General features: G+C 31.6%; 91 protein-coding genes and 2 tRNA genes (2 of these 93 cut by a window edge). 46 read left to right on the forward strand and 47 right to left on the reverse strand.

The genetic code is table 11. The features are described from left to right. The 5 genes in view from M3P09_RS10325 to tsaB are tightly spaced (at most 12 nt apart) and all read left to right on the forward strand, a layout consistent with a single transcriptional unit that may run on beyond the window. A protein-coding gene (locus M3P09_RS10325) for an ABC transporter permease (protein ID WP_099563345.1) crosses the window boundary here: on the forward strand, window positions 1-770 show its 3' portion. Its footprint begins 460 nt before the window's first position; the window shows 770 of its 1,230 coding nt (coding positions 461-1,230); its start codon lies beyond the left edge, outside the window; its stop codon occupies window positions 768-770. Between the two features lie 2 nt (window positions 771-772). Then, complete coding sequence (locus tag M3P09_RS10330; RefSeq protein WP_099563346.1) at window positions 773-2,017, forward strand: ABC transporter permease; 1,245 nt, start codon at window positions 773-775, stop codon at window positions 2,015-2,017. A gap of 12 nt (window positions 2,018-2,029) precedes the next feature. Continuing rightward, window positions 2,030-3,148 (forward strand): efflux RND transporter periplasmic adaptor subunit, encoded by a 1,119-nt coding sequence (locus M3P09_RS10335; RefSeq protein ID WP_249973069.1) that lies wholly within the window; start codon window positions 2,030-2,032, stop codon window positions 3,146-3,148. Beyond that, complete coding sequence (locus tag M3P09_RS10340; RefSeq protein WP_249973070.1) at window positions 3,132-4,517, forward strand: TolC family protein; 1,386 nt, start codon at window positions 3,132-3,134, stop codon at window positions 4,515-4,517. The genes M3P09_RS10335 and M3P09_RS10340 overlap by 17 nt, the downstream gene beginning before the upstream one ends. A gap of 1 nt (window position 4,518) precedes the next feature. Then, complete coding sequence (gene tsaB / locus M3P09_RS10345; RefSeq protein ID WP_249973071.1) at window positions 4,519-5,193, forward strand: tRNA (adenosine(37)-N6)-threonylcarbamoyltransferase complex dimerization subunit type 1 TsaB; 675 nt, start codon at window positions 4,519-4,521, stop codon at window positions 5,191-5,193. Here the strand turns inward: tsaB and M3P09_RS10350 are convergent. From M3P09_RS10350 to M3P09_RS10370, 5 genes are all read right to left on the reverse strand, one after another. Then, window positions 5,190-6,002: a mechanosensitive ion channel family protein gene (locus M3P09_RS10350; protein ID WP_249973072.1), complete on the reverse strand. Its 813-nt coding sequence runs from the start codon at window positions 6,000-6,002 to the stop codon at window positions 5,190-5,192. The genes tsaB and M3P09_RS10350 overlap by 4 nt on opposite strands. Window positions 6,003-6,019: 17 nt before the next feature. Then, entirely contained in the window at window positions 6,020-6,376 is a 357-nt protein-coding gene (locus M3P09_RS10355; protein WP_249973073.1) for a DUF1304 domain-containing protein, read from the reverse strand. Beyond that, a complete protein-coding gene (locus M3P09_RS10360; protein ID WP_430886767.1) occupies window positions 6,373-8,478 on the reverse strand; it encodes a thioredoxin domain-containing protein in 2,106 nt (701 codons plus the stop codon). The genes M3P09_RS10355 and M3P09_RS10360 overlap by 4 nt, the downstream gene beginning before the upstream one ends. A 77-nt stretch (window positions 8,479-8,555) precedes the next feature. After that, window positions 8,556-8,756 (reverse strand): dodecin family protein, encoded by a 201-nt coding sequence (locus tag M3P09_RS10365; protein ID WP_099563352.1) that lies wholly within the window; start codon window positions 8,754-8,756, stop codon window positions 8,556-8,558. A 108-nt stretch (window positions 8,757-8,864) separates the two neighbouring features. After that, complete coding sequence (locus M3P09_RS10370; RefSeq protein ID WP_099563353.1) at window positions 8,865-9,767, reverse strand: NifU family protein; 903 nt, start codon at window positions 9,765-9,767, stop codon at window positions 8,865-8,867. A gap of 162 nt (window positions 9,768-9,929) precedes the next feature. Between M3P09_RS10370 and M3P09_RS10375 the strand changes: the two genes are divergently transcribed. Together M3P09_RS10375 and M3P09_RS10380 are read left to right on the forward strand one after the other, a co-directional pair. After that, window positions 9,930-13,889 (forward strand): T9SS type B sorting domain-containing protein, encoded by a 3,960-nt coding sequence (locus tag M3P09_RS10375; protein WP_249973074.1) that lies wholly within the window; start codon window positions 9,930-9,932, stop codon window positions 13,887-13,889. A 9-nt stretch (window positions 13,890-13,898) separates the two neighbouring features. Next, window positions 13,899-14,903 carry a PorP/SprF family type IX secretion system membrane protein gene (locus M3P09_RS10380; protein WP_249973075.1) on the forward strand — a complete coding sequence of 335 codons (1,005 nt, stop codon included), beginning with the start codon at window positions 13,899-13,901 and terminating at the stop codon, window positions 14,901-14,903. A 32-nt stretch (window positions 14,904-14,935) separates the two neighbouring features. Here M3P09_RS10380 and M3P09_RS10385 read toward each other — a convergent pair whose 3' ends face one another. Further along, entirely contained in the window at window positions 14,936-16,093 is a 1,158-nt protein-coding gene (locus M3P09_RS10385) for a vWA domain-containing protein (protein ID WP_249973076.1), read from the reverse strand. Between the two features lie 57 nt (window positions 16,094-16,150). Beyond that, on the reverse strand, window positions 16,151-16,870 hold the full coding sequence (locus tag M3P09_RS10390; protein WP_249973077.1) for an SIMPL domain-containing protein: 720 nt from the start codon (window positions 16,868-16,870) through the stop codon (window positions 16,151-16,153). A gap of 209 nt (window positions 16,871-17,079) precedes the next feature. Between M3P09_RS10390 and M3P09_RS10395 the strand changes: the two genes are divergently transcribed. The 3 genes from M3P09_RS10395 (at window position 17,080) to M3P09_RS10405 (ending at window position 20,653) form a co-directional block, all read left to right on the forward strand. Continuing rightward, entirely contained in the window at window positions 17,080-19,254 is a 2,175-nt protein-coding gene (locus tag M3P09_RS10395) for a histidine kinase (protein ID WP_249973078.1), read from the forward strand. A 2-nt stretch (window positions 19,255-19,256) separates the two neighbouring features. Beyond that, window positions 19,257-19,991, forward strand: a complete 735-nt coding sequence (locus M3P09_RS10400; protein WP_249973079.1) for a LytR/AlgR family response regulator transcription factor — start codon at window positions 19,257-19,259, stop codon at window positions 19,989-19,991. A gap of 146 nt (window positions 19,992-20,137) precedes the next feature. Continuing rightward, a complete protein-coding gene (locus M3P09_RS10405; protein ID WP_249973080.1) occupies window positions 20,138-20,653 on the forward strand; it encodes a gamma carbonic anhydrase family protein in 516 nt (171 codons plus the stop codon). A 117-nt stretch (window positions 20,654-20,770) separates the two neighbouring features. On the opposite strand, the gene murI is transcribed toward M3P09_RS10405, so the two are convergent. The 8 genes from murI to M3P09_RS10445 form a co-directional block, all read right to left on the reverse strand. Next, the gene (murI, locus tag M3P09_RS10410) at window positions 20,771-21,550 is read right to left on the reverse strand and encodes a glutamate racemase (protein WP_249973081.1); all 780 of its coding nucleotides are present in this window, start codon (window positions 21,548-21,550) and stop codon (window positions 20,771-20,773) included. A gap of 78 nt (window positions 21,551-21,628) precedes the next feature. Continuing rightward, the gene (locus M3P09_RS10415) at window positions 21,629-22,135 is read right to left on the reverse strand and encodes an OmpH/Skp family outer membrane protein (protein ID WP_099563362.1); all 507 of its coding nucleotides are present in this window, start codon (window positions 22,133-22,135) and stop codon (window positions 21,629-21,631) included. A gap of 35 nt (window positions 22,136-22,170) precedes the next feature. Continuing rightward, window positions 22,171-23,145: an OmpH family outer membrane protein gene (locus tag M3P09_RS10420; RefSeq protein ID WP_099563363.1), complete on the reverse strand. Its 975-nt coding sequence runs from the start codon at window positions 23,143-23,145 to the stop codon at window positions 22,171-22,173. Window positions 23,146-23,342: 197 nt separating this feature from the next. Beyond that, window positions 23,343-25,997 carry an outer membrane protein assembly factor BamA gene (bamA, locus tag M3P09_RS10425; RefSeq protein ID WP_099563364.1) on the reverse strand — a complete coding sequence of 885 codons (2,655 nt, stop codon included), beginning with the start codon at window positions 25,995-25,997 and terminating at the stop codon, window positions 23,343-23,345. Then, complete coding sequence (gene uppS / locus M3P09_RS10430; RefSeq protein ID WP_099563365.1) at window positions 25,930-26,670, reverse strand: undecaprenyl pyrophosphate synthase; 741 nt, start codon at window positions 26,668-26,670, stop codon at window positions 25,930-25,932. The genes bamA and uppS overlap by 68 nt, the downstream gene beginning before the upstream one ends. Beyond that, on the reverse strand, window positions 26,671-27,360 hold the full coding sequence (gene porG, locus M3P09_RS10435; RefSeq protein ID WP_249973082.1) for a type IX secretion system protein PorG: 690 nt from the start codon (window positions 27,358-27,360) through the stop codon (window positions 26,671-26,673). It abuts the gene before it with no gap. Between the two features lie 109 nt (window positions 27,361-27,469). Continuing rightward, window positions 27,470-28,354, reverse strand: a complete 885-nt coding sequence (locus M3P09_RS10440; protein WP_099563367.1) for an NAD kinase — start codon at window positions 28,352-28,354, stop codon at window positions 27,470-27,472. A 3-nt stretch (window positions 28,355-28,357) separates the two neighbouring features. Then, complete coding sequence (locus tag M3P09_RS10445; RefSeq protein WP_249973083.1) at window positions 28,358-29,017, reverse strand: CBS domain-containing protein; 660 nt, start codon at window positions 29,015-29,017, stop codon at window positions 28,358-28,360. Window positions 29,018-29,104: 87 nt separating this feature from the next. On the opposite strand from M3P09_RS10445, the gene M3P09_RS10450 reads away from it, so the two are divergent. From M3P09_RS10450 to clpX, 6 genes are all read left to right on the forward strand, one after another. After that, complete coding sequence (locus M3P09_RS10450; RefSeq protein ID WP_249973084.1) at window positions 29,105-29,818, forward strand: pyridoxine 5'-phosphate synthase; 714 nt, start codon at window positions 29,105-29,107, stop codon at window positions 29,816-29,818. Window positions 29,819-29,855: 37 nt separating this feature from the next. Next, window positions 29,856-30,629 carry an alpha/beta fold hydrolase gene (locus M3P09_RS10455; RefSeq protein ID WP_347709810.1) on the forward strand — a complete coding sequence of 258 codons (774 nt, stop codon included), beginning with the start codon at window positions 29,856-29,858 and terminating at the stop codon, window positions 30,627-30,629. A 91-nt stretch (window positions 30,630-30,720) separates the two neighbouring features. Continuing rightward, a complete protein-coding gene (locus M3P09_RS10460) occupies window positions 30,721-31,068 on the forward strand; it encodes a phage holin family protein (RefSeq protein WP_249973085.1) in 348 nt (115 codons plus the stop codon). Window positions 31,069-31,209: 141 nt separating this feature from the next. After that, window positions 31,210-32,538 (forward strand): trigger factor, encoded by a 1,329-nt coding sequence (gene tig, locus M3P09_RS10465; RefSeq protein WP_249973086.1) that lies wholly within the window; start codon window positions 31,210-31,212, stop codon window positions 32,536-32,538. Window positions 32,539-32,684: 146 nt separating this feature from the next. Then, window positions 32,685-33,359: an ATP-dependent Clp endopeptidase proteolytic subunit ClpP gene (gene clpP / locus M3P09_RS10470; RefSeq protein ID WP_099563371.1), complete on the forward strand. Its 675-nt coding sequence runs from the start codon at window positions 32,685-32,687 to the stop codon at window positions 33,357-33,359. 74 nt (window positions 33,360-33,433) lie between these two features. Next, window positions 33,434-34,666, forward strand: coding sequence for an ATP-dependent Clp protease ATP-binding subunit ClpX (clpX, locus tag M3P09_RS10475; protein WP_099563372.1), 1,233 nt, complete (start codon window positions 33,434-33,436; stop codon window positions 34,664-34,666). A gap of 290 nt (window positions 34,667-34,956) precedes the next feature. Here the strand turns inward: clpX and M3P09_RS10480 are convergent, their stop codons facing one another. Further along, on the reverse strand, window positions 34,957-36,582 hold the full coding sequence (locus M3P09_RS10480) for an OmpA family protein (protein WP_249973087.1): 1,626 nt from the start codon (window positions 36,580-36,582) through the stop codon (window positions 34,957-34,959). 133 nt (window positions 36,583-36,715) lie between these two features. Continuing rightward, complete coding sequence (locus M3P09_RS10485; protein WP_249973088.1) at window positions 36,716-38,230, reverse strand: GH3 auxin-responsive promoter family protein; 1,515 nt, start codon at window positions 38,228-38,230, stop codon at window positions 36,716-36,718. A gap of 43 nt (window positions 38,231-38,273) precedes the next feature. Here M3P09_RS10485 and M3P09_RS10490 point away from each other — a divergent pair, with 43 nt between their 5' ends. Continuing rightward, entirely contained in the window at window positions 38,274-39,068 is a 795-nt protein-coding gene (locus M3P09_RS10490) for a DUF2797 domain-containing protein (protein WP_249973089.1), read from the forward strand. Here the strand turns inward: M3P09_RS10490 and M3P09_RS10495 are convergent. The 4 genes from M3P09_RS10495 to M3P09_RS10510 all read right to left on the reverse strand — a co-directional run bounded on the left by M3P09_RS10495 (window position 39,065) and on the right by M3P09_RS10510 (window position 43,585). Beyond that, complete coding sequence (locus M3P09_RS10495) at window positions 39,065-39,688, reverse strand: LysE family transporter (protein ID WP_099563376.1); 624 nt, start codon at window positions 39,686-39,688, stop codon at window positions 39,065-39,067. The genes M3P09_RS10490 and M3P09_RS10495 overlap by 4 nt on opposite strands. A 98-nt stretch (window positions 39,689-39,786) precedes the next feature. Then, window positions 39,787-39,981 (reverse strand): 30S ribosomal protein S21, encoded by a 195-nt coding sequence (rpsU, locus tag M3P09_RS10500; RefSeq protein WP_099563377.1) that lies wholly within the window; start codon window positions 39,979-39,981, stop codon window positions 39,787-39,789. Between the two features lie 74 nt (window positions 39,982-40,055). Then, window positions 40,056-42,725 carry an AsmA-like C-terminal region-containing protein gene (locus tag M3P09_RS10505; RefSeq protein WP_249973090.1) on the reverse strand — a complete coding sequence of 890 codons (2,670 nt, stop codon included), beginning with the start codon at window positions 42,723-42,725 and terminating at the stop codon, window positions 40,056-40,058. A 113-nt stretch (window positions 42,726-42,838) separates the two neighbouring features. Continuing rightward, complete coding sequence (locus tag M3P09_RS10510) at window positions 42,839-43,585, reverse strand: queuosine precursor transporter (RefSeq protein ID WP_249973091.1); 747 nt, start codon at window positions 43,583-43,585, stop codon at window positions 42,839-42,841. 70 nt (window positions 43,586-43,655) lie between these two features. On the opposite strand from M3P09_RS10510, the gene folK reads away from it, so the two are divergent. Continuing rightward, window positions 43,656-44,786 carry a 2-amino-4-hydroxy-6-hydroxymethyldihydropteridine diphosphokinase gene (gene folK, locus M3P09_RS10515; RefSeq protein WP_249973092.1) on the forward strand — a complete coding sequence of 377 codons (1,131 nt, stop codon included), beginning with the start codon at window positions 43,656-43,658 and terminating at the stop codon, window positions 44,784-44,786. Window positions 44,787-44,929: 143 nt separating this feature from the next. Here the strand turns inward: folK and M3P09_RS10520 are convergent, their stop codons facing one another. From M3P09_RS10520 to M3P09_RS10530, 3 genes are all read right to left on the reverse strand, one after another. Beyond that, complete coding sequence (locus M3P09_RS10520; RefSeq protein ID WP_249973093.1) at window positions 44,930-45,370, reverse strand: cbb3-type cytochrome c oxidase subunit I; 441 nt, start codon at window positions 45,368-45,370, stop codon at window positions 44,930-44,932. Between the two features lie 108 nt (window positions 45,371-45,478). Then, window positions 45,479-46,138: a class I SAM-dependent methyltransferase gene (locus M3P09_RS10525; protein WP_249973094.1), complete on the reverse strand. Its 660-nt coding sequence runs from the start codon at window positions 46,136-46,138 to the stop codon at window positions 45,479-45,481. A gap of 234 nt (window positions 46,139-46,372) precedes the next feature. Next, a complete protein-coding gene (locus tag M3P09_RS10530; RefSeq protein ID WP_249973095.1) occupies window positions 46,373-46,915 on the reverse strand; it encodes an RNA methyltransferase in 543 nt (180 codons plus the stop codon). A 167-nt stretch (window positions 46,916-47,082) separates the two neighbouring features. Between M3P09_RS10530 and mutS the strand changes: the two genes are divergently transcribed. From mutS to M3P09_RS10545, 3 genes are all read left to right on the forward strand, one after another. Beyond that, on the forward strand, window positions 47,083-49,695 hold the full coding sequence (mutS, locus tag M3P09_RS10535; protein WP_249973096.1) for a DNA mismatch repair protein MutS: 2,613 nt from the start codon (window positions 47,083-47,085) through the stop codon (window positions 49,693-49,695). Between the two features lie 98 nt (window positions 49,696-49,793). After that, window positions 49,794-49,865: transfer RNA gene (locus M3P09_RS10540), tRNA-Gly, on the forward strand. A 26-nt stretch (window positions 49,866-49,891) separates the two neighbouring features. Next, a tRNA-Leu gene (locus M3P09_RS10545) sits at window positions 49,892-49,975 on the forward strand. 59 nt (window positions 49,976-50,034) lie between these two features. Here the strand turns inward: M3P09_RS10545 and M3P09_RS10550 are convergent. Both M3P09_RS10550 and M3P09_RS10555 read right to left on the reverse strand, forming a co-directional pair. Continuing rightward, window positions 50,035-51,411 (reverse strand): sensor histidine kinase, encoded by a 1,377-nt coding sequence (locus tag M3P09_RS10550; protein ID WP_249973097.1) that lies wholly within the window; start codon window positions 51,409-51,411, stop codon window positions 50,035-50,037. Next, window positions 51,401-52,747, reverse strand: a complete 1,347-nt coding sequence (locus tag M3P09_RS10555; RefSeq protein ID WP_249973098.1) for a sigma-54-dependent transcriptional regulator — start codon at window positions 52,745-52,747, stop codon at window positions 51,401-51,403. Before M3P09_RS10555 ends, M3P09_RS10550 begins: the two co-directional genes overlap by 11 nt. 205 nt (window positions 52,748-52,952) lie before the next feature. On the opposite strand from M3P09_RS10555, the gene M3P09_RS10560 reads away from it, so the two are divergent. The 14 genes from M3P09_RS10560 (at window position 52,953) to M3P09_RS10625 (ending at window position 77,139) form a co-directional block, all read left to right on the forward strand. Then, window positions 52,953-54,200 carry an efflux RND transporter periplasmic adaptor subunit gene (locus M3P09_RS10560; protein WP_249973099.1) on the forward strand — a complete coding sequence of 416 codons (1,248 nt, stop codon included), beginning with the start codon at window positions 52,953-52,955 and terminating at the stop codon, window positions 54,198-54,200. 13 nt (window positions 54,201-54,213) lie between these two features. After that, entirely contained in the window at window positions 54,214-54,891 is a 678-nt protein-coding gene (locus M3P09_RS10565) for an ABC transporter ATP-binding protein (protein WP_099563388.1), read from the forward strand. A gap of 16 nt (window positions 54,892-54,907) precedes the next feature. After that, window positions 54,908-57,391: an ABC transporter permease gene (locus tag M3P09_RS10570; RefSeq protein ID WP_249973100.1), complete on the forward strand. Its 2,484-nt coding sequence runs from the start codon at window positions 54,908-54,910 to the stop codon at window positions 57,389-57,391. Window positions 57,392-57,418: 27 nt separating this feature from the next. Further along, complete coding sequence (locus M3P09_RS10575; protein ID WP_249973101.1) at window positions 57,419-59,902, forward strand: ABC transporter permease; 2,484 nt, start codon at window positions 57,419-57,421, stop codon at window positions 59,900-59,902. Window positions 59,903-59,928: 26 nt separating this feature from the next. Further along, window positions 59,929-60,084, forward strand: a complete 156-nt coding sequence (locus M3P09_RS10580) for a hypothetical protein (RefSeq protein WP_249973102.1) — start codon at window positions 59,929-59,931, stop codon at window positions 60,082-60,084. 130 nt (window positions 60,085-60,214) lie between these two features. After that, a complete protein-coding gene (locus M3P09_RS10585; protein ID WP_249973103.1) occupies window positions 60,215-62,599 on the forward strand; it encodes an ABC transporter permease in 2,385 nt (794 codons plus the stop codon). Window positions 62,600-62,601: 2 nt separating this feature from the next. Beyond that, window positions 62,602-65,031 carry an ABC transporter permease gene (locus M3P09_RS10590; RefSeq protein ID WP_249973104.1) on the forward strand — a complete coding sequence of 810 codons (2,430 nt, stop codon included), beginning with the start codon at window positions 62,602-62,604 and terminating at the stop codon, window positions 65,029-65,031. An 11-nt stretch (window positions 65,032-65,042) separates the two neighbouring features. After that, the gene (locus tag M3P09_RS10595) at window positions 65,043-67,421 is read left to right on the forward strand and encodes an ABC transporter permease (RefSeq protein ID WP_249973105.1); all 2,379 of its coding nucleotides are present in this window, start codon (window positions 65,043-65,045) and stop codon (window positions 67,419-67,421) included. A gap of 2 nt (window positions 67,422-67,423) precedes the next feature. Further along, the gene (locus tag M3P09_RS10600; RefSeq protein ID WP_249973106.1) at window positions 67,424-69,817 is read left to right on the forward strand and encodes an ABC transporter permease; all 2,394 of its coding nucleotides are present in this window, start codon (window positions 67,424-67,426) and stop codon (window positions 69,815-69,817) included. A 2-nt stretch (window positions 69,818-69,819) separates the two neighbouring features. Further along, entirely contained in the window at window positions 69,820-72,240 is a 2,421-nt protein-coding gene (locus M3P09_RS10605) for an ABC transporter permease (protein ID WP_249973107.1), read from the forward strand. 2 nt (window positions 72,241-72,242) lie between these two features. Then, window positions 72,243-74,624, forward strand: coding sequence for an ABC transporter permease (locus tag M3P09_RS10610; RefSeq protein ID WP_249973108.1), 2,382 nt, complete (start codon window positions 72,243-72,245; stop codon window positions 74,622-74,624). Window positions 74,625-74,662: 38 nt separating this feature from the next. Then, entirely contained in the window at window positions 74,663-75,325 is a 663-nt protein-coding gene (locus tag M3P09_RS10615) for an ABC transporter ATP-binding protein (RefSeq protein ID WP_249973109.1), read from the forward strand. A 58-nt stretch (window positions 75,326-75,383) separates the two neighbouring features. Next, a complete protein-coding gene (locus M3P09_RS10620; RefSeq protein WP_249973110.1) occupies window positions 75,384-75,683 on the forward strand; it encodes a hypothetical protein in 300 nt (99 codons plus the stop codon). A gap of 25 nt (window positions 75,684-75,708) precedes the next feature. Beyond that, window positions 75,709-77,139: a TolC family protein gene (locus tag M3P09_RS10625; protein ID WP_249973111.1), complete on the forward strand. Its 1,431-nt coding sequence runs from the start codon at window positions 75,709-75,711 to the stop codon at window positions 77,137-77,139. Between the two features lie 110 nt (window positions 77,140-77,249). Here M3P09_RS10625 and M3P09_RS10630 read toward each other — a convergent pair whose 3' ends face one another. Next, entirely contained in the window at window positions 77,250-77,585 is a 336-nt protein-coding gene (locus M3P09_RS10630; RefSeq protein ID WP_099563396.1) for a hypothetical protein, read from the reverse strand. A 113-nt stretch (window positions 77,586-77,698) separates the two neighbouring features. Continuing rightward, the gene (locus tag M3P09_RS10635; protein WP_249973112.1) at window positions 77,699-78,934 is read right to left on the reverse strand and encodes a 3-deoxy-D-manno-octulosonic acid transferase; all 1,236 of its coding nucleotides are present in this window, start codon (window positions 78,932-78,934) and stop codon (window positions 77,699-77,701) included. Between the two features lie 160 nt (window positions 78,935-79,094). On the opposite strand from M3P09_RS10635, the gene M3P09_RS10640 reads away from it, so the two are divergent. Further along, window positions 79,095-80,228, forward strand: a complete 1,134-nt coding sequence (locus tag M3P09_RS10640) for a DegT/DnrJ/EryC1/StrS family aminotransferase (RefSeq protein WP_249973113.1) — start codon at window positions 79,095-79,097, stop codon at window positions 80,226-80,228. Beyond that, a complete protein-coding gene (gene galE / locus M3P09_RS10645; protein ID WP_099563398.1) occupies window positions 80,221-81,243 on the forward strand; it encodes a UDP-glucose 4-epimerase GalE in 1,023 nt (340 codons plus the stop codon). Before M3P09_RS10640 ends, galE begins: the two co-directional genes overlap by 8 nt. Here galE and M3P09_RS10650 read toward each other — a convergent pair. Both M3P09_RS10650 and M3P09_RS10655 read right to left on the reverse strand, forming a co-directional pair. Continuing rightward, window positions 81,240-82,232: a sensor histidine kinase gene (locus M3P09_RS10650; RefSeq protein ID WP_249973114.1), complete on the reverse strand. Its 993-nt coding sequence runs from the start codon at window positions 82,230-82,232 to the stop codon at window positions 81,240-81,242. The two genes, galE and M3P09_RS10650, sit on opposite strands and share 4 nt — an antisense overlap. A 126-nt stretch (window positions 82,233-82,358) precedes the next feature. Further along, complete coding sequence (locus M3P09_RS10655) at window positions 82,359-83,141, reverse strand: LytR/AlgR family response regulator transcription factor (protein ID WP_233192441.1); 783 nt, start codon at window positions 83,139-83,141, stop codon at window positions 82,359-82,361. Between the two features lie 539 nt (window positions 83,142-83,680). Here M3P09_RS10655 and M3P09_RS10660 point away from each other — a divergent pair. The 4 genes from M3P09_RS10660 to M3P09_RS10675 all read left to right on the forward strand — a co-directional run bounded on the left by M3P09_RS10660 (window position 83,681) and on the right by M3P09_RS10675 (window position 91,656). Continuing rightward, window positions 83,681-86,752, forward strand: coding sequence for a SusC/RagA family TonB-linked outer membrane protein (locus tag M3P09_RS10660; RefSeq protein ID WP_099563400.1), 3,072 nt, complete (start codon window positions 83,681-83,683; stop codon window positions 86,750-86,752). A 12-nt stretch (window positions 86,753-86,764) separates the two neighbouring features. Continuing rightward, window positions 86,765-88,336, forward strand: a complete 1,572-nt coding sequence (locus tag M3P09_RS10665; protein WP_249973115.1) for a RagB/SusD family nutrient uptake outer membrane protein — start codon at window positions 86,765-86,767, stop codon at window positions 88,334-88,336. A 206-nt stretch (window positions 88,337-88,542) separates the two neighbouring features. Next, window positions 88,543-90,036 carry an AraC family transcriptional regulator gene (locus M3P09_RS10670; RefSeq protein WP_249973116.1) on the forward strand — a complete coding sequence of 498 codons (1,494 nt, stop codon included), beginning with the start codon at window positions 88,543-88,545 and terminating at the stop codon, window positions 90,034-90,036. A gap of 336 nt (window positions 90,037-90,372) precedes the next feature. After that, window positions 90,373-91,656 carry a metal-dependent hydrolase family protein gene (locus M3P09_RS10675; protein ID WP_249973117.1) on the forward strand — a complete coding sequence of 428 codons (1,284 nt, stop codon included), beginning with the start codon at window positions 90,373-90,375 and terminating at the stop codon, window positions 91,654-91,656. On the opposite strand, the gene lspA is transcribed toward M3P09_RS10675, so the two are convergent. The 6 genes from lspA to M3P09_RS10705 form a co-directional block, all read right to left on the reverse strand. Continuing rightward, window positions 91,653-92,153: a signal peptidase II gene (lspA, locus tag M3P09_RS10680; protein ID WP_099563404.1), complete on the reverse strand. Its 501-nt coding sequence runs from the start codon at window positions 92,151-92,153 to the stop codon at window positions 91,653-91,655. The two genes, M3P09_RS10675 and lspA, sit on opposite strands and share 4 nt — an antisense overlap. Then, window positions 92,154-93,047 (reverse strand): ACP S-malonyltransferase, encoded by an 894-nt coding sequence (fabD, locus tag M3P09_RS10685; RefSeq protein ID WP_099563405.1) that lies wholly within the window; start codon window positions 93,045-93,047, stop codon window positions 92,154-92,156. Between the two features lie 37 nt (window positions 93,048-93,084). Beyond that, window positions 93,085-93,645, reverse strand: a complete 561-nt coding sequence (locus tag M3P09_RS10690) for a sugar O-acetyltransferase (protein ID WP_284041166.1) — start codon at window positions 93,643-93,645, stop codon at window positions 93,085-93,087. Window positions 93,646-93,687: 42 nt separating this feature from the next. Continuing rightward, window positions 93,688-95,244, reverse strand: coding sequence for an NAD(P)/FAD-dependent oxidoreductase (locus tag M3P09_RS10695; RefSeq protein WP_249973118.1), 1,557 nt, complete (start codon window positions 95,242-95,244; stop codon window positions 93,688-93,690). A gap of 110 nt (window positions 95,245-95,354) precedes the next feature. Then, a complete protein-coding gene (locus M3P09_RS10700) occupies window positions 95,355-96,206 on the reverse strand; it encodes a hypothetical protein (RefSeq protein ID WP_249973119.1) in 852 nt (283 codons plus the stop codon). Window positions 96,207-96,321: 115 nt separating this feature from the next. Continuing rightward, window positions 96,322-97,254, reverse strand: coding sequence for a dihydrofolate reductase (locus tag M3P09_RS10705; RefSeq protein ID WP_249973120.1), 933 nt, complete (start codon window positions 97,252-97,254; stop codon window positions 96,322-96,324). A gap of 302 nt (window positions 97,255-97,556) precedes the next feature. Between M3P09_RS10705 and M3P09_RS10710 the strand changes: the two genes are divergently transcribed. After that, window positions 97,557-97,853 carry an isoamylase early set domain-containing protein gene (locus M3P09_RS10710; RefSeq protein WP_099563576.1) on the forward strand — a complete coding sequence of 99 codons (297 nt, stop codon included), beginning with the start codon at window positions 97,557-97,559 and terminating at the stop codon, window positions 97,851-97,853. A 57-nt stretch (window positions 97,854-97,910) separates the two neighbouring features. On the opposite strand, the gene M3P09_RS10715 is transcribed toward M3P09_RS10710, so the two are convergent. The 5 genes from M3P09_RS10715 to M3P09_RS10735 form a co-directional block, all read right to left on the reverse strand. Continuing rightward, window positions 97,911-98,735 carry a thymidylate synthase gene (locus M3P09_RS10715; RefSeq protein WP_249973121.1) on the reverse strand — a complete coding sequence of 275 codons (825 nt, stop codon included), beginning with the start codon at window positions 98,733-98,735 and terminating at the stop codon, window positions 97,911-97,913. A gap of 136 nt (window positions 98,736-98,871) precedes the next feature. Then, window positions 98,872-100,419 carry a NupC/NupG family nucleoside CNT transporter gene (locus M3P09_RS10720; RefSeq protein ID WP_249973122.1) on the reverse strand — a complete coding sequence of 516 codons (1,548 nt, stop codon included), beginning with the start codon at window positions 100,417-100,419 and terminating at the stop codon, window positions 98,872-98,874. A 15-nt stretch (window positions 100,420-100,434) separates the two neighbouring features. After that, a complete protein-coding gene (locus M3P09_RS10725) occupies window positions 100,435-101,052 on the reverse strand; it encodes a bifunctional nuclease family protein (protein WP_099563412.1) in 618 nt (205 codons plus the stop codon). Between the two features lie 120 nt (window positions 101,053-101,172). Further along, complete coding sequence (locus M3P09_RS10730) at window positions 101,173-102,132, reverse strand: electron transfer flavoprotein subunit alpha/FixB family protein (protein WP_249973123.1); 960 nt, start codon at window positions 102,130-102,132, stop codon at window positions 101,173-101,175. 25 nt (window positions 102,133-102,157) lie between these two features. Next, window positions 102,158-102,904, reverse strand: coding sequence for an electron transfer flavoprotein subunit beta/FixA family protein (locus M3P09_RS10735; RefSeq protein WP_099563414.1), 747 nt, complete (start codon window positions 102,902-102,904; stop codon window positions 102,158-102,160). A gap of 213 nt (window positions 102,905-103,117) precedes the next feature. Between M3P09_RS10735 and M3P09_RS10740 the strand changes: the two genes are divergently transcribed. Both M3P09_RS10740 and M3P09_RS10745 read left to right on the forward strand, forming a co-directional pair. Then, window positions 103,118-104,095 (forward strand): pyruvate dehydrogenase complex E1 component subunit beta, encoded by a 978-nt coding sequence (locus tag M3P09_RS10740; protein WP_099563415.1) that lies wholly within the window; start codon window positions 103,118-103,120, stop codon window positions 104,093-104,095. Window positions 104,096-104,247: 152 nt separating this feature from the next. Continuing rightward, window positions 104,248-106,761 carry a DUF5686 and carboxypeptidase-like regulatory domain-containing protein gene (locus M3P09_RS10745; protein WP_249973124.1) on the forward strand — a complete coding sequence of 838 codons (2,514 nt, stop codon included), beginning with the start codon at window positions 104,248-104,250 and terminating at the stop codon, window positions 106,759-106,761. A gap of 170 nt (window positions 106,762-106,931) precedes the next feature. Here M3P09_RS10745 and M3P09_RS10750 read toward each other — a convergent pair whose 3' ends face one another. The 5 genes from M3P09_RS10750 to M3P09_RS10770 all read right to left on the reverse strand — a co-directional run bounded on the left by M3P09_RS10750 (window position 106,932) and on the right by M3P09_RS10770 (window position 111,861). Next, window positions 106,932-107,480 (reverse strand): hypothetical protein, encoded by a 549-nt coding sequence (locus M3P09_RS10750; RefSeq protein WP_249973125.1) that lies wholly within the window; start codon window positions 107,478-107,480, stop codon window positions 106,932-106,934. 115 nt (window positions 107,481-107,595) lie between these two features. Beyond that, entirely contained in the window at window positions 107,596-107,844 is a 249-nt protein-coding gene (locus M3P09_RS10755) for a hypothetical protein (RefSeq protein ID WP_099563418.1), read from the reverse strand. Between the two features lie 24 nt (window positions 107,845-107,868). Next, entirely contained in the window at window positions 107,869-108,462 is a 594-nt protein-coding gene (locus tag M3P09_RS10760) for an SGNH/GDSL hydrolase family protein (RefSeq protein WP_249973126.1), read from the reverse strand. Between the two features lie 88 nt (window positions 108,463-108,550). Beyond that, window positions 108,551-109,267 carry an FkbM family methyltransferase gene (locus tag M3P09_RS10765; protein WP_249973127.1) on the reverse strand — a complete coding sequence of 239 codons (717 nt, stop codon included), beginning with the start codon at window positions 109,265-109,267 and terminating at the stop codon, window positions 108,551-108,553. Window positions 109,268-109,629: 362 nt separating this feature from the next. Beyond that, window positions 109,630-111,861, reverse strand: coding sequence for a M1 family metallopeptidase (locus M3P09_RS10770; protein WP_249973128.1), 2,232 nt, complete (start codon window positions 111,859-111,861; stop codon window positions 109,630-109,632). Window positions 111,862-112,125: 264 nt separating this feature from the next. Here M3P09_RS10770 and M3P09_RS10775 point away from each other — a divergent pair, with 264 nt between their 5' ends. Both M3P09_RS10775 and M3P09_RS10780 read left to right on the forward strand, forming a co-directional pair. Continuing rightward, a complete protein-coding gene (locus M3P09_RS10775) occupies window positions 112,126-112,653 on the forward strand; it encodes an inorganic diphosphatase (RefSeq protein WP_099563421.1) in 528 nt (175 codons plus the stop codon). Between the two features lie 128 nt (window positions 112,654-112,781). After that, complete coding sequence (locus M3P09_RS10780) at window positions 112,782-115,172, forward strand: sodium-translocating pyrophosphatase (protein ID WP_249973129.1); 2,391 nt, start codon at window positions 112,782-112,784, stop codon at window positions 115,170-115,172. An 85-nt stretch (window positions 115,173-115,257) separates the two neighbouring features. On the opposite strand, the gene M3P09_RS10785 is transcribed toward M3P09_RS10780, so the two are convergent. Continuing rightward, a protein-coding gene (locus M3P09_RS10785; protein ID WP_249973130.1) for a glutamate synthase-related protein crosses the window boundary here: on the reverse strand, window positions 115,258-115,343 show its final stretch. Its footprint extends 1,528 nt past the window's final position; the window shows 86 of its 1,614 coding nt (coding positions 1,529-1,614); the start codon falls outside the window, past its right edge; its stop codon occupies window positions 115,258-115,260.

Consider the following 115,343-nt stretch of genomic DNA (forward strand, 5'->3'; position numbering starts at 1 on the left):
AAGTTGTTATAATTGGTAGGTTGGTTGAAGAGGACTTATTTTTAAAAACGGCAGCTTTAGGGAAATATATAAACCTTAATGGAATACAATATAAAGTTGTTGGTGTTTTTACAGATGATGGTGGCGATAATGAAGAGCGATTAATTTATATACCAATAACAACGGCACAGCATTTATATGGCAATAACGATTATATAGATCAAATAAACCTAACATATAATCCAGAAATGGATTACGATCAAGCATTAGCTTTTAGCTCTTTATTAACTAAAAAAATGAAAGATCGTTTTTCGGTAGCTAGGAATGACCAAAGAGCAATTAGAGTTCGTAATATGGCAGAAGGAACAAAAGCTGTTGGACAGATGACGGGAGGACTAACAGTTATTATTTTAGTTATAGGCTTTGGTACTCTAATAGCTGGTATTGTAGGTATTAGTAATATCATGATTTTTATTGTTAAAGAACGCACTAAAGAAATAGGAATACGTAAAGCTTTAGGAGCATCGCCACGATCAATAGTATCCATAATTTTAATAGAATCTATTTTAATAACTGCAATTGCAGGATATGTAGGGTTGTTAATTGGTGTTGGTGTTTTAGAAATTGTAGCTCCATATTTAGAAGAATATTTTATAAAAGAACCAGGAGTTAGTAATAGTCTTGTAATAGGAGCAACACTAACATTAATAACAGCTGGAGCAATTGCTGGATATTTACCAGCAAAAAAAGCTTCAAGAATTAAACCTATTGTAGCACTAAGAAACGATTGATTATGTTTAAATTTTTATTTGATAGAGATACATGGCAAGAAGTTTATGATAGCTTTAGTAAAAACAAGCTAAGGTCTATACTTACTATGGTAGGTGTTTGGTGGGGTATTTTATTATTAATAGGGCTGTTAGGGTCTGCCAGAGGGTTAGAAAACTCATTTAACAGATTATTTGGAAGTTTTGCTACTAATAGTGTTTTTGTTTGGGGAGAAAATACAAGTAAACCTTTTAAAGGATTTCAAGAAGGAAAACAAGTAAGGTTATCATTATCTGATGCTAAAAAAGTAGAAGAAAATGTTGAAGGAATAGAATTTGTTGTTCCTAGAAGTGTAAATCAGGCACTAGTAGTTAGAAAATTCCTTTCCGGAAATTTTGGAATCTATGGAGATTATCCATTGTTAGATCAGGTCCAAAAGAAAAAATTAGTACATGGCAGATTTATTAATCAGAATGATATAGATGATAATAAAAAAGTAGCCGTTATATCAGACGAAATTTATAAACAATTATTTGAAAAAGACGAAAACCCAATCGGGGAATATATTCAAATTAATAGTATAAATTTTAAAGTAATTGGCATGTTTGAAAATGGAAACGTAAATATGGGGCCATCGGCAGATATCCATATTCCTTTCACAACATTTCAACAAATATACAATCAAGGTGATCAAATCGGTTGGATGATGATTACAGGGAAACCAGAGTATGATATTAAGCAAATTGAAAACGACGCAAAACTATTACTTAAAAACTTAAATAGTATACACCCTAAAGATAAACGTGCTTTTGGTAGTTTTAACTTAGGGAAAGAATTTGCGAAAGTCACAGGGTTTTTAATTGGAATGCAATTCTTAACTTGGTTTGTTGGCATTGCAACATTAATAGCAGGCGTATTTGCCATAGGTAATATTTTACTAATTACAGTAAAAGAACGTACTAAAGAAATAGGAGTACGTCGAGCCTTAGGAGCAACACCTTTTGAGATTAAAAGGCAAATAGTAGTTGAGGCTGTATTTTTAACTTTAGTAGCTGGATTATTCGGAATTATATCTGGAGGATGGATTTTAATAGGTCTAGATGCAGCCTTTGGGCAAGGAGACGATGCCGCAATAGTAAATGCGTCTGTATCAATTGCTGTAGTATTTATAGCATTAATTATATTAGTAATATTAGGAACTTTAATAGGCTTAATTCCAGCATTTAAAGCAACAAGTATAAAACCAATTGAAGCATTAAGAGAAGAATAAACAATCAAAAAAATGAACAAAACAGTAAAAATTATTTTAGGAATCGTTGTTTTAATACTATTAGTATTTGTGTTAAAATATTTTAAAGATGCCAATTCAAAAGATGTCGTAGATTTTAAGGTTGAAGAGCCTTTTTACACATCAATCAACACAAAAGCTGTAGCAACAGGCAAACTAAATCCAGAAGAAGAGATTGAACTAAAACCTCAAATTTCAGGAATTGTTGATGATATTCTTGTTGAAGAAGGAGACATTGTTAGAAAAGGTGATTTAATTGCAAAAATAAGAGTTGTACCAAACGAGCAAAGTTTAGTAAGCGCTAAAAGTAGAATAGCATCGGCTAAACTTTCTTATGATAACTCTAAAACATTATACGATAGAAATAAATCTCTTTTTGAAAAAGGAGTAATATCACAACAAGATTTTGAAAATAGTGCTTTGTCATTTAATCAAGCAAAAGAATCGCTTAATCAAGCTCAAAACGATTATCAAATTATAAGACGTGGTTCTATTTCTGGAGGAAGTTCTGCAAATACCAATATTGTAGCTCAAATACCAGGTACCATTTTAGAAATTCCAGTTCGAGAAGGCGACCAAGTTATACAGAGTAACAATTTTAATGCAGGAACAACTATTGCTACTATAGCAGATATGAGTCTTATGATTTTTGAAGGAAAAGTTGATGAAGCTGAAGTTGGTAAACTTGAAGAAGGTAAGGATATTAAAGTGCTACTGGGTGCTATAAATGACAAAGAGTTTCCTGCGAAACTAACTTTTGTTGCGCCAAAAGGGCAAGAGGAAAACGGTGCTGTACAGTTTACTATAAAAGCTGATGTACAAATAGAACAAAGTACAGATATTAGAGCAGGTTATAGTGCCAATGCAGAAATAGATATAGAAAGTAAAGACAGTGTTTTGGCAATTAAGGAAGCCCTTTTACAATATAATAGAATAACAGAAAAACCTTTTGTAGAGATACAAAAAGAAGAAGGCAAATTCGAAAAGAAGGACGTTACTTTAGGTTTGTCTGACGGTATAAATGTAGAAATCACTGAAGGCGTAAAAGAGGGCGATAAAATTAAAGTTTGGAATAAGGCATCAAAAGATAATGAAGATGAAGATAATGATTAAGTTAATTAGCCATTTCTTACAACATTTTAGAAATTTTGTAGGAGTGAAGCATTCTGTTTTATTATTTAGTGTGTTATTTACTGTAGCATCTTTTGCTCAACAAAAAAAATGGACACTACAGGAATCTGTAGCGTATGCTCTTGAAAATAATATTTCCGTAAAACAAACCGAAAACACATTGCTTTTAAACGAACAAGATATTGTAGCTGCTAAAGGACAGTTTTTACCATCAGTAAACGGAAGTTTAGGTGAGCGAATGAGTATTGGTTCTGGTTTCGATCCAGTTACTAATCAAAGAATAAATAATCAAACAACACATTCGTTTAATTATAATTTTAGTGTTAATCAAAATGTGTTTAATGGATTTAGAACATTAAATCTTTACAAACAATCGCGCTTAAATCAGGAAATTAACAATCTTGAATTAGCACGTATTAAAGATGACATTTCTTTAAATGTTGTTAATGCGTATTTAAATATATTATTCAATAAAGAAAATTTAGAAACAGCAAAAGCACAGTACGATTTCAGTCAGAAACAACTGGAACAAGTTAAAGATTTAGTAGATGCAGGGGTACAGCCTAAGGCTAATATTTATGATACTGAAGCTACTTTAAGTAGAGATGCTCAACAAGTTACTATTGCAGAAAATAATTTTAATTTGGCATTGCTTACACTGTCACAATTATTACAAGTACCCTTTAATGGATTTGATGTAGAGATTATCGATGTTGATACGCCTTCTGAAGCTTTGTTATATAATGAAGTTACACCAGTTTTAAATTATGCTCTTACTAATAGAAATGAAATTAAAATAGCAGAAAAAGATATTGAAAATGCTACATTAAATACTGAGATTTCTAAATCGGGCTATTTGCCGTCAGTAAGTGTTGGTTATGGCTTTGGTTCTGTTTGGAGTGAATCAAAAAACGATTTTACCAAGCAAGCATTCTTTCGAGAATTAGATTTAAATAAAGGCCATAATTTTAACTTAAATGTAAACATCCCTATTTTTTCTAGATTTCAAAATAAAACAGCTGTCGCTAAATCTAAGATACAAGAAGAAAATAGTAAATTACGTTTAGAACAAGCCAAGTTAGATTTGGAGTCTAACATTCAAAGAGCCTATACAGATGCACAAGCAGCATTTAAAGCTTATGATGCCGCTCAAAAATCATTAGCATCCCAAGAGTTAGCTTTTAATAATTCAAAGGAGCGCTATGATATTGGTAATATGACAGCTTTTGATTTAGAACAAGCCAGAGTACAATTTATAAATGCACAATCATCTTTGATAAATGCGAAATATGATTTTGTTTTTAAGACAAAAGTTTTAGACTTTTACATGGGGAAATCTTTAACTAATTGATTTGGCATTAATACTTAATATAGAAACCGCAACAACTAACTGTTCAGTCTCACTTTCAAAAGAAGGTGAGACTTTAGTTTTAAAAGAAGATTACGATAAAAACTATTCGCACGCAGAGCGACTTCATGTATATATTGAAGAAGTTTTAAAAGAAGCCAATATAGATTCGAAACAGCTAGATGCTATTGCAGTAAGTAAAGGTCCAGGGTCTTATACAGGTTTACGTATTGGGGTTTCAGCAGCTAAAGGATTTTGTTTTGCTTTAGACAAGCCACTAATTTCTATACCAACTTTAGAAGCTTTAGCGCATCAAGTTAAAATTGATGAAGGTCTGATAGTTTCTATGTTGGATGCTAGACGTATGGAAGTGTATTCGGCTATTTTTGATACAGATTATAACCAAGTACGAGAAACTCAAGCGCAAGTTTTAGATGAATCATCTTTTACTAGTTATTTAAAGCAAGGCAAAGTGTATTTTATTGGCAATGGTGTTGAAAAAACAAAAGTACTTATAAGCCACCCAAATGCTATTTTCATCGAAGATAAATTACCATCAGCTAACGAAATGGGTTTGCTAGCTTATGGCAAATATAAAATAAGCGACACCGAAGATGTCGCTTATTTTGAACCGTATTATTTAAAAGATTTTGTGGCTTTAAAGCCTAAAAAATCTTAAGCTTGCTTTTGTATTTCTACAGCGTGCGGATAAGGAATTTCTATACCAGCCGCATCAAGTGCCTCTTTTACATTTTCAGTAACGTCAAAGTATACATCCCAATAATCTTCTGTATTACACCAAGGTCTTACTGCAAAATTAACAGAACTATCTGCTAGTTCAAGCACAGTAACTGCTGGAGCAGGATCTTTTAAAACTTTAGGTTGAGAAGTTAATACTTTCATTATAACTTCTTTGGTTTGTTTAATGTCGGCATCATAACTAACACCATAAACCAAATCTACTCTACGAGTACCTTCTGTGGTATAATTAATAATATTTCCGTTAGATAAAGAACCATTAGGAATAATAATCTCTTTGTTTGAAAGGCCAGTTAATTTAGTTGTAAAAATTTCAATCTCTTTAACTACACCAATTTCACCCTGAGCTTCAATTAAATCACCAATTTTAAAAGGCTTAAAAATCATAATTAAGACGCCCCCGGCAAAATTGCCCAAAGATCCTTGAAGAGCTAAACCAATAGCTAAACCAACTGAAGCTAAAATGGCTGCAAAAGAAGTAGTTTCAACACCTACGGTGCCAAGAATAGTTACAATTAAAACTATTTTTAAAACCCAATTAAGTAGGTTTAATAAAAACTTTTTAAGACTCTCATCGTAGTCTTTTTTATCCATGGCTTTTGTTACACCTTTAAGGAGCATTTTAATTATCCACGAACCAATAATCCAAATAGCTATGGCTGCTAATACACGTGGGCCAAAATCTATAATTAAGGCATAGCCTTTGTCAATCCATCTTTCTAAATCCATTTACTTTTAACTTTAATTTAATTGATAATTATTGTGATTAGTGCAATTATAGCAGGGATGCTTTGCACATAAAACAATTTAATTTTCTTTGTAGAATAAGACCCATATATACCAGCAATAGTCACACAAACAAGAAAAAATATTGCAATATTTATATCTTCTTGTATGATGGCGTAAATTAATCCAGCAGATAAAAATCCATTATATAGTCCTTGGTTTGCAGCTAATACTTTTGTTTCATCAGCAAAGGCTTTCGATTTTAGCCCAAATGTTTTTATCCCTTTTGGTTTGGTCCATAAAAACATCTCTAATATTAAAAAATAGAAATGCTCTAAGGCTACAAATGCTACTAAAATAATTGTTAAAAGCGTCATTCTTTCAAAAATTTTATGGCATCACTTACTTTAGTAACAGGTAGTTTACATGCTCTGTTAACACATACATAAATAAATGTATTACCGGGGTTGTATCTGTTTTCTAATAAAGGCATATTGTTTTCAGATGTGCTAGCAGCAATAAGTTTATTAGGTAAATAGGTTCTATTTAATTCGGTTATTTTTTCTTTAGCATCTTCTCCTACAATGGCAACTTCATAAAATGGCTGTGCGTAGTTTAGCATTAAATCGAGCCAATTTGAGTAACCAGAAGGATATTCTAACATTTCTGGTTTTACATTGTTAAGCATACTCATAGCTGTTTTGCTATAATGTTCATTGTCAAAATAATGAGATAATTTAAATAGATTTTTTGCTATTATAGAGTTACTTGCAGGAATTACATTGTCGCGATATTCGATACTTCTAGATACCAAAGATTCGTCTTCATTTGAAGTGAAATAAAACATACTGCTTTTCTCATCGAAAAAATGATCGAATGTATAATTTGCCAAATCACGTGCAGAAGTTAGCCACTTTTCATTTAATGTACTCTCATATAATGCGATAAATGCATCAATGGTTGCAGCATAATCTTCAAGATAACCATTATTAGTACTCTTTCCGTTTTTATAATTATGATACAATCCGCCATCTTCTTTTAACTGATTGTCAACAATAAAATTTGCATTCTTCTTTGCGACTTCTAAATATTCAACAGTACCAAAAACTCTATAGGCATCAACATAGCCTTTAAGCATTATTCCATTCCATGATGTTAATGTTTTATCATCCAACCGTGGTTTTGATCTTTTATTACGCTCTTTTAATAAAATAGTTTTCCAATTTGATTTCTTTTCTGCTAGTTCATCTTTAGTTAAATCATACTTTTTAATAATTTTAATGTCATCATCTTTTCTAATTAATACATAATTACCATGTTCCCAAAACCCATAATTGTTTATATTATAATAATCTGAAAATAAATCAAAATCATTTTTCAAAAGTGTTTTTAACTCTTCTTTTTTCCAAACGTAAAAAGCGCCTTCTTCAAGTTCTCCTTCTGGTGTTAAACTATCGGCATCCAGTGCTGAATAAAATGCTCCATTATCAATAGTCATTTCGTTTTTTACATAGTCTAAAGTTTCAGTAACAATATCTTTATATAAATCATTTTTTGTAATAAGATAGGCATCAGCATATAAGCTAACTAATTGACCATTGTCATAAAGCATTTTTTCGAAATGAGGTACATGCCATTTTGTATCTACAGAGTATCTGGAAAACCCGCCACCTAATTGATCAAAAATACCGCCATACGCCATTTTTGTTAAGGTTAAATTTACATAATCTAGCAATTCTTTATTATTTGTTTGATAGGCATATCGAAGTAAAAAATGATAATTGTTAGGCATCATAAATTTAGGAGCACGATTCATTCCTCCTAAGTTGTTGTCAAATTGCTTTGACCAATTTGTTAAAGCATCGTCTATATAATTTTTTTCAAAAACTGGTTCATCTGTATTCAGTGTAACAACATCTAAAGCTTTAATGCCTTGCTCCAATTTGTCGGCGTATTCGAGAAGTTTTTCAGGTTTCTCAATATAAAGTTTAGAGATTTGCTCTAGGGCATCCACCCATTGCTCTTTTTTAAAATAAGTGCCTCCCCATACTGGTCTTCCATCAGGTAATGCGATAACATTTAGAGGCCAACCACCACTTCCAGTCATAAGTTGCACTGCATTCATGTATACTTGATCAACATCTGGACGTTCTTCTCTGTCAATTTTTATATTAATAAAATTATCATTCATTACTTGGGCAACTAGTGTATCCTCAAAACTTTCGTGTTCCATAACATGGCACCAGTGGCAAGCCGAATACCCAACACTAATTAGCATAAGTTTGTTTTCAGATTTTGCTTTAGCTAAGGTTTTTGAGCTCCATGGATTCCAGTTTACAGGATTATGAGCATGTTGGAGTAAATACGGACTAGTTTCGTTTATAAGGTCGTTAGTATATTTGTGTGTCATAGTTTCAGAATTCTGACCTTTACAGCTTATTAATGCAATAATAAGAATTGATGTTATAATGGACTTCATTTTTCAAAGTTAGCGAAAATTGAGCACAAAAAAAGCGTTCAATTAATGAACGCTTATATTTTAAAAGAAAAGTAAAATTACTTTACTTCAAAAGTGATTTTTAAGTTTACTCTAAATTCTGTAACCTCACCGTCTTTTACACTAGCACTTTGGTCTTGTACATATACAGAACGAATGTTATTTACACTTTTTGAAGCGTGCTTAACTGCTTTTTTAGTTGCATCTTCCCAACTTTTATCTGAGTTTGATAAAATCTCAATTACTTTTAATACTGCCATGATTTATTTTTTTAAGGTTATAATTTAGCTACCTGTTCTAATTTAAGATAGTTGTTTTTTTGACACAGTTAAATCTAAAAAGTCACCAAATAAAAAATCACACCAAATTTATCCATTTATAGCTTCAACCATGTTTACTTTTCCAGGAAGCATTTCTTTTAGCATATTTTCAATACCACTTTTTAATGTGTAGGTTGACGATGGACAACCACTACACGCGCCTTGAAGCATAACACTTACGTTTTTACTTTCAGCATCATAAGAAATAAATTGAATGTTACCGCCATCACTAGCTACAGCTGGTTTCACATACTCTTCAAGAATATTTACAATTTGTTTGGAAGTGTCATCCATATTTTCAAATTGATTGTCTAATTGAGTTGTCGATTTTTTCAGAGCTTCTGCAGCATTTGGTAGCACAACTTCTTTCCCATTTTCAATATAATTTCTAATAAACTCACGAAGCTCGACAGTTATATCTTGCCATTCTGCCATATCGTACTTTGTAATAGAGACATAGTTTTCGTCAATAAAAACACTTTTTACAAACGGGAAATGAAACAATTCAGTAGCTAATGGTGATAATTTTGCATCATCGATTGAAGTGAATTCAAAAAGAGTAGTTACTATTTTTTTATTTGCAACAAACTTCATTGCAGAAGGGTTTGGGGTACTTTCAGCATAAACAGTTACTGGAACTTTTTTAGATGTTGCAGTTTCTTCAACCACAATACCACCATTATTTAAATAAGTTTCAATTTGTTCAGCAACTTCATCTTTAACATCATTCCATTCAACAATGTCATAGCGCTCTACAGCAACAAAATTACCAGAGACATATACTTTTTTTACAAAGGGTAAGTAAAATAATTGTTGCGCTAAAGGCGATGATTTAGCCTCATCAATATTGTTAAACTCAAAGCTTTGATGCTTGGTTATAAATTGATTTACCTCAAATTTTACTATGGCGTTATTGGTTGTTTCTTGCACAGAAACCTTGAAATTGTTCATTTTAGCTAATTTTTTGTAAAAATACAAAAGAAACTTTGAGATATACATATATTTGAAGCTTTGTGCTAAATATTATTGGTTCAAAAAAACAATTTATTTTTTAGGGTTAAATGCTACTAAACTGTTTTTATAAGACTATGTAGTGTTTAATTTAAATTGACTATGAAAAACGTTTTACTAATTGTATTTTTTATTTGTTTATCTGTAGCAAGTTATGGGCAAATTATAAGTGTAAATAACCCTGCTGATGCAGAATCAAGTTTTTCTTTAGATAAGCTTGTTGAAGATATTTTAATATCTAGTGAGTGTTCTACCGTTGATACTTTTTCTTCTCAAGTTAGTGGTACGCCAACTCAAACAAGTACAAAGAGTTATGGTTATTTTAAAAAACCTGTTGGAAGCTCTTTTCCTTTTGATGAAGGGATTATAATAACATCAGGAAGAGCTTTTGAAGCAGGTAATACAATTGTTACACCCCCAGTAGGAACCGCACATCCTGATAATATTAACGGACTTGGTGGCGATGCAGATTTACAAACAGCATTAGGGATAATAAACACTTTTGATGCTACTTATGTGAAATTTAATTTTGTTCCGTTAGTAAACACAATTAGCTTCCGTTTTTTAATGGCATCTGAAGAGTACGATGGTGCAACCGAATGTAGTTTTGCTGATAGCTTTGCTTTTTTATTAAGAGAAGTAGGTACAACTAAATATCAAAATTTAGCAGTATTACCTAATGGGCAAAGAGTAAGTGTAAGAAATATTAATAATGCAGCTGCTTGTAGAGCTAACACCGAATTTTTTGAAGGTTATAATATACCAGACACTAATTACGGAGGGCGAACTAAAGTGCTTACAGCAAGCGCAGCAGTTGACCCTAATAAAACTTATGAAATAAAAATAGTTGTAGCTGATCAAGGTGATTCTCAATGGGACTCTGCTATATTTTTAGAGGCTGGAAGTTTTGATATTGGAGGTAACCTAGGTGTAGACAAAACTATTAAGGGAGGAAATCCTGCTTGTAGTGGTAAGCTTTTTGAGTTGGATGCTACTTTAGCTATACCAGGAACAACATATAAATGGTTTAAAGACGGTGTAGAAATCCCTGGAGAAACAAATCCAACATACAATGTTGCAACTGAAGGAACTTATTCGGTACAAATTGATGTTGCGGCAGGATGTAGTTCAACAGATGATATTATTGTTCAATTTACTACAAATCCAGTAGTATCTGCTCCACCAGAAAATATTGTTTTGTGTGAATCGGATAACGATTTAACAGAAATCTTTGATTTTTCAGCAAACGAAGCTTTAGTTTTAGGTAGTCAAGCAGCGGCAGATTTTCCTATTAGTTTTCATACTAGTCAAACAGATGCTGATGCTAATCAAAATCCTATTGCAACACCTAACACGTATACCAATACAACACAAAATGAAACCATTTGGATTCGTATTGCAGATAAAACACAAACTTGTTTTGAAGTTGCAAGTTTTAATATTACTGTAAATAAAGAATCAATAGCTAATAAACCAATAGATTATGAGCTTTGTGATGATGCAAATGATGGTGACGATACGAATGAAATTGTAATTTTTGATTTGTCTACAAAAATAAATGAAGTACTAGGGTCTCAGCCATCTACAGATTATGATATTAAATTTTATAATTCTCAAGTTGATGCTGATGCTGCAATTGTAGGAACTGAGATTACATCGCCAATTCAAAACACAAGTAATCCACAAATCATTTACGCAAGAATAGAAAACAAAGGAAATACTAGTTGTTATGATACAACTACTTTTAATTTAGTAGTAAACCCATTGCCAACAGTAAACCCTATAGTTACCTTAACTCAGTGTGATAATGATACTGATGGTTTTTCAAATTTTAATTTAACTGAAGCCAATACAATACTGTCAAACAATTCAGTAAACGAAACTTTTACTTATTATTTAAGTGATGCTGATGCTCAAGGTGGTTTAGTTGCAAATCAAATTACAAACTTTATTAATTACCCAAATCCAACGGCACTTAGTAGTGTGGTTTATTCAAGAATTGAAAATGCTAAAGGTTGCTACCGTACGGCAAGAATAGATTTAGTAGTTAGTGCTACTCAAATACCGTCAACATTTAATTTGACATATCAAGTTTGTGATGATAAACTTATTGATAATAATAATACTAATGGTATCGCTGCTTTTGATTTTAGTGATGCCGAACAACAAATAAAAAATCTTTTTCCTAGTAGTGGACAAAATACCACAATAACTTACTATACTAATGAAGCTGATGCTTTATCTGAAACTAATGCAATTATAGACATTAGTAACCATAGAAATGACACTTCAGCAAATACACAACAAATATATGTACGTGTAGATAGCGATGTTGTTAATGCTTGTTTAGGATTGGGGAGCCATATTACTTTAACGGTTAACCCATTACCAGTACTAAATACAATTGATGATTATGTGTTGTGTAGCGATACAGATTTTACTGTTTTTGATTTGCCAACAAAAGATGTTGAAGTCATTGGAACACAAACCAAGGCTATTTTAATAAGTTATCATCTTACTGAACAAGATGCAATTGACAATATAGCGATAGCTAATAGTAGTACTTATTCAAATATAAGTAATCCGCAACAAATATTTGTTCGTGCTCAATTTGATGAAAATGGAAATGGAGTGGCAGATGCCAATGAATGCTTCAGTACCGATATGAGTTTTAACCTTGTTGTAAATTATAATCCAACTATATTTCAACCAGATGATATTCGAATTTGTAGTGACATTGTAACAACAGATTATGATTTAACTGTTAGGGAAAATCAAATTACTGGAGGTGATACATCTATTGTATTATCATATTTTGAGACTCAATTAGATTTGGATAATAATAACCCAATCACAGCCCCAACCGTATACACCAATACAGTTTTAGATAGAGATATTTTAGTTTTAGCTACAGGTTCAAATACTTGTACGTCTACAACAACATTATCTTTAAAAACAATTATTTATGACAATTTAAATAAAAACCCTTCTCCTATAGAAGAATGTGAAGTTGATAATGATGGCTTTGATTTTTTCGATGTTACAAGACGAGAAACAGAAATTTTAAACGGACTTAGCGCAGCGGATTTTAGTTTTACTTATTATGAAAATGAGGCCGATGCCATTGCTGGAAATAGTAATACAATACCTAATAGTATTAGTTTTGAAAACACAGAGGCAGTGACCCAAACTATTTACGTAAGAGTATTACCAAATGCAAATGAGTGCTTTATAGTGGTTCCTATAAATCTAGTAGTAAACCCAGTTCCAGAAATAGGTATTGAAGAAGAGTATGTAATTTGCTTAAATAGTAATAATGACGTTATAGCTCCTGAAAACGCAACATTATTGAGTAATCCCCCAATCGATACACAATTAAATACTACAGATTATACATTCCAATGGTATAATGGAACAGAAGCTGAGGTAAATGCAGATCCTATAGGTACAGTAATAACTGGAGCTACAAATGCTCAGTTTACACCAGTAGTGGTTGGTAATTATACTGTATTTGCAACTAATATAGCAACGGGATGTAGAATTCCTGCAAGCACCTTGGTTGTTGGGTCGTATCCACCAGAGAGTATGTCAGTAGAATTATTGAGCACATCTTTTTCAGACAATAATATTATAGAAGTGACAGTTATAGGTGTTGGTGAATATGAATATAGGCTAAATTCTGGTTCGTGGCAGAGTTCTAATGTATTTGAACGATTAACTGGGGGAGAACATACGGTATATGTACGCGATTTATTAAATTGTAACGAAATTTCAGAAATGCAGATTGTGATTGATTACCCTAAATATTTTACACCTAATGGTGATGGTGTACATGACACATGGAATATTAAAGGAATAGCAACTCAACCTAATGCAGAAATTTATATATTTGACAGATATGGTAAGCTATTAAAACAGTTAAACCCTAAAGGGTTAGGATGGAATGGAACGTTTAATGGGCAAAAATTTCCAACAGGAGATTATTGGTTTGTAGTAAAATATAATGAACCGCTTGATAACACACAAAAAGAGTTTAGATCGCATTTTACCTTGAAAAGATAAAATTATAGTATGAAAATAAAACATATTTTTATAGTAATTATAGGAGTGTTGAGCACCCAAATTGCAACTTCGCAAGAAGGATTGCCTATATATACAGATTATTTAACAGATAATTATTACCTCATTCACCCGTCAATGGCAGGTATAGCTAATTGTTCGAAAATTAGACTTACATCACGCCAACAATGGTTTGGACATGAAGATGCTCCAAGACTTACTACGTTAAGTTTAAACGGAAGAATAGGCGATACACCTTCTGCAATTGGAGGTATTTTGTATACAGATAGAAATGGATACCATTCACAAACTGGAGCATATGCTACCTATGCACATCACCTTTTATTTTCCAGAAACGAAGTAGATTTAAATATGCTGTCTTTTGGTTTAAGCGCAGGGTTTATTCAATATAAGTTAGATGAAACTTCATTTTTATTTGATGGACCAGATGATATTATTGACGGTATTGTTCAAAACGAAACTAATTTTAATATCGACATAGGCTTTTCATACCATTATTTAGATTACTATGCGCATGCTACAGTAAAAAACGTATTAAAAAACGCAGGGATTAATGATGACCCTAATATAACAAGTAACTTAAGGAAATATTTGTTTTCTGTTGGAGGAATCTTTGGTAAATTAGGGAGCGAATGGAGTTATGAACCTTCGTTGATGTTTCAATATAGAGATGCAACTCAAGAAGCTTCAATTGATATTAATGCTAAGGTTTATAAAGAAATGGATTTTGGTAAAATTTGGGGAGGCTTATCATTCAGACAAAGTTCTGATGGTGCTGAGTATATTACTACCTCCAATACTATAAAAAGTCAAAAACTACAGCAAATAACGCCAATATTAGGAGTTGATTATAAGCAATTTATGTTTGCTTATACATATACTTATCAAACCAACTCGTTAGTGTTTACCAACGGAGGGTTTCACCAATTAACCTTAGGGTATAATTTTGCTTGTAGAAGAAAACAATACGATTGTAAATGTCCTGCTGTAAATTAAAAAAAGAGGCTCGTATAACGAGCCTCTTTTTTTTAATTCCAAGTATACTTTTTCTTTTTAGCTTGCTCTTTTATGGCTTTTGTCATTGCGTTTTCTAGCCCATTTGAGTTTTCTTTTTTATGATCTAGAATATAGAGTTTTCGTTTTTTATTTAACTCTTGAATTTTGTTTTGAATGCTTTCCCGTTCTTTTCGTTTTTCAGCAACATAAGCTTTAATTTCAGTTTCAGATTTACCTTTTAAAACTTCTGGTAATTGACTTTTTTCTAAATCATCATATTTGAAATTTTCTTCTCTCTCTGCATCGACTAAATCCCAAGATTTATTTTTATATAAATGTGAGCTTTTGCTTACTGTTCTACTAACAGCATTAGCTTTACTGTATAAACCAGCATTAGTATCCTGCTCAGCTTGAAGAGCCATTTTTTGTCTGCCAGCATGTCCATAAATAACATAAGTTTTATTCAGTTTTTGATTTAAAATTAAAATATCGTCATCATAAGGCGATGCTATATGTACAGTGGCATTGTTTTGGTTTATAGCCATATAGTCGCCGTTAGTTAAGCTTGCCCCATCTTTCCAACGGCTAGAAATACCTTGTTGGTAATCACCACAAAAAATAGTATTAATGGTAACATTTTTTTCTTTAGCATTAGTTGAGGCATCTTTATAATGAATTTTTCCTTGTGTAAAAGGTTCATTACCTGCAATAAAAATAAGCTTTAAATCATCTGGATTATCACCCCATTTTAGTTGATTTAATGAAGTTTGAATAACTTGCCCACAATACTCTTCACCACCATTTGTAGTTAACGAAAATAGTTCTTTTGAAATTTCATCTAGATCTTCGCTAAAAGTTAAAACCTGTCTTATATAACCTTCGTCTCCATTTAACCTGTCGTTTCCGTATTCATATAAAGCAATTTGTAAATTTGGTTTACTATCATGGCATTTTGCATACGATAACTCATTTACAATATCCCAAAGTTGGGCTTTTGCTTGATCTATTAACCCATCCATACTATTGCTAGTGTCTAATAAAAGAGCAACTTTTATGTATTGTTTACTAGGTTTATGTGCTGTTATTTGTACTTGCGCGTAATTGGTATTTACTTTTTTATTATTTGCATTACAGGCTGTAAATCCCATTAGCAACATGCTAAAAAGAAATATTTTAAAGTGTGTTTTCATAATAATATTGTTTTTTTGATTAATGATAGTTTTACCAAATGCCCATCATGGGCTTTTTTAATTTAATGAGAATTTTGCCTTAACTGAGGCTGCTATTGTAATAGTTTTAATGTTTAAATCTTGAATTTTTTCTTGTTTGCCCCTTGAACCATAAATGTTACTATAGCCTCTAATAACAATACCATTTGCGTTACCATTTAATCTGTTTAAGTTATTTGTAGCTTGTTCTTGAACAAATAAGGCTTTCCCTATGGTTTGATTAATTACCGTTGCATAATCATTAGCTTTTTCTTTAGCTACTTTAAGGGCTTTTAACTTAGTGTCTCTTCTTATTTTTTCAATATCAGAATGACTTGTTTTAGTGATATGAATATTAGAAACATCAATTCTATCTAAAGCTTGATATACTTTGCCTAGAGTTTCGCCATCGTTTACAATTAATTCATAATGTTTCTTTTTTGTTACTTTATCATCGCCTAAAAACTTTCTTTTGTAGTATCCATTAAAATCCAAAATGGAGAAATTTTTGTCTAAATCTATATTTAAAGATTTTAAAATTGTTATCATTTGATTTTCTTGTTGCTCAATACTTATTTTGCCTTTTTTGTCATTTTCATCAAGTTCAATGTTTAAATAGATTTCATTGGGAATAATTTCAGTTTCTATTTGCCCTGTGACTTCAATGTATGGCTGATCGATAAAATTTTTTTCTCCGTTTTGAGAAAAAGACACGATTGTAAATAAAAGGGCAAAAAAAAGGTGATTTGTAATTTTCATAAGATTATTGTTTTCTGATTAACAGTGTAAAACTAAAAGCAACTTTTTTCTTAAAAAAAGAGGAATGAGTTAAATAGTAATTTGGATGAGTAAACAAAACTTTTGATTGGGTAAAAGATACTTTTTCAACATAAAAACATGAACAATTGTAAAATGACCATTTTATTATAACAAAGAAAGTGCGTAAGTTTATCTATTATAAAGTAACCATGAAGTTATTAGTTAAATACATTAGTTTTTTATGCCTTCTTTTTTGCACAAGTTTTTTACTTGCTCAAGAAAGAAACGATGCTATAAACTCAGAAAAAAGATTTACTGTACGTGGCTCTGTAATAGAGAGTGATACCAATAAGCCAATATCTAATGTTAATATAGAAGTTGGAGGTGGTGCATATACCACAACTGACGCTTTAGGAGAATTTAAAATTGTTGCAAAAAAGGGTGACGAGCTTACGATAAAGCATAAAGATTTTGAAACGGTTTATTATATTATTGAAGATAGTGAGCGCATTAAAGTTAAGGTAGAACCTAATAAAATAGAAGAGTACAGAAGCAAACTTTTTAAATCAAAAGCAAATACCCAAGTCTTTAAATCACTTATAGACTCTGCAGAAGTATATTTAAAAAAAGATGCAAAAAAGAGCATTCAATTTATTGCAGATGCTTTAAAGGATAGTAGGTCAGTTAAGCAAAATAGTGAAGCTTACGAAGTTTTAGGTGATATTTACACGTATTGGAAACAGTTTGATTTGGCAGTTTCAAATTACAGAATTAGTATTCAAAATAGAACAAGTAATGCCGTTAAAATTAAATTAGCGAAAGCGTATCAGCTTAATAAAAATTACCAAGAAAGCCTTAGTATTTATAATGAGATTGATAAGAAGCAACTATCAAATTGGCAACTCGTTTCGCTTTACGAGGGGCTTGGAGATGTACACCAAAACACAAAAGCTTTTGACGCTTCAATAGATGCTTATACAAAAGGGTTAGAAGTGGCACAAAAACATTTAATAACTCCAAAGATTACGGATTTAAATTCTAAACTAGCTCAAGCACATATTAATAATGGAGAGCTCCAAGAAGCACAACTTCGATTTAGTAATTCTCTTAAGTTAGCTAGTCAAGAAAACAAAAGAAGAGGCGTAGAGGAAAAAGTTAAAGTAGCAGATTTTCAAAATAATTTAAATGATTATTCCAGCGAAATAGAACTGCGTAAAGAAGCTTTGGATGATATAAATGATATAGAGAGCGATTCGGTTTTCGATAACAAAAGTGCCTTAACACCACAAAAACAAAATTATAAAATAGGAAATGCCTATGCTTTGCAAAAAGATTATGGAAACGCTATAACCTATCTTGAAAAAAGTATTGAAGAAGCTGATGATAAAGAAGATTTAATCGTTCAAAAAGATGCAACTAAAAAACTATCAGACGTATTACGTGACGCTGGCGAATTTGATAAAGCACGAATTGCGTTTGAAAATTACATAAGCTTATTAGACAAAGTCTATGTAAAAAGAGAGCAAGAAATATCGCAAGCGGCACGATTTAGTCAAGATATTATTAGTAAACAAAACAGGATTTTAAGTTTAGAGAGTGATAGAGAGCTCTCAGAAAGTAAATATCAACTTAATGTTGAGCAAGCCCGAACACAAAAATTAATTATTTACTCGCTAATTGGAGGGGTTCTATTGTTGTTAGTTACAGCATTTTTAATGTTTAAATATATAAAGCAACAACGGTTAGCTAATAATTTATTGGCATTAAAAACGTTACGCAGTCAAATGAATCCGCATTTTATATTTAATGCCTTAAACTCTGTAAATAGTTTTATAGCCTCGAACGATGAGCGAACAGCAAATAAATATTTATCAGATTTCTCATTATTAATGCGAGCTGTTTTAGAAAATAGCGAAGAAGATTTTATTCCATTAGAAAAGGAAATAGAGTTATTGCAATTATACACAAAATTAGAACACTTTAGGTTTAAAGATAAGTTTGATTATAATATTACTGTGGATGAAAACATTAATGTAAACAATTTTGTAATTCCGCCAATGCTATTACAACCTTATATTGAAAATGCCGTTTGGCACGGACTGAGATACAAAAAAAGTAAGGGGCGTTTAGATATTAAAATTACTCAAACCAAGCCTGATGAAATAAGCATAGAGATTGTAGATGACGGTATTGGTAGAAAAAAATCGAAGTCTTTAAAAACCGAACATCAGCAAAAGCAAAACTCAAAAGGTATGGGTAATATTAAGAAGCGTGTATCAATTTTAAACGCAATGTATAAAGATAAGGTTGATGTTTTTATTGACGATTTTCAAAATAAGGAAGACACAGGAACCAAAGTTGTGGTAACACTTAAAAAGGATTAAAAATGAAACTAACCTCAATCATAGTTGAAGACGAAGAAACAAGCAGGCAAATTCTAAAGAATTACTTAAAAAAGTATTGTCCAAATGTAACTGTTTTAGGCGAAGCTGAAAACGTTGAACAGGCTTTAGTATTGATTAGGAATAATGATTTAGATTTGGTGTTTCTCGACGTAGAAATGCCCTATGGTAATGCTTTCGATTTACTTGAAAAGGTTGGCGATATAGATTTTGAAACCGTATTTGTAACCGCTTACAATCACTATGCTATGGATGCTTTAAATGCGCATGCATCGTATTATTTAATGAAACCCATTTCTATAGACGAGCTTATAAAAGCAGTTGACTATGTAACCGAAATAAAAACCAAAGAAGAAGCGCTTCAAAATCAAGTATTAGTCCCAAAAACAAATACAGTAAATGGTAAAATTACTATTCCGCAGCTAAATGGTTTTGAGGTTATTAATACATCAGATATTTTATACTGTAAAGCTGATGATAATTATACCGAGATTTTCCTCAACACCAATAAAAAGAAACTGGTAAGTAAAACACTTAAATATTTTGAGGATATTTTAAAGGATACAAGTTTTGCTCGTGTACACAAATCGTATTTAGTAAATGTAAACGAGGTTGTTAAATACGTAAAAGGTAAAGGAGGAAGCGTGGTATTAAGTAACGGAAAGGAAATTATGGTTTCAGCATCAAAAAAATCAGGTTTATTATCCTATTTTAAATAGATTTGTCATTACTAGTAGATAAATAAGTGATGTGGTAATCTTTTAAAGTGAAAATCAAATAATAGTAAACTTACTAAGAGATTGTCACTGCAAATAAATTTGCTTCACAATAACAACTTAATGAAACAACACATAAACAGTAACAGATGCCAATAATAAAACCAGTAAACGGAAAATCACCACAAGTGCCAGACGATTGTTATGTAGCCGAAAACGCAACCATTGTTGGCGATGTCGTAATGGGCAGCCAATGCAGTGTTTGGTTTAGTGCAGTAATTCGTGGCGATGTACATTACATAAAAATGGGAAACAAAGTTAATGTGCAAGATGGTGCTGTTATACACGCTACCTATCAAAAATCACCCACAACCATTGGAAATAATGTGTCTATTGGTCACAATGCCATTGTGCACGGTTGCACGATTCACGATAATGTTTTAGTAGGGATGGGTAGTATTATTATGGATGATTGTATTGTAGAGAGTAACAGTATTATTGCAGCAGGAGCAGTTGTAACTCAAAATACAAGGGTAGAAGCTGGTAGTATCTACGCAGGGGTTCCAGCAAAAAAGGTAAAAGATATTAGCCAAGAACTTATTTCAGGCGAAATAGACCGTATAGCAAATAATTATATAAAATATTCAGGTTGGTTTAAAGAGTAAGGCGTTACCACAACACTTCGACTGCGCTCAGTGCAAATGGTCGCGCTTTCCGTTATATCTTTTTCTCGTGCCTCAAAAAAGGATGCCACTGCAATCGCTAACGCAAAAAGGGTTCAATTAAAAGTCCAAATAATCCACATTATATATTTCGTCCAAAAGGGGCTTCATAACTTCTGGGTTTCCATTTGAGAAAAAAATGTTTTTTGCAATTGTAGTTTCAGTATTCAATAAATTATTCTGCTTTAAAACAGCTTTAGTTTGTCTAGCTACAGCTTCGCCAGAATCAATAATCTTTACGTTATTTGGTAATAAATCAATAAGTAAAGGCATTAAATAAGGATAATGCGTGCATCCTAAAACTAAATAATCAATGTTGGCATCAATCATAGGTTGTAAATACAATTTAAGTAAGGCCTTCATGTCCTCAGAATGTAATTTTCCGCTTTCAATAAGCTGTACAACACCTTCTCCAACTTGTTCAATAACATTAATGTTGCTAGTAAATAACCCAGAAGTTTTTGAGAATAAAGAGCTACTTAAAGTCCCTTTAGTGGCTAAAATACCAATAGCATTTGTTTTGGTTCGCAATGCAGCAGGTTTTATTGCAGGTTCAATACCAATAAATGGAACATTATAAGTTTCTCGAAGATAATCAATAGCATTGGTAGTAGCAGTGTTACAAGCCACTACGATAAGCTTACATTTTTTATTTAATAAAAACTCAGTGTTTTTTGCGCTAAGTTTAATAATAGCTTCTTTTCCCTTTGGGCCAAAAGGAGCATTTTTACTGTCGGCTAAATATATAGTATTTTCATTAGGTAAAAGGTGGTGGATTTCTTTCCATATAGAAGTTCCACCAACACCTGAATCAAAAACACCAATAGGAAATGTACTCATATGCGTATAAATTTACTCAATAAAAACAAAAAGCCACCTTGATTAAGGTAGCTTTTATATTATTTTTATTGAGTGTTTTTATATTCCTAGTTCTTTTTTTACATCATCAAGTAAATTTTTACCATCAGACATAATTACTACACCTTGTGCCGAATCTAAAACATATTCGAAACCTTGAGCTCTTGATACTTTTAATATTGCTGCTTTGGCTTTTTCTGTTATAGGCTTTAAAAGTTCAAGCTCCTTAGTTTGCATATCTTGTTGAGCTTGCCCTTGAAATTGACGAATATTTTGCTCCATAGTTTGTACTTCTTGAGCCCTTTTAGTGTTCTCTTCTTGAGTTTTCGTAGAAGCTTCAGCATCGTATTGCTTTACTTTAGTTTGAAACTCAGTAGCCATAGTTTGGATATCAGTTTCGTAAGTTTTTCTCAATGTTTCCATCTGCGTTTGTGCCGCTTTCATTTCTGGCATAGCAGTTATTAATTCTTGAGTATTTATATGGGCAACTTTACTTTGTGCTTGTGTAAAACTAAGAGTTCCTATACATAATGCCGTTGCTAATAAAATAGTTTTAAATTGTTTCATTTTTAAATAGTATTAATGTGTTATAAATTGTTTTGTTAATTGTTATTTATACTGTCTTTTATTTTTTGACGCTCTTCTAATATTTTTTTCTTTTTGTCGTCTAGAGCCTTTTTTCTCGCTTCTCTTTCTTTTAATTTTTTTTGTCTGTTTTCTTCAACAAGTTGTGCTCTCGTTTTAGTCTCTCCAGTTGTTTTTTCATCAACAGATTTTCCTGCTTCGGTTGTTTTATTTTTAGCATCCAATTTAGCCTGTTTAGCTTTTGCACGATCGTCCAATATTTTTTGACGTCTTTCAGCAGCAGCTTTTACTTTTGCGTCACGAGCCGCTAATTTTTTTTGTCTTGCTATTTCAATAGCACTTTCTCGAGCTGCTTTCTTCTCTTCTAATGCTTTTTGACGTTCTTCCAATTCTAAATTAACCTCTGGTACAACTTCTTCTTTTTCTGCAGCTTTTCGTTCAGCTTTTGTTTGAACTTGCTTACGTTTTGATGCTCTTTTAATACTTCTTAAAATCTGTTCGCTTAAATCAAATTGTTTAGCCGAATATAGCATAACAACATCTGCAGATTTATCAAATATAAAATCGTATTTTCTACTTCCAGCTAAATCTTGTACGGCAGCAAAAATTTGATCTTGTATAGGTTGCATTAATTGCTTTTTCTGAATCATTAAATCACCATTAGGGCCGAAACGTTTTTGTTGGTAATCTAATATTTCTTGTTCTTCAAAAGTTATATCTTCTTCGCGTTCATCAACAAGTTCTTTTGTTAAAAGTGCTTTTTCATTACTTAAATCTTTACGTTTTTGTTCAACAGCACTTAGTTTGGTTTGAATTTCATTGTTCCATTTTTGAGCCTTTTCATCTAATTGAGATATAGCTTCTTGATATTCTGGAACATTTTCTAAAATATACTCTGTATCAATATATCCAATTCGTACCCCACGCTGTGCATGTAACGATATACTTAATGTAAACACTAGTATCAGTAAAAAAAGAACTTTGTTTTGCATCTGTTTAATATTTTTATAATTTATAGCTATAAATTCTAAAATAGACAGATGATAATTTTTTTAAATTCTGTCATTCTTTGAATTGTATTTTCAAAATTAACGAATTTTAATCTGAAAAATTTCAATTCTTATTCAAATCATCAAATTGTTATTAGAAAATATCGTGCCAAAATAAATTTTGTTATAATATTGATTGATTAAAACTGTTGCCCAATAATGAAATGTGTCTCCCAGCCATTTTTAGCAGTTTGCCCTGGCAATGCATCAAACCCGTGACCGAAATCGATACCTAATAAACCAAATGCAGGCATGAAAATACGAATACCTAAACCAGCTGATCGTTTAATATCAAAAGGGTTGTAATCTCTAAAACTATTATAAGAAGCTCCACCTTCTAAAAAGCCTAATGCATATATTTTAGCAGAAGCTTTTAATGTAATTGGGTAACGAAGTTCTAACGAAAACTTATTGTAAATTGTACCTCCATCTTGATCAGATAAAGACTGGTTTGGATAGCCACGAAGCGCAATAGCCTCTCTACCGTCCAAACTATAATTGCCTAAACCATCACCACCAACAAAGAAACGCTCAAAAGGAATAACACCTCTGTCATTGTTATAGGCACCTAAGAACCCAAATTCTACACTTGGTTTTAATACTAAATCTTTTACAATTTCCGTATACCAATCTCCTTTAAAGTTTATTTTGTAAAACTCTAACCACTTGTAGCGTTCTTGATCTATTTCTCCAACTCTATCTGATGCTTCTGTTCTTTCATCAATAGTTTTTGTACCATCACCAATTATAATTTCTAAATCATCTCGCTCATCTTTAAGTGCTTTGTAATCTACTTTATTAAATAATGAATAAGGAACAGAAAATTTAGCGGTAGCAGAAAAGTTTGAGCCGCCAGTTGGATAAATAGGGTCTATTCTGGTGTTATTTCTACTTAAACCAATAGTATATGATAAGTTGTTTGAACTACCGTCTCCAAACGTAAATAAACCTGTATTATAGTTTTGTAAATCGTAGTGCTGAAAACTTACAGCTTGAGATAATGTAAAATAATCATCAGGAACCGTTAATCGTTTTGCTAAACCTACTGAAAGACCTGTAATATTAAAACGTCTAGACTTATCAGCATTTCTAGTTATAGGATTGTATAAAAATTGTTTTGTATGCGATAATGATGTAGAAAATTGTACAGGTTTTTTACCTCCTAACCAAGGTTCAGAAAATGAAAAGCTATAGGTTTGATAAAAACGACTCGCTTGTAAACGTAAAGCCAATTTTTGCCCATCACCCATTGGAATTGGTTTGTATGCCTCTTTTTTGAAGATATCTTTAATAGAAAAATTATTAAAAGAAAGACCAAGAGTTCCAATAAATCCGCCACCGCCGTAACCTCCTTGTAATTCTATTTGACTAGAACCAGTTTCTTTAACAGAGTACTCCATGTCTATAGTACCTTCATTAGGGTTAGGGTTGTTAAAGTTTGGCGAAATTTCTTGAGCATCAAAAAAGCCTAATTGACCTAGTTCTCTTACCGAACGAACAACATTTTCTTTACTGTATAACTGCCCAGGGCGAGTACGTAACATTCTGTAAATAACATGATCGTTAGTTTTGTCGTTTCCTACTACTGAAACTTTATTGAAATAGGCTGGCTTTCCTTCAGATATTCTAATTTCCATGTCGATAACATTGCCGTCTGCATTAACTTCTACTGGATTAATAGAAGAGAATAAATATCCACTATTTTGATATAGGTTTGTTATGTCAGCAGCATCAGGTTTTGAATTATCAGCAATACGCTCTTGTAATAAAACACCATTATATGTGTCGCCTTTTTTAATTCGTAAATATCTGTTTAATTGCTCGTTTGAATATACAGTGTTGCCAATAAAAGTAATATCTCCAAAAGTGTACAGTTCGCCTTCATTAACATTTATATGAAGCGATACGGTTTTGTTATCGTCATTAACAACTAGACTGTCAGATAAAATGCGCGCATCTCTATAGCCGTTCTCTTTATATTTATCTATAACATGGTTTAAATCTGCTTGATAGGCAGAATCAATAAATTTTGAACGCTTTAATATGCGTAATCGGTTTATCTTTTTTGTATTTTTCATGGCCTTTCTAAGCTTTTTATCACTTAAAACATTATTGCCGCTAAATACAATATCTTTAACTTTAACTTTTTCGCCTTTGTCAATATTTAATACCATATTAACTCTAGCTGTTTCTAAAGAATCTTTTACATCGATGGTGTTTATTAATATTTTGGAATTATAAAAACCATTTTTTTTATATTTTTTAGTAAGAAAATTTTTGGTAGTAGTTATAAGGTTTTCGGTTACTTTAGTGCCTTTATTTAAACCAGTTTCTTTGATAATGGCTTCTTTTTTGCCCTTTTTAACACCATTAATTTTTAACTCATTAAGTTGTGGTAAATCAGATAGTCTAATTTCTAAATAGGCAATATCACCTTCTATTTTAGAAATATATACTTCAATGTCGCTAAACAATTTATATCCCCAAAGTTTTTTAATTGCTTTACTAATATCTTCCCCAGGAATAGTTATTTCTTTGCCTTTTCTTAGGCCAGAAGTTGTTATAATTGTAGCTTCACTAAATGTAGTGTTACCAGAAACAGAAATACCTCCTAAAGTGTATTTTTTACCATCGCTATATGGTAAATCTTGCGCTTGTGCATTAAAACTAAAAGCAATTATTAATGCTACTAAGCAATGTTTTATATAAGTTGTCAAAGATAAAATATTAGCTAAGTTGTTCACTTGTTTTCCCAAATCGTCGTTCTCTTTTTTGATATTCAATAATAGCTTCATACAAATGTTGCTTTGTAAAATCAGGCCAAAGTGTACTGGTAAAGTACAATTCTGCATATGCAATTTGCCAAAGCAAAAAATTACTTATACGTTGTTCGCCACTGGTTCTAATAAGCAAATCTACATCTGGTAAATTTTGCGTGTAAAGATGCTCATTTATAATCGATTCATCAATTTTTTCGGGCGAAATTATATTATTTTTAACTTTAATACTAATCTCTTTAACAGTATTTAGGATTTCTTCCCTAGAACCGTAACTTAAAGCTAGTGTTAAAGTCATCCTTTGGTTGTTTTTTGTGCTTTCTATAACCTCTTGAAGTTCTTTATATACTTTTTTTGGCAGTGTATTTAAGTTGCCAATGGCTGAAAGCTTAATATTGTTTTCTTGAAGTGTTTTTATTTCTTTTTTTAATGAAGACACTAAAAGTTTCATTAAGGTTTGAACTTCAAGTTTAGGTCTGTTCCAATTTTCGGTGGAAAATGCGTAAAGAGTTAAATTCTCAATACCAAGCTCTGCAGAAGTTTCAACGGCTTCTCTTACTGCTTTTGTGCCATTTTCGTGGCCAAAAGCACGCAACATACCTTTTTGCTTAGCCCATCTTCCATTGCCATCCATAATTATGGCAATGTGTTTTGGTAACGCATTAGTTTGTATGTTTTCTTTTAAATTCATTTAATCTGTAGGACAATAACAAGGGTTTAAACCAAAAGTGTATGTCAAAGTAATACCTGAAAAGACATACCAATCATTGTTGTTTATATTACCAAATCGATATTGCAAGTTTGTCTTGCTATCTGGAACACTACCATCAATTTCATCTGAAAAAGTATAACGTGCTCCAACCTCAATACCTAAAATAAAATCTCCTAAAAGATTAGCTTTTACACCTAATGCCATAGGAATACCATAGGCCCAACTAGAATTATTCTCAGAAGTTTGTACACCATTTAAAAAGTAATGATTGTCGTGCTTGGCAACACTTATGCCCGAATATATATAAGGTGTCGCAATTTTTTCGCCAGTATGTAAATTGAAATCGAAAAAAGTAAACTCTATACCAGCTGATATTTCTAATAAGTTGGAATCAAAATTATATCCTCTCTGTATTCGTCTTGGATCATCCGAATCTATATCATTCGCTTTTAAATCAGAGTATATAATGGATGCTCTCCATGAATGCCTTGGGCTTGCATTCCATTTGTATATTAAACCTAAAGCAGGACTATCAGGAGAAATGTAGTTGGTAGCACCAACATCTCCAATAAAATTACTACCACCTGCAAAAACACCAATTTCGTTAATTTGCGAATGGTTTAATTGAAAGCTTAAAATGCTTAATATCAGTACGGTTAAATGCTTCATAAATATTCAAAGTTTGCAAATATAATAAATAAGATTAGCTCAATACTAATTAAACTTTAATTTGAGCTAAATTGTATGATGTTAAACAGTTTTTCTATTGAAATATTGCCTAATTACGCTTGTCTTCTCCCCAAAGTAGTTTTTTGCGAAGAGTGGTTAGAAAGCTTTCATTTAAAAGGTCTATCATTTTAATTTTGAATGGTGCCTTTTTAATTTTGATTAAAGTACCATTATCTAAAGTTGCAATTCTTGAATCGAGTGATACTAAATGTTGTTCTTCTCTACCATCTACTTTTAATTGTATTTCGGTAGTATCGGGAATTACCAAAGGGCGTGCACTTAAATTATGTGGCGCTATTGGAGTTAACACAAAGCTATTAGTGCCCGGAGTTATAACAGGTCCTCCACAACTTAAAGAATAACCTGTGGAACCTGTAGGTGTAGAAACAATTAAACCATCACTCCAATACGATGTTAAATACTCATTATCTAAATGAGTTTCAACAGTAATCATAGAGGTTGTATTTTTTCTACTTACTGCCACTTCGTTTAAAGCAAAATTAAGAGAAGTAATAGTTTCATTTTTTGGAGTAGTTTCAACTGAAAGTAAACTACGTTCAGATATTCTGTATTTACCATCAATAATATCTTGTATAGCGTTTTCTATACCATCAACTTGAATAGTAGCTAAAAAACCCAACCTTCCTGTGTTAATTCCTATTATTGGAATGCCTAAATCTTGCACAAATGTAATGGCTCTTAAAATAGTGCCGTCTCCACCAACACTAACAAGTAAATCAAAAGAGGGGTCTAAAACTTCAAATGTTTTAAATGAAGCGTAATCTTTTTTATTTTGCTCTTCTTTTTTTATTAGGTTGTAAAATTCTGTTTCTATATAAGCATCAAAATTGTTTTTTAATAAATAATTAAAGAGTGTCTCAACCGAAATTGTTGTACGTTCATTGTAAAATCGTCCAAAAACTGCAACCTTCATAGTTTACATATTTAAATATTTTCTCAAATAATCTGATCGTTCTTTAAGGCTTTCATTGTAGCTGTCTTCTTCGTGCCCAGAAACAATATTATAACTGTATCTTCTAAAGGTCTGTATAATTTCATTAAGGCTAGAGTTGCCAATTTTTAAGGTAATTTGAACTACATCATTCTTCATTTTTGAAACAAAAGCACCTAAAAGTTTGCCGTTGTTCGATTCAACAATCTGGCTTATTTCGCTAAACGAATAATCTAAAATCCCTTTTTCAATAACTAAAATGCCACCGGCTTCAAAAAAGAAAGGTGTTTCGTTAAAAAGGCCAATAACATCATTTAATTCATAATAACCCAAATACACATTTCTTGCATCTAAAACGGGCATAATATTAGAAGAGTTTTTTGCAAAAGCTTCTAACACATCAAGCCATATTGTGGTGTCTCTAACATAAAAATCTTCGATAGAGTATAGATATTCACTTATAAGCTTTTCACCATCAAAACAATGTGCATCGGTTTCAGAAAAGCTTCCTAAATAGCTGTTGTTTTTGTCTTTAACGGGGATGTGGGAATAGGTCAATTGGTTAAACAACAATTGCAAATCACTTATTTTGCTATCACCATTTAAGGGCTTTATGTCATTAATAATGTATTCTGAAAGTCTCATTATCTTACTTTATAAGTGTGCAAATTAATCAAAAAAATAGTATATAAGCTTGTTCTACTTTGTATTTTTGTCTTTTAAAATAGACAGATGACAAAGTTAAGTGTAAATATTAATAAGATAGCGACTTTACGAAACTCTAGAGGTGGCGATATGCCAAATGTAGTACAGTTTGCAAAAGACGCTCAACGATTTGGAGCAGAAGGGATAACAATTCACCCCAGACCAGATGAGCGCCATATTCGTTATCAAGATGCTCACGATTTAAAGCCAGAGGTTTATACCGAATATAATATTGAAGGAAATCCTATAACTAAATTTATTGATTTGGTTTTAGAAGTTAAACCTACGCAAGTAACACTAGTTCCTGATGCTGTTGATGCAATAACGAGTAATGCAGGTTGGGATACCATAAAGCATAGGAGCTTTTTAGCTGATGTGATAGCGGAATTTAAACAAAATGGTATAAGAACATCTATTTTTGTTGACCCCGTTTTAGATCAAATAGAAGGCGCTAAAGAAACTGGAACCGATAGAATTGAACTGTACACAGAAGCATTTGCACATGAATATAGTTTAGGTAATAAAAAAGCTATTAAGCCTTACGCAGATTGCGCCGAATTAGCAAATAGTTTAGGCTTAGGGATTAATGCTGGGCATGATTTGTCTCTTGATAATATTAAGTTTTTTAAAGAAAATATTCCAGAATTATTAGAAGTTTCAATTGGTCATGCACTTATTTCAGAAAGCTTGTATTTAGGTGTTGAGAACGTAATTCAAATGTATTTGAAGAAACTTAAATAAGCTTACAGTTAAATAAAAAATATTCAAAAAATTCGTTGTGACTAAAGAAATTTTACACTCAAATATTATAGGAGAAGGGCAACCATTTGTAATTCTACACGGCTTTTTAGGTATGAGTGATAACTGGAAAACATTAGGGCGGCAGTTTAGCGAACAAGGTTTTGAGTTGCATATGATTGATCAACGAAATCATGGGCGAAGCTTTTGGAGTGATGCTTTTAATTATGAGATTCTTGCTGAGGATTTAAAACATTATTGCGATGCACATCAGTTAAAAGACATCATATTACTTGGGCATTCTATGGGAGGGAAAACAGCTATGCTATTTGCAACGGAGTATCCCGATATAGTTTTAAAACTAGTTGTTGCTGATATTTCACCGCGCTTTTACCCTATTCATCATGACACCATACTAGAAGGGTTAAGTACTTTAAATTTTGACACTATAAAAAGCAGAGGGCAGGCAGATACTATTTTAAGTAATTATGTTTCAGATTTTGGAACGCGCCAGTTTTTACTTAAAAACCTGTATTGGATCGAAAAAGGTAAGTTAGCCCTACGCATTAATTTAGAGGTTTTAAAAAATGAAGTTGCCGAAATTGGTGAAGCATTACCAAGTTATTCAAGATTTGAAAAAGATACCTTGTTTTTGCGTGGTGACCGATCAGAATATATAGGTGTTGATGATGAAAGATTAATTATTAATCATTTTCCAAAAGCAAAAATAGGTAACATTTCAAATTCAGGGCATTGGTTACATGCCGAAAATCCGAAAGACTTTTTTGAAGCTGTGATGCAATTTGTATGTTAGATTTTGTTCTTAAATTTCATTACCTTTAAAGATAATCTAGTTTTGTAAAACATTTGTGAATTTGTAGCAATTCATATTAAAAATTATTTAAATGAAACTCCTTATCAAACTTCTATTAAATGCCGTTGCAGTATTTGTAATTGCTCACTTTTTATCTGGCGTAAATGTAGATACTTATGTAACCGCTATTATTGTTGCTGTGGTTTTATCAGTGTTAAACCTGTTTGTTAAACCCGTTTTAGTTATTTTAACACTACCAATAACTATTGTAACACTAGGCTTATTTTTGCTTATAATTAATGCACTAATTATTTTATTAGCAGATAAACTTATTGATGGTTTTTCGGTAAGTAGTATTTGGATTGCAGTGTTATTTAGTATACTACTTTCTATCTTGCAATCTATCTTACATTCTCTTTTAAAAGAAGATAAAAAATAGCTTCAAAATCAAGTATTTAAAAACTTTGTTGGGATGTAAAAATATGTTATTTTTGCATCCCAATTTTGGTTACATAAATTTTAGGTTTTTATAATGAAACCTTTTTGTTAAATGCCTGATTTAAGGCTTTATATCATTAAAATGAATATTACAAGAGAAAACGTTGATGCATTAAATGCAGTAGTAAAAGTTGATATTGCTAAAGAAGATTATAGCGATAAAGTTGAAAAAATATTAACAGATTACCGTAAAACGGCTAATATTCCTGGTTTTAGAAAGGGGCATGTGCCAATGGGAATGGTAAAAAAGCAATATGGAAAAGCGGTTTTAGTTGATGAGGTGAACAAGCTTTTGCAAGATGCTTTAAACAAATATTTAACTGAAGAAAAGCTAGATGTTTTAGGGCAACCATTACCAAAACCACAAGATGATATTGATTGGGATGCTGAAGGATTTTCTTTTGAATTCGAATTAGGCTTAGCCCCAGAATTTGATGTAAACTTGAAAAGCAAAAAAGCTATTACACAATACAACATTGTGGCCGATGATAAAATGATTGATGAGCAAATTGAACGTATTCAAAAGCAATACGGAAAATTAGTATCTCAAGATACTGTTGAAAAAGATAGTGAAATTACAGGAACATATACTAACGAAGAAAAAGAGATTGATAATAAAGTAACTTTAACTTTAGATAAATTTAAAGGTAAAGCAACTGCTAAACAATTTATTGGAGCTAAGGCGGGAGATGTTATTGTATTAAAAACTAAAGGTCTTTTTGAAGATGATCATGATTTAATGCACGCTTTAAAAATTGAACATGATGATGCCCATGGTTTAGATATTGAAGTGTCTTTTACAATTTCTGAAATTAATGAAAGAGAATTAGCAGATTTAGATCAAGAGCTGTTTGATAAGCTATTTGGAAAAGATGGTGTAAAGTCTGTTACCGAATTAAGAGCAAAAATAAAAGAAGACGCAGAAAAGCAATTTGTTCAACAATCAGATCAAAAGCTTTTAAATGATGTTACTGAGTATTTAGTTGAAAACACAAAATTCGATTTACCAGCAGAGTTCCTTACAAAATGGATGCAAACTGCAGGCGAAAAAGAAATGGATGCAGAACAAGCTAAAGAAGAATATGATAAATCTGAAAAAAGCTTACGTTATCAATTAATTGAAGGCAAGCTAATTGAAGAAAACAATGTCCAAGTTACTATGGACGACATTAAAGGTCATGCTCGCGAGATGATAAAAGGGCAAATGGCTCAATTTGGACAAATGAATCCTTCTGATAAAGAGTTGGATGATATTGCTGATCGTGTATTATCAAATCAAGATGAGGCACGTCGTATTTCTGAGCAATTAGTAAGCCAAAAATTATTATCGCTTTATAAAGAAAAAGCAAACATAAAAGTAAAAGAATTGAGTTACGAAAAGTTTGTTAAAGAAGTATACGGAGATAAATAAATCAAAGAATAATTCCTTATATTTAGGCACTTAAATCTACAGATTTAGGTGCTTTTTTATTCAATAAAACAATCTAATAAAAATAAACTTTAGCTTATCTTGATGCATGTCAAGGGTTTAGTAAAATTAAATTATTAAAATTAACTATGGATTACGCAAAAGAATTTGAAAAATTCGCGATAAAAGATCAAGGAATTAGCAGCACATATTACAATAAAATTATTAGTAGTATGTATCCAACAAATCTTACACCGAACATTATTGAAGAGCGTCAGATGAATATTGCAGTTTTTGATGTATTCTCTCGTTTAATGATGGATCGAATTATTTTTTTAGGCACAGGTATAAACGACCAAGTTGCCAATATTGTTCAAGCACAGTTATTATTTTTAGAAAGTACTGACGCTACAAAAGATATACAGATATACATAAATTCACCAGGAGGAAGTGTTTATGCAGGTTTAGGTATTTATGATACTATGCAATTTATAAAGCCAGATGTTGCAACTATTTGTACTGGTATGGCAGCTTCAATGGGAGCGGTGTTATTGTGTGCTGGCGAAAAAGGAAAACGTAGTGGTTTAACTCATTCTCGTGTTATGATTCATCAGCCTTTAGGTGGTGCTCAAGGGCAAGCCAGTGATATAGAAATTACTGCTCGCGAGATTTTAATTTTAAAAGAAGAGCTTTACAAAATAATTAGTAAGCATTCTGGTCAAGATTACGACAAAGTATATGAAGATAGTGATCGTGATTACTGGATGAAAGCCGATAAGGCCAAGGAATATGGTATGATAGACGAGATTTTGGCTCGTAATTAAATAAATTTTTGTAGTTTTATAAGATAATTACTGAGGGATTATAAGAATTCTCATCTTCTTAAAGATAAAGATTAATGGCAAAGGAAGAATTAGAGTGTTCGTTTTGTGGACGAAAAAAACCTGAAACGAATTTATTAATAGCTGGATTAGATGCACATATATGCGACCGTTGTATAGAGCAGGCGCATGGTATTGTAATCGAAGAATCTAAGCAAATAGACAGCAGTGACTTATCTGCTGAGTTGAAACTTAGAAAACCTCAACAGATTAAAGAATTTCTTGACGAGTATATAATAGGACAAGGCATGACAAAAAAAGTAATGTCTGTAGCCGTTTATAATCACTATAAAAGATTGTTACAACCACCATCTAATGATGATATTGATATTCAAAAATCTAATATCATTATGGTAGGTCAAACAGGAACTGGTAAAACGTTAATGGCAAAAACTATAGCAAGAATGCTTAATGTGCCTTTAGCTATTGTTGATGCTACAGTATTAACTGAAGCTGGTTATGTTGGCGAAGATGTAGAAAGTATTTTAACTCGTTTGCTTCAAGCTGCCGACTATAATTTAGAGAAAGCTGAAAAGGGAATTGTTTTTATTGATGAAATAGATAAAATTGCACGTAAAAGTGATAATCCATCTATTACTCGTGATGTTTCTGGTGAAGGAGTACAACAAGCGCTACTTAAACTTTTAGAAGGAACTGTTGTTAATGTGCCACCTAAAGGTGGACGTAAACATCCTGATCAAAAATTTATTGAAGTAAATACAGAAAATATTTTATTCATTGCAGGAGGTGCTTTTGATGGAATTGAGCGCGTAATTTCTAAACGGCTAAATATGCAAGCCGTTGGATATAGTGCTTCAATGTCTGATGATGTAGTTGATCAAGATAACTTACTTCAATATATTATTCCTAAAGATTTAAAAGATTTTGGATTAATTCCTGAAATTATTGGACGTCTTCCTGTGCTTACTTATATGGATCCACTTGATGCGAAAACATTAAGAGCAATACTTACAGAGCCTAAAAATGCTATAATTAAGCAGTATAAGAAGTTGTTTGAAATGGATAAAATTGAGTTCTCTATTACTGATGGGGCATTAGATTTTATAGTAGGGAAAGCAATAGAATATAAACTTGGAGCAAGAGGATTACGCTCTTTATGCGAAGAGATTTTAACAGATGCTATGTTCGAATTACCAAGTAGTAACGAAAAGAAACTTAACGTTACAAAAATGTATGCAGAAAGTAAGTTGACTAAAACTACAATAAAGAAACTTAAAGCAGTTTCATAAGGAAAGATTATTATATTTTAGATATAAAAAAACCACGCTAATTAGCGTGGTTTTTATTTTATGGATGTTAATTAATAATAGACACTATGATTAATTTTTTATCAAGGAATATCAACTTTTTTAATGAGGGTATTAAAATATTTAGTTGAGTTTATGTTGTCTAGCAATTAATACTTTTTAAAAGTATGCTTAATTATAAAGCCTACAAAGTGTTTTTTAAGCTTTTAGATGATTAGACGAAATACTCGTTTAAACACTTTTTTTACTTGTATTTAGTCGATTTGTATTGTTTAATCTAAAATAACAAATTCAATACGTCGGTTAGATTGATGCTCTTCATCCGAACACGTATTTGTTTTACAGTCAATTAATGGTTTTGTTTCGCCATAACCTTTAGATGTAATTCTATTTTTAGCAATACCATTTTTAATTAAATATTGTAATGCAGATTTAGCTCTTTTGTTCGATAATTTTAAATTGTAAGCATCATTACCTCTTATATCTGTATGGGCATTTATTGCTAAGTTAATTTCTGGCTTATCTTTTAGTACTTTAATAATCTTATTTAAAGAAATAGTAGACTCTTCTTTAATGCTGTATTTTGCAAAATCGAAATAAATATTTTCTAATACAATCCTTAATTCATCATCAACTTTAGCAATTACAGGTTCTGTAGTGTTTAGTTCTAAATTCTTTTTATATGTTGTATCAAAATTCCTGTTTGCTAAAAATTCAAAATCAGCATCTATAAAACCATCTTTATACGTGCTTAAAGTGTATACTTCAAAAGGCTCAATATTTTTAAAATTAAAAGCTCCAGTTTGATCTGTAATTTGTCTAGCTACTTCATTGTTGTCTTCATCTTTAAGAATCACTAAGGTATTTGGGAGCTTAATTTTTGTTACCAAATCTATAGCATTACCTTTTATAGATTGAATAATTTCATCGTTAACCGCGGTGTAAATATCAAAACTACCTTTACCATTTGGTTTGTTTGATGATACGTATCCTTTATTTTTTGTAGCTAAAAAATAAGCGATTTCATCATAACTGGAATTAATTGTATTTCCAAGATTTCTTGGCGCTTTATAGGAGTTGTTAAGAATTCTACTTGTAAAAAGATCATAACCACCTATGTTTTGATGCCCTTTAGAAGAAAAATATAAGTGCTTTCCGTCTATTGATAATGAAGGATATTTTTCATCGGAAGTTGTATTTATTGAGTGTCCCAAGTTTTTTGGAGTATCTAATGATCCATCTGCATTAACGTTTGACACATAAATATCATAACCCCCAATTGATCCAGGCATATTTGATGCAAAATATAACTTATCTCCTTTTCTATTTAAAAAAGGAGTTTCAATAGAAGTATTAGCTTTATTTATATCTAATAATTCTACATTTATCCAATTACCATGAGAGCCTTCCTCAAGGGAGGCTTTATAAAGTTTATATTCAAGAGAATTTTCTTTACTACTTCTTGTAAAATAAACAGTTTTTTCATCCGGTGAAAACGTAAGTTGATCTTCACTGTCGTTGGTATTTAATATTCTTGAAAACAATAAAGGTTTGCTTAATGCACCATTTTTACCAACATCTAAACAAAACAATTCTTTGTAAGCCTCGTTTGTATTAAGGTCAATTTTTGCAAACCCGCCAAGCTTTTTAGACGAAACCATAATCAGTTTGTTTCTAAAAAAGCCTGTGCCTATTTCAGAGTATTTAGTATTTACACCTGCATCTAAAAGTTCAAATTCAAAACCGTTAGTTCCTATTTCATTTGATGAAACAGAATTGTTAGTATGTATTAAAGCAGATTTTGAAGTATCAATATTACCTGCAATAAGATTTGAAGGGCCTTGGCTAAAAATAAAATTTGAGATAAAACAAATAAGAACGAAAAGATTAGTTTTCATTTTGAGAGAGGGATTTATGATTAATTAGTCTTTCAAAAATACTTGTTAACCTAAGATAAAATGAAATTTACTAGACCAATCGCAATTTAATTCGTTAAGTAATTGTTTTTCAGAGCCTTTTGCGTTTTAAAGATTAAGAGTTTAAACTCAACAAATCATCTATATAATCCCTAGTATTTGAGAGCCTGGGGATTTTATGCTGCCCACCTAATTTATTGTTTTGCTTCAGCCAATCATAAAATAATTGCTGTCTAGCTATATGTATCTTAGGCTTATTAAGTGTTAAGTTGTTATACCGCTTTGCTTCGTAATCAGAATTTAAAGATTTTAAGGCATTATCAAATAGCTCATTAAAATAGTTAAGATCTTCTGGAGGTGTTTTAAATTCAATAAGCCATTCATGAGCACCTTTCTCTTTACCTTTCATAAAAATTGGAGCTGCAGTATAATCTACAATTTCAGCTTTTGTACGCTTACAAACTTTTTTTAAAGCATCTTCAGCATTTTCAATAATTAACTCTTCACCAAAAGCATTAATATGGTGCCTGGTTCTTCCAGAAACTTTTATTCTATATGGATTTAATGAAGTAAATCGAACAGTATCACCTATTTTATAACGCCATAAACCTGCATTAGTGGTAATAACAACTGCATAATTTTGGTTTAGTTTTACTTCACTTAACGGAATGGCACATTCATCAGAAGACTCATAAATATTCATAGGAATAAATTCATAAAAAATGCCATAATCTAGCATTAATAACAATTCGCTTGAATTATTTTGATCTTGAATAGCAAAAAAACCTTCTGAAGCATTATAAATTTCGTAATATTTAAAGTTATTTTTAGGCAATATTTTTTTGTACTGGTCTACATAAGGTGTAAAGCTTACACCGCCGTGAAAATACACTTCTAAGTTAGGCCAAACATCATGTAAATTTTGTTTTCCTGTGGTTTCTAAAACATTATTTAACAAAACTAACATCCAAGATGGAACACCAGCCAAACTGGTAACATTTTCATTTATAGTTTCGTCAACAATTGCTTGCATTTTATATTCCCAATCGCTCATTAGCGACACTTTACTACTTGGAGTGCTACTAAATTCTGCCCAAAAGGGCATATTGTCAATTAAAATCGCAGATAAATCACCAAAAACAGTACCGTTTTCTTTATATAATTCTTTACTTCCACCTAAGCGTAAACTCTTCCCAGTAAATAATTGAGAATCTTCATTGTTGTTAAGATACATACACAATAAATCTTTTCCAGCTGCATAATGGCAGTCTTCTAAAGATTCTGAGCTAACTGGAATAAATTTACTTTTGGCATTGGTAGTGCCACTAGATTTGGCAAACCATTTTATAGGACTTGGCCAAAAAATATTGGTTTGGCCTCTTCGCGAACGTTCTATTACATCTTGCCAGCCTTCGTAGTTTTTTATTGGAATTCGTTCTGCAAATGTTTTATAATTTGTTATAGATTCAAAACCGTATTGCTTGCCAATTTCGGTGTCTTTAGCCATATTAATAAGGCTTAAAAGTAATTCGTTTTGTACTTCATTTGGGTATTTTAAAAACAATTCTATTTGATGAAATCGTTTTTTTAAAAACCAAGAAGCAATAGAATTTACTAAAGGAATTGGCATATTTATTTTATCTTTAAAGTTCTTAAAAATAAGACTTTTTTTTATGAACTACCAAGGCGTTTTAACAAAAATGGAAACTGAGTTTTCGCAACCTATACAGTATTTTTTAGTTTTTGAAAATGATTTTTTGAATATGAATCAGTTACTAAATAAAACTATTACTATGCAATTTGTTAAGTACCAATGTTTAAACTGTGGATTGAATAAGCCTATTTACAGACAGGGTTTTGATAAACAATGTTTTTATAACGTGCCACAGGCAGCAGACTGGATTATGCGTCCAGAATTAAGTACAGCACATTTAGGTAAAGAAGACCGAGATTTAGAATTTGAAAAAAAAGTGCAATTACAGCCACATATTGTGTATTTAGCAAACTCCAGTAATGTAAAAGTTGGAGTTACAAGAAAACAACAAGTACCAACACGTTGGATAGATCAAGGCGCTCATGAAGCTATTGAAATTGTTGAGGTTCCTAATCGTTATCTTGCTGGTATTACTGAAGTGGCGTTAAAAAATTATGTAGCAGATAAAACAAATTGGCGTAAAATGCTTAAAAATGAGATTGAAGATGAAAATTTGGTTGAATGGAGAGACCGCTTAAAACAATATATTCCTGGTGAAGCGATAGATTATTTTATTGAAAGTAATACTGAAACTAATTTAGAATTCCCAGTTTATAAATATCCTGAAAAACCAAAAAGCTTAAACATTATTAAGCAACAACAGTATTCTGGAAAACTTGTTGGAATTAAAGGGCAATATTTAATTTTTGAAGATAATACTGTTTTTAATGTTCGAGCTAATGAAGGTTTGGTGGTTAATATTTCTATTAATTAAAAAGAATATATATTAATTACTTGAACAACCCCAATAATAACTAATAAAACACCTGTAATTTTATTAACTACCAAAGCTATATTTTGAGCTTTGTTTTTAATGATTAAGCTAAATCTGCTATAAAAATAAAGTGTTAGTAATTTGCCCAGATAGACACCTGCAAAAAACAAAAACAATACACTAAATGATGATTTTAGAGATAGCATAATGTCATTGTTATTTATAAATCCGTAAACGAGAACCCAATAAATTAATACAGGTGGATTTAACAACCCTAATATAAACCCTGTAGCGTATTTTGATTGTACTAACTTTCTTTTTTTAGATTGATTTATAGATTCTTTTTTAAAGAAAAGAAATATACCAATCGCTAATAATAAAATAGTTATAAAAATTTGCACCCACATATTATTATTAAAAAAATCTTTAACCACTAAATTACAGTGTAAGGCATAATATGATAAAATAACTTCAGCTATTCCAGCTGCTACAGCAATTTTGAAAGCTTGTGAAGCATTCTGTTTTAATGTGGTGTTTATTACGGCAATATTTGAAGCACCTAGAGGTAAGGCACTTAGTATAGAGGCTAATATTCCAATTAGAAAGTAAATTAAAATCATAATCCTTTTGTTGAGTAAGATTATGAAAGCTTACAAAAATAAAATCCCAATTACATGGCATTGTAATTGGGATTTATATATGTTGTATAAACTAGAGATTAAATATCTTCTTGGTCTCTTAAGTTTTGAATGTAAGCGGCTTTCTGAATTTCGCGACGTCTCTTAACTGATGGTTTTGTAAAGAACTGTCCATCTCTTAAGTTTTGCATCACTTTAATATTTCTGTGTTTTCTTTTGTAGCGTTTTAAAGCTCTCTCGATGTTTTCACCATCTTTAACTATTATCTTTAACATAAATATAATTTATTTTGTATTTTCTATAAAATCTTAAAAAGGGTGACAAAGTTCAGTTTTTTTATTAGGAAAACCTAATTAATTGTATCTTCTTTCTTTTTTTTATTCCCTAACAACCCACCAAGTGCATTTTTAACAGCATCAGTAGTATTGGTTTTAGTAGAATCTGACGATGTTTTATTACCTCCAATTATGCTTCCTAAAACATCTTTTACAGTATTGTTTTGTTCTTTTTTTAGAGAGTCTGCTTTAGTTTGATTACCCCCAATAACATCTCCAATTAAGTCTTTAACCTTGTCTTTTCCTTGATTTAATAATTTTTGCTTTTCAATTTCAATAAGTTGATTTGTTAAGTTGCTAATACCGCTTGTTAAATCTGTTTTTACTGTTGGACTAGTATAGGTTCCACCAATATTTGCAGTTACTGGGATGGAAATATTTTTAGCATCTTCAGTACCAATTTTACCAATTAATTGATTTATCTCACTTCCTAAATATTTTGCTGGCACATTAAAAATGGCATTATAACTCAGGGTTTTGTCAAAACCATGAGATCCTGAAACATCAATAATAATGTCTTCGTATTTTAACTGAAAGGGCTTTACGCTTACCTGTCCGTTGGCAAACTCCAGTTTGGTTTTTAAATCTTTTAAATCTAGTTTGTCAAAATCTATAAAGCTTATAGCACCTTCTAATTTACTGATTAAACCATTTTGGTTTTCACTAATTTTTGTGGCTAATAATTCTGCAAAAGCATCACCTGAAACACTACTTAAATTTGGAGAAAATTCCTGATCTAAATTTCCAGACAAATTAATATTTGTATTTAATTTTCCATCAAAAAGCTTTGCAATAGGTGCTATATTTTTAAGTAATTCTAAATCTTTAAACGATTTAGAAATATCAAATCCGTTTGCGCCTAAATTTAAATTAAAGGAAGGTGTTTCGTTTTTTGTTGAAACATCTCCAGCAATTGATAACGCACCATCAAATATGCTAGATGTCATGTTTTTTATTTTGGCTTGCTGGTCTTTTATCAAAAGCGTTCCTTTAACATCTTTCAAATTTAAGTTGTCGTAAATTACTTTTTTTGCATTCGCATTTATGGAGCAATCCAAGAAGGCTGGAATTTTTAAAGATTCGCTACCTGAAGTCGTTTTATTTTCGGACGTTTCACTACCCTCAGTCATAAAATCACTCACTTTAAACATATTAGAGTTTACATTGAAATCTCCTTGCAAAGTGTTATCGCTTAATAAAAAACCTAATAAGTTTTTAATAGTTCCAGTAGCATTTAAATCGCTATCACCAGTTTGTGCTTTAAAGCTAGTTAATGTAACCGTTCCAGGGTTAAACGTCATGTTAGCGTTGGAAATATGAATAGGATTTACAATATCTGTTGAAGAAAATACAAAATCAGTAATATTAGCAGAACCGTTATTTTTAATACGCTCGTAAGCATTGGTTTCAATAGCCTTCATATCGAAAGCAGTATTGATTTTACCCTTTAAAATACCACTTAAAGCATTTTTTAATTCAATAGGATATACTTTGGTAATATTTGCTAAGTTTAAAACCCCATCGACATTGGCATTAACTAGCATATTTTTTGTGATGTTTTTTAATGTAGCTGAAGATTTAAAGATATCATCATCAATTTTAAAGTTTAATTTTTGAATATCTATATAAGTGTCATTTGCATTTCCAGTTGTGTTTTTTATAGACGTGTTTATAGAAATATTACTAACGCGTTTTGGTAAGTTAGGATATTTAAACGATGCATTATTTGAAGCAATATTAATATCTAAATTAGGAATTGTTTCTTCAGAAATTAATCCTTTTATAATTCCATTTACTTTAAAGTCGCCAGTAGTTTGTACGTCTTCAATATCTTTAGAATATGCTTTAGGAATAACAGCTAAAAAGCTCTTGAAATCCGATTCTGGATTTTTAAAAGTAATATCAATCTCTTGTCCGTTTTCAAGTTGCTGTACATAACCTTGAAATTCTAAAGGCAGATCGTTTAAAAGGCCTTTGTTTTCCTTAAAAGTGTATTTACTGTTATTTAAATCTAACCCAATTAAGGCGTCTAATTTAACAGGATTGTTGCTTAAATAATTTGTGCTATCAATAGTGATGCTAATATTGGCTTCGCTTTTGGTATCTAATTCTGAGTTTTCTGCTGAAAAAATACCATTTCCTTCGTGGTTTAATTCTGAAACATGTATTATAGTATTTGATGCTTCATCTAGATATGTCAATGCACTATTGTTAATGCTGTAATCTTCAAGATTAAATGAGAAGCCACTAGTTTCAGTTTCGTTTAAAGCATCTTCATCAGTTTTAGTAATATCGTAGTTTGTGTCACCAAATTTATTGGTTTTTAAGGTTAGTAAAGCCTCATCTATATCAATTGAATTTACAATAATGGGAGCCTCGTCAGACTTTTTAAATAACTCTTTTATAGGCATGGTGAATGAAATATTTTTTGCAGTAGCAAAAGTTTCATCTTTAAAAGGCTCAAAATTAGTAATTACCAAATCACTTACACTTACATGCGCTTGTGGAAAACTACTAAGGAAACTTAAACTCACATCGCTAAACTCTACCTTGGCATTAACATTTTCGTTAATAAAACGTTTAACCATATCTTTTATTTGTCCCTGAAAAGCAAAAGGAATAGCAATTAAAAGCGCTATAATAATAAGTAATGTAATTCCAATAATTTTAAAAACTTTTTTCATAAACAAAATTTTGTCATTCCAACTAAGGCTAGAATTTTATTAAATAAAATGTTGTTAGTTTATATACGCAAAAATGATGCTAAAAGTTGAAACGAATGATAGGCTAATACATATTAATGGTCAATTTTACCTATGCTGTCTATTAAATTATCACCTTCTAAAAGATTAATCTCTTCGTTTACTTTTAAGTTGAAACGTTTTCTAAATAAATAAACGCCTAAATACAAAAATGGTGTGTCGCAAGCTGCAACTATAACTTTAAATAGAAAACCGCTTATTAGTAAACCTTTAAAGTTTACCCATTCTAAAATCCCAAAATAGCTAAGCAAAGTCACAATTGAAAGTGTATCGACAAATTGTGAAAACCAAGTGGAGAAGTTATTACGTAGCCATAAATGTTTTCCTTTGGTTAAACGTTTCCAGAAATGATAAATCTGTATGTCTACAAATTGAGCAAACAAATATGTTAGCATACTAGAAAAAACTGCAATAATTGAATTGCCAAATACATGACTAAATGTTTCATTATTTACATGAGACCAGGAGGTTGCGGGAACAATATCTGCAATATAGATTATTAAAAGAGAAAATAATGAAGCAAAAATACCAGTTACCACAACATCGTTAGCTCGTTTTTTACCATATATTTCACTTATTAAATCGGTTATTAAAAAGGTAATAGGGTAAGGTAAAATACCTACCGAAATTTCAAAAAGTTTACTTCCAAAAATTTTCACATCAAAGGGATGCCAGTAAAAGAATTTCTGAAAAATAAGATTTGAAACTACTAATGATGTTATAAATAGGGCTCCTAAAAGGATGTAAATACGTTGTGCAGCTAGCTTATCTTTTAAAGTCATATAAATTGTGAATAAATACGTCTTGTAAATATAAAGGATTAAAAATTGTTTTAGTTATTTTGCTTTCTCTATGATAAAACCAACAACATTTCATATTGCATTGGGTAGTAATAAAGGAGATAAATTTAAAAACCTTCAGAATGCTATTGATGCTATTCATGCAAAAATTGGAAATATTAAACAGATTTCTAAAGTATATAAATCTCCAGCTTTTGGCTTTGAAAGTGATGATTTTTTTAACTGTTGTTTAGTCTTAGAATCTCATTTGCAACCAAAAATTGTATTAAAAGAATTATTATCTGTTGAGACTGCTTTAGGGCGCACACGAAAAAAAGGCGCAAATTATGAGGCGAGAACCATTGATTTAGATATTGCTTTCGCTGAAGATAAAATTATAGACACTAAAACATTACAAGTACCACATCCAGAAATGGCGAAACGTAAGTTTGTTTTGCAACCACTTAACGATGTTGCTGCTAAAGTGAAGCACCCTAAGTTTAATAAAGAAGTATTTGTTTTATTAGATGAATGCGAAGATGATTCTCTTTTAGAACCTATTAATATTTGGCTAAAAAACCCGAGTAAAGTATATGATTTTTCAAAATATAATTACATTGCTATAGAAGGGAATATAGGCGCAGGAAAAACCAGTTTGGCAACTAAAATGGCGCATGATTTTAATGCTAAATTAATTTTAGAGCGCTTTGCAGACAACCCGTTTTTGCCAAAGTTTTATGAAGATGCACAGCGTTATGCTTTTACTTTAGAAATGTCTTTTCTTGCAGATCGATACCAGCAAATTTCTGACGATTTATCTCAGCTTGATTTGTTTAAAGATTTTATTGTGAGCGATTATGACGTGTTTAAATCACTTATTTTTTCTAAAATTACTTTAGCAGAAGATGAGTTTAATTTATACCGAAAGCTGTTCTATTTAATGTATAAAGACATTGCAAAGCCAGAACTGTATGTGTATTTATATCAAAATACGGAGCGTTTACAACAAAATATTAAAAAGCGTGGACGCGATTACGAACAGAATATTGCGAATGATTATTTAGAAAAAATTAATGCTGGCTATTTAGATTTTTTAAAAACTCAAAAGGATTTTAATGTAAAGATTATTGATATTTCTGATAAAGATTTTGTAGAAAACCGCGCAGACTATTTGTGGGTTTTGGGAGAGATTTGTGGGAATTGATAGAAGGTAATGTTTATCGTTTGTTTATAAGGTTAGTTGTGTGGTTTGTTGAGTGCGAGAATTCTTCGCAAGAAAATCAGAGAGGTCAAATATACACTTGTCTTTTGATTTAGGGATAAACTTACGCACTGTCTCTAACATTGTTAGCCACTGCTTTTTATTCTTTTAAATAGCCCGATTATTAAATTAATGATGTATAGAAATTGTCCAAGAATCATTAAAAACAAAATTAAAGCAATTATCAAATTCCGTTTTCCAATATCATCAAACTCATATTCTGCAGATTCTGTAAGTATCAGTGATGTAATCCAGATTGCTATAAACCCGCCAATAGTCAACGTAATGTGAATCAAATTCAGCAATTTTGAAAGCTTTCTGTTAGTTTCCAGCATTATCCAATAGCCAAGGCCGATTATTCCAAAAAGTATTGAAATCAGTATTGCTAGATGTATGTATGCAATTATATAATAAGTGTCGTGAACATTAATATCCAATGCTGCTTCTCCATTGATAAATCCGATAAGCATTATCATGGGAATCGAAAGTAAAAAAACCAGATGGGGTTTATTGGTTATTCTGCGCATTTTCAACTTGAGGCTTACGTCTTGATATGAAATCGTTTGAATATTTTATATATATAAAGATAAACAAAGTTAGTTTTTTTGAGGTTAGAATCAAGCTAAACGATTAGGTTAAAAAACTCTGTACAACATAGTCACAATACGCCCCTTACTATTTTCTAAAAAATACTCCCCAAGTTGTTTTTCTTCTTTAATTTTAAAATTGAGAGGAGCTTCCAGTACATTAACGCCACTATTTTGTTTTAGTCTAATGCCTTGTCCGGTAATAATATTTTTGTTTGGAACAAAGTTGCCTAATGGGATATGCTCGGTTAAAATGACATATTTATAATGCTTTATCTTTTTAACAACTTTTTGTATTTCTGTATTAGATAAATGCTGTAATACCTGTCTTAATATAATGCAATCTCCTTTAGGAAGCTCATCTTTTGTAATGTCTAAACAATAAAACTCTAAGTTATCTTCTTTGTATAATTTTTTGTTTCTATTAATAAGAGTTTCAACAATATCAATAGCAATATACTTTTTAGAATATTTGGTTAGGTGTTTTCCAATATTGAAATCTCCACAACCTAGATCGCAAACTACTAAAGGAGGGTTTTGAGATTCTAAAAAATCAGTTAAAACTTTTAAATAAGGGTCTATAATTTTTGGATCGTGCGAACCTGCTCCAGAATAAAAATCGAATGTTGTACCACCCCAAAGATTCTTTTCATAAATCTGGGTCATCACATCTTTGGTTGGCCAATGCTGTTTTGAAGTTTTATTCATTTAAAAAATTTCAAAATAATAGATGTAACAAAAAATAAGATTAATATAAAAGCTATTGTATTTTTATGGTTTACATTTTTATTTTCAAGGTAGTCTTCGTCTATATTTGGAGGGCAGGTGTAGCTTAATTTATCTATTACTTTTTTTCTTCTAAAAATAAAAGTAAAAAATCTCATGAGATAAAATCTAGATGTTCCTCCTACTAGATTCTTTAATTTATGTAAATCATCAAATTCAGTTTTTTCCAAAATGGTTTATTTTTGAAAACACATCCCAAACCACAATGCCGCAACTTACAGAAATGTTTAAAGAGTGTTTGGTTCCAAATTGTGGGATTTCAATAACAAAGTCGCTTGCAGAAACTACTTCTTGCGCTACACCTTTTACTTCGTTTCCAAAAACAAGAGCGTATTTAGTATTGGGTTCAGCTTTAAAATCGTTTAACATGATAGCGTTTTCTGCTTGCTCTATAGAACAAATCTTTACGTTTTCATTTTTTAGTTTTTCAACTAAATCAAGAGTGTTTTTTGCATATTCCCAAGCCACTGTTTCGGTGCTTCCTAGTGCTGTTTTGTGAATGTCTTTATGTGGTGGTTTTGCAGTAATGCCACAGAGATAAATTTTTTCAATTAAAAAAGCATCGCTTGTTCTAAAAACTGAACCAATGTTGTTTAAACTTCTAATATTATCAAGTACAATAATTAAAGGTGTTTTTTCTACGCTTTTAAAAGCATCAACACTTAATCTATCTAATTCGCTATTTTTAAGTTTACGCATTGCAAACAATTGTTTTTTTTATTTCTGTGAAGATAGAAATCTTTTTTGTTGAAATCTCACTCTAATTGTAGATAACTTCTAAAAAATCAACTTCAAAAAACATGAAATTAATGGTACATTGCATGCTACAATTTTGTCAAAAATAACATTAATAAATAACTTTTCCATTGGCTACAAAAAGTAAAAAAGTAACCCCTTTAATGAAGCAGTATAATGCTATTAAAGCAAAGTACCCTGATGCGTTATTACTGTTTAGAGTGGGCGATTTTTATGAAACTTTTGGTAGTGATGCCGTAAAAGCTGCAGGGATTTTAGGGATAATTTTAACTAAGCGCGGTGCAGGTAGTGAGAGTGAAACAGAGTTAGCAGGATTCCCACATCATTCTTTAAATACGTACTTGCCTAAGTTGGTAAAAGCAGGCGAGCGTGTTGCTATTTGCGATCAATTGGAAGATCCTAAACAAACCAAAACCATTGTAAAGCGCGGTGTAACCGAATTGGTAACTCCAGGAGTAGCTTTAAATGATGAGGTTTTAGTGTCAAAATCTAACAACTTTTTATGCTCTGTCTATTTCGATAAAAAATATATAGGAGTTTCATTTTTAGATATTTCTACAGGTGAGTTTTTAACCTCGCAAGGTAATGCTGAGTATATTGATAAACTGCTTCAAAATTTTAGCCCGAGTGAAGTTTTAGTATCCAAGCAAAAACGAACACTTTTTAATGAAACGTTTGGAGAAGATTTTCATACCTTCTATCTGGAAGACTGGATATATCAAACCGATTATGCATACGAAACCCTAATAAAGCATTTTGACACAAAGACCTTAAAAGGGTTTGGTGTTGAAGATTTATATGAAGGTGTTATTGCTTCTGGTTCTATTTTACATTATTTAGGTGAAACACAACATCATAAACTACAGCATATTACGTCTATTTCTAGAATTGCTGAAGATGATTATGTGTGGATGGATAAATTCACAATTAGAAATTTAGAATTATATAATTCTACAAATAATAATGCGGTTACGCTTTTAAATGTTATTGATAAAACTATTTCACCTATGGGTGGAAGAATGCTTAAACGATGGTTGGCTTTACCCTTAAAAAATGTTGATAAAATTAAGCAACGCCACGAAGTAGTTAGCTTTTTAACCAAGGAAAATACGGTGCTTCAAAAAATTCAAAACCATATTAAGCATATTGGAGATTTAGAGCGTTTAATTTCTAAAATTGCAACAGGAAAAGTTAGTCCGCGAGAGGTTATTCAACTTAAAAACTCATTAGAAGCTATTGTGCCTATAAAATCGTTAGCCTCTAATTGTGATAATGAATCGCTTAAAATTATTGGAGATAACTTACAGAGTTGTGAAGTACTTCGCGAAAAAATAAAAGAAACACTAAATGAAGATGCACCAGTAAATGTGCTAAAAGGAAATAGCATTGCTGCTGGTTTTTCATCTGAATTAGACGAATTGAGAGATTTATCTAAATCTGGGAAAGATTACCTAGACAATATGCTGCAACGCGAAAGTGAGCGTACAGGAATAACATCTCTTAAAATAGCATCAAATAATGTTTTTGGATATTATATTGAAGTGCGTAATACGCACAAAGATAAAGTTCCAGAAGAATGGATACGAAAACAAACTTTGGTAAGTGCTGAACGCTACATTACCGAGGAACTTAAAGAGTATGAAGCCAAAATTTTAGGAGCCGAAGATAAAATACAAGCCATCGAGCAACAACTATTTGCAGAATTGGTAGGTTGGATGAATCAATATATAAAACCAGTACAACAAAATGCTTATTTGATAGGTCAAATAGATTGCTTGTGTGGATTTGCACAACTTGCTAAGGATAATAATTACATCTATCCTAATATTGATGAATCGTATGATTTAGATATTAAAAATGGACGCCATCCTGTTATCGAAAAACAATTACCAATTGGTGAAGCTTATATCGCTAATAATGTGTTTTTAGATAGAACAACACAGCAAATAATAATGATTACGGGACCCAATATGTCTGGTAAATCAGCTATTTTAAGACAAACAGCACTTATAGTATTATTGGCGCAAATAGGGAGTTTTGTGCCAGCTCAAGAAGCTAGAATAGGTTTGGTTGATAAGATTTTTACCAGAGTAGGTGCCAGTGATAATATTTCGATGGGAGAATCGACATTTATGGTAGAGATGAATGAAACAGCTTCTATTTTAAATAATATATCCGACAGAAGTTTAGTGTTGTTAGACGAAATAGGTCGTGGCACTAGTACTTATGATGGTATTTCGATAGCATGGGCTATTAGCGAATATTTACATGAGCATCCTGCAAAACCTAAAACACTTTTCGCAACACATTACCATGAGTTGAATGAGATGAGTGAAACTTTTGAGCGTATTAAAAACTTTAATGTCTCTGTTAAAGAATTAAAAGATAATGTTCTTTTTTTAAGAAAATTGGTTGAAGGAGGTAGTGCACATAGTTTTGGAATCCATGTAGCTAAAATGGCAGGTATGCCTCAACAAGTTTTACACCGCGCAAATAAAATTTTGAAGAAATTAGAGCAATCACATTCAAGTGAAGAGCTTACAGATAAGGTGAAATCTATGCAAGATGAAATGCAACTAAGCTTTTTTAATTTAGACGATCCTTTATTAGAAAATATTAAGGACGAGATTTTACACATTGATATTGATACACTTACACCTGTAGAAGCACTTATGAAATTGAATGAAATTAAGCGTATGTTAGTTAAGAAAAAACAAGCTTAAAATTATTTTTATTTATTTTACTAAAAGGCTTTGGAATTCCTAGAAATATTTTAAATTTGCATCCGCAATAGCAATATTGTATGTTCATATAAAAGACTGCGAAAGTAGCTCAGGGGTAGAGCATCACCTTGCCAAGGTGGGGGTCGCGGGTTCAAATCCCGTCTTTCGCTCTGAAACTTTCTTAAAATATACCAATGCTGAAGTGGTGGAATTGGTAGACACGTTGGACTTAAAATCCAATGTCCATTAGGACGTACGGGTTCAAGTCCCGTCTTCAGTACTAAAGCCTTATCAAAATTTGATAAGGCTTTTTTTATGCTATTAAATTAGAAGTTTGCTTTAAGCCGTATAGAATATCAAACTAACAATTGTACCTTTATTTTCTGCACTTTTTACTTGAATTTTGCTTTTATGTAGAAGCATAATTTGTTTACATAGACTTAAACCTATACCGCTACCAGTTTTTTTTGTGCTAAAAAATGGAACAAAAATATTTTCTATTATTTCGTTTGGAATGCCTTTTCCGTTATCCCTTATTTTTATGATGGCTTGCCCATTAATATTTTTTTGAGCGGATAAAGTAATTTTAGGATGCTTAACTTCTTTAGAGGCTTCAACCGCATTAAGTATTAAATTAATTAATACTTGTTCAATTAAATACGTATCCATTTCTATTTCAAGATTTGGATTTTCAATTTCGAAATGTAAGTCAATATTTTTATTTTCTAGCGAAGGAAACATTAAGGTTTTTATGTTTTCGAACAGCTCGATTACTAATATATTGCTTAAATTAAGTTTGGTGATTTTATTCAAACTTCTGTATGTCTTAGCAAATTTTAATAAGCCTTCACTTCTTTTTTTAATACTTTCAATTCCTGTGTCTAAATCGTTCATGTCTATTTGATGCTCGTTGGGATCGCTTATAGATTGTTGAACTTTGGTTTGTAGTGTTTCCGCTAATGACGATATTGGCGCAATTGAGTTCATGATTTCATGCGTCATAACACTCAAAAGCTTTTTCCATGCCTCGGTTTCGTTTTGGGTTAATGTACTTTCTATATTTTGTAAAACAATAAGTTTATATGACTCTTCCTTTATTTGGAAAATGGAACTAGCTATTAAAAGTTTTGTTTTTTCGTTCTCAATAGTTACGGTTATACTATCCTCAATGTTATGGTTTTTTGTAAAAACAGTATTGTAAAGCTTGGGGTTTCTTTTTTCAATAAACTGAACATTTTTTAGAGAAGGAACACTTAAGGTTTTTTTAAAAGCATCATTGATCCATAAAACTTTACCAGACTCTATATTATAAGCAATTATTCCTGTATTAATTAATTCTAGTATTTTTTTTAGGTATAAATGCTGTGCTTCTTTTTCTTTATTTATTTCGTGTATGGTTTTGTTAACTTCATTGAAGCCTTTGCGTAACTCCTTAATATCTTCAGATCCAGATTTTTCGTTAAACCATCGGGAGAAATCTCGATACTTTACAGATTCAAAAAAATCATCCATTTCATAAAATCGCCTAAATATAAACTTGTATAAGCTTCTAAAGGAGTAATACAATATGATTAAAAAAGGGGCTAGTATAGCAAGACTAAGTTGTAAATTGGTTTGAAAATCTAAATAGGTAATTGTAAACGCTAAAATTGTTAGCGCAAAAAATAGAATAATGACTCTTAAGGTAAGAACTAATTTATATTTTCTATAAGCCATACTTATTTAATCTTCTATAAAGTGCTGTTCGCGTAATCCCTAATTCTTTAGCAGATTTAGAAATGTTACCATTATTTTTCTCAATAACTTTTAAAATAGCATTCTTTTCTATGGTTTCTAGTTTTAAATCGGATGTGCCAATATTATTCCCTCGTTTTTCTATTGGAGAAAACACTAAGTCTTCTTTATGTAAATAATCACTGTCAGCCATAATCACTGCTCTTTCCAAAGCGTATTGTAGTTCGCGGACATTACCTGGGAAATAATAGCTCCTTAATTTTTCAATAAAACCATCATCTAGTTTAAAGCTGGATTTTAAATACTTTTCGGCGTAAACATTAATAAAATGCTTAGCAAGTAAAATAACATCTTTATCACGGTTTCTAAGCGGAGGTACAATAATTTCAACAGTATTAATTCTATATATAAGATCTTTTCTAAAATTAGCTTCGTCTGCAAGAAATTCAATATCTAAATTAGTTGCACAAATAAGTCGAATATTAATATCTATAGCTTTGTTAGAGCCTAATGGTGTTACTTTTCTGTTTTGTAAAACCGTTAAGAGTTTTGCTTGTTGTTGCAAACTTATATTACCAATTTCATCTAAAAAAAGCGTACCGCCATCGGCAGATTCAAACCTTCCTGGTCTGTCATTTTTTGCATCTGTAAAAGCTCCTTTTTTGTATCCAAATAATTCACTTTCAAATAATGTTGCAGTTAGCGATCCAACATCAACTTTAATAAAAGGTTTGTGTTTTCTTAACGAATTATCGTGTATAGCTTTAGCAATTAAGTCCTTGCCCGTTCCGTTTTCTCCCAAGATTAAAATATTAGCGTCAGTAGGAGCAATTTTTTTTATCTTCAAAAAAACATCAGTCATAGCATGACTTTCACCCAAAATTTCATGTCTTGTAATTGAGGTGCCCGCTTTTTTATATGTGTTTGATTTTTTCTTATTTAAGATATCAGTAATCGACTCAATAAGCTTGCTGTTTTCCCAAGGTTTTACTAAAAAATCTGAAGCTCCTTCTTTTAAAGATCGGATAGCTAAATCTAAATCACCATATGCTGTTATTAGAATAATAGAAACTGATTTATCAATGTCCTTAATTTTATTAAGCCAATAAATACCTTCGTTACCAGTATTTATAAGCCCATTAAAATTCATATCTAGAATAATAATATCGAATTTAGTTTTCCCTATTAAGGAAATTATATTTCCAGGGTTTTTCTCAACAACAACCTCCTTAACTCTCGATTTTAACAGTAACCTCATAGCTGTTAAGACATCGGTATCATCATCTACAACTAATATGTTTGCGTTTTTTAACAACATAAATACAATAATACAATAATAATGAGGGCATTAAAAATTATTAATCTACAATTATTTAAGCATTAAAAAGTGTTTTGAAAGCGAACACAGTTGTATCATTTTCGAACACCTCTGTTTATAAAATTATTTTTAACATTATGATTTATAGGTATTTACGTGATTGGCATAGTAATGACTATATAGAGGTTATAAATATTGGTACTGTATGGATATCCCTTTAGAAAAGAAACGATTTAATAAGAAACAAATTAGCATAGCTATTGGATTAATTCTTCTAATTTCATTAATCACTTTTGTAATTATTTCAACTGGAGGAAACTCTAAACTAAATGTAGATAAAGAGCGAATTTCCATTAGTGAGATTAAAGAAGGAGTGTTTCAAGAAAATATACCTGTTTCTGGAAATGTTTTACCAATTACCACAATTTATTTAGATGCTCTTGAAGGTGGTCGAGTAGATGAGCTTTTTGTTGAAGATGGGGCTATTATGAAACAAGGTGACCCTATACTTCGCTTATCAAATACCGATTTAGAATTGAGTTTAGTAAATCAAGAAACATCAGTATATAATTTATTAACACAAATGCAGATTTCTCAGAATGCTGCACGTCAAAATACCATTAATAAGTTGACTAGAATGACAGATGTTGAGAATGCGCTTATTGAAGCTAGCAGAGTTTATCAACTTAATAAAAAACTATTTGATCAAAAAGCTATTGGGCGTCAAGAGTTTCAAGAATCAGAAAATAACTATAACTACCAAAAGCAGCAGATGGAACTTGCTCAAGAAATTTTAAAACAAGATTCGATATCAACTAAGCAAGAAACTAATCAAGCTCAAAATTCATTTTCTAGAACCCAAAGTGCTTTAAAATTAATGAGGAAGAAGGTTGGAGATTTAGTAGTAAAAGCTCCAGTTGATGGTCAGTTAACATCTTTGGATGCCGAAATAGGACAATCTAAAAACAAAGGTGAACGCTTAGGACAATTAGATGTTTTGAGTGGGTTTAAAGTACGTGCCGATATTGATGAACATTATATATCTAGAATCTATACAGGGCAACGAGGTACATTTCTTTTTAATAGTAAAGAGTACAGTCTTATTATTAAGAAAGTATTTACTCAAGTTACTGGAGGTCGATTTCAGGTAGATATGCTTTTTGAAGAAAAAGTAGAAGGGGTTCGTCGTGGGCAATCTCTACAAATTCGTTTGGCTTTAAGTGAAGAGAAGCAGGCCATTCTTGTTCCAAAAGGAGGCTTTTTTCAACAAACCGGAGGTAATTGGATTTTTAAATTGAATGAAGCTGGTACAATAGCTTACAAAGTAGATATCCGCCTCGGAACAAAAAATACAGAATATTATGAAGTATTAGAAGGGTTACAACCTGGAGATAAAGTCATAACATCTAGCTATGATAATTATGGCGATAAACAAGAATTGGTATTAAAATAAACTAACACATATTATGATTAAAATTAAAGATTTAGAAAAATATTACAAAACTGAGGAGTTACAAACCATAGCTTTAAATAAACTGTCTTTTGAAGTGAAACAAGGCGAGTTTATAGCAGTTATGGGGCCTTCTGGATGCGGAAAATCTACGTTGCTTAATATACTAGGTATGTTGGACGATTCAGATGGAGGCAGTTTTATTTTTAATGGTGAAGAGGTTATTAATTATAACGAGCGTAAAAGGGCTAACATCCGTAAACATAATATTGGGTTTGTATTTCAAAGCTTTAATTTGATTGATCAACTTACGGTTTTTGAAAATGTAGAACTACCTTTAATTTATACAGGCGTAAAAAAAGCTGAAAGAAAAAAGAAAGTACATGAGGTCCTAGAAAAAATGCAAATTATGCATAGACGCAAGCATTTTCCACAACAACTTTCTGGTGGGCAACAACAAAGAGTAGCCGTTGCTAGAGCAGTGGTTAATGACCCAAAATTAATACTTGCCGATGAGCCAACAGGAAATTTAGATAGTAGTAATGGTAATGAGGTTATGGAATTATTAACCGAATTAAATAATCAAGGCGCTACCATAATAATGGTAACACATAGCGAACACGATGCCAAATACAGTCATCGTATTATTCGCATGTTAGATGGACAGAAAGTAACTGAGAACAGCTTAATATAAATTGTAAAGCATAATCATGCTATTAAATTATTTTAAAATAACATTAAGAGTTTTTCTGAAAAACAAACTTTTTACTACAATTAATGTACTTGGTTTGGCTATTGGGATAGCAGTTTATATCCTAATTACTCAATATGTTAGTTTTGAATTAAAGTATGATCAACATTTATCTCACGCTGATGATTTATATCGGGTTACACTAACTTCTGACCTTGGAGGTAAAGGGTTTAAAACCATGGCAACAAATCATCCAGCAGTTGCTCATGCAATGAAACAAGATTTTCCTGAAGTAGAGAGTTATGTGCGTCTTGTAGATAGAAATATTATGTGGGGAACTTTTGTACTTTCTTACGAAGACCAACATGGAAACCTTGTAAAAACGAATATTAATGAAGAGAAATTGTTTATTGCTGATAGTACAGTGGTTGATTTGTTTGACATTAAAATCATAAAAGGTAATTCGAAAACGGCTTTAACAGAGAGCGGCTCCATCATTTTATCTCAAGAAGTAGCCCAACGTTTTTTTGGAAATGAAGACCCTATAGGTAAGATGTTAAGATTTAATAATCGATCACCCTTTATGGTAACAGGTGTTTTTGAAGAACTTCCTGAGAATACTCATTTTAAGTTTAACATGCTTGTTTCTTTCTCATCACTCGGGCCATGGACCGAACAAACATGGATATGGCCAGATTTTTATAATTATGTAAAATTAAAACCGGGTACAGATCCAGCACTAGTAGAAGCCAAATTTCCTGACTTTGCAAAAAAGTATTTGAGTGAAATTATGCAAGAACATGGATTTGAAGCTCGATTTGGGTTACAACCAGTACAAGACATTCATTTAAAATCTCATCATATTAATGAAGTATCGACCAATGCCAACGAAAAAACATTATACTTTCTGCAGATTATAGCACTCTTTGTGATACTAATTGCCCTTATGAATTTTATTAACCTGTCAACTGCTAAATCTACGGAGCGTGCTATGGAAGTAGGTTTAAAAAAAGTTGTTGGGATTAGAAAAAGAGCTTTGATTATTCAATTTCTTTTGGAGTCACTTTGCATCAACTTTATAAGTATTATTCTAGCTGTAGGGTTGGTTAGCATTTTTATTCAACCTTTTAATGATCTAGTGGGCTTAGAGATTTTATCTCTAGATATCTGGAAAGAACCTCGATTGTGGATGCACCTATTAGCTCTTATGTTTGTGGGCGGTATTTTGGCAGGAATATACCCAGCTTTTGTACTTTCTGGATTTAAGCCTATTGAGGTGCTAAAAGGAAGGTTTCATCAATCTAATAAAGGTGTTTCTATGCGAAAAAACCTTGTGATTGCTCAATTCGCCATATCTATCGCTCTAATAACGGGAACATTTATTATTTATCATCAATTTTCTTATATGCAAAATCAGGAATTAGGTTATGATGTGGAACATAATCTTGTACTGAATGCCCCAACAGTTATAGACTCTACAATTAGCCGAAAAATGGAAACTTTTAAGGGAGAGCTTCTACAGAATTCCAAAATTAAAGCAGTTACTGTGACTCAAGATATTCCTGGTAAAAAAATAGCACTGGATAATATAGTAAGACAAGCACATGAAAGAAGGGAGGAAGGAGTTAATTGTGATTTCTTAAATATTGACTATGATTTTTTAAATACATACCAAATCAAATTATTAGCAGGACGAAACTTTAGATTGGGAGATGCTACTACATACGATAGGGACAAAGAAAAGGATAATGGCAGAGCGCATAAAGTTATGATTAATAAAGTTGCTGCTAAAACATTAGGTTTTGAAACTATAGAAGATGCTGTTAACAAAAAAATAATCTTTCCAATGCTGAGTGATGGTACGGAAGGGATAGCTGAAATTATTGGAGTTATAGATAACTATCATCAAGAATCTCTTCAAACTGACTATTACCCAACTATCTATCAGGATTTTTCGTATTACAATGCAGCCTATATAACCATTAATATGAATACTTCTAATGCAAAAAAAACAATTGCAGATATTGGAGAGAAGTTTGGACAATTTTTTCCTATGGATCCCTATAATTATTTTTTTCTGGAGGACTATTTTAATCGCCAATATAAAGCTGATGTGAAATTTGGACATATATGCTTATTGTTTTCTATACTCGCTATTTTTATTGCTGCACTGGGACTTTTTGGATTAGGCTCTTATATGGCGATAAAGAAAACAAAAGAACTTTGTATACGTAAAGTTTTAGGAGCAAACCTAACGCAAGTATTAATATTAATACCTAAAAGCTTATTGACTTTGGTTTTAATATCCGGCCTCATAGCTGCCCCAATTACTTATTTTTTTGCAGATGAATGGCTTTCAGATTATGCATTTAGAACAGCTTTAAGTCTCTGGATGTTTGTTGTACCCATTTCATTGGTAGTTGTTATTGCAGCTTTATCGGTTTTACCCGAATGTATAAAAGTAGCTTTTGTAAATCCAGCAAAATATTTAAAAAACGAATAATTAGCATCAATCAAAAAACGAACAATCATGATCAGAAATTATTTCAAATTAGCTTGGAGAAACCTTATTAAAAACAAGGGATATTCTCTAATTAATATAGGAGGTTTAGCTATTGGTATAACAGCATATTTGCTCATTATTCAATATGTAAATTTTGAATCTAGCTACGATCAACATCAGCCACATATTGATGACTTATATCGAGTTACACTCTCCACGAATTTAGGATCTAAAGGTTTTGTAGACGCAGCGGCAACGCATCCAGCAGTTGGATCTGCAATGAAACGAGATTTTCCTGAAGTTGATAATTATGCAAGACTTGTGAATAAAGAGATTATGATGGGGTCTTTTGTGTTGTCTTATACTAATGAACAAGGTGATTTGGTAAAGTCAAATGTGAGTAATGATATGATATACATTGCTGATAGTACGGCGCTAGATCTTTTTAAAATTAATCTTGTTAAAGGGAACCCGAAAACGGCTCTTAAAGAACAGCGATCAATGATTTTATCTACCAAAGTTGCAGAACGCTTTTTTGGAGACCAAGACCCTATTAATAAAACTTTAGTAGCGAATGGAAATATTCAAGTAAAGGTTACTGGTGTTTTTGAAGAGCTTCCAGAAAACACCCATTTAAAATTTAACATGTTAATTTCGTTTTCAACGTTAGGGCCTTGGACAGAAACTACGTGGAATTGGCCAGAGTTTTATAATTACGTAAGGTTAAAGCCAGGGACAGATCCTGCAATTGTTGAGGCTAAATTCCCAGCTTTTATAGATAAATATTTAAGCGAAAGTATGCAAGAGCATAGTTTTGAAGCGAAAATGGGATTGCAACCTGTAAAGGATATTCACTTAAAATCCCACTTGAGTAATGAGATTAGTGTAAACAGTAATGAGAAAACATTAAATTTTCTTTGGCTTATTGCTGTATTTGTAATTTTAATTGCACTTATGAATTTTATTAATCTTTCTACAGCAAAATCTACAGAACGGGCTATGGAAGTAGGGTTAAAAAAAGTTGTTGGTATTAAAAGAAGTGCTTTAATAGTGCAATTTTTATTTGAATCTGTAATCATTAATTTAATTGCAGCCGTTATTGCTGTTATTATAATAAGTATGCTAATTAGCCCTTTTAATGAATTTGTAGGCTTACACATATTATCTACAGATATGTGGTTGAAACCTCAAATATGGGCACACATTATTGTACTTATCTTTTTAGGAGGGCTTTTAGCAGGAATATATCCGGCTTTTGTACTGTCTGGTTTCAAACCTATACAGGTATTAAAAGGTAAATTTCATCAATCAACAAAAGGAACTTTAATACGTAAAGCTCTCGTTGTTGCTCAATTTACCATATCTATCGCATTAATTGCTGGTACTTTTATTATGTACAGTCAGTTTTCGTATATGCAAAACCAAGATTTAGGTTTTGATTCTAAGCATAATCTTATTATAAATGCACCTATGGTTGTAGATTCTACGGTAAATGATAAGATGGAAGTTTTTAAAGCTGAACTTTTGCGTAACCCAAATGTAAATGTTGTAGCGGCAACCGCAGACGTGCCTGGAAAAAAAAATCCATGGTATAATACAACTAGGCAGGTACACGAACAAAGGGAAGCCAACGTTATTTGTAATCAGTTTAGTATAGATCAGGACTTTATGGATGCTTATAAAATAAAGTTATTAGCTGGACGAAACTTTAGATTAGAAGATCATTCATATTACGGCTTTAGGAATCCTAACCCTCCAAGTGCAAATAAGCCATATAGAGTTATGCTTAATAGAGCAGCTGTGAAGTTGCTTGGATTTTTATCTGTTGAAGATGCCGTGAATAAGAACATTATATTTCAGTTAGGGCCTCAAGATCGAACCGCCGAAGTTATTGGTGTTATGGAAAATTATCATCAACAATCACTTCAAAATGATTATGATCCTACACTGTTTTTATATCCAACGTACTATAATACGTCTTATTTAACGGTTAATATAAATACCTCGAATATTGAAAGTACTGTAAAGCATATTGGTGAAAAATACGAAGCGTTTTTTCCTATGGACCCTTATGAATATTTCTTTCTCGACGAACATTTTAATCGTCAATATAAAGCAGATCGTAAGTTCGGTCAACTCTTTTTCTTGTTTGCAGGACTAGCTATTTTTATTGCAGCTTTAGGATTATTTGGCTTAGGGTCCTATATGGCCATGCGAAGAACTAAAGAGCTCTGTGTTCGTAAAGTTTTAGGAGCAAATATTTTGCATGTCTTGCTTTTAATTCCTAAAAGCTTGGTGGTTTTAGTGTTTGTTTCTGGAGTAATTGCTCTTCCTATTACATATTTTATGGCTTCGGAGTGGCTTTCTAATTATGCGTTTAGAGTTGACATAAACCCATGGATGTTTATTGTACCTCTAATTGTTGTTGTTATTGTTGCTGCATTATCAGTATTACCAGAATCGATAAAAGTAGCCTTAGTAAAACCAGCCAATTATTTAAGGAATGAGTAATTAAAGAGTTGTGTAAATGGGCAAACATGGAAACAATAATTCTAAAGTATATAAAAGGAGAAATGGATGTTTCTGAAAAAATGAAAATGATTGAATGGATAAATAAAAATGACGACAATCATAAAAAGTATAACATTTTTAAAGCTAAATATGTTGCCTCTAAATTAAAAGATTACGCTTAGAAACTATTTCAAAATCGCATGGCGAAATTTTAAAAAGAACAAAAGCAACAATTGCTTAAAGAATGAGTAATTGAATAACAAGGTTTATTGAGACTTTGTATGAAGTGTTAAAAATAAAAAAACGAAACTAATGATACAGAATAATATAAAGATGATTTGGAGGAATTTCCTTAAAAATAGGGTTTATTCTTTTATAAATCTATTCGGGTTAACTATTGGATTGTCGAGCTTTATTCTGATTGCTTTATACATACAATATGAACTGAGTTATGACTCTCAGCATGAAAATGGGAATAATATCTTCCGTATAGTACAGCAACAAAAAGGTAATATGTATCAAGGAACCGATATGTCAATAGCAACACCATTGCCGTTAGCGGAGTCTCTTAAAAAAGATTTTCCAGAGGTGTTGGCTATAACAAATTTAGATGTTTGGGGAGGACTACTTATTAAAGATAAGGAGTCTTTTGCTCAAAAAGGATTGCTTACCGATAAACACATATTTGACGTTTTTACTATTCCAGTGCTTGCTGGCGTTGGAAAAGAAGCATTAGAAGACCCAAAGTCTATTTTATTGACAGAGTCTTTAGCTAAAAAGATTTTCGGAAAAACTTCTCCCATAGGTCAATCACTGCTCTACAATAGTAAAGAAACATTAATTGTTAAAGGTCTTATTGCAGATCCGCCAAAGAATCAACATTTTTCTTATGATTATATCGTTCCACTGGATCTTTCTTCAGAATATAAACGAGATGCAGGCAGATGGAACAGCAATAACTATGTAACCTATTTAGTTTTAGAGGAAGGAACAGATGTAAATAGCTTCCAGAAAAAAATGAAGGTTTATGAGGAGATTACAAAACCTATATATCAACGATCTGGTTTCGAATTTTTCCCGGAATATAAACTTCAAGCTCTTAAAAAAATTCACTTGTATTCAAAGGTGAACCATGAAATTGAAGCAAATGGAGATATTCAATATGTCTACCTCTTTGCATTCATTGGTTTTATTATTTTAATACTTGCTTCTATAAATTATACAAATTTAACAACAGCTCGAGCTGCACAAAGGGCCAAGGAAATAGGTGTAATTAAGGTAATGGGTGCGAGTAGGAGACAGCTGGTTTATCAATTTTTAGGAGAAGCCACATTATTTACATTTATTAGTTTTATAATATCATTGATTTTAGTTTCATTAGTGTTGCCCACGTATAATGAATTGATTGGCAAAAACATTTCTTTTTCCATTTTTAATAATGGCGTACTTGTTCTTACAATGTTTGTAATTGCTAATATTGTCGGCATTTTGTCGGGCTTATACCCAGCTATATTTCTTTCAAAAGTAAGTCCTGAAAAAGCACTTAAAGGAAATTTTTTAAAAGGACATAAAGGCGCTTCACTAATGCGTAATGTGCTGGTAACAGGGCAATTTATAGTAGCAATTACTCTAGCAATAGGAAGTATAGTTATCTATCAGCAATTACATTTTATCCAGAATAAAAGTTTAGGGTTTAATAAAGAGCATGTTGTTTATGTAGATTACTGGGAAAAGGAAATTTTTGAAAAAGAAGCAGTTATTCAGTCGGAATTACTAAATCATCCAAAAATTCAAGAAGTAGCTTTTAGTAACCGATTACCGTTTGGAATCAATAGTTTCGGGAATGTTGATAAATGGGAAGGAAATCATGACAAGAAACAGTTAAACTTATATAGAAGCTATGTCGACTACAATTTTATTGATCTTTTTGATATGGAACTTGTTGCTGGAAGGAATTTTTCTAAAAAGTTTCCAACAGATACTTCTGATGCTTATATATTGAACCAAGCTGCTTTAAACGCGTTAGGCTGGGAAACTGCTGTGGGAAAAAGTTTTGATGAAGGTCATGTTATCGGAGTCGTTAAAGATTTTCATTCGCAAACCTTTGATCAAGAAATAGAACCTCTTTTTATGGCTATGCGAAGACCATATAACAAGCATTTTGGGGTAGCAATTATGAAGATTAGTATAGATGATTTTCAAAATACAAAGGAGCATATTGAAAAAACGATGAAAAATGTAGTTCCCTTAGCTCCATACGAAGTGAAATTTGTTGAAGATTCTTATAATCAGCAGTACAAATCCGAGCATAAACTGGGGCAGGCATTTAATCTATTTACCCTGTTGGCATTGTTTATTGCAAGTATGGGCTTATTCGGACTTGTTTCTTTTACAGTAATTCAACGAACAAAAGAAATTGGAGTGAGAAAAGTTTTAGGAGCCTCTATCATACGAATTGTGGGCATATTATCCGTTGATTTTATCAAAATGGTTTTGGTAGCACTTGTAATTTCAGCACCTATAGCTTATTATTTTATGAATAATTGGTTAGATGATTATGCGTATAAAATTGATATTAATTGGTGGGTTTTTATAATGGTTGGGATTGCAGTTATAATGATAGCTTTTGTAACTATTAGTTTTCAAAGTATAAAGGCAGCAATGGTCAACCCAATAAAAAGTTTAAAAACAGAATAACCATGATTAAGAATTATTTTAAAATCGCGTGGCGAAATTTTAAAAAGGACAAGAGCTTTACGTTTATAAATCTATTAGGCTTGGCAACAGGTTTTGCTATTACGCTGCTTATTATCCAGTATGTAAGATTTGAGTTTAGCTATGAAAATACACATGTAAACGTTGATAGACTTGTACGGTTGACCATGGATTATATGGACGGAGAAACAGTAACTGCTCAAGATTGTGAAACGAACCCACCAACAGGGGCAAAAGTATTGGCAGAAATGCCAGAAGTAGAAAACTTTACCAGAGCCTACCCTATAGGAGAACCCAATGTTAATGTTGGCATTGATAACGAACATTTTATATTAGAAAAACTGTTTGCCGTAGACCATTCATTTTTTAATATGTTCTCTTATCCTTTAATATATGGTACTAAGAAAGATATTTTTAAACAACCTAATCAAGCTGTTTTAACTGAGACAACAGCACTCAGGTATTTTAATAAAAAAAATGTTGTTGGAGAAACACTAGAAATTCCTTTTGCTAAAGGGTCAGTACTATTAGATGTTGTAGGTGTTGTAGCAGATAGTCCTCCAAACACACATTTAAAATTTAATATGCTTATGTCTTATCCAACCATGTTATCAGATAAAGCGATGTTAGAAGAGTATGGTGAAAAAGAAGATAATTGGGGTGGGAATAATACATTAACCTATTTACTATTAACACCAAATACAAACTACGCAAGTTTTACGTCATCACTTTTGGATTTGAATAAGCGAATGGAAGTTGAAATGAATTTTAAAAACCAGCGCATTATTGGACAAAAGATTGGTGATATTCATTTATACTCCAACAAAACTTTTGAAACGGAGCCTAATGGAAAAGCATCCTCAGTATTTTTTCTATTAGGTGTTGCTTTTTTAGTTATTATTAGTGCCTTTGTAAATTATATTAATCTAGCAACATCAAAAGCATTAGATAGAGCTAAAGAAGTTGGTATTCGTAAAGTAGTAGGTTCAACCAAAAGCCAATTAAGAGTTCAGTTTTTGATAGAATCTCTTCTTATTAACTTTTGTGCAGGAATCTGTGCTGTATTATTAATTTTAATTGCGAAATCTAAGTTTATTGAAGTGTCTGGATTGCCAACAGATTTTAGCATTTTTGAAGATTCACTCTTTTGGCTTATACTTGGAGCCTTTATTTTATTAGGAGTACTGTTTTCTGGGGTTTATCCTGCGTTAGTGCTATCTTCGTTTAAACCTTCTTCGGTGTTAAAAGGTGCTTTTACCCATTCAACACAAGGCGTGCTCCTTCGTAAATCTTTAGTGGTTTTTCAATTTGCAATTACTATTATTTTACTCATACAAATTTTTATGATTAATCAGCAATTAGAGTATCTGCAAAATATAGATTTAGGTGTAAATACAGACCAAACTATTGTTGTAAATGCGCCTACTCAAAATACCGATCGACAAAATTATAGTGTTTTTAAACAAGAATTATTAGCAAATTCTTCTGTAAGTTTAGTATCGCTTTCTGGAGCTGTACCTGGACAAATGGCAAGTCAAATGGGTACAACTACAGGTATTAACCTTTCAGAGGTTATAGAAGATCATAATTATAATTTTTACCTCACTCAAATTGATGCCAATTTTATTACTGTAATGGGAATGGAATTATTAGAAGGTAACAATTTTGATGAGACCAGTCATCCAGATAAGAAAGAAGTTATAGTTAACCAAGAAGCTATTCGTTTATGGGGCATTCCAGAGGCTAAAAATGCAATAGGTAAAAAATTGAAATTTTGGGGAAGTGAGTGGACTATAAAAGGCGTTGTTAAAAACTATCATCAAGAATCAGCTAAATCTGCTCATATACCAATTATACATAGATATTCTGATTATTTTGGAGGTTTTGCAAGTATAAAATTCTTAGGAAATAACCCTAAAGAACAAATTTCACAAATAGAACAAACTTATAAATCAGTTTTCCCTACAGCCCCATTCTCTTACTTTTTTATGGATAGTGAATATGATAAACAGTTTAAAGCTGATAAGCAGTTTCAAGATGTATTTACTGTACTTACAGGCTTTGCTATTTTAATTGCATGTTTAGGATTGTTTGGTTTAGCATCATTTACTGTTTTAAAAAGGAAAAAAGAAATTGGCATTAGAAAAGTAATTGGTGCAAGTGTTGTAAATATTTTAGTGTTACTATCAAAAAACTTTATAAAAACCGTTTTTATAGCAATGCTTATAGGTATTCCTGTTACTTATTTGTTAGCAACAAAATGGTTAGAAAATTTTGCATTTCATATTGAATTGAATTGGTGGTTATTTACGCTACCAGTCATATTGGTAATGGGACTAGTTGTTTTTTCAATTAGTATTAAAACTATTAATGCTGCCATTGTAAATCCTGTAGAATCTTTAAAGGATGAATAAAGAAAGATATTATGCTTAGAAACTATTTCAAAATAGCAATTAGGAACTTATGGAAACACAAGGCCTTTTCATTTATTAATATTTTTGGTTTAAGTGTTGGGATGACTGCCTGCTTTCTAATTTTTTTGTACGTAAACTTTGAATTAAGCTATGATAATTTTCATTTAAAGGAGGATCGTATTTATAGGATTGTTGCCGACATTAAAACCCCAACAGAAACAATTAATGGAAATGGGCCGTCTTGGGCTGTTCCACCTCATATAAGTGAATTTCCTGAAGTATCAGCTGCGGTTCGTGTTCTTAGTGATGTTATACTTTTTAAAAAAGATAATTTAACGTTTAACGAAACCGAATCGTTGTGGGCTGATGCAGATTTCTTCACTGTTTTTGATTATAAATTACTAAAAGGGAATCCTCTTACAGTATTAAAAGAACCTTTTAGCATTGTGTTATCCGAATCTTCTGCAAAAAAATATTTTGGTGATGATGATCCTATTGGGCAAGTAATTCAAATCACTGACGATGCTTTTCCTTCAACAGTCACTGGTATTATGGAAGATATACCAGTAAACTCCCAAATACAGGGTGATGTAGTAATATCTATGACAACTATTACAAAAAAGTTTGCTGAAGGCGTAGATAATCAATGGGGTAATTATGGACCTTTTGCCTACCTATTACTTAAACCGGGTACAAATGCAGCGGGTCTTGAAAGTAAACTCCCAGCATTTCTTGAAAAATGGAGTGGTAAAGAAATGAGCAAATCACAAATGTTTCCAACGCTTTTGTTAGAACCGTTAAAAGATGTTTACCTCAAATCAGATCGTGGAGGATTTGTTACCGGCAATATTAAAAATGTGTATGTTTTCTCAATAGTTGCTATGCTAATATTGCTGATTGCGTGCATAAATTTTGTAAACCTTACAACAGCTAGATCTTCTGAACGGGCAAAAGAAGTAGGAATTCGAAAAGTAGTAGGAGCTGCAAAATTTCAATTGGCTCGACAATTTATTGGGGAATCTGTTTTAATTAGCCTTATTGCTTTTTTATTGACATTAGTTGTTTCATCACTATTATTATCATCATTTAATCAGTTAGCGGGTAAAACAATTAGTCAAGGAGTTTTTGACACTCCTCCATATATATTATTACTTTTTTTAACAGCTATTGGGATAGGGCTACTAGCTGGAATTTATCCAGCGTTAATACTTTCTTCCTTTAAACCGACAACAGTTTTAAAAGGACGGTTTTCTACTGGAACAAAAGGCACCTTTTTGCGTAAGAGTCTTGTAATATCACAGTTTACTATTTCAATTGCATTAATTATTGGAACCATTGTAGTCTATTCACAAATGAATTATATGGGTAATCTTGATTTAGGGTTTAAAAAAGATCAGATTCTTGTTGTTGATACTAATAGCGATAAAAATAGGGACGCACTTAAACAGGCTATATCTGATTTGTCAAATATTAAAAACGTCTCTTTGTCATCAAGTGTTCCAGGGACTGGAAATCCATCTGCATATTCAGAAATAGAAAATATAAAAGGCGATTTACAAGTAGCAAACCTCGATCTATATTTCGTAGATTTCGATTACATTTCTTTATTTGATATTCAATTAGTTGCCGGAAGACCTTTTTCTCGTGAATTTAAAACAGACAATACGCAGGCAATGGTGCTTAATGAAGCTGCTGTGAAAATGTTTGGGTATAGTTCTCCTGAACAAGCTATAGGAAAACGATTTAAACAATGGGGACGTGAAGGAAAAATTATAGGTGTTATTAAAGATTTTCATTTCCAGTCATTAAAAAATCCAATAAAACCATTGAGCATGCGTATTGAGGCTGATCGACACGATTATTTGTCAATAAATGTCCCGTCTTCAAATCTCGCCTCAACTATAGTTACCGTTGAAAAAGAATGGAAAAAAATCATTCCAAACAAACCTTTTAGTTATTATTTTCTTGATGAATTTTTTAGTCGCCAATACAAAAGCGAAGAACAATTTGGTAAATTGTTTTTAAATTTTGCTTTACTAGCAATTTTTCTGTCTTGCTTAGGGTTGCTTGGTTTGGCTTCATATACTACAATGCAACGAACTAAAGAAATTGGAATTCGGAAAGTAATGGGCGCATCTGTATCCAGCATTTTAAATTTATTATCTCGCGATTTTTTAAAATTAGTAGCCATTTCTTTTTTCGTAGCCACTCCAGTTTCTTGGTATTTTATGCAAAAATGGCTAATGGATTTTGCTTATCGAACTAATATCGGTTGGTGGGTATTTGTTGTTGCTGGAGTTATTGCTATACTTATTGCGTTAATAACAATAAGTTTTCAATCGATAAAAGCTGCTAGATCTAACCCAATAAAAAGCTTAAAAACAGAATAACTATGATTAAAAATTATTTTAAAATCGCGTGGCGGAACCTTATAAAAAACAAAGGACTTTCTTTTATAAATTTAAGCGGTCTTGCATTAGGGATGGCAGTAGTTATTCTTATAGGATTATGGATATATGATGAGGTTACTTTTAATCAAAATCATGAAAATTATGATCGTATTGCTCATGTTTTGATGAATAAAACGTCTTCTAATGGAGACAAGAGAACTAGATTCACTATGCCTTTTCCTTTAGGAAACGAATTGAGAGACAAATATGGCGATAATTTCGATTATGTAGTGATGAGTTCTTTTCACGGCGATAATATTCTATCTATAGATAATAAAATTCTTACTAAGTTAGGAGGGTTTATGGAGCCAGAGGCACTTAGAATGTTGTCTTTAAGAATGATATATGGAGATTGGGATGGGCTTAAAAACCCTAATTCTGTTGTTATCTCTCAATCTACATCAAAAGCCCTTTTTGGAGATATAAACCCCATTGGAAAGCCATTAAAAATTAGTAACCTTTTAGATGTATTTGTAACTGGGGTATATCAAGATATTCCTTTTAACGCAACATTTAACAATTTAGAATTTATTGCTCCCTGGGAATTATATGTTACGTCTCATAGTTGGGTGCGATATGCTAGAGATAATAATTTTTGGGATAATAATTCTTACCAGTTGTATGTACAAATTGCTGATGGTAGAAATATGAAATTGGTAAATGCAAAAATTAAAGATGCCGTTTATGATAATTTGTCTGGTAATAGTAAAAAAAGTCATCCAGAACTCGTACTGCACCCAATGAAAGATTGGCATTTACGATCAGATTGGAAGAATGGTGTTAATGTAGGCGGGTTTATACAGTATGTATGGCTATTTGGTATTATAGGTCTTTTTGTATTGCTTTTAGCCTGTATTAATTTCATGAATTTAAGTACAGCGCAATCAGAAAAACGTGCCAAAGAGGTGGGTGTTCTTAAGTCTATAGGTTCTTCTAAAAAGCAGTTAATAAATCAATTTTTAAGTGAGTCGTTCTTAGTGGTTGTATTGGCATTTATACTTGCAATTAGTATTGTTTTTTTAGCCATACCTTCATTTAACCAATTGGCAGATAAACAGATTGTATTTCCTTATAAAAACATTCTGTTTTGGTTAATAAATATTGGGTTTATAATAGTAACCAGTCTTTTAGCTGGTAGCTATCCCGCATTTTATTTGTCCTCTTTTCGCCCAGTTAAAGTACTAAAAGGAGGTTTTAAGGCGGGTAAATCGGCCACGTCGTTTCGTAAAACACTGGTAGTTGTACAATTTGCAGTATCTGTAATGCTAGTTATTGGAACCATTGTTGTAAAAAAGCAGATTAACCATTCTAAAAACCGACCTATAGGCTATGAGCAGGAAGGATTGGTAATGATTGGAAAAGTTACTGAAGATTATGAAGGTAAATATAATGTTTTACGTAGTGAACTTTTAAACACTGGAGCAATTGAAAATATGTCTGAATCTTCAAGCCCATTAACAGACGTTTGGTCCAGTGGCGGTGGATTTGAATGGCAAGGAAAAGACCCTAATTTTTTGACCAATATAGTAACCGTTTGTGTATCTCATGATTACGGAAAAACAGTAGGATGGAATATTGCTAAAGGAAGAGATTTTTCACGAACGTTTTCTACTGACTCCACTGCATTTATTCTTAATGAAGCAGCTGTTAAATATATGGGGATAAAAGACCCAATAGGTAAAACAATACGATGGAATAATCAAGACCATAAAGTTATTGGCGTAGTTAAAAATATATTAACAGAATCGCCTTTTCAACCTGTAAAACAAGCAGTTTACATGATAAAGTATGATAATACAAATTGGATAGAATTAAAACTCAATCCAAGTAAAAGTGCAAGCGAATCATTAGCAGCAATTAAAACCGTTTTTAATAAACATGCCCCTAATGTACCGTTTGAATATCAATTTGTAGATGAAACTTTTGCTGAAAAATTTATTGCTGAAGAACGCATTAGAAAGCTGTCAACAATATTTTCCTTCTTTACTATTTTTATTAGTTGTTTAGGGCTTTTTGGGTTAGCATCTTTTATAGTAGAACAACGTACTAAAGAGATAGGAATTCGTAAAGTAGTTGGAGCTTCGGTGTTTAATTTATGGAAATTATTATCTAAAGATTTTATAACCTTGGTAATACTTGCTACCATTATCGCTATTCCTCTAGCATATTATGGAGTAAATAATTGGTTAGATAATTATGAATATAGAACAGAAGTTTCTTGGTGGGTTTTTGTTACAGTTGGAATAGGAGCTATAGTTGTTACACTAACAACTGTAAGTTTTCAGGCTATTAAAGCAGCAAATACTAATCCTATAAAAAGTTTAAAGACAGAATAGTCATGATTAAGAATTATTTCAAAATCGCATGGCGAAATATTAATAAACATCGCTTTTATGCTGCAATTAATGTACTAGGATTGTTTACAGGTGTTGTGTTTACATTACTGATTGGTGCTTATGTCTGGGGAGAATTACAGGTTAATAGAACGCTTAAAAATTCAGATCGGCAATACTTTTTATTAAGCAAATGGGAGAAATCTAATATGGGCGTTGATTTTGCTACATTAGGACCATTAGCAAAACGCTTAAAAGAAGATTATCCATCTTTGGTAGCTAATTATTATAGATTTGATGGGATTTCAACTATCATTTCAAGAGGAGAGAAACGTTTTAGAGAAGGGATTCAGTTGGGCGATGCTTCCTTATTAACCATGTTTGGTTTTGAATTGTTATATGGAAATAAAGAAACGGCTTTTAAAAACCCTCATTCAGTAGTAATATCTACTGACAAAGCGCGAAAATATTTTAATAAAGAAGATGCCGTTGGTGAAACAATCACCATCCAAAATTTTAATGGGGAAGACCATAATTTTAATGTAACGGGTGTTTTTAAAGACCTTCCTGAAAATTCGGTAACACACATAAATAATGAAAATAGCCCAAATGCGTTTTTAGCGCCAGAGTTTTTTATGCCAACAAGCATATATGCTTTTTTTGATCGGGCAGATTTTGATTCTTGGCAAAATGTTTTTATACCCTCTTATATTGAGTTAAAAGCGGGAGTTTCTGCAGATGATTTGAAAACTCCAATTGAAGACTTGATATCGCAACATGCTTCTGAAGAAGTTAAAAGGAATTTAACGGTAAGTGCTATTTCTCTAACTGATTTTTATCTTGAAAAAGATGATGGACTTGTAAAAGGGATGCTTTACATTTTATCTATAATTGGATTATTTATTTTATTAATGGCAATAGTAAATTTCATTAATATCTCTATAAGCATGTCTGGTAGTCGCATGAAAGAGATAGGAGTTCGTAAAGTATTAGGCGGAGTACGTAGACAGCTTATTTTTCAGTTTTTGGTTGAGTCATTTATATTAGTTTTAATAGCCACCATATTAGCATTGTTTGCTTTTTCATTTTTAAGGCCATTATTAAATGATATTGTGGCTACTGAAATACCTAAATTATCAACTTTCCCTCTTTCAATTGTTTTTATACTATTGCTGTTTGTGTGCGTGGTTAGTGTCTTGTCAGGCTTGTATCCTGCATTTGTTTTATCGTCTTTAAAATCGATAGAGTCTTTAAAAGGTAAACTACAAACAAAAAATGTGCCTTTCCAAAGGTCATTAGTAGGCTTTCAATTTTCAATTGCTTTATTTATACTGATAAGCGCCTTTATAATTACCCAACAGGTTGATTATTTTTTTGATAAAGATTTAGGGTACAATAAAGACTTTGTTTTATCTGCACAGGTTCCAAGAGATTGGACTGATGGTGGAGTTGAAAAAATGGAGGTTATACGAAATGAATTTGAAAGTTTGCCAAATATTACAAAATCATCATTGTCTTTTGAGATCCCTAATGGAAATAATGGGAGATGGCTTCCTTTACAACGATTAGAAGCACCTTCGGACCAAGTAGTTAGAATGGTGTCTTTGTCTGTAGACGGCCATTATATTGAGACCTATCAAATACCTTTAATGAAACTAGAAAATTCACGAAATAGTAGTCCTTCTAAAGGGCAAAAGGTAGTTATAAATAAAACCGCAGCAATAGCATTGGGTTGGGATAACCCAACAGATGCTATTGGCGAAAAATTAAAAATTGAGGATGGAGATTATGAGTATATCATACAAAATGTTACTGAAGATTTTCATTTTAGTTCTATGAAAGAACAAATTCAACCCGTTATATTTTTTAATCTCGATATTTTCCCTACTTACCGTTATCTCAATTTTAGAATAAGGTCAGAGAATATACAAAGTACTATTTCTAGTATTCAAAGTAAATGGGCCGAATTGATTCCAGGTAGCCCATTTGATTATCGCTTTATGGATGACTCTTTAAATGAATTGTATACCTCTGAAGTTAAGTTTCGAAAAGCGATATATAATGCTTCATTATTGTCTTTAATTATAGTGCTTTTAGGAATAATTGGACTAGTATCATTAAGTGCTCATAAAAGAATAAAAGAAATTGGTGTTCGCAAAGTTTTGGGTGCTTCTGTATTAAATATAGTTGTACTTTTTATTAAAGAATTTATTACAATTATTGTTATCGCATCTGCGATAGCAATTCCATTATCATATTACTTTATGACAGCATGGTTAAACAATTATGTGTATAGAATTAATATCTCATCAAAGCCCTTTTTTATATCGATAGTATTATTAATAAGTATAACTTTTTTATTAATTGGATTGTTAAGTTTTAACACAGCAAAAGCAAACCCTATAAAAAGTTTAAAAACAGAATAGTCATGATTAGAAATTATTTTAAAATCGCGTGGCGAAACCTAATTAAAAACAAAGGATTTTCTGCTATAAATATTGGTGGATTGTCTGTTGGATTAACGGTTTCTATAATTATTTCAATTTATGTATTTAATGAGTATAGTTATGATAATTTCCATGAAAACTATGACAAATTATACCGAGTACTTCGAATAGGAGGAATAAATGACGATAAATATTTAATAGGTGTTACTAGTGGTCCTTTTGGCCCAGCATTAGAAAATGATTTTTCAGAAAGTATAGAAAATACAGTTAGGGTAATGCCAAATGATGGTTTGGTAACTTATAAGAATAATTCCTTTTATGAAAAGAAAGTATATCTAGCTGATTCAAACTTTTTCGAAATCTTTTCATTCCCCTTAAAAGAAGGTGTTAAAGAATCAGCTTTAGAAAAGCCTAATTCTGTTGTTTTAACCCAAGAAATGGCTGCCAAGTATTTTGGCGATGAAGACCCAATGGGTAAAATATTACAATTAGATGATAATTTTGAGCTAACGGTTACAGGTATAATGGAGGATTTGCCAACAAATTCTCATTTAGATTTCGATTTTATTGTACCTATAGCTATTATAAAAAACTATGAATGGTTTAATGATTGGTGGAATAATTCTATGCTCACTTATGCTTTGATTGATTCTCCAAAAGAAGCAAAATATGTAGAAAGTAACCTTACAGGATTTATGGATAAATATTTTGCTGAAGATTTTAAGAAAAATGATAGCAGAATTGATTTAACATTACAACCCTTTTCTGAAGTGTATTTTAATAATAAAGTGCGTTATGACCGAATTACAACAGGAGATAACACTGTCGTAAAAATGTTTTTAATCATTGCCATCTTTATTTTATTAATTGCATCAATAAACTTTACAAATTTAACAACAGCTCGCTCAAATAGGAGAGCAAGAGAAATTGGTGTTCGTAAGGTTCTAGGGGCAATTCGTTCAAAACTTATTTGGCAATTTTTTGTAGAGTCCCTTTTGCTAACTTCTATTTCAATTCTTATTGCAATTGTATTAGTATTATCGATTTTACCAATTTTTAATAGCTATTTTGATTTACAATTAAGCATTAACTTTTTAATGCCTAAAGTTATTTTAATGCTGGTAGCTTTTTTGCTTATAGTAACTTTAATTGCTGGGAGTTATCCTGCTTTGTTGCTGTCTTCTTTTCGGCCAGTTAAAGTTTTAAAAAGTAGTTTGTCAAAATCATCTTCTAGTATTTTTATAAGAAAAGGGCTGGTTGTTTTTCAGTTTTCTGTCTCGTTTTTTTTAATTGCTGGAACCCTATTGATTTCTAATCAACTTGATTTTATGCAAAGTAAAGACAAAGGGTTTGATGATGAAAGTGTGGTTTTGGTAAGAATGAATAATTCTGATATACAAAGAAACGCTATAGCATTTAAAAACCGTTTAAAGGCAGAGCCAAATATTATTAGTCTAACAACAACATCTGGTGCTCCAGGAGGATTTCATGATACATATTCACATACTGTAGAGCAAGTAGATGGAAGTATAAGATTGCGAACTGTATTTGCAGATGTTGATTATACTAAAACTTTTGGGTTACAGATAGTGTCGGGGAGAGACTTTTCTAAAGATTTTGGTACAGATGAAACACATGCAGTTTTGATAAATGAAACTTCGGCTAAAAATTTAGGTTGGACTAACGAAGAGGCTATTGGAAAAAACATTGTTAATACAATGATTGAAGATTATGGAACGAGAAAGGTTGTTGGTGTTGTAAAAGACTATCATTTTTCATCGCTTAAAGATAAAATAGATCCGCTTATAGTTACTGCTGACCCTTTTTCTTGGTTGTTGGCAATTAAAGTGAATGCGGCTAATATAAAACAAGCCATTGCTCAAATTGAAACCCAATGGAAAATAATTGCTCCAAATTATCCTTTCGAGTATACTTTTTTAGACACAAATTTGGACAAACTCTATAGAAAAGAACAACAAGAGTCTCAACTGTTTATTATTTTTTCGATTCTTTCAATTTTAATAGCTTGCCTGGGAAGCTTTGCTTTAGCGGCATATTCAGCAGAAGAACGAACAAAAGAAGTTGGTGTTCGTAAAATCTTAGGTTCATCTGTATTTGCTATATTCTTATTGCTAACAAAAGATTTTGTTAAAATAGTGTTTTTAGCAATAGTTATTACCTCACCTTTCGCCTATTATTTTATGAATAAATGGCTTCAAGATTTTGCTTATCAAGTTGGAGTAAACACTAGCATATTTATAACAGCTGCGTTCGTTACAGTTTTTATGGTTTTGGTTACAGTAAGTTGGCAATCTATAAAAGCTAGTAGAAATAACCCTATTGATAGCCTGCGGTATGAGTAATTAAGATAAAAATAAAAGTTTAAAAAAATAAAGACAATATGTTACTAGAAATTAAAGACTTATTTAAATGGGTAAACTCAGGAGGGAATAGAATTTTCTTATTAAATGATATCGAGTTAACTATAAATGAAGGTGATTTTATTTCCATTATGGGACCTTCTGGATCAGGCAAAACAACCTTGTTAAATATTATAGGTATGCTTGATGACTTTAACGAAGGAGAGTATAATTTCTTAAATGAACCTGTGCATACTTTAAAAGAGAAGTACAGAGCAAATTTATATAAAGAATATATAGGTTTTGTGTTTCAATCTTATCATTTGATAGATGAGTTAACTGTTTATGAAAATATAGAAACACCATTACTTTATAAAAATTATAAATCGTCAGAACGTAAATCTTTGGTTGCAGATATGTTAGATCGATTTAATATTGTTGGGAAAAAAGACTTGTTTCCATCGCAATTAAGCGGCGGACAACAACAAATTGTTGGTATTGCAAGAGCCCTTATTTCCAACCCTAAACTTATTCTTGCTGATGAACCAACAGGAAATCTCAACTCAAAACAAGGAGAAGAAATCATGAACCTATTTAAGCAATTAAATGATGACGGAGTTACCATAATCCAAGTTACTCATTCTGAAAAAAATGCAACATATGGTTCGAGAATAATCAATTTATTAGATGGAATGATAGTGTAATGAAATTAAGTAATAAATCCTTTTAAAACCTCAAGGATAGAATAAATAATTAAGTATAGTGAGCTTAAAAAAAGTAACAAATAATAAAAATAGAGGAAGCCAATGTATTATAAATAACATTGTAGTGTGTATGTATGATCCAAAAGAGGATAAGCCAGTACCAGATAAACTAGATACGTTTAGTGAAGATGTTTATGTTTTAAATGAAAAAGGGCTTAATGGGTTAGCTTGTTTTTGTTATAAGAGTAATCGATGGAAGTTTCATACGGAAATGATGGAGGATTATAATAATACTGAATTAAATATTAAATGGTGGTGGTATTACCCGCCAGTTAAAGTATCAGATATAGACCGGTGATATGTTTTTAAATACTAAAATGAAAATGAAGAATAAAAAAATAGTTGCAGTAATAGTTTTACTAAATATCTTTTATAGTATAGGGTTTGCTCAAAACACTGAACAATCTAAGTTTACTTTAAATGATTGTATTTTATTGGCATTAGAAAACAACAATGATTTAAAAAGTTCTAAGCTTCAAACAAGATCATCTTCCATCAATTATAAACAATCTATAAATGAATTGCTCCCTAGCCTTAATGTAAATTATAATATTGGGGTTAATGATGGTAGAAGTATAGATCCATTTACAAATAGTTATAGCAATCAAGAACTTACATTTTCAACGCTAGGTGTAAATTTAAATGCCACTGTTTTTAATGGATTTAGAGTTTTAAATAGTATTAAACAGAGTAAGTTTAATATGAAAGCTTCAGAAATGGAATTGGAAGAAGCTAAGCAAAATTTAGTTTTACAAGTTACCATTGGATATATTCAAATATTAAATAGTAGAGATTTGTTAGACCTTTCTAAATCTAGATTAACAACCACAGAAGCTCAATTAAAAAGGTTGAAGACACATTATGATGAAGGTGTTGGAAATCCTGTTGATTATACCGATATGCAAGGACAATATGCAACAGATAAGATAAATATTGTTGATGCACAAAACAATTTGGAAGCTGCGATTTTAGATTTTATAACCTTATTAAATTTGGAGTCAGATTCTGAAAAAGATTTTGAGAATATTTCAGGCTTAATAGCTTCTGATAAGTATGAGTTTTCTGCAAACGATGTTTATAATGAAGCATTACAAAACCTAGCAACATTTAAATCAAAACAGTTTCGAATTGATGCCGCCGATAGTGGTATTAAAGTGGCACGTTCCAGTTATTATCCTGAAATATCATTTTTTGGTCAGTTAAATACAAATTATTCTAGTGCCGCAGAGATTTTTACTGAAACAGGAAGCAGTATTATAGAGACAGGTGATTATGTAACTGTTGCTAATCAAAATTATCCGGTACTTCAAAATCAAAAGCAATTTTCTGGAAGCAAAATTAGTTATGAAGACCAATTTGATAATAATCTTAATTCTGTTGTTGGAGTTTCAGTAAGAGTCCCTTTATTTAATGGTTTCAGAGCAAAAAATTCAGTGCAATTGCAAAAAATAGAATTTGAAGAGTCTAAGTTAGAACTGGAAAATACAAAATTGCTTTTTAAACAATCTATAGAACAAGCTTATAATAATATGGAATCTGCATTTAATAGATATCATATTTTATTAGAACAAGTTATCGCATTTGAAGAATCATACCGAATAAACGAAGTTAGGTTTAATAATGGTGTATCAAACATTGTAGAATATATAAGTAGTAAAAACAATATGGATGGCGCTAAAATTAACTTGAATAAAGCTAAGTATGAGTACTTATTGCGCGTTAAAATTTTAGACTATTACAGAGGGGTGAACTAGTTAAATTATTGATATTTAGCGAAATATAAATACTGTTTTTTATCGTTAACACTTTTTAAGCATAAAAAAAACCACCTAATCGGTGGTTTTTTTATAAATTTTAATGGTTTTTAGTTACCACCAGTTGCTTCTTTTAACTTGTCTTTTGCAGCATCAGCAGCATCATCCACAGCATCAGCAGCAGCATCAACTGCTTTATCAGCAGCTTCACCAGCAGCATCAACAGCTTTGTCTACAGCTTCACCAGCAGCATCAACTGCTCCTTCAACAGCATCGCCAGCAGCTTCAGCAGCTTCTTCAACAGCATCACCAGCAGCTTCAGCAGCTTCTTCCGTTGCTTCAACAGCATTTTCTACAGCATCTTCAGATTTTTTTGTATCTCTACAAGACGTAAATGATAAGCCTAATACTAATAATAAAGCAGTACTTAATAATAATTTTTTCATCGGTTTTTGTTTTAGTGTTAATTTTTTAAATATCTAGATTACGAATTTAATAACTTCATGTTAAAATTTGCTATAATTATGTTAATTTTTTAACATTTGCTATCAAAATCATCTTATATACGTAAATAATCGAGTATTTGGATGACTGCTCCTTCGTTTTTTTTGATGTAATTTGAATTTTTCTTACCAGAATTTACTCTTTTGCTCTCATTTTTAATGAGTTCATTTAAAATTGTATTAAACTCTTTTTGATTAGAAACTGAAAACATACCATTATTGTCAATCATAGATTTAGCTTCAGGAAATTTTGAATGATTATTTCCAATAATAATAGGAATACCAAAAACTGCAGGTTCTAATGTATTGTGTAGACCTGTGTTACCCATAGCGCCCCCTACATAAGCTATGTCAGCATAGCTGTAAACTTTAGATAAAATGCCTATAGTGTCAACAATAAAAACTTGAGCGCTAGAAAGTTTTTGATTCTCTTTATTAGAAAATAATATAGTTTTAGTATTAATTTTTTCTTCCAGAAGTTTAATTTGTGCAGGCTTTATGTTATGTGGAGCAATAATAAATTTGATGTTCTTTGAGGTTTCAGAATTAATAAAATTTACAAATAGGTTTTCATCTTCTGGCCATGAACTGCCAGCAACTATACAGAGTTTGTTGTTTTTAAATTTCTCAATAAAGCTTAAACTATTGTTTGTGTTTAGTTGATTTGAAACACGATCAAAACGAGTGTCTCCAGAAACAGTTACATTATTATAATTTATAGATTTAAGTAATGTTTTACTAGTTTCATTTTGAGTAAAAATATGCTCAAACGAAAATAAGGCATTACGCAATGTTTTTCCATATAACTTAAAAAAGGGTTGATTTTCTCTAAATGCTGCCGAAATTAAAATGGCCCGTAAGCCTCTTAGCTTTAGTTCATTTAAAAAATTAGGCCAAATATCATATTTAACAAAAATAGTTAGCTCAGGTTTGATAATATTAAAAAAGGTTTTTGCATTCTTTTTTGTGTCTAACGGCAAATAAATAACAACATCTGCAATAGGAGAATCTTTACGAATTTGGTAACCCGAAGGAGAAAAAAAAGAGAGTATAATTTTATGCTTTTTGTAATGTTTTCTTAAAGCTTGAAAAACAGGGAGGCCTTGTTCGTACTCACCTAAAGAGGCGCAGTGGAACCAAAGAGTTTTGTCTTGTTTGTTAAGGTTGCTTTTTAAAATATTAAAAGCCTTAGAGCGCCCAACAATACCTAGTTTGATTTTTTTGTTGAATGGTGCAACACATTTTAGACCTAAATGTGTTAAATAAATTAATAAATTATAAATTAAACTCAATTTTATTTCTTTAATGCTAAAATACATTTCTTTAAAATAAATTCATTGGTTAGCGTATATGAATTTTGTAATTTCGCTACATTAAAACTCATTATTGAGTATTCATTAAAATAAAGCTTGTTTGTTTTCTTAAGTAGAAACAGGTTGTAAATTTTTTTAGATGAAGAAAATTCAAATGGTAGACCTAAAAGGTCAATACAATCAAATAAAAGATACAGTAAACCCTTCGATTCAAGAAGTTATTGAAACCACATCATTTATAAATGGACCAAAAGTTCATGAGTTTCAGAGGAATTTAGAGCAGTATTTAGATGTAAAACATGTTATTCCATGTGCAAATGGCACCGATGCGTTACAAATTGCAATGATGGGCTTAGGATTAAAGCCTGGTGACGAAGTTATTACTGCAGATTTTACTTTTGCCGCTACTGTTGAGGTTATTGCATTGCTTAATTTAACACCAGTACTGGTTGATGTTAATCCAGATGATTTTAATATAAATATTGAAGCCATTAAAAAGGCAATTACTCCAAAAACAAAAGCTATTGTGCCTGTGCATTTATTTGGTCAATGTGCAAATATGGAGGCGATAATGGAAATTGCTAAATCACATAATTTATTTGTTATTGAAGATAATGCGCAAGCTATTGGAGCAACCTATACTTATAAAGATGGTACTAAAGCAAAAGCAGGAACTATAGGTCATGTATCATCTACTTCGTTTTTTCCTTCAAAAAATTTAGGCTGTTATGGAGATGGTGGAGCCATTTTTACAAATGATGATGATTTAGCACATACTATAAGAGGTATTGTTAACCACGGAATGTACGAGCGTTACCATCATGATGTAGTAGGAGTAAATTCAAGACTTGATAGTATACAAGCCGCTGTTTTAGACGCTAAATTGCCACATTTAGATGATTATTGTGATAGAAGAAGAGATGCAGCTAATAAGTACGATGAAGCATTTAAAAATATAAGTAGTATTGAAACACCTTATAGAAATGGAAGTGATGATAATCATGTATTTCATCAATATACATTAAAGGTAAAGGATATTGATAGAGATGCTTTGGTAAAGCATTTAAATGCACATGATATCCCATGTGGAGTATATTATCCAATTCCACTTCATTTACAAAAAGCATACGCAGATTCTCGTTATAACGAGGCAGATTTTTCGATTACAAACCAATTGGTAAATGACGTTATCTCATTGCCAATGCATACTGAATTAGACGACGAACAAATTGAATATATTACATCAACTCTTATAAATTTTATAAATGAATAAAATATTAGTTACAGGTGGTCTAGGTTTTATAGGATCGCATACTGTTGTTGAATTGCAAAAAGAAGGTTACGAAGTTGTAATTATTGATAATTTATCTAATTCTTCAATAGATGTTTTAGACGGAATCACTTCAATTTCAGGAAAAACACCCATTTTTGAAAAATTAGATTTAAAAGATAGAGAAGATGTTGAAGCTTTTTTTGCTAAACATAATGATATAAAAGGTGTTATTCATTTTGCAGCTAGTAAAGCAGTTGGTGAAAGTGTGCAAGAACCATTACTTTATTATGAAAATAACATTAGTACATTAGTATATATTCTTAAAGAATTAAAAAAATTACCATCAGCAGCGTTTATTTTTAGCTCGTCATGTACGGTTTATGGTCAGGCAGATGAGTTGCCAATAACAGAAAATGCTCCTGTGAAACAAGCCGAGTCTCCTTACGGGAACACCAAGCAAATTGGAGAAGAGATTATAAGTGATACTTGTAAAGTAACACCAAATTTAAAGGCTATTGCTTTACGTTATTTTAACCCAGTAGGCTCTCATGAAACAGCTAAAATAGGAGAATTGCCAATAGGAGTGCCACAAAATTTAGTGCCATTTATTACACAAACTGCTATTGGTATTCGTGAACAATTATCTGTTTTTGGTGACGATTACCCAACACCAGATGGCACCTGTATTAGAGATTATATTCATGTTGTAGATTTAGCTAAAGCACATGTTGTAGCTCTTAATCGTTTATTGCAAAACAAGAATAAAGCTAATTATGAAACCTTTAATCTAGGAACAGGAACAGGAAGTTCTGTATTAGAAGTAGTTAAATCTTTTGAGAAAGTTTCAGGCAAAAAGCTTAATTATAAAATAGTAGGTAGAAGAGAAGGCGATATTATTTCGGCATATGCAGATACAACTAAGGCAAATAATGAATTAGGTTGGAAAACCCAATTGACACTTGATGATGCAATGCGTTCCGCTTGGAAATGGGAACAAATTGTTAGAAACAGTTAATAATCTTTTTCAATTTCAGATACTGACAATTTAATAGGAATACTAATCTTAGTAATCACTTTATTCAATTCATTATAAATATTAAGTTTATAATTATTACCGTATAAAGTATCAAGCCTTTCTTTAATATTATTAAGACCGGTGCCTTTTTTTAGTAAAGCAGGGAGTTTTTCTTTTATAGCTTTACCATTGTTTTGAATTTTAACAATAAGTTTATCATTCTTTTTATATATATCTATTATAATTTCTAACGAAATAAATTCTGTACTATAACCATGCTTAGTTGAATTTTCTACAATGGGTTGAATAAGCATATTAGGGACTAAAATATTTTCTAACCCAGCCTCAATATTTAGATGAATATTTAGTTGATCAGAAAACCTTGTTTTTTTAATATGAATGTATTTTTTTAATATTACTAATTCTTCTTGTAATTCAATTAAGTTTTCATCTTTTTTCTCTAAAACATTTCTTAGTAAATCACTTAAATCTACAACCATGCTTTTAGATTTATCAATATCTATTCCCATTAAGGAATGAATACCATTTAATGTGTTAAAAAGAAAATGCGGATGCATTTGAGACTGTAAAAATTTTAAGTGAGATTTTGATAGCTGATCTTGCAGTTTAATGGTTTGTATTTGACTTTCTTGACTTTTTTGAAAATAGTAATACATGTAAATAATGGTTACTAAGGATAGATAAATTAAAAAGTGTAAATCAATCAACCTTATAAAAGAAATGCATAGTTCGGAAAATGAAAATTCAGCAAGCGTTCCAATATTTTCTACAAGCCATGAAAGGCCAATAGTAAAAGCGCCAATAAATAACGAAAAAAATAAATGTATTGAAACAATATAAATTATCTTAATTTTTTTGCGCATTAAATATTTTGTAGTAAATGCAATAAAAATCATAAAAACGGTTATCAAAAACCAATCTAATACATTGGCAAAAACAAATCCTCCCCAATCTGTTTTTCTCTTCATATTTATTCTTAAAAAAACATTTTTAAAAGAATAAATAATAACAAAGACCATGTAAACCAAAGATAGAATACCTATAAGTTTAAAATCGAAATACTTTTTTAGGTTTTTAAACATAAAATTAAGGTATTAAATTCCCATTTTTTTCTGAAACTCCTTTTTATGAGTTTTACTTATTCTAAATAATTTTTCATCCTGCATTTTCACATCAATTTCGCCATAGTTTGAGTATAAAACTTCTTTTATTAATGATGAATTAATAATAGTTGACCTGTGAATTCTAATAAAATTAAAAGATTTAAGTTGTTCTAAAAGAGAATTTAACGATTCTCTTAAAAGATATTTTTTTTGCTCGGTAAAAATTTCAGCATAGTAGCCAGAAGCTTGAATATACTTAATATCGTTTTTCTCAATAAATGAAACTTTTCCATTAGCTTTAATAGCTAATTTGGAATGTTTAATTTCTGAGAACCCTTCATTGGGATTTTCTATATATTTTAATAAGTTGTTTATTTTTTTGTTAAGACCATTGGATTTGTTTGAAGTAAACAATTCAATCACTTTGTTTGTAGATTGAAAAAAACGTTCGTCTTTAAAAGGTTTTAATAAATAATCAAATGCAAAAAAATCAAAAGCCTTTAATGCAAATTCATCAAAAGCGGTTATAAATATTACTAATGGCATAATCGATTCATCTAATTCTTTAAGTATATCAAAACCAGTCATATCGGTTATTTGAATATCTAAAAAAATAAGATCGGGTTTTTTTTCATTTATAGCTTTTATAGCTTCTTTTCCAGAACTGCATTCTTCAATTAGTTCAATCTCTTTTATATCATTTAACAAATTGGAGACCCTTTTCCTAGCTAAGAACTCATCATCTATTATTATGGCTTTAATTGGAGCAATCATTTATGAATTTATTAATTGAGTATTCGAAACTAGCATAAAAAAACGACTTTTTAAATTTAGTTAATCCACTTTTACTGCAATAATCGAGGCATTCAAATCAATTTAAAATAACTACAATTCAAAAAAAATACAGTTTAAATCAATTTATTGCAAACTGACTTCACAACGAATTTGCGTTTTTTAAGAATTTATAATTTACTGTTTTAGCATTAAAACGTGCATTTTTATTGATGTTATTAAGTTATGAAATATATATGAAATCAAAACGAATCATTCATTTATCTGTTTAAGTTATAAAATAAGTTGATCAAATCATTTTGGAGACCCTTCAAATCATACTTACTCCAAAAAGCCAATTAAACTCCTTCTTTTACTACTGCAATTGTAAAAGGTAAGGCAGTTATAAGCTTTACTACTATCACTAAAGTTTCACTAAACTTTGGATTTGTGGAGTGATTTTTTTTGAATTAGTCCTTAAAAAAATATCATAGCTGTCTTCCTTTTTTACAATCTGCAAAGACTAACTCAAATTAACAAATATGAAAACAAAGTTTAGTAGAATGCTAACGCTAATTCTAGCGTTTGTTGTGCAGTTAACTCTCGCACAAGAAAAAACAGTGTCAGGAATAGTTTCTGACGAGAATAGTTTACCACTTCCCGGAGCTACAATTATAGTACAAGGAACTACAAACGGAACATCATCAGATTTTGATGGTAATTATTCCATTACTGCAAATGCAGGAGATGTACTTGTTTATAGTTTTGTAGGTTATGCAACTAAATTAATTACTGTAGGAGCTTCAAACACAATTAATGTATCCTTAGACGCAGATAACGCTTTGGATGAAGTTGTAGTTATTGGTTCAGCCTCAGGAAAATCAACTAAGGAGCTAAGTTTTTCTATCGGGCAAGTCAAAAATGAACTGCTAGAAAATGTTCCTGCTACTAATATTGCTGGTGCGCTTCAAGGGAAAATATCTGGTATTTCTGTTTCGCCAACTGGCGGACAACCAGGAAGCGACGTGTCTATTCAATTAAGAACTGCAAACTCATTAGCAACAGGACAACAACCACTTATTATTGTTGATGGTGTTATTTTAGAAGGTGGATTATCAGATATAAATACAGAAGATGTTGAACGAATTGAAGTAGCAAAAGGAGCTGCTGGAGCATCTTTATATGGTTCTCGTGCCTCAAATGGTGTAATTCAAATATTTACAAAAAGAGGAAAAGGAAATGATAAAGTTAGTGTAACTTATAGAAGCGAAATTGGCTGGAAAGATGTTTCAGACAGATATGATTTAGCGACAACGCATCGATTTAAAATGACTGCAGATGGATCAGCTTTTGACTTAACAAGCGGATCTCGAGAGGTAGATGCAGATGGGTTAAGTGATAATTTATACCCATCAAATATAGTTTTTGATTATCAAGATGAAATATTTAACAGAGGGATATTTAACACTCATTATGCATCTGTTACCGGTGGTGGAGAAAAAGCAAGATATCTTTTTTCTTATCAAAGACTTCAGGACGAAGGTATTATTGCTTTAGTTGAAGATTATAGAAGAGATAACTTTAGATTAAATTTAGATAACAACATTTCTGATAAGATTAGTTTAAAAACTTCATTTTTCTATAGTAATTCTAATAGAGACGGCAGTTTAGGAGGAGGTATTGCTGGTACTAATCCATTGTTTGAGGCTTTAATTACTGAACCAATTTACGATTGGCATGCTGCTAATGAGGAAGATGGTTCCCCTTATAATTTTGATGCCAATACATTCGATCCAAATCTTTATAATCCACTTTATCAATTAGCAAATCAAGACAAAATAGAAAAGAGAAATCGTTTTTTAGGTAATGTGTCTTTAGACTATAAAGTACTGCCATGGTTAAAGTTAAATGGAGCTTATTCTATCGATTTTGAAAATAACACTTTTGAAGACTATATACCTAAGGGGTATTTATCTGCAAGTCCAGATGGTCAAGCACAAAACATTGGATTTCTTCAGCGTTCTAATTTTAATGGTAGAGCACAAAATATTAGATTAAATAGTTTGATAACTAAATCATTTGGAGCTGAAGACGAATTTAATTTAAACTTAAGATTAAGTTATTTACATGAAAGATATGCTAACGAGTTTAATAATGCCGAAGGCTATAACTTAGCAGTATCTGGTATAAGATCGTTGGATAATATTGCAGGAGGACCAACAGTATCGTCTGCAACACAAGAAATATTAACAGATAGTTACTTTGCAGTAGCCGATTTTGATTATAAAAAGAAATATATATTTAGTGGTGTAATTAGAAGAGAAGGATCTTCGCTTTTCGGACCAGATACAAGGTGGGCTAATTATTTTAGAACAAGTGTTGCATATCGTTTAACAGAAGATTTTGAAATCCCTGGAGTTCAAGAATTTAAGCTAAGAGGTTCTTACGGTACTGCAGGTATTAGACCAACTTACGAAATGCGTTTTGAAACATTTAATCTTCAAAATGGCTCGCCAACAAAGGCTACTTTAGGTAACAACCAATTAAAACCTGCAAAAACGGGCGAGTTAGAATTAGGTATTAATATTGATTTTTTAGATAAATTTTCTTTTGAGTTTAACTATGTGAAGGCAAAAACTGAAGATCAAATACTTAGAGTTCCTTTATCTGCTTCAACAGGATTTGGAGCACAATGGAGAAACGCAGGAGAAATTGATGCTACCACATATGAAGCATCATTAAATTATGATATTATTCAAAACAATAATTTCTCATGGAATCTAGGGGTTGTTTGGGACAAATCTGAACAAAAAATTAGCCGTTTAGATGTACCTGCATATTTAACAGGTCCTGGTACACAAGAAACAACTTTGTTTAGAATAGAACAAGGACAGAATTTTGGTGCTATGTTTGGTAACATATACATTAGAGATTTAGCCGACTTACCAGCGGGGTCAAATGCAAGTAATTTTGTTGTTAATGAATTTGGATATGTTGTTGATGCAGCGACTAGAAGCACGCCTGTAAAAAAAGTTGATAGTTCTGGTAACGAATTCTTTACTATGGGAGATATTACCCCAGATTTTAGAATGGCATTCAATACCACACTTAAATATAAAAACCTAGCATTATATGCACTTGTAGACTGGAAACAAGGAGGAGATATTTACAATAAAACAAAGCAGTGGTTATATAGAGATGGTAGACATACTGATATTACTAGTGGATTGCCATATAATTTCTTTCAAGGGTTATACAACACAAACTTAGCAAGTTCTGCTTTCGTTGAAGATGGTACTTTTGTGAAATTACGAGAATTATCTCTGTATTATACTCTTAACTCTAAGGCATTAGGAAACATCGGAAACTTTATCGATACAGTGAAGTTAGGTTTTATAGGGCGAAACTTAATAACTATTACTGATTATTCTGGATTTGACCCAGATATAACAAATCAACCAGAATCTAATAGAGCAAACTTAACTTCTAGAGATACAGACGGTATTGGTAGTGATGTAAATACACCTGGCGGGGATCCAAATGTATTTAAGGTAGATAATTTCCCTTACCCATCTACTAAAACATACAGTTTCTCTGTTCAATTAACATTTTAAAAAAAAAGAAAAATGAAAAATTATAATTTTAATAAAATACATATAGCATTGGTCAGTTTTGTGTTGCTCTTTTTCTCGTGTGGCAATGAAATTGATAATGTAGTAAATTCTAATAATCCAGACAGAAATCAAGTATTAGCAACAGGTTCAGATTTAATAGGTGTTACTAGCGGAGGATTTGTTACATGGTGGCAAGCAAATGGTAGAGACCTCTATCCGCCTTTAGCTGTAGCTGGTGATATTGCAACATGTTCATGGGGTAATTTTGGTATGAGAGTACTATCAAGCGAACCAAGAAATCCAATAATTAATGCTTCTTCCTGGGCAGATGTAAGTGTGTTAGAGCAACCTTGGCAAGGAAACTATGGTGCTATTTCATCTGCAAATGACGTGCTGGGAGCAATAAACAACAACGGGATTACTTGGATTGCTGCTGGTGTAGATAATACGCCAATGGTGTCGGCAGCTTCATATTTATTAAGAGGATTATCATATGGGTATTTAGGACTATTATTTGAAAAAGGATTTGAGGTTGATGAAAATACCGATTTAAGCCAGAAATTAGAATTTGTATCGTACCAACAACTAATAGGCTTAGCAATTGCAGATTTAGATAGAGCTATAGCATTGGCAAACTCGAATACATTTGAAATTCCTAACACAGTTATAAATGGAGTTGCAATATCTGATGCCAACCTAATTAAGCTGTGTAATTCTTTTAAAGCAAGATTTATAGTGCAATCTGCAAGAAATATGACAGAGACAAATGCTATTGATTGGAATCAAATAAAAACTTTAACAGAGAATGGTATCACCGAAGATTTCGGGCCAATGGGAGATGATGGTATTAGCTGGTGGAATAACTCAAACGTACTAATGGATTCTCCAAACGGTTTTGGACCTTTTGGAGCACGTCTAGATATGAGGCTTGTTAAGCTTTTAGATCCAAGCCAACCAGAATTTTTCCCAGCTACATCAGGTTCAACTTTAACTAACCCAGAAATGACTAGCACAGATGCTAGAGTAGGGGCAGGTAGAGATTTTGAGTTTAGACCAGACATATTATTCAGATCAGAAAGAGGAAGATTCCATTTTTCTCATTATATACATACACGTTTTCAAAACGATCCAACTTTTTCAGATGGAGCAGATGCTAAGCAAATAAAAACATTCATGTTTGAAGATAATAGATTGCTATTAGCAGAAGCAAAAGCTAGGTTAGATGATTTATCAGGTGCGATTGCAGATGTTAATTTAAGCTCAAGAGTAACTAGAGGTGGATTAGCTCCTTTGGCTGGTACAGCATCAAAAGATGAAATATTAGATGCTATTTTTTATGAACGTTACATAGAATTATTTAATACGGCTGTAGGAAGCGGTTACTTTGATAGAAGAAGAACCAATGATTTACAAGTAGGTACATTTAGACATTTTCCTGTGCCATCATCAGAATTAGAAGTGTTGAGTGAAGCTCTTTATACGTTGGGGGGCACAAATGCAGATCCGTCTGGAACCATGCCACATTATGATTTAACTGCTGCAGCTGAAAGAACAGATGACAGTTTTATTCCAACCTTTAATTAGCATTATTAAGAATTAGAATCGACTAACTAACTCTTAAATTGAAAAGGACTGCTGTGAAAGGCAGTCTTTTTTATGTTATTAAACTTGTACTTTAATATTGGTTTCTACTTTTGCAAATTAAAACTGCGTTAACATATTTTTAAGAGTTTTTGAGTTTTAGTTTAATTATAAATAAGTACTTTTATAGTTGGACTAATTCAACTCTAATGAAGTTTAAAATAAAGTTTTACTTCTTATCAGCTATTTCGAGTCTATTTTTTCTTAATAGTTTTGCATTAGAGCGTCCCAACGTTACAATAAGTTCAATTCAAGAATTTGCTGAACTTTATAGCCAAAATAGTTCACACTTAAAATTAATAAATAATAAAGACTTAAGCGATTCAATTGTTCTTTTTAAAAATTTGGCCATTCAGCATGTCGATTTAGATCGACCTAATAAGGCGTCGTTGTATCTTGAAAAATATATTGACTATACAGCAGATTTTTCAATTTTGAATAAAGAGGCTTTCGCCAAACTTAGTTCTACAAAGAGCTTTAATAGATTATCTGATAAGTATCTTCCTAAATTTAGTGCACTTGATTTTTTTTATTTTTATATCGCTTTAATAGGGTTTTACATCGCTATAGTTTTAAACTTCACAAAAAACACAGATAAAAAAGGAAAACGATTAATTAGCGGTTTTATAGCTGTGCAAGCATTTTTTATTTTAGACTACGTATTTTATAGTACCAATTACCAGTTTAAATACGCACATACATATTTAATGTCTTCATCTGTTGCATTACTGTATGGGCCGTTATTGTTTTTCTATTTCAAAAGAATAATTCAACAGTATCAGTTTAAACGAACTGATTTATTACATTTTTTGCCAACTGTAGTTTTATTATTTTTCTTATTACCTGTTTACAATTTACCTTTTGAAGAGAAAGTTAAAATACAACTAGGAACGAGTACAATATATTCGCAAAATGATTTTTTATATATAATATTTATTCCAAAATTACTATCGATAACTATTTATGGTTTTTTAATAAGTAAGCTTTATTTAAAAAAGGAAAAAACTAACCAATTCAAAAATAAAAATGCTATCGCTTTTTGGAAAAAAGGCGTTTATAGAATGTATGTTTTTTATGTCGTATCATATTTGGTATATGGAATAGCAATAAGTGGAATATTTTTTAATCCTAATAGTTATTTATATCAATCTCAAATTGTTGCTATGTCATTAATGGTATTATATATGGCATATATGGCACAAGTTCAGCCACAGGTATTTAGTAAAGAAGTTATATTATCAGATAAAACATTTTTCTCTAAATATCAAAAATCAGGGTTAACGAAATCATTATCAGAAGAGCTAAAAGAGCAATTAATTTATTTATTTGAAAAGAAAAAAATTTATAAAGATAATGCCTTGAACCTTGACGCACTTTCTGATAAATTAAATACCTCAAGACATAATACTTCACAAATTATTAACGAGCATTTTAACATGAGTTTTTTTGAATTGATTAATAAGTTTAGAATTGATGAAGCTATTAAATTGTTACAAAATGATACTTCTCGCTCACTTCAAATTATTGATATTGCTTATGAGGTAGGCTTTAATAATAAGGTTACTTTCAATAAAGCATTTAAAAAAGAAACTTCAATTACACCTTCACAACTCGTGTCTTCTTTAAATAACGAAAGAAGGTAAACTATTATAGGCATTACCCTATAAGTTGCTTTAATTTCATTTTTTAGACTGCAGTTGTTAAAGGTAAGGTCGTATAACTTTACTTCAAAAAATAGAACATCACTAAACTTTGTGTTGTTTTTGTAAGGTGATTTATTTGAATTAGTCTTCTAAAAAAATCACGGCCTTCCTTTATAACTTGCAGTGACTAACTCAACATCCTAAGAATTAATTAACTAGCTTTTATGAAAAGGACTGCTGTGAAAGGCAGTCTTTTTTATGCACTACTTACTAACAATATTTATTATGATGTTAAATATATTTAATTGTATATTTATTTCAAACTAAATAACAAGCATGAAAAAGTTACTTTTTATATTATTCGTTATCATTTTTTGGTCAGGTTTTTCGCAAAACACATACTTACATTGTGGAAAATTAATTGATACTAAAAAAGGGGTAGTTCTAGAAAATAAAACAATTGTAGTATCTGGAAGTAAAATCATTTCTATTGAAAATGGATTTAGTTTACCTCAAAATGAAAATGATAAAATAATCGATTTAAAAAATAAAACGGTGATGCCTGGGTTAATAGACATGCACGTACATATTGAGCATGAATCTAGCCCAAAGCGATATATAGAAAAGTATACACTGAATGAAGCCGATGTTGCTTTTAAGTCTACGCTATACGCAAAGGCGACTTTGCAAGCCGGATTTACTACTGTTAGAGATTTAGGTGGTTCTGGAGTTAATATTGCCTTAAGAAAAGCAATAAATCGTGGAGATGTTGAGGGGCCTAGAATTTTTACAGCAGGTAAGTCTTTAGCAACTACAGGAGGTCATGCCGATCCTACAAATGGCATGCGTAATAGCTTAAAAGGGGACCCTGGACCCAAGGAAGGTGTTATTAACAGTGTTGAAGATGCAAAAAAAGCAGTAAGACAACGCTATAAGAATGGAGCTGATTGTATTAAAATTACAGCTACTGGAGGCGTGTTAAGCGTTGCTAAAAGTGGAACAAATCCGCAATTTACTATAGAAGAGGTTAAAGCCATTTGTGAAACGGCTAAAGATTATGGAATGCATGTAGCAGCACATGCCCATGGCGACGAAGGTATGCAACGTGCCATTATAGGGGGCGTTAAAACTATTGAACACGGAACACTAATGAGTGAAGAAACTATGGAGTTAATGAAAAAGCACAATGCCTATTATGTGCCTACTATTACGGCAGGAAAGGAAGTTGAAAGCAAAGCTAAAATAAAAGGGTTCTATCCAGATATTGTTGTGCCTAAAGCATTAGCCATAGGTCCGCAAATTCAAACAACTTTTTCTAAAGCATATAAAAAAGGAGTTGGAATTGCGTTTGGAACTGATGCAGGAGTTTTTAAGCATGGAGATAATGGTAAAGAATTTGGATTTATGGTAGAAGCAGGAATGCCGGCTATAGAGACTATTCAAAGTGCAACGATAACGAACGCTAAAATTTTAGAAATGGAAAATGATTTAGGACAACTTAAAGAAGGGTTTGTAGCTGATATTGTTGCAACTGACGGAGACCCTACTCAAAATATTAAGGCCATGGAAAATATCATTTTTGTAATGAAAGAAGGAGTCGTTTACAAAAAATTAGATTAGGCTTCTTTTTCTGTTTTTTTCTTTCTAAAGCTAGCAATTACTAAAACAATCATTCCAGTGGTAACAAAAAGATCTGCAATATTAAAAATACCAGTTCTAAATACACCACCTAAATCAATATGCCAAAAATCGGTAACAGAACCATAAGCGATACGATCAAAAACATTAGCAATTCCACCTCCAATAATACTTGAGAATGCAAAAAGAGAAAGGTTATCTAGTGTTTTATCTTTTAAAATATGGCGAAGCACAAATGCCAAAACCACAACAGGTAAAACAAGTAATAAAATGATTCTAAGTGTATCATTCAATTCGCTACCCATACCTAAAAAGGCACCTTTGTTTTCTACATTATGAAGTGTAAAAAAATCTCCTATAATTTCGCTAGTACTCCCTTTAATAACATTTGCTCGAGTCCAAATTTTAGATATTTGGTCTATAGCTATTGTAATAATAATTACTAATAGAATATAGATGGTACGCTTTGTAAACTTCATCTATAAATTACTTTCAAAAGTTGCAGAGGCTGTTTGAGATTCTCTGTTTATCTTTTTTACTAAACCTTGTAAAACTTTACCTGGGCCAACTTCAGTAAATAAAGTTGCGCCATCGGCAATCATTTTCTGAACCGATTGCGTCCATTTTACTGGAGCTGTAAGTTGCGAAATTAAGTTTGCTTTTATTTCATCTTCATTAACCACAGCACTTGCAGTTACATTTTGATAAATAGGGCAGTTAGGCTTGCTAAATGTTGTGTTTTCAATTGCAGCTGCTAATTCTTCGCGAGCTGGTTCCATTAATGGTGAATGAAATGCACCTCCTACTGGTAAAACTAAAGCACGTCGTGCACCTTCTTCTTTTAAAGCGTCACAAGCTCTGTTAATAGCTTCAACCTCTCCAGAAATAACTAATTGCCCCGGGCAGTTATAATTTGCTGCTACTACAACACCTTCAGTTACCGCACATATTTTTTCAACTACATCATCATCTAAACCTAAAACAGCGGCCATAGTACTAGGTTGAATTTCGCAAGCTTTTTGCATAGCTAAAGCACGTTGAGATACTAATTTCAAACCATCTTCAAAGTTTAAACTACCATTTGCAACTAATGCAGAAAATTCACCTAAAGAATGTCCTGCAACCATATTTGGGTTAAAGCTATCGCCTAAAGTTTTAGCTAAAATTACAGAGTGCAAAAATATAGCTGGTTGAGTAACTTTGGTTTCTTTAAGAGCTTCAGCAGATCCTTCAAACATAATGTCTGTTATGTGGAAACCAAGAATATCATTGGCTTGTTCAAATAATTCTTGAGCTAAAGGAGAGTTTTCATATAAGTCTAAACCCATTCCTGAGAATTGTGCGCCTTGACCTGGAAATATATATGCGTTCATGTTGTTTTAAAATTTAATGATGCAAAAATAGGAATTATTAACTATTATCTATGGTTTTAATAATTTTTGCTGGATTACCTGCGATAACTACATTATCTGGGAAACTTTTAGTTACAACCGAACCAGCACCAACAACTACATTATTGCCTAAAGTTACACCAGGACAAATCGTGCTATTGCCACCAACCCATACATTATTACCTATAGCAATGGGTTTGCCAAACTCTAAGCCGCTATTTCGCTCTTTGGCTTTTAAAGGATGAGTTGCAGTATAGATTTGTACATTTGGTGCAAGCATAACATTATCTCCAAAAGTTACTGTGGATATATCTAAGATGCAGCAATTAAAATTCATATATATATTTTTACCACCTATAATATTATAGCCATATTCACAGAAAAAGGGAGGTTCTATATATAGGCTGTTATCGATATTTTCAATAAGTTGTTGAATTGCTATATTTCGTTTTTTTTCTTCTTTTGGACTTAGTGTATTTATAGTATTCAATAATAACCTAGCGTTATATCTGTCTTTTGAAAGTTCTTCATTCGAAGGTTTGTACAATTTTCCAGCAATCATTTTTTCTTTTTCTGTCATAATTGGTTTTATTATTAATAAAGAGAGTTAAGATAATGAAAATTACAAATTTTGAGAGGCGGCTTCAGCACAACGTTCGCCATCCATAGCAGCAGAAACTATACCACCAGCATAACCGCCACCTTCTCCGCATGGAAAAAGACCTTCTATTTCTATATGTTCTAAGTTATCCTTACGTGGAATATTTACAGGCGATGAGGTTCTAGATTCTACACCAACAATATTGGCTTCTTCGGTATAGTAACCTTTCATTTTTTTTCCAAAAGCTTCAAAGCCTTTTCTTAATCTACTACCTATTAATTTTGGTAATAAAGAATGTAGTGGAGCCGATTTTAATCCTGGCTGATATGATGTAGTATTTAAATTATTTGACAAGTTTCCTTCAACAAAATCTGTTAGACGTTGTGCAGGAGCAACCTGACTTCGTCCGCCAGCCGTAAACGCTAATTTTTCAAAATTCTTTTGATACTCTAATCCTTTTAAAACTCCAAACTGCTCGTACTTTCGTAAATCTTGTTCGGCATTAATTTCGACTACAATACCAGAATTTGCATATAAATTATTTCGTTTTGATGGTGACATGCCATTAACAACCACTTCGCCATTAGCAGTAGCCGCAGGTACTATAAAACCACCAGGACACATACAAAATGAATACACACCACGTTCGTTTACTTGCTGTACCAATCCATAAGAGGCTGCGGGAAGCAATTCGTGTCGTTTACCAGAACAATGGTATTGAATGGAATCTATAATGCGTTGCGGATGCTCTACACGAACCCCCATAGCAAACGATTTTGCTCGTAATGCGATTTGTTTTTTATGTAGTAAATAATAAATATCGCGAGCCGAATGACCTGTTGCTAAAATGACTCTATTTACTGCCATTTCATCACCATTTAACAATTGAATGGCTTGTATTTTGTTGTTTTTTATAGTAAAATCGACTACACGTGTTTCGAAATAAATTTCTCCACCATAATTTAAAATGGTTTCTCGAATATTCTGAACAACTTTGGGTAATTTGTTGGTTCCAATATGCGGATGTGCATCCACTAGAATCTGATTGGTTGCACCATGAAACACTAAATTTTCAAAAATACGCCGTACATCACCACGTTTTAAACTTCGTGTATATAATTTTCCATCACTATAGGTTCCAGCACCACCTTCGCCAAAGCAGTAGTTAGAATCTTCGTTTACAAAATGATCTTGATTTATGGCTTTTAAATCTCTGCGACGGTCTTGTACATTTTTTCCGCGCTCTAAAACAATGGGTTTAAAACCAAGTTCTATACATCGTAAAGCAGCATACATACCTGCAGGACCAAACCCAATAATATGAATGGGTTTTGCCTTTGAAACATCTTTATAGTTGAATTGATATTCTGAATTTTTTGGTAAAGCTTCTTTAATATAGACTGCAACTTTATAGTTGAAAATTATTTTTGGTTTACGTGCATCAATAGATTTACGTAGTACTTTAACTCCAGTAATATCTTCTTTATCAACATTTAAAGCATGAGCAGATTTTATAACAAGTATGTCGCTACGTTCTTCGTCTTTAAGAGGTATACGAAGTTGAATTTCTTTTACCATGTTGCGAAATTACGGAAAATAGAAGAGGCGATGGGAAAGAATTTTTAAAGGTTTGTTTGACGAAGTTATAGTAAACTTGTCTTGAACCCCTAATCAAAATTTATTCACAATTAATTGAAGCTTTTGTTAGCATTAGTTTTAGTGTATCGTATTCTGTAAGTTCTTATAATATTTTCTAACTCTTTATGTGATACATTTAGAGAGTCTATTTTTAGTTTTTCGTATTCATCATCATTGTAAAAATAAGTCAAATATGATTTTGCAGATTTTCCATAACCTTCTTGAATAACTTCTTCATTTTTTATAGATGACCAATTCCTAAAGCCAGCACTTTTTGTTTTAATCCCTTTGTTGCTTATTATAATCAACGGTTTGTTGTTAAATAATTTTCGTAATTCTTTTACAGAGCTATATACTCCGATTACTGACATTATTGTACCTAAAATATAGTTTTTTGTATCGCCTTTAAGTAAAAAGTAAATCCCAATTCCTATTATTAGAATAGAAACACCTAATTCAAAGTAGCTATGAATTTTGGAATAGAAAATTTCCATTTTTGGTGGAAGCGAATAGTCTTCTTTATATTCATCTTCTTTTTCAAATTTTTTTTCAAGATTTTTGAGTTTTATTTTGTCATTACTATTTCTTATTTCGGTTTTTTCAAAAATACTGCCGTCATTCCAAATCAGTTTTTCTTGAATTGCTCTTTTCTTTAACTCGTGAACATTCCTAACATTTTCAAAAGCCCAAATTCTCCATTTGGTTATCATGTAACTCCAAATTAACCAAGCTAATACAAAACCAATTAGGAAAGCGATTCCGATTCCCCAACTCGGAATTAAATTATAATTTGATAAGTAAAAGGCGAATGCTGGACATCCAATAATTGCAACAAATACAGGAACATTGACAATTAAATGTCCTCTTTTTATTGCTTTATTGACTGATATTTGGCCTCTCATATATTGCTTTGGTAAATTATCGCTAATTAATACTTTACTGATATAAATCCGTTTTAATCTTTTGTATCAGTTTGTAAAAGAGGTGAACTGGAAATTTTTACAAAGTCAAACTCAACTATACTCTTTCATACGTTAAAAACGAGAACTCATATTTATGGTTTTCATCTTTTTTATGAAAGGTATTAGCAGTTTCTTTCCAAACAGAGGTATCAATTTCTGGAAAAAACGTATCAGCTTCAAAACTTTCGTGTACCCGGGTTAACTCAATCTTATCGGCTATTAACATGGCTTGTTTGTAAATTTCACCACCTCCAATTATAAATGGTTGCAAATCGTTTTTTGAAGCATCTATGGCGTCTTCTAATGAATTTACAAGAATAACACCATTAGGAACTTTGTAATCTTGTTGCCTTGAAATAACTACATGAGTTCTATTAGGTAGTGGCTTTGGAAAACTCTCAAAAGTTTTACGTCCCATTATTATATGATGTCCATTGGTTAAGCTTTTAAAACGTTTTAAATCGTCGCTTAGATGCCAAATAAGTTTGTTGTCTTTACCAATAGCATCATTTTCCCCAGCTGCTACAATAATGGTAAGTTCTGATTTAGGGCTATTAGAATTTGTGTTTTCAGCTTTTGAAGTTGTTTCGTTATAAACTTCGCTTTGCGCAATTAATGTTTCTTCTTTTACAAATTCTTCTTTTAATTTATCAATACGTTCTTGTTGTTTTGCAACTAGTTTATCCAGTTGGTTTTGTTCCCAAGCCTTTCCCATAAATTTATGAGTGATAAATACATTGAAAGCATGATAGACAAAAAAGAAAAGCCATAAAAGAATGGCATAAACAAACCAGTCGATCTCAAAAAACTGTACATCTTTTCCAATACCCAAAACGGTATTAGCAGCTATTAAAAAAATAGCTCCAATTAAAAAAATTACAAAATGAATGTATAAGCGCTTTTTTTGTTTGATGCGTTTTTGCGCGTTTTGAATAAGCTCTAATTGAGCTTTGTCTATTTGTGGCTTTTGTTTTTTCTTTCCGAACATATCAAAAATATAATGATTGTAAAGTTAAAACTTTTAGCAATACCATTAAAAGATAATTAAGCCTTAAAAACGAAAACGTTTTCGGTTTAAAATCGATAAAATTAAATAAATAGGCTTCTATATTCCTTTATCATTTCAGTAAATTATTAGTTAAAAAAAGCGAATACTTTAAATTAACGTAAAGGCATATTATTAAATTGATAATTCTTTGATGTAAAGCATTTTAAATATTAAAAAACGAATAATTGTTTTATAAATTTGCGCTGTAAAATAGAATGTTAATTAAACAAAAAAATAAAATTATGGCTATTACAAAACAATATTTAAAGAGCAAACCTATATGTAAAGTTACTTTTTCTGTTCCTGCTGAAGAAGCAAAAGAAGTTGTTGTTGTAGGAAGTTTTAACGAATGGGATTCGAAAGCTACATCGCTTAAAAAATTAAAGAATGGTACTTTTAAAGGTGCTTTAAACTTAGAAAAAGATAATTCTTACGAGTTTAGATACTTAGTTGATGGTAATTATATAAATGATGATCAAGCAGATGCTTATGCTTGGAATGATTACGCTGCAGCTGAAAATGGTGTATTAAACGTTTAGTTAAATCCAAAATGAACTAAACTAAAAGTGCTTTCAATTTAATTGAAAGCACTTTTTTTATACAGCAACAACACCCTTTATATGTGGATGTGGATTATAATCTACTAAAGTGAAATCATCAAAAGTAAAATCGAAAATATCTTTTATTTCTGGATTTAGTATCATTTTTGGTAACGCTCTTAAATCACGAGATAATTGTAATTCTAATTGTTCGTAATGATTACTATAAATATGAGCATCTCCAAATGTGTGAATAAATTCTCCAGCTTGATAACCACAAACTTGAGCCATCATCATGGTAAATAATGCATAACTTGCAATATTGAAAGGTACACCTAAGAATATGTCGGCACTTCGTTGGTAGAGTTGACACGATAATTTTCCGTCAGCTACATAAAACTGAAAAAAGGCATGGCAAGGGGGCAATGCTGCTTTACCATTTGCTACATTTTCGCTAAAACTTTTGGAAGTATCTGGTAATACTGATGGGTTCCAAGCAGAAACTAACATTCTTCTACTATTAGGATTGTTTTTTAGCGTGTTAATAACATCTTTAATTTGATCTATTTCATCACTATTCCAGTTACGCCATTGGTGCCCGTAAACGGGCCCTAGATCACCATTTTCATCCGCCCATTCATTCCAAATTCTAACACCGTTATCAGTTAAATAGTCAATATTTGTATCTCCTTTTAAAAACCAAAGCAATTCGTAAACAATAGATTTTAAGTGAAGTTTTTTAGTGGTAACCATTGGAAACCCTTCACTTAGATCAAAACGCATTTGATGACCAAAAACACTTTTTGTTCCTGTTCCTGTTCTATCTCCTTTTTCATTTCCGTTTTCTAAAACGTGCTTTACTAAATCGTGGTATTGCTTCATTTTTTATTTCAGTTTCAAGAGTTTAAAAATAAAAAAATAGGGTTGAATCTTTACGAATCACCTTTAGTTTTATTTAAAAGTTATTAACTAATTTTTTAAATAGAATATTTTACAAATATTCTGTAGTAGTTTAATATTATCCAATAATCATTCCAGCAATAGTAGCAGAAATTAAAGATGCAATTGTACCTCCAATTAAGGCTTTCATTCCAAATTTAGATAAGGTTTTACGCTGGCCAGGAGCTAACGAGCCGATACCTCCTATTTGAATACCTATAGACGCAAAATTAGCAAAACCACAAAGCATGTAAGTTGCCATGATTATTGATTTTTGATAACTAAGATGCGTTGAATTTGCTGCGTTTTTTAAATCGGATAATTGAATATATCCAATAAATTCGCTTGCTGCCAATTTAATACCAAGTAGTTGCCCCATTAAAGCCATATCTTCTTTAGCAACTCCAATAAGCCACATAAGTGGTGCAAAAACATATCCTAAAATGAGTTCAAGTGATAAACTATCGTAAGAGGTGTTGTTTGCAACCCAATTATTTAAACTGGTTACATCTCCAACCCAGCCTAAAATGCCATTAAACATGGCTATAAAAGCAACAAATACTAAAAGCATAGCGCCAACATTAACTGCTAGCTTTAGGCCTTCGGTTGTGCCATTTGCAATGGCATCTAAAAAGTTCGAACCTATTTTTTCTTGAGATACTTTTACGTCAGTATTTACATCTTCAGTTTGCGGATATAGTATTTTTGAAATAACTATAGCTCCAGGAGCAGCCATAACCGATGCAGCTAATAAGTGTTTTGCATAAAATAATCTTAAAGCTGCGTCGCTACCACCTAGAAACCCTATATAAGCTGCTAAAACAGCACCAGCAACAGTAGCCATGCCGCCAATCATAACTAAAAGCATCTCGGACTTATTCATTTTTTCTAAATAAGCCTTAATTAAAAGTGGTGCTTCGGTTTGCCCTAAAAAAATATTTCCAGCTACACTTAAACTTTCAGCTCCAGAAATCTTTAATAGTTTAGAGAGTAACCAACCAAAAGCTTTTACTACTTTTTGGATAATCCCTAAATAAAATAAAACAGATGTTAAGGCTGAAAAGAATATAATAGTTGGTAGTACTTGAAAGGCGAAAATGAATCCGAAAGTATCCATATCAACTACTAAACCTTCAAATAAAAATTTACTACCAGCTCTTGTGAAATCTAAAATATCAATGAAACGCTGTCCTATCCATTCAAAAATTGTTTTTACAAAACCAACTTTAAGAACACCAATTGCAATTATAAGTTGAAAGATTAAGCCTATACCAACAATTTTCCAATCGACAGCTTTTCTATTGCTACTAAAAAGAAAGGCGATAAAAACTAAAGTAATCATTCCTAAAACACCTCGCCATAAACTGTTTATTGAAAAACCTTGGCTTGGAATAATATTGTTTTCTGTTTCACTTGTGTTTGAAGTAATTTGCTGATTTTGGTCAGTGGACTCAACAACTTGCTCTGTTATTTGAGAAGAATCGACTGATGCGCTTGGTGTTATTTCAAGTGTTTGAGAAGTGTTTACAATAGTATCTGTAATATCATTTTTGTCTGTTTCTTGCGCTGTTAATGTTAAGGTAGATAAGAAAAAAACAGCAACTAAGGACAAAAAAAAAGATTTCATAGATATGTTGTTAGATTAGCGTTTAGAAATTTCGTCGCGAATATGAGCAGCAGCTTCGTAATCTTCGTTTGATACCGCTTCGTCTAAAAGCGTGTGAAGTTCTTCAAGTGTTTTTCCTTTGTAATTTTCACGAGGTGCATTAGGTTCTAATTCATTGGCTAATAAATCATCAACTAAAATGCTATCTTGAAGTTCGTCTTCGTCTTCTTTTTTAGGGTTCACCTTTAAATAAATACCTGCTTTATCAAGAATATTTTTATAAGTAAAAATTGGTGCATCAAAACGAAGTGCTAAAGCAATAGCATCACTGGTTCTGGCATCAATAATTTCTTCAATTTTATCGCGTTCACAAATTAAACTTGAGTAAAAAACACCATCAACTAGTTTGTGAATAATTACTTGTTTTACAATAACATCAAATCTATCTGCAAAATTTTTAAATAAATCGTGAGTTAAAGGGCGTGGTGGACGAATCTCTTTTTCTAAAGCAATAGCAATAGATTGTGCTTCGAAAGCACCAATTACAATAGGAAGTTTACGTTCGCCATCTACTTCATTTAAAATAAGTGCATAAGCGCCATTTTGGGTTTGACTATAGGATATGCCTTTTATGTTTAATCTTACTAAACTCATAATTTATAAAAAACGCAAAGAACTGTTTAAATTAGGAATTAACCAACTGCCTAGGACAGAATTATGATATAATGCTAATTTAATCAGTTCTGTGGAACAATACAATTTATAAAAAATAATTTATTGTTGAGCTTTAAAAGCTTTTAATTTTTCAATGAGTTGCGGAACTACTTCAAAAGCATCGCCTACAACACCATAATCGGCAGCTTTGAAGAAAGGTGCTTCAGCATCAGTATTAATTACCACTTTTACTTTCGAGGCATTAATACCAGCTAAATGTTGAATAGCTCCAGAAATACCAATTGCTATGTAAAGGTTTGATGCTACTGGTTTTCCTGTTTGTCCAACGTGCTCACTATGTGGTCTCCAACCTAAATCTGAAACAGGTTTAGAGCATGCTGTTGCAGCTCCTAAAACATCTGCTAGTTCCTCAACCATACCCCAATTTTCTGGACCTTTTAGTCCACGCCCACCAGAAACCACAATTTCGGCATCTGCTATAGTTACTTTATCAGTTGCTTTATCAACTGATTGTACATTTACACCAAATTCTTGAATTGAAGGCGAAAAATCTTCCGCGGAAGCGTTACCATTAGATTCTACTAATCCAAAAGCATTATTAGAAACAGCAACTAGTTTAACATCAGTATCTATAGTTGTTATATTAAAAGCTTTATTTGTAAAAGCAGTACGCTTTACAGTGAAAGGTGAAGTGCTTGTTGGCGCTTCAACAACGTTTGATGCAAATCCTGCATTTAAACCAACAGCTAAAAGAGGCGCGAGATATTTGCTATCTGCACTTGAGCTAACGATAACCACTTTAGCGTTTTCGTTTTCGGCTGCTTGTTTTAAAACATTGGCATAAGCCTGAGCATTAAATGTATCAAGCTGTGAATTATTTACGTTTAAAACTTTATCAACACCATATTTTCCTAATTCTGTAGTATCATTGGCATTTATAGTAACAGCTGTAACAGTAGTTCCTAGTTGGTTAGCTACTGCTTTGGCGTATGATGCTACTTCTAAGGCTACTTTTTTAAAAGCACCTTTTTCTGATTCTGTATATACTAAAACTGACATGTTTTTTTCTTTTTTAGAAGATTTGTTAAATCACTTTTGCTTCGTTGTGAAGTAAGTTTACTAATTCGTCTAAGTTATCTGGAGAAACTAAAGTTACTGCACCTTTTGGTTCAGGTTTTTCAAATTTAACTGATGAAGTTTCTGCAGATGCGTCAACTGGTTCTGCAACAGTTAAAGGTTTTTTTCGTGCCATCATAATACCTCTCATATTTGGAATACGTAAATCGCTTTCTTCAACCAATCCTTTTTGCCCACCAATTACTAATGGTAGTGATGTAGAAACAGTTTCTTTCCCACCATCAATTTCGCGTGTTGCAGTTGCATTTGTACCGTCTACTTCAAGATTGATGCAGTTATTTACAAAATTAGCACCGGTTAAACCTGCTAGCATCCCAGGTACCATCCCACCATTGTAATCGATAGATTCTCTACCAGCAATAACCAAATCGTATCCGCCATCTTGCACTACTTTTGCCAATTGTTTAGCTACTTGAAATCCATCAACTGCAGCTGTGTTAACACGTATGGCACTATCTGCACCAATAGCTAAAGCTTTACGAAGTGTTGGCTCGGTTTCTGCGCCTCCAACATTTACAACATCTACACTTGCACCTTGTTTTTCTTTAAACCACATAGCACGGGTTAAACCAAATTCATCATTTGGGTTAATAACAAATTGAACACCGTTGGTGTCAAATTTTGAATCGCCATCTGTAAAGTTAATTTTTGATGTAGTGTCTGGAACGTGACTAATACACACTAAAATTTTCATATTTTTGTAATTAAATTAAGACTAATTGTTTGGGAAGCCTAGAACTATAACGTTATCGTTTATGCTATAATTTTGCGCTCCAAATTTAGGCAACGAAGTTAATTATTTTATTTCGAATATTTACTATGCGTGCATAATAAATTTTAAATAATTCTTTTAATCAAAGTATTCTATTTATTGTTATTTTTGCAATTCGATTTAAAAACACATTTAATGAAGACAATTCAATTTAGAGAGGCTATTTGTGAAGCTATGAGCGAAGAAATGCGCAGAGATGAAAGCATTTATTTAATGGGTGAAGAAGTAGCAGAATATAATGGAGCATACAAAGCTTCAAAAGGTATGTTAGATGAATTTGGAGCAAAGCGTGTTATTGATACACCTATAGCAGAACTTGGATTTGCTGGAATTGCCATTGGATCTACTATGACAGGTAATAGACCTATTGTTGAGTATATGACTTTTAACTTCTCTTTAGTTGGAATTGATCAAATTATAAATAACGCAGCAAAAATTAGACAAATGTCTGGTGGGCAATTTAAATGCCCGATAGTATTTCGTGGCCCTACAGCTTCTGCTGGTCAATTAGGAGCTACACACTCACAAGCTTTTGAAAACTGGTTTGCTAATACTCCTGGTTTAAAAGTAGTGGTGCCATCTAATCCGTATGATGCAAAAGGTTTATTAAAAGCTGCGATTAGAGATGATGACCCTGTGATTTTTATGGAAAGCGAGCAAATGTATGGAGATAAAGGAGAGGTGCCAGAAGGAGAATATATTTTACCGTTAGGGGTTGCTGATGTTAAACGTGAAGGAACCGATGTTACTATTGTATCTTTTGGAAAAATAATAAAGGAAGCTTTTGCTGCTGCTGATGAACTAGAGAAAGAAGGAATTTCTTGCGAAATTATAGATTTACGTACTGTGCGCCCTATGGATAGAAAAGCTATTGTTGAATCTGTTAAGAAAACTAATAGATTGGTAGTTTTAGAAGAAGCATGGCCTTTTGGTAATGTAGCAACAGAAATAACTTATTTAGTACAATCTGAAGCATTTGATTATTTAGATGCTCCAATTGTAAAAATAAATACAGCCGATACGCCTGCACCATATTCACCTGTTTTATTAGCAGAATGGTTGCCTAATAGAAACGATGTGATTAAAGCAGTAAAAAAAGTTTTATATAAATAAATTACAATTTTTTACGTTATATAAACTTCATTAGCACGATTGTTGATGAAGTTTTTTGTGTTATGAAATAAACTCAAATTTTATTTTTTCAATTTTATGCAACCAAAGACAACTTATATTTGTCTTTAATAGAAAATAATTAAAGTCTTTTGATGAAGATAAAACTACTTTTTGCCCTATCCCTACTAAATGTGTTTTTTGCAATAGCGCAGACCAAGGTTAGCGGTTATGTGTTTGATGAGGGAAATCAACCTGTGTCATTTGCTAACGTTATATTTAAAGGTTCTACTGAAGGAACGATAACTGATGAAAACGGAAAATTTTATTTAGAATCTACTGAAACGTGGAATGCTTTAACCATCTCGTTTATAGGATACGAAACCAATGAAGTTCCTTTAACTAAAAAAGTAAATTATAATTTAAAATTTACGCTTAAAGAGGAAGCAGCTCAATTGGATGCTGTAGTTATTGTGTCAGGAAAACAATCAAAAAAGAATAACCCTGCTATCGATTTACTACGTAAAATTTGGGAACATAAACGAAGAAACGGCTTGAATCTTTACAAGCAATACGAATACGACAAATACGAAAAAGTAGAATTCGATATTAATACAATAGATAGCGCGCTTATTAAAAGTAAACTATTTAGAGGTATGGAGTTTGTTTTTAACGAGGTGGATACATCACGTGTTACTGGAAAAACGTATTTACCAATGTTTATTAACGAAGCCGTATCAACAGTTTATGGTGACAATGTAATTAACAAAACAAAAGAAGTTTTAAAAGGAAATAAAAACTCTGGTTTTAGCGATAATCAGGTAGTGATTGATTTTGTTGACGATTTGTATTCCGATTATAATGTATACGATAATTATCTAAAGTTTTTTGATAAAAGTTTTGTAAGTCCACTTTCAAAAACAGGAATAAGCACCTATAACTATGTGCTTTCTGATAGCGCTTTTATAGACAACAAATGGTGCTATAATATTATTTATTATCCTAGACGGAAAAACGAGCTTACTTTTAAAGGTGATTTTTGGGTAGCAGACTCAACTTATGCCATTAAAGAAATTAACCTACAAGCTTCAAAGAGTGCCAATATAAACTGGGTAAAAGATATTTATATTGAACAAGAGTTTGAAGTTTTAAACGATTCACTTTTTCTTGTAAAGCGCGATTATATGATGTCTGATTTTGCATTAAGTAAAAAAGAAAAATCGCGAGGTGTTTATGGTAAACGAACAACCTTATATAATAATTACAAATTTGATAAAGTCAAGAACAAAAAATTCTATGATGAAGAAGTTTATAATTATGATAAAGATGTTTACGATAGAGATGATGCATTTTGGGCAGAAAACCGACTTGAAGAATTAAACAAAGATGAAAAGGGTGTCTATAAAATGTTAGATACTTTAAAAACTGTAAAAAAGTTTAAACGTCTTTATAATTTGGGAAGTATTCTATCGTCAGGTTATATTGAATTTAATACGTTGCCGTTAGATTACGGACCTATTTTTTCAACCTTTGGATTTAACGAAGTTGAAGGCTTACGTTTGCGTACAGGAGGAAGAACTTATTTTGGTAGAAACGATTTGTGGCGATTAGAAGGATTTTTAGCTTATGGTTTTAGAGATGATAAGTTTAAATATGGCATTTCCGGTAAATGGTTAATAGATAAAAAAAATAGATTGATTGTTTCTGGAGGAAACAGACGTGACGTTGAACAGATAGGAGCAAGTTTAACAACAAGTACTGATGTTTTGGGGCGGAGTTTAGCGTCTTCATCGGTTGTGGGTACAGGTGCGAATGACAAGTTGACTTCAATAAATTTAACAAGTTTAGCGGTTGAATTAGAGCCCGTTAGAAATCTTATTTTTAGGCTAGGAACAAACTACCGAACTTTAGAATCAGCTTCACCAACTTTTAGTTTAGACTATGTTGATGCAGATTCGCCAACAGGTTTTTCATCTGAAATAAAACAATTTGAAACCTCGTTATCTGTATCTTATTTTCCTAAACGAAAAATGACAGGTTTTGGAGTAGAGCGTCGTACAGCAAATGATGATTTTGCACGCATTTTTGCACAAGTAAGTCGCGGAGATAAAAGCATGTTAAATAGCGATTTTGATTATACGAAATTACAATTGTCTTACTTACAACCATGGCAAGTAGGAGGTTTTGGAAGGTTGAATACCACTATTGAAGCTGGTAAAACATTTGGAGAAGTGCCTTTAGGGTTGTTAAGTGTTATTCCTGGAAATCAATCGTATTTTTCAATATATAATACGTTTTCACAGTTAGATTTTTATGAGTTTGTGAGTGATACTTATGTGTCATTTCATTTAGAACATAATTTTAATGGGCGTTTATTTTCAAGAATTCCATTTTTACGTAAATTTAATTTGCGCGAAATAGTAAGTGTACGTGGAGTTTGGGGAGAGATTTCTCAAGAAAATATAGATTTAAATACAACAAATAACCCAAACAGTATTTTACTTGCAGCTCCAAGCAATAAACCATATTACGAGTACAGTTTAGGTGTAGGGAATATTTTTAAAATATTTAGAATCGATTTTAATTTTAGAGGAAATTATAAGGACAAGGTTCTATATCCAAATGCACGTAAGTTTGGTGTTACTGGTACTTTTGGATTTCATTTTTAGAAGTTTTTTCATTACTGATTACTAAGTAATGTTTAATCAGTATTAGAAATAATATATTTTTTGTATTGATTTATGGTCTAAGAAATTAATAGCATGACTGATTTTTGTAGTTAAATTTGTTGATTCAAATTGCACTTTGTCAATAAACAATAAAGCGTAACTAAACTTTGTCATTTGTTGTTGCCTATGGCTTCTATTTTAGTTTCAATTGATTTTAGAATTTCAACAAACTTATCAAATTGTTCTAAACTCGATACTCCATAAGCTGGGGTTAAAAGAATGTTTTGTGAAGTTTTTTTGTTTATTACAATATACACTTCTTCATTAAGAATATTTTCAATAAATAACCTATCAGAGGTTAATTCATTTATTAATTTTTGATTTCCATCAAATGAAAATTGACTTCGAATTTTTCTAGGAATTTTGAGGCTTTTGCCTGGGATAAAAAATTCAACAAGCTTTTTGAGTTTACTCTTTGGAAATATAGTTAATTCTGTTCTACTGTCTTTTTTTAAGAATAAAATAATCCGAATTGGGTCTGCTGTTCGTACTGCACCTCCGGCTCCAGTTGAGTAAATTGTAATTAGAGACCCATTTACATCGATAATAGTTTCCTTAGCATCAAAAAAGAGCTTGCCTTCTGGTCCTGAAATAAGTTTTTCCCCTTCTTCATTATAATATCCATCATGCTTAGAGGCTATTTCTTTAAAAATATTCATGTAGTTTGCATGTTAATTACACCTAATGCTTAGTTAATATGAAATAGTTTTAATGACTTATAGCAATGTTAAACAAAATCAAGTTCGGTTTTAGTTAAAATAAAAGAGTATATTTTTAATCCTTTTGTCTTGACTTTAATTCTTTTTGTAGTTTTAAAAAAGTCATTCGATTAGTTAAAACCATAGGTAAAAAGAAAAGAGGTAAAAAAACTGAAAAACTCACTCCATTTTCTTGATAACTAAAAAAGCTGGTTACAAACATTATCAAAACAAGCACGCTTAGCACTATGGTAGCCATTTTGTATGTTTTAGTTTTTTTTACGAGTTCTTCAAAACTCATTTTTTCTATTTGCTCTTTTTTCATACTCTAAGGTAACAATTTTATAATCTATTTAGGAAACAGATGCTCTACAATAATTTTGGCTGCCGATTCACTTCCTTTTTTAGAAGGATGAAAACCATCAGAGCCATAATAATCATAATTATTTGTGGTTTTGAAATGATTTCTCCAAACTTCGCCAACAGGACATAGAATAGCTTTGTTAATTTTTGCGGCGTATTGATGATTCTTTATTACCCTGTCAAGCCTTTCAGGATGATTCATGGGAGGCCATACCATAAAATACGCAAGCTTAGCATTGCTATTTTTACAAAGTATATTATATTTTTTGCCATACTCTATAAGTAGTTGTTTGCCGTCTTGTTGCGATGGTGGACCTTGTTGTATAACTACAAAATGAAATGTTTGGCTTGCTATTAGTTTTTGTACTTCGCCATCATACCAATGGTCAGAAATAGCGTAATTAGGCTTAGCAATCATTTTTGTGTTTACAGTAACACCATGTTTTTTTGCATACTTTTTTACTAATAACGGCAAGTTGTTAGTATAGGTTAAACTGTTACCTATAAATAAAATATTAAACTCCGTTTTTTTTGACTGACTTTCTAATTGCCAAAAAAAGCCAATACAAATAAAAATCACTAATATGTATTTGCTGAAATTCACTTGGGTATAATTTCTTAAATAAAAAGATTAATTTTTAAACTTGATAAGATTTATTATGAAATAACTACACACTTCTAGACCACGCTTCTACATTTCCTGCTTTTTCTTTTAAGCTGAAACCTTGCTTTTCTAATTTCTCGTAACATTCAAAAAGCTCCTCTTTTGATAACATATTAGGATGCATATGAGTCTCCCATATGATAAGTCTTATTTTGGAACTTTCTAAATCAAAAGAACGGAAGAAATTCAATTCACCTCCTTCAATATCCATTACTAATGCTGTAAAATCAAAATATTCATTTTTTAATTCAGTTAAAGTTTTTCCAGGAACTGTAATTTTTTTTCCTCTTCCCATAGTATTGGAGCCTAAAAATGCCTTTCCGCCAATAAAAAAATCAACTTCTTTTTGTTTGGAGACAATGCAAGTTTCAATGTTAAATTCTCCTTTATTGTTTATTTTGTTTTCATGTAAGTATTTATGCATTTGTGGGTTAGGTTCTACAGAAACTTGTTTTGATTTGTCGTTCAACATTTTATTAATTGATAAAGAAACTACACCAATACATGCACCCATTTCAAGTACAGCATCATCACTTTTAATATATTTTGAAACTAATTTTCTTTCACTTATTTCGTATTTACCAGTAATTGTCGAACCACGTTCTGACATATTCATAAAAGAAGGGAATTGAATCTTTAATCCCCCAACATTTACAGGTAAATGAAACGTTTTAATTGTTAGTCCTATTAAATATTTTACTGGTTTTAATAATGCTTGCATACCTTTTTAGTGTTTATCAAATTAGAGATTAGTTTCTCTATTTAGTTAAAATTTATCTGTGAATTGTTTTAAGTACAACCTAGGCTAAGTTATAATTTATTTCTTAGAAACGGTTTTACTAACTAATTATAATATTGATTTATAGCGCTTTTCATTTTGAAAACCATAAAAAAGCTAGATATATTGAACTTTAAAAAATGTTACAAAATATGTGTGAATTTGAAACCCTTTTGCACATTTAATAATCTTGAATAAATTATTGCAAAAAAAAATAGGTGTAAATAAATAAGCTTAAGAAAGACTTACTTAAGCTTATTTATACTAAAAAATGTATGTGTTGATTTACTGTTTAAGTACTAAAACTAATTCCCCAGCTTTTTATTTTTAAACTCATCGAATTCTGACGGTGTTTCAACCTTAGGAAAGCTGTTGTTTTTTGTATCAACATCGGCAAACTCAAAATTAGGATCAAGATTAACTTCTGTAACTTCTTTTTCCTTTATAAAAGTGTGCTTTGCCTCGTATTCGTTTCTACGCCATATTTGAGCTGGTAATTTGTCGATATCTTTAGTGCCATCAGTATATACCCATTCTATAGTAACAGGCATAATTAATCCGCCTTTATTCTTTATCGTTACTTCGTATATATTTTTGCCAGACACATGTTTTCTAACTTCGGCTTCATCAATTCTAGATAAAAATTGACCATAAGCAGCATCAGGAGTTGCAGCCATGTTTATAACTTCTGGTCCACTAGAAAAATCTTTTGCTTTAGAACTAGAATTTTCACCTTCAATTTTAAATTGAGATTTTTTCTTTTGATCTTCAATGTTTGTGTCCTCCTCAAAAACTTTAAACCATTTTACATTAGTTAGTTCCATGTCTACATTATCAGTTGTAAAAAACCAACCTCTGTAAAACCAATCTAAATCGGCTGCAGTAGCATCCTCAAGAGTTCTAAATAAATCAGCTGGATTTGGATGTTTGTATTTCCAACGATTTGCATATTCTTTAAATGCTTGGTCGAAGAGTTCTTTCCCAATAATTGAGTTACGTAGCATTTGTAATCCAACAGTTGGTTTTAAATAAAAATTAGCTCCAAATTGACTCATTAATTCATTATCTGAAGTTGTCATTATTGGGCGTAAAATGTTTTTATCGCCGCTCATAAATGGAACAATACTTTTTGGAGTTACACTATTAAAATCTGGATAGCGCTCAGCAACAGTACGTTGGTGTAAAAAAGTATTTAAACCTTCGTCCATCCACATCCATTTACGTTCATCTGAACTTACAATCATAGGAAACCAATTATGTCCAACCTCATGTATAATGGTTCCAATCATACCTTGTTTTGCGCCATCGCTTATTTTACCGTTTTTTGGTCGACCACCATTAAAACTAATCATTGGGAACTCCATTCCAATATTTGATGTGTTTACCGAAATACATACTGGGTAAGGATAGTCAAATGTTGCTTCAGAATAAACTTCAAGTGCATGCATAATAGCTTTAGTTGATTCTCCTTGCCATACAGGTAATCCTTCTTTTGGATAAAAAGACATGGCCATTACAGTGTTAGTTGGCAATTTTACTGCTTGTGCATCCCACATAAATTTTCGAGACGATGCAAATGCAAAATCTCTAACATTTGTGGCGTTATATCTCCAAGTCTTTAGTTTTTTTGATTTTGTTTTCTCATTAGCTTCGGCCTCTTCTTTTGTAATTATCATTACGGGTTTATCGAATGATTTACGAGCTTCATTCATTCTCTTGCGTTGTGTTTTTGTTAATACATCATCGCTATTTAGAAGGTTTCCTGTAGAAGCAACAATATGATCTTCAGGAACAGAAATTTCTACCTCATAATTACCAAATTCTAAAGCAAACTCACCAAGTTTTTGGAATTGTTGGTTTTGCCATCCTTCAGTATCATTATAAACTGCCATTCTAGGAAACCAATGCGCAATTAAGTAAACAGTATTATCATCTTCAGGAAAATATTCATAGCCTTCTCTAGATAACAAATACATACTACGATCTGTAATTGGGTAAGACCAAGCTATTGAAAAACTCATGGAAGTACCAGATTTTAGTGGCTCATCAAGCAACACCTTCATCATAGTATTGTTAACCAATGATTTTATAGTGTTTCCATTAGTGTCTTTTATATATTTAATAGAATAACCTGCGGGAAAATCGATAGCTCTAGTAAGAAACTGCATTTGTCTTGTACTCATGCCTTCTTTTATGCTGTTATTAATAGAGCCAAAATCTTCATTTTCTTTTTTATTCACATTTTGTTCAAGCTGAATCCATAAATAACTTAAATCATCTGGAGAATTATTATAGTACGTTATAGTTTCTTCACCAGAAAGAGTATTGTTGGCTTCGTCTAAAATCGCTTTTATTTTATAGTCTGCACGTTGCTGCCAATAAGCTTTTCCTGGCGCTCCACTTGCAGCACGATAAGCGTTTGGTGGCGCTATCATATTGTCAATAGGCTCAAACTTACCTTGCCAAGGTTGATTCTGTGCGTATAATGTTGATAATGAAAAGAGAGCTAGAAATATTAATAAAATTGAGCGCATCATTTATTGTAATTTGTTTGAGTTAGTCGAGCGCAATATAATAAATATAATGAATAAATTTTCTTACAAAATAGTTAAAGTCTTTGACTTAATTAATTTGAAACAAATAGGATAAATATTGATTACTAAATCTAAGAAATTATAGCATTCTGCTAAGAAATAATTAATATATAGTAAAACCATGTAAAAGAACTTTAAAACTAACTTCTTTTGTTGCTTACTCTTAAAGTGTTCTGTACATTTGCACCCCAAAATAGAATTGAAGATATGACTAAGAAAAAAGATTTAACATTTGACGTGTTAATTGAGATACCAAAAGGAAGTAGAAATAAATACGAATACGATTTTACATTAAATAAAATTCGCTTCGATCGTATGCTGTTTTCATCAATGATGTATCCAGGAGATTATGGATTTGTTCCAGAAACTTTGGCATTAGATCAAGACCCTTTAGATGTTTTAGTTTTAGGTACTGAGCCTACTTACCCAATGGTAGTTATGGAAGTAAAGCCTATCGGTGTTTTTCATATGACAGATGAGAAAGGTCCAGATGAAAAAATTATTTGTGTTCCTGTTTCTGACCCAGTTTGGAACCAAAAATCTGATATTATTGATTTAAACCCTCATAGAATAAAAGAAATTGAACATTTCTTCCAAGTATATAAAGATTTGGAAAAAAAGAAAGTTGATGTTGGTGGCTGGGGAAATGCAAAAGAAGCTATAGAAATTTATCATAAATGTGTGCAACGTTATGATGAAAGTGAACATAAGAAGAAAAGAACTTTTACTATCTAATAGAGATTAAAAACATAATAATTTAAAAATGAGCCATCTTAAGTTTAAGGTGGTTTTTTTTATCACTTATATTTTCCTATTTTTAGCTCCGTTAAAAAAATATTAACTAATAAACTAACTAAATAAATATGGAATTTATAGTAAATTATTTACCCGTTTTTGGTGTTTTGGCACTGCTTTTTGTATTAATTAAAAGTGGCTGGGTTTCTAAACAAGAAGTAGGAGATGCTAAAATGGCTAGAATTGCAAAAAATATTGCTGAAGGAGCCATGGCGTTTTTAAAAGCTGAATACAAAGTTTTAGCAATTTTTGTTGTCGCAGTTGCAATCCTCTTATACTTTAAAGGTAATGCTGAAGAAGGTTCTAACGGTATGGTAGCAGTATCATTTATTGTAGGGGCCATTTGTTCTGCATTGGCAGGTTTTATTGGAATGAAAGTAGCGACCAAGGCTAATGTTAGAACAACACAAGCTGCACGTCAATCCTTAGGTAGAGCTCTAGAAGTAGCATTTGCAGGTGGAGCAGTTATGGGACTAGGTGTTGTAGGATTAGGTGTTTTAGGGCTAAGTGGTTTATTTATGATATATAGTGGACAAGGCTGGGAAATAGGAGAAATTCTTAATGTGCTTTCAGGTTTTTCTCTAGGAGCATCATCTATTGCATTATTTGCTCGTGTTGGCGGAGGTATTTATACTAAAGCAGCCGATGTTGGAGCCGATTTAGTTGGAAAAGTAGAAGCAGGTATTCCTGAAGATCATCCATTAAACCCAGCAACAATAGCAGATAATGTAGGTGATAATGTTGGAGATGTAGCAGGTATGGGAGCCGACTTATTTGAATCTTATGTAGGTTCAATTATTGGTACGATGGTTTTAGGAGCTATATATGCAACATTGCCAGAATTTCAAGGCGCTTTTGATGGTCTAGGAGCAGTTTATTTACCATTAGTTCTTGCTGCGGTAGGAATTATCATGTCTATTTTAGGTACGTTTTTCGTAAGAGTAAAAGATGGCGGAAACCCTCAAACGGCTTTAAATATTGGAGAATTTGGATCAGCAGGTTTAATGTTAGTAGCGTCTTATTTTATAATTAATCAGATGCTACCAGAATCTTGGGTTGATGCAGGAACAACATATACATCTATGGGTGTGTTTTGGGCAACAATAGCCGGTTTAGTTGCTGGTTTAGCAGTTGGTAAAATAACAGAATATTATACTGCAACAGGAAAAAAACCTGTAATGTCTATTGTAAAGCAATCTGAAACTGGAGCTGCTACAAATATTATTGCTGGCTTAGGCGTTGGTATGATGAGTACAGCTATTCCAATTTTATTAATTGCTGCTGCTATTATGGTGTCTCATCATTTTGCAGGTTTATACGGTATTGCTATTGCAGCTGTAGGAATGTTAGCTAATACAGGTATTCAGTTAGCTGTAGATGCTTATGGGCCAATTTGTGATAATGCTGGTGGTATTGCTGAAATGGCTGAATTACCAAGCGAAGTTAGAGAGCGTACCGATAAATTAGATGCTGTTGGAAATACAACTGCTGCTATTGGTAAAGGATTTGCCATTGCATCTGCGGCATTAACAGCTTTAGCATTATTCGCTGCGTTTATGAAAACAGCAAATGTAACTTCAATTGATGTGTCCAGACCAGATATTATGGCAGGATTATTAATAGGAGGGATGTTGCCATTTGTATTTTCTGCATTATCTATGAATGCGGTTGGTCGTGCTGCCATGGCAATGATCGAAGAAGTACGTCGCCAATTTAGAGATATTCCAAAATTAAAAGCGGCTTTAGAAGTTATGCGAGCAGTAGATTCTGATATGTCTAAAGCTACTGATGCTCAAAGAAAAATATTTGATGAAGCTGATGGTGTTGCAGATTATGGAAAATGTATTGATATTTCTACAAAAGCTTCGATTAGAGAAATGGTATTACCAGGATTATTAGCAATTGTTGTGCCTGTACTAGTCGGTTTTGGAGGTCAATGGTTTGGCGTTGGTGGTGCTGAAATGTTAGGAGGTTTACTTGCGGGCGTTACTACTTGTGGCGTGCTTATGGCAATCTTCCAGTCTAATGCTGGTGGTGCTTGGGACAATGCTAAGAAAACTATTGAAGAAGATGGAAGAAAAGGAACTGAAACACATAAAGCGGCGGTAGTTGGTGATACTGTTGGAGACCCTTTTAAAGATACATCAGGACCATCATTAAATATCTTATTAAAATTAATGAGTGTTGTAGCATTAGTTATAGCGCCTAGTATTGCAATAACTACCGATGGAATTGCTGCTTATACTGAAGAAAAAGATGCTACAGAATTAGTGGCTCAAAATATTTCTAAAGAGATTAAAGTAGAAATGAACGAAATTGAAGAAGGTGTTTTTAAGGCAGTAGTAACTACTGTTGTAAACGAAAATGGAGAAAGGTCTACTAATTATGAGACTTTTGAAGGGACTGAAACAGAAGTAAAACAAGCTGTTTCAAATTTGAAGAAAGAAGAGAAGAGCTAAAAAAACTAGCTGTTAAAAACAAAAGCCACATCATTTGATGTGGCTTTTGTTTTATGATTGCTTTAGTTAATCACTTACTTTATGATTAGTTGATTCCTGCATAATTAATACCTGTTAAATAATGCATGTCTCTATCAAAAGTTGAAAGGTCATCATGATTAAATTTATTGA

Origin of the sequence: Jejuia spongiicola (genome assembly GCF_023502325.1) — a bacterium.
Classification (GTDB): domain Bacteria; phylum Bacteroidota; class Bacteroidia; order Flavobacteriales; family Flavobacteriaceae; genus Wocania_A; species Wocania_A spongiicola.

Coding starts and splice junctions, on each gene's coding strand:
- M3P09_RS10665 (WP_249973115.1), top strand. CDS start 86,765: ATGAAAAATTATAATTTTAATAAAATACATATAGCATTGGTCAGTTTT.
- M3P09_RS10450 (WP_249973084.1), top strand. CDS start 29,105: ATGACAAAGTTAAGTGTAAATATTAATAAGATAGCGACTTTACGAAAC.
- fabD (WP_099563405.1), bottom strand. CDS start 93,047: ATGAACGCATATATATTTCCAGGTCAAGGCGCACAATTCTCAGGAATG.
- M3P09_RS10480 (WP_249973087.1), bottom strand. CDS start 36,582: ATGAAAACTAATCTTTTCGTTCTTATTTGTTTTATCTCAAATTTTATT.
- M3P09_RS10520 (WP_249973093.1), bottom strand. CDS start 45,370: ATGCGCAGAATAACCAATAAACCCCATCTGGTTTTTTTACTTTCGATT.
- M3P09_RS10700 (WP_249973119.1), bottom strand. CDS start 96,206: ATGAGAGGCCAAATATCAGTCAATAAAGCAATAAAAAGAGGACATTTA.
- M3P09_RS10755 (WP_099563418.1), bottom strand. CDS start 107,844: ATGAAAAAAGAGCAAATAGAAAAAATGAGTTTTGAAGAACTCGTAAAA.
- M3P09_RS10485 (WP_249973088.1), bottom strand. CDS start 38,230: ATGCCAATTCCTTTAGTAAATTCTATTGCTTCTTGGTTTTTAAAAAAA.
- M3P09_RS10375 (WP_249973074.1), top strand. CDS start 9,930: ATGAAAAACGTTTTACTAATTGTATTTTTTATTTGTTTATCTGTAGCA.
- M3P09_RS10565 (WP_099563388.1), top strand. CDS start 54,214: ATGATTAAAATTAAAGATTTAGAAAAATATTACAAAACTGAGGAGTTA.
- M3P09_RS10780 (WP_249973129.1), top strand. CDS start 112,782: ATGGAATTTATAGTAAATTATTTACCCGTTTTTGGTGTTTTGGCACTG.
- M3P09_RS10590 (WP_249973104.1), top strand. CDS start 62,602: ATGATTAAGAATTATTTTAAAATCGCGTGGCGAAATTTTAAAAAGGAC.
- M3P09_RS10705 (WP_249973120.1), bottom strand. CDS start 97,254: ATGTTCGGAAAGAAAAAACAAAAGCCACAAATAGACAAAGCTCAATTA.
- bamA (WP_099563364.1), bottom strand. CDS start 25,997: ATGAAGCTATTATTGAATATCAAAAAAGAGAACGACGATTTGGGAAAA.
- M3P09_RS10595 (WP_249973105.1), top strand. CDS start 65,043: ATGCTTAGAAACTATTTCAAAATAGCAATTAGGAACTTATGGAAACAC.
- M3P09_RS10765 (WP_249973127.1), bottom strand. CDS start 109,267: ATGCAAGCATTATTAAAACCAGTAAAATATTTAATAGGACTAACAATT.
- M3P09_RS10445 (WP_249973083.1), bottom strand. CDS start 29,017: ATGAGACTTTCAGAATACATTATTAATGACATAAAGCCCTTAAATGGT.
- M3P09_RS10605 (WP_249973107.1), top strand. CDS start 69,820: ATGATTAAGAATTATTTCAAAATCGCATGGCGAAATATTAATAAACAT.
- M3P09_RS10575 (WP_249973101.1), top strand. CDS start 57,419: ATGATCAGAAATTATTTCAAATTAGCTTGGAGAAACCTTATTAAAAAC.
- M3P09_RS10460 (WP_249973085.1), top strand. CDS start 30,721: ATGAAACTCCTTATCAAACTTCTATTAAATGCCGTTGCAGTATTTGTA.
- M3P09_RS10650 (WP_249973114.1), bottom strand. CDS start 82,232: ATGAAGAGAAAAACAGATTGGGGAGGATTTGTTTTTGCCAATGTATTA.
- M3P09_RS10740 (WP_099563415.1), top strand. CDS start 103,118: ATGAAGACAATTCAATTTAGAGAGGCTATTTGTGAAGCTATGAGCGAA.
- M3P09_RS10710 (WP_099563576.1), top strand. CDS start 97,557: ATGGCTATTACAAAACAATATTTAAAGAGCAAACCTATATGTAAAGTT.
- uppS (WP_099563365.1), bottom strand. CDS start 26,670: ATGAATTTAAAAGAAAACATACAAACTAATGCGTTACCAAAACACATT.
- M3P09_RS10365 (WP_099563352.1), bottom strand. CDS start 8,756: ATGGCAGTATTAAAAGTAATTGAGATTTTATCAAACTCAGATAAAAGT.
- M3P09_RS10640 (WP_249973113.1), top strand. CDS start 79,095: ATGAAGAAAATTCAAATGGTAGACCTAAAAGGTCAATACAATCAAATA.
- M3P09_RS10555 (WP_249973098.1), bottom strand. CDS start 52,747: ATGTTGTTAAAAAACGCAAACATATTAGTTGTAGATGATGATACCGAT.
- M3P09_RS10770 (WP_249973128.1), bottom strand. CDS start 111,861: ATGATGCGCTCAATTTTATTAATATTTCTAGCTCTCTTTTCATTATCA.
- M3P09_RS10400 (WP_249973079.1), top strand. CDS start 19,257: ATGAAACTAACCTCAATCATAGTTGAAGACGAAGAAACAAGCAGGCAA.
- M3P09_RS10730 (WP_249973123.1), bottom strand. CDS start 102,132: ATGTCAGTTTTAGTATATACAGAATCAGAAAAAGGTGCTTTTAAAAAA.
- M3P09_RS10600 (WP_249973106.1), top strand. CDS start 67,424: ATGATTAAAAATTATTTTAAAATCGCGTGGCGGAACCTTATAAAAAAC.
- M3P09_RS10570 (WP_249973100.1), top strand. CDS start 54,908: ATGCTATTAAATTATTTTAAAATAACATTAAGAGTTTTTCTGAAAAAC.
- porG (WP_249973082.1), bottom strand. CDS start 27,360: ATGAAGCATTTAACCGTACTGATATTAAGCATTTTAAGCTTTCAATTA.
- M3P09_RS10725 (WP_099563412.1), bottom strand. CDS start 101,052: ATGAGTTTAGTAAGATTAAACATAAAAGGCATATCCTATAGTCAAACC.
- M3P09_RS10750 (WP_249973125.1), bottom strand. CDS start 107,480: ATGAATATTTTTAAAGAAATAGCCTCTAAGCATGATGGATATTATAAT.
- M3P09_RS10675 (WP_249973117.1), top strand. CDS start 90,373: ATGAAAAAGTTACTTTTTATATTATTCGTTATCATTTTTTGGTCAGGT.
- murI (WP_249973081.1), bottom strand. CDS start 21,550: ATGAGTACATTTCCTATTGGTGTTTTTGATTCAGGTGTTGGTGGAACT.
- M3P09_RS10355 (WP_249973073.1), bottom strand. CDS start 6,376: ATGACGCTTTTAACAATTATTTTAGTAGCATTTGTAGCCTTAGAGCAT.
- rpsU (WP_099563377.1), bottom strand. CDS start 39,981: ATGTTAAAGATAATAGTTAAAGATGGTGAAAACATCGAGAGAGCTTTA.
- M3P09_RS10415 (WP_099563362.1), bottom strand. CDS start 22,135: ATGAAACAATTTAAAACTATTTTATTAGCAACGGCATTATGTATAGGA.
- M3P09_RS10745 (WP_249973124.1), top strand. CDS start 104,248: ATGAAGATAAAACTACTTTTTGCCCTATCCCTACTAAATGTGTTTTTT.
- M3P09_RS10340 (WP_249973070.1), top strand. CDS start 3,132: ATGAAGATAATGATTAAGTTAATTAGCCATTTCTTACAACATTTTAGA.
- tig (WP_249973086.1), top strand. CDS start 31,210: ATGAATATTACAAGAGAAAACGTTGATGCATTAAATGCAGTAGTAAAA.
- M3P09_RS10490 (WP_249973089.1), top strand. CDS start 38,274: ATGAACTACCAAGGCGTTTTAACAAAAATGGAAACTGAGTTTTCGCAA.
- M3P09_RS10630 (WP_099563396.1), bottom strand. CDS start 77,585: ATGAAAAAATTATTATTAAGTACTGCTTTATTATTAGTATTAGGCTTA.
- M3P09_RS10505 (WP_249973090.1), bottom strand. CDS start 42,725: ATGAAAAAAGTTTTTAAAATTATTGGAATTACATTACTTATTATTATA.
- M3P09_RS10510 (WP_249973091.1), bottom strand. CDS start 43,585: ATGACTTTAAAAGATAAGCTAGCTGCACAACGTATTTACATCCTTTTA.
- M3P09_RS10350 (WP_249973072.1), bottom strand. CDS start 6,002: ATGGATTTAGAAAGATGGATTGACAAAGGCTATGCCTTAATTATAGAT.
- M3P09_RS10420 (WP_099563363.1), bottom strand. CDS start 23,145: ATGCAAAACAAAGTTCTTTTTTTACTGATACTAGTGTTTACATTAAGT.
- M3P09_RS10715 (WP_249973121.1), bottom strand. CDS start 98,735: ATGAAGCAATACCACGATTTAGTAAAGCACGTTTTAGAAAACGGAAAT.
- clpP (WP_099563371.1), top strand. CDS start 32,685: ATGGATTACGCAAAAGAATTTGAAAAATTCGCGATAAAAGATCAAGGA.
- M3P09_RS10720 (WP_249973122.1), bottom strand. CDS start 100,419: ATGAAATCTTTTTTTTTGTCCTTAGTTGCTGTTTTTTTCTTATCTACC.
- M3P09_RS10775 (WP_099563421.1), top strand. CDS start 112,126: ATGACTAAGAAAAAAGATTTAACATTTGACGTGTTAATTGAGATACCA.
- M3P09_RS10695 (WP_249973118.1), bottom strand. CDS start 95,244: ATGGTAAAAGAAATTCAACTTCGTATACCTCTTAAAGACGAAGAACGT.
- M3P09_RS10560 (WP_249973099.1), top strand. CDS start 52,953: ATGGATATCCCTTTAGAAAAGAAACGATTTAATAAGAAACAAATTAGC.
- M3P09_RS10405 (WP_249973080.1), top strand. CDS start 20,138: ATGCCAATAATAAAACCAGTAAACGGAAAATCACCACAAGTGCCAGAC.
- M3P09_RS10655 (WP_233192441.1), bottom strand. CDS start 83,141: ATGATTGCTCCAATTAAAGCCATAATAATAGATGATGAGTTCTTAGCT.
- M3P09_RS10370 (WP_099563353.1), bottom strand. CDS start 9,767: ATGAACAATTTCAAGGTTTCTGTGCAAGAAACAACCAATAACGCCATA.
- galE (WP_099563398.1), top strand. CDS start 80,221: ATGAATAAAATATTAGTTACAGGTGGTCTAGGTTTTATAGGATCGCAT.
- M3P09_RS10380 (WP_249973075.1), top strand. CDS start 13,899: ATGAAAATAAAACATATTTTTATAGTAATTATAGGAGTGTTGAGCACC.
- M3P09_RS10625 (WP_249973111.1), top strand. CDS start 75,709: ATGAAGAATAAAAAAATAGTTGCAGTAATAGTTTTACTAAATATCTTT.
- M3P09_RS10395 (WP_249973078.1), top strand. CDS start 17,080: ATGAAGTTATTAGTTAAATACATTAGTTTTTTATGCCTTCTTTTTTGC.
- folK (WP_249973092.1), top strand. CDS start 43,656: ATGATAAAACCAACAACATTTCATATTGCATTGGGTAGTAATAAAGGA.
- lspA (WP_099563404.1), bottom strand. CDS start 92,153: ATGAAGTTTACAAAGCGTACCATCTATATTCTATTAGTAATTATTATT.
- M3P09_RS10585 (WP_249973103.1), top strand. CDS start 60,215: ATGATACAGAATAATATAAAGATGATTTGGAGGAATTTCCTTAAAAAT.
- M3P09_RS10360 (WP_430886767.1), bottom strand. CDS start 8,478: ATGAAGTCCATTATAACATCAATTCTTATTATTGCATTAATAAGCTGT.
- M3P09_RS10670 (WP_249973116.1), top strand. CDS start 88,543: ATGAAGTTTAAAATAAAGTTTTACTTCTTATCAGCTATTTCGAGTCTA.
- M3P09_RS10330 (WP_099563346.1), top strand. CDS start 773: ATGTTTAAATTTTTATTTGATAGAGATACATGGCAAGAAGTTTATGAT.
- M3P09_RS10615 (WP_249973109.1), top strand. CDS start 74,663: ATGTTACTAGAAATTAAAGACTTATTTAAATGGGTAAACTCAGGAGGG.
- M3P09_RS10550 (WP_249973097.1), bottom strand. CDS start 51,411: ATGGCTTATAGAAAATATAAATTAGTTCTTACCTTAAGAGTCATTATT.
- M3P09_RS10385 (WP_249973076.1), bottom strand. CDS start 16,093: ATGAAAACACACTTTAAAATATTTCTTTTTAGCATGTTGCTAATGGGA.
- M3P09_RS10735 (WP_099563414.1), bottom strand. CDS start 102,904: ATGAAAATTTTAGTGTGTATTAGTCACGTTCCAGACACTACATCAAAA.
- M3P09_RS10660 (WP_099563400.1), top strand. CDS start 83,681: ATGAAAACAAAGTTTAGTAGAATGCTAACGCTAATTCTAGCGTTTGTT.
- clpX (WP_099563372.1), top strand. CDS start 33,434: ATGGCAAAGGAAGAATTAGAGTGTTCGTTTTGTGGACGAAAAAAACCT.
- M3P09_RS10390 (WP_249973077.1), bottom strand. CDS start 16,870: ATGAAAATTACAAATCACCTTTTTTTTGCCCTTTTATTTACAATCGTG.
- M3P09_RS10580 (WP_249973102.1), top strand. CDS start 59,929: ATGGAAACAATAATTCTAAAGTATATAAAAGGAGAAATGGATGTTTCT.
- M3P09_RS10610 (WP_249973108.1), top strand. CDS start 72,243: ATGATTAGAAATTATTTTAAAATCGCGTGGCGAAACCTAATTAAAAAC.
- M3P09_RS10495 (WP_099563376.1), bottom strand. CDS start 39,688: ATGATTTTAATTTACTTTCTAATTGGAATATTAGCCTCTATACTAAGT.
- M3P09_RS10440 (WP_099563367.1), bottom strand. CDS start 28,354: ATGAAGGTTGCAGTTTTTGGACGATTTTACAATGAACGTACAACAATT.
- M3P09_RS10525 (WP_249973094.1), bottom strand. CDS start 46,138: ATGAATAAAACTTCAAAACAGCATTGGCCAACCAAAGATGTGATGACC.
- M3P09_RS10530 (WP_249973095.1), bottom strand. CDS start 46,915: ATGCGTAAACTTAAAAATAGCGAATTAGATAGATTAAGTGTTGATGCT.
- M3P09_RS10335 (WP_249973069.1), top strand. CDS start 2,030: ATGAACAAAACAGTAAAAATTATTTTAGGAATCGTTGTTTTAATACTA.
- M3P09_RS10690 (WP_284041166.1), bottom strand. CDS start 93,645: ATGACAGAAAAAGAAAAAATGATTGCTGGAAAATTGTACAAACCTTCG.